This window comes from Bradyrhizobium sp. AUGA SZCCT0160, from assembly GCF_018130105.1.
GTDB lineage: Bacteria > Pseudomonadota > Alphaproteobacteria > Rhizobiales > Xanthobacteraceae > Bradyrhizobium.
The window spans coordinates 53,526-168,868 of the sequence record NZ_JAFCMD010000016.1 but is presented as its reverse complement, the minus strand read 5'-3'; the positions used below and the strand labels follow the sequence as shown (position 1 = coordinate 168,868).

Sequence of the window (115,343 nt, the reverse complement as noted above, 5' to 3'; positions counted from 1 at the left end):
CGTCGGTGACGACGGCGACGAGGCTCGTCGTCATTTTGGTGAAGTCGATGTAGGCGTTACGGATCGGCGAGGAGATCGGCTTCGTGATTTCGCAGACATCGACGATGCGGACGGACATGATGGTGGCTTTCGAAATATTGGACATGTCATTCCGGTGCGATGCGGAGCATCGAACCCGGAATCTCGAGATTCCGGGTCTGGTGGTGGCGCACCATCCCGGAATGACGGGATCACATCGTCACTTCTGATCCCGGAAATACGGCTCGACCGGGCCATGAACCTTGATCGTCAAGGGATTGCCGAAGCGGTCCTTGGCATTCCCCGCAGTGACGCGGATCCAGCCCTCGCTGATGCAGTATTCCTCGACGTTGGTCTTCTCGGCGCCCTTGAAGCGGATGCCGACGTCGCGCGACAGCAGTTCTTCGTTGTAATAAGGGCTGCTCGGATTGGTCGACAGGCGGTCGGGGAACGCGTCGGTTTCGGTTTTCTCGTTCATAGCAGTGCCTCGATTTCTCTTCTCAGTGCTTCGGGTGTCACGGTCGGTGCATGGCGCCCCACCACCTTGCCCGAACGGTCGACCACGAATTTGGTGAAATTCCATTTGATCGACGCGCCCAGCAGGCCCGATCGTTCGTTCTTCAGGTATTCATACAGCGGGTGCGCCTTGCTGCCGTTGACGTCGATCTTGGCGAACATCGGAAACGTCACGTGAAATCTGGTTTCGCAGAACGCCTCGATTTGTTTGGCGTCACCCGGCTCCTGCGCGCCGAACTGGTTGCAGGGAAAGCCGAGCACCGCAAAGCCGCGCGGCGAAAGTTCGCGGTGCAAGGTTTCCAGGCCCTTGTATTGCGGCGTGAACCCGCAGGCGCTGGCGGTGTTGACGATCAGCAGTACCTGCCCCTCGAACCGCTTGAGCGGAACCTCTTCGCCGGCCAGCGACTGCGCCGTGAAATCATAGATGCCTGACATCAAACTCTTTCGATCTCTTGTTTGACGCGTTTTCTTTACGCGAACCGGCGTCCACTTCGCTTGAAAACGCTCTGTTAGCTTGCCGGATCGATCGCCGCCGACGGCGTTCCGCCGGCCTCGATCGCCTCGCCCGCGGCAAGGCAGAGATCCTCCCGGTAACGGCCGGAGACCAGCTGAACCCCGACCGGAATTCGTCCCACCAGTCCCGTCGAGACCGTTAGCCCGGGCAGCCCCATGAAGGGAATGGCAATCTGCGGCAATTGGGCGTGCCAGACCCTCGCAAAAGACGCCTCGTCCTTGCGGTCGAGATGGTCGGGGAACGGCAATTCGCCGGATACCGGCATCAGCAGCACCGGGTATTTTTCGAAGAATTCCAGCCATTCGCGGGTCAGCGTCGCGCGCCGGGTCAGCGCCTTCGAGAAATCAGCGGCATCGAACGGAAACACTTTTGCCCGGTTGCCGCGCAGGCAGGCCAACGCGCCGGGATCGCCCTCACGCTCGGCGGTTTCCAGCTGCGCCTCATAGCTGTCGCCGAGCCAGAGCTTGGTCTGCAGATTGGCGGGCTCGCGCAGCGGCGGCGTATTGGTGATTTCCTCGACGATCCAGCCCGCGCGCTCCAGCCGCTTGCCGGCGTCGGCGACCGCGGCTTTCACCTCCGGAACGGGATCGAGGCCATCCGGATTGAGGCACATCGCGACGCGCTTTGGCACCGGGGGACCTTCCAGCGGCGCCGGCACCCACCAGGGATCGCGATAATCCCTCGCCGACATCGCCGCCAACGCTATCCGGATATCGCCGATGGTCCGCGCCAGCGGGCCTGACACGGCGCTGATCTGGGGACCAATGGTGCGCTCGGGGAGTGCGGCGTTGAACGCCGGAATCCGGCCCATCGTCGGCCGCAGGCCATGGACGCCGCAGGCATAGGCCGGGTAGCGGATCGAGCCCGCGATATCGGTGCCATGCGCGATATGCCCGATGCCGGCCGCGACAGCAGCACCCGCGCCGCCGGAGGAGCCGCCCGGCGTAATGCCGGGATCGCGGGGGTTCTTGGTGTCGCCGTGCACGAGATTGGTGGTGAACCAGCGATACGAGAACGCAGGGCAGTTGGTGCGGCCCAAAATCACCGCGCCGGCCTTGTAGAGATTATCGATCACGGGGCTGTTGTCCGCCGCAATGGCCTCGCGCTGCAGTTTTAAGCCGTTGGTGGTGGCAAAGCCCTTCTGGTCGATATTGACCTTCACGGTAATGGGCACGCCGCCGAGGGGGCCGACATCTTCGCCCCGCCCGATCGCGGCATCGATCGCCGCGGCCTGCGCCAGCACCTCGGCCGGCTTGTAGTCGACCACCGCATTGATCCTGGGATTGACCGCGTCCAGCCGCGCCAATGCTGATGTGGCCGCCTCCTTGGCCGAGACCTTTTTTGTCTTGATCAGCGAGGCCAGCTCCGCGGCCGACAGGCGCCAGATTTCTTGCATGGGAAACTCCGTTTAACCGCCTTGTAGCGCCGCGCGAACGGCAACGCCAGCCGGGGCCGTGCACGAAGGTTTAGCGCAAATGGGCAATAAAATGAGCGAGATCGGCGATCTGCTCTGATGTGATCGGGCCCATCACGTCGGCCATGCTGCCGTCATAGCCGTGACGGCTATTGTCCTTGTATTCGCCAAGCGTCTTGGCGAGATAATCCTCGCGCTGGTTGGCTATCCGCGGCACGTTTTCCTTGCCGGAATAATCCGGGTTGTGACAGTTGTTGCAGCGGTGCTGCTGCCCCAGCGCCAGGCCGCGCTGCATCCGCGCGGGATCGCCGGCCGCTGCGGGCGGCACGGGCTTGGGCAGTTTGGCGATGAAATCGGAGAAGGTGCGCAGATCGTCGTCGGTCAGCTGCTTCGCCATCTCGTTCATCGGCTCGAAGCTGCGCAGCTTCTCGCGAAACATGAAGAGCTGGATCAGCGTGTAAGGCGCCTGCTGCGCGCCGAGCGAGGGCGTGTTTTCGGTCTCCGACTGTCCGCGCTCGCCGTGACAAGCCAGACACGGCGCGATGCGCTCCTGGAAGGTTTCCGCGCTTGCGATTGAGGCGATAAAGGTAAACGCCAGCGCTGTTATTATTCTATGCATTACGCATCGCAAATTTGAACTGGGATAGGTAGATTGCCGCCTTCCTGATCTTCGCGGCGCGCACGGCACGAGAATTTAGCCCCGCGCCGGCCGCCTGAAGAGATAGCGGTTGATACGAGCGTCGCTGATTTCCCGCCGTCATTGCGAGGAGCGAAGCGACGAAGCAATCCACTCTTCCTTTGTTGAAGGTGGATTGCTTCGCTTCGCTCGCAATGACGTTCCTTCCAATCACTTGGCGCCAGCCACCTTCTGCTTGCCGTAGGTGATGCGATAGACGGCGCCGTTGTAGTCGTCGGAGACCAGCAGCGAGCCGTCCTTCAACTGCAGCACGTCGACCGGGCGACCGATATACTTGTTGTCCTCGACAAACCCGGTGAGGAACGGCTCCACGGATTTGACTGACCCGTCCTTGTTCAGCCGGGCGACGAGGACGTCACCGCCAACCTTCTTGGTCCGGTTCCACGAACCATGGCGGGCAATGAAGATCGCGTTCTTGTAGGACTTCGGGAACATGTTGCCGGTGTAGAACCGCATGCCCAGCGCTGCGGAATGCGGGCCCAGCAGGCCGACCGGCGCAGTGTAGTCGCTGCAGGATTTTCCCCAGCCGAATTCGGGATCGACGATGTTGCCCTGCAGGCAGTAGGGCGCGCCGAAATGTTCGCCGACCTTGGTGATGCGATTGAGTTCATCCTCGGGCACGTCCTCCGACATCCAGTCGCGGCCGTTGTCGGTGAAATAGAGCTGCTTGTTCTCCGGGTGCCAGTCGAATCCGACCGTCATGCGCACGCCGCGCGCGAGCACTTCGGCGCCTGACCCATCGAGATTCATGCGCCTGATCTGGCCGTGCGCATCGCTGTGCAGCACGTTGTTTCCGGGTTGCCCGACCGGAATGTACAGCTTGTTGTCGGGGCCGATGCCTATGAACTTCCAGCCGTGGGCTTCATCCTTGGGCAAATCGTCGTAGATCACGGTCGGCTTCGGCGCATTGTCCAGATTGTCCTCGATCTTGTCGATCCTGGAGATCTTCGACAGTTCGGCGATGTAGAGCGTGCCGTTCTTGAACGCGACGCCGTTCGGACGATAGAGGCCGGAGGCGATCACCTTCACCGAACGCTTGCCGTCCTTGTTGACGACCGCATAGACCTTGTCGATCAGGCGGGTGCCGGCAAACACCGTGCCCTTGTCGCCTTCGATCAGCGAGCGCGCGTTGGCCATCCCGGCGGCGTAGACTTCGATGTTGAAGCCGGCCGGCACCTTCAGCTTGGCGGTCGGCAATTTGTCAGGCGCAGCGGGGATCGGCGGCGGTGCGATCGGCGCGAGCTTGGCGGCGGCTTCGTTATCGGCAGGTCGGCCGATCAAGGGCGAGCCCGGCGGAAGCGGGGCGGCGGCCGCCGGCGCCGCACCTGCCGCAGGCGGCGTGGCCGGCTGCTGCGCTGCAACGTTCAACGTCAATGCACCGAAAAAAGCGCCGGCCAGCAACAGGCTGCGCGGCGCCGACGAATAGCTCATCATGGCATTCTCCCTGGCGGAAGCCTTATCCTCGCGCGGACAAGCATGTCAGCGCTGGCGGCATTCCCGGGCGGCACTCTCTAATATTGGTCCGTACATTTGCAATCGGAAAACATCGCTGACCCATCATCCACGGTCATTCCGGGCATTGCGCAGCATCGAACCTCAGACGTGCATTTGCGCATCGGGGAATCTCGAGATTCCCCAGTGTGCAATTGCGCACCTGAGGTTCGCGCTCTCGCAAGCCCCGCAATGACGGTGGCTGAATCAATGCCGGGTGATGGAGCGATCCGTCGTGTCGAGAATCGCCTCCGTGAACGGAAACTCGAGCACGATCTCGCCCTCGTCGTCGGTGACCTCGATGGTCGCGTTCAGCAGCGCGCCGTCAGTGCCTTCGGTCTTGAGCAGTTCCCGGATCATGGCGCGCGCCATTTCCCAGGCGCGGTCGGGATCCCGCAGCACTTCGCCATCGGGATCGGAAATCAGCTCATCGCCGATACGGGTGTTGAAAAAATAGCGTGGCATCGGCGGTAACCTACTCCATGGAGGCAGCACTTCGTTGCAAAGAAAAATCAACATTCGCGGCGCTGCGATCAACCCGGAAACGCTTGATCCCACGCCGTTTTGACCACCTGCCTTCGCACAAAAACGTGACTTATTTCGCAATGCAACATGCAAACACGCATGCCTGCTGCAAAGATTTCACTGGCGAACTTTTTGATCCGCATTACCTTGTGTCCGAGGGCGAAGTTCGTCCGGTAGAAAAAGGAGCGCCTATGGCCTGGAAAGCACCGAAAATCGTCGAAGTGCCGGTCGGCATGGAAATCAACATGTATGCGTGCGCCGCCCGCAAGTAACCGGCAGCGACCGCAAAGGCTTTAGCGAGGTGGATCCCCGGGCCTGATACGTTCCCGAAGCGGAACTGTGTCTTTGGCCCGGATCCGCCTCGTAGCGTTTGACATCACCGTTTGTGCCCAAGTCTTGAATTTGCCAGGAGACGGATCATGCTTCGCGTCGTCGTCCTGGGCGCCGCGGCAGGCGGCGGCGTTCCGCAGTGGAACTGCGGATGTCCGGTGTGCCGGACGGCCCGCAACGAACATCCCGAACTTCAGAGCACGCAGGCCTCGATCGCGGTCAGTGCCGATGGCGAGCACTGGTTCCTGATCAACGCCTCGCCCGATCTGCGCCAGCAACTGACCGCGACGCCGCAGCTTCATCCCAGGGCAGGCCAGCTCCGTCACAGTCCGATTGCGGGCGTCATCCTGACCAATGGCGAGATCGACGCGGTCGCAGGCCTGTTGTCGATGCGCGAGGGATCGCCCTTCACTCTGTATGCGCATGAGCGGGTGCTTGCGATCCTCAAATCCAACAGCATCTTTAATGTGCTGAGCGAAAAGAATGTGAAACGCCAGCCGATCGCGGTCGACCGGGCGTTCGAACCCGCATTGCCCGATGGTTCGCCATCCGGCATCGAAATCCTCCCCTTCGAGGTTCCCGGAAAGGGCGCATGGTATCTCGAAGGCAAGGCGCATCCGGCCGGCGGCAGTGGTGTGGGCGATACGCTTGGGCTTCGCATCCTGGACAAAGCCAGCGGCAAATATCTCTATTTCCTTGCCGCCTGCGCGCGGGTGACCGACGATCTGAAGGCGCGGCTGAACGGCGCCGCACTGGTGTTCTTTGACGGTACGGTGTGGCGCGACGACGAACTGGTTGCCGCGGGCCTCGGCAACAAGACCGGGCAAAGCATGGGACACATCTCGATGTCAGGCGAGGACGGCGCGATCGCAAGCCTTGAAGGACTCGACATCGGGCGCAAGATGTTTTTGCATATCAACAACTCCAACCCCGCCTTGCTGCACGGCTCGGACGAGCGCAAAACCGCCGAGCAGGCCGGCTGGCACATCCCCGCCGATGGAATGGAGATCACACTGTGAGCGTCGTGCCCTTCACCAGAATGACCGCGCTATCGATCGGCAAAGGCATTTCGCTCAATAACGCCGAGGAACTGGAGGCGACGCTGCGTCACATCGGCGCGACGCGCTATCACAACCTGCATCCGTTCCACCGGCTGCTGCATGGCGGCAAGCTCAACAAGGGCCAGGTGCAGGCCTGGGCGCTGAACCGTTATTTTTACCAGAGCACGATCCCGCTCAAGGACGCGATGGTGATCTCGCGGTTCCGCGACCGCGCGACCCGCGTCGAATGGCGGCACCGGATCGAGGACCACGACGGCGATCTCGGCTCCGAAGGCGGTATCGAGCGCTGGCTCAAGCTGACCGAGGGCCTCGGGCTCGACAGCGCCTATGTGGAATCGACCGAAGGCATCCTTCCCGCGACGCGCTTTGCGGTCGAGGCCTACGTGCATTTCTGCCGCGACAAGACGCCGCTCGAGGCGATCGCCTCCTCGCTGACGGAACTGTTCGCGCCGAACCTGCATGAAGAGCGCATCTCGGGCATGCTGCAGCACTATGATTTCGTCAATCCGGACATCATGAGCTATTTCAGCCGCCGCCTGCAGCAGGCGCCCCGCGACGCCGGATTCGCGCTCGATTACGTCAAGGCGCACGCCAGGACGCCGGCGGAACGCGAGGCGGTCTGCAACGCCCTGATCTTCAAGACCAATGTGCTATGGGTTCAGCTCGATGCGCTGTATCATGCCTATGTCGAGGGCCACATACCGCCCGGCGCGTTCGTGCCTCAAGAGGGCTGAAGCCGAAGCCAATAACCAGGAACTAGCGATCGATGGCAGCAAGCCGCAACATCAGTGTCAGCGAGGCGAGCCGGCCGAAATTGCCGCGGCACGCCAAGCTGAAATTTGATGAGACGCGGCAGGTCTGGGTGATCCTGGCGCCCGAGCGCGTGCTGGCGCCGGACGAGATCGCAGTCGAGGTGCTGCAGCTTTGCGACGGTGTTCGCAGCGTCTCCGACATGATCGATCAGCTGACCGCCAAATACGCCGCGCCCCGCGAGGCAATTGCAACCGACGTCGTCGCCATGCTGCAGGACCTCGCCGACAAGGGCTTTCTCACCGAAGCGCGCGAGAAGACGTCATGAGCGACATTCTCACCGACGGCAAAGCGGCAACCGCGCCCCATGACGGGCTCTCGGTGCTGGAGCAGCGGCGCTCGACGGCGGAGACGTTCGGCATCCCGCTCGCGGTGCTGGCCGAGTTGACGCACCGCTGCCCGCTGCAATGCCCCTATTGCTCCAATCCGCTCGAACTCGACCGCGGCGGCACTGAGCTGACCACCGAGGAATGGAAGAAGGTTTTGACCGAGCTCGCCGAAATCGGCGTGCTGCAGATCCATTTCTCCGGCGGCGAGCCGACCGCGCGCAAGGATCTGGTCGAACTGGTCCAGCACGCCAGCGACGTCGGGCTCTACAGCAACCTCATTACTTCCGCTGTGTTGCTGACACGCGAAAAACTGTCCGCTCTGGCCGATGCCGGGCTGTGCCACGTGCAGATCAGTTTTCAGGGCAACGAGCCCATGGTGGCCGACCGCGTGGCGGGCCTGAAGAAGTCGCATGAGAAGAAGCTGGAGGTCGCGAAGTGGACGCGCGAACTCGACCTGCCGCTGACGGTCAACGCCGTCATGCACCGCCAGAACCTGCATCAGCTGTCGGACATTATTCAGATGGCGGTCGATCTCGACGCCGACCGGCTCGAGGTCGCCAACGTGCAGTATTACGGCTGGGCGCTGAAGAACCGCGCCGCCTTGATGCCGACCGTGGCACAGATCGAGGAGACCAGCCGCATCGTCGAGGAAGCCGAAGTGCGGCTGAAGGGCATTCTCGCGATCGACTACGTCTTGCCGGATTATTACGCGCTGCGGCCGAAGAAATGCATGGGCGGCTGGGGCCGGCAATTCTTCAACATCTCGCCTGCCGGCAAGATCCTGCCGTGTCATGCCGCCGAGAGCATCACCGGACTAGAATTCCTTTCGGTGCGATCCAATCACTCGATCGCGTGGATCTGGCAGAATTCCGAAGCCTTCAACCGCTATCGCGGCACCGGCTGGATGCCCGAGCCCTGCAAGAGCTGCGAGTTCCGCGAAGTCGATTTCGGCGGTTGCCGCTGCCAGGCCTTTGCGCTGACCGGCGATGCCGGCAATACCGATCCGGCCTGCACGCTGTCGCCGATGCATGAGCAGATCTTCAAGCAGGCCGAGCAGGAAGCAGCCTCCGACAATAACCGTTTCCTCTATCGCAATTTCGCCGGCGGCACGCTGGAGGCGGAAGACAAGCATGGCGCCTGACGCCGACGCCGGAAAATCCGCCAAACGCGCCGATCCGTTTGCACCGCTGACCTCGGAGCAGCTCGATGTCGGCGATGGCCACGACGTCTATGTCGAGAGCGTCGGCCGTATCGGCGGCATTGCGGCGGTCTATCTGCATGGCGGGCCCGGCAGCGGTTGCCAGCCCGATCACCGCCGGCTGTTCGACCCTGAAAGATTCCATGCCGTGCTGTTCGACCAGCGCGGCGCCGGCCGCAGCCGCCCCAAGGGCCGGCGTGAGGACAATACCCTGCCGCATCTGATTGCGGACATGGAGAGAATTCGCGAGAAATTCGGTTTTGAGCGCTGGATGATCGTCGGCGGCTCCTGGGGCGCGACGCTGGCGCTGGCGTATGCGCAAGCGCACCCCGACCGCGTCACCGGCATCGTGCTGCGCGCCACCTTCCTCGGCGCCCGCAAGGAAATCGAGGATGGCTTCCTCGAGGTGCTGCCGCGCTTCTATCCGGCGCTGCACGCGGAGTTCCTCGACGTGTTGCCGCCAGCGGAACGCACGCACCCGATCGACGCATATTTCCGCCGGATTCTTGATCCCGACACCGGCGTGCATGGCCCGGCCGCACGGGCATGGGGCGAGACCGAACGTATCCTCTCCGAGCACACGCCGGGCCGCGCCCGGCTCGATCCGGTCAATTCGTCGCGCGCCCTGCCCGCCACGCCGTTCATGGAAGCGCATTATTTCGCCAATGACTGCTTCATGAGGCCGAACCAGCTGATCGAAGAGGCCGGCAGGCTTGCTGACATTCCCGGTATCATCGTGCAGGGCCGTTATGATCTGCTGTGCCCGCCGGCGACCTCGCATGCGCTTGCCGCAGTGTGGCGCGAGGCCGAAATTCGCCTGGTCGAAGGCGCCGGTCACACGCTGTACGATCCCGGCGTCCGCGACGCCGTGATGAAAGCAGTCGCGGATATGGCTTCCAAGATTACCAGATAGGGATTTTCGAAATGCCGATAGCCGGAAAAGGCATGCTGCTGACGTCGATGAACATCGATGCCGCCGACGAGGCCGAATTCAACCGCTGGTACGACCGCGAACATCTCGAAGAGCGCGTCGCGATGCCGGGCTTCCTCGAAGCGCGGCGCTATGTCGCGCACGAAGGTGACCCGAAATATCTCAGCCTCTATTCCACCGAAACCATCGAGGTACTGGACAGCCCGTTCTACCGCACCGCGCTCGCCAATCAGACTGCCTGGTCGAAGGCCAACATTGCCCGCTTCAAGAATATGATCCGGGGCGTTTCGCGTATCACCATCAGCCGCGGCACCGGCCGCGGCGCCGCGCTCGGCATCATCCGGCTGCGGCCGCCCGCCGGCGGCGAGGATAAATTACGTACCGCACTGCGGGATCAACTCGATCCCGCAGAACTCAACGGCATCATTTCCATGCACCTGCTGGAGAACAATCCGGCGCTGTCGAAACCGATCACTGATGACCCCGCAGCGCCCAATCCGGGCGCCGGCGACTGGTTCGTGCTGATCGACGCCACCGATGTCAGCGCGGTTCCGGCGGCCGCGGCGCGCTTCAACGACAATGCCGCAATCAAGCCGCTGGTGGTGACGAGCGGCGTTTACCGGCTGATGTGGGATCTCGCGAAGAGCGATCTGCACCGCGCGTAACATTGGCGACAACGCCGTGCACTCATGCTGCACCGCCACATAGCATCAGCGAATATTAACGTTCACACGTGCCATGCATGAAAGCTGGCAATCGCGCAAATTTGCCTTTGTGACTCGTCTGGAATGGCTCTAAGCTCCGATAAGATAAGCCTATGATCCAATTCAAAAACCACAAGAACGCCTACTGAGCGTTCAGGCAACAAGGCCGCGTTCGGATTGCTGACGCGGAAAGGTAGGAATGAAACCGACTGACATCTCGGCGCCGGACTACTTTCACAAAGTGGTTGATTGCCAATGGGCCTGCCCCGCTCACACGCCAGTTCCCGAATACATCCGTTTGATTGCCGAGGGGCGTTATAGCGACGCCTACATGATCAACTGGAAATCGAATGTGTTTCCCGGAATTTTGGGACGCACCTGCGATCGCCCGTGCGAGCCGGCCTGCCGCCGCGGCCGCGTCGAGGAAACACCCGTTGCGATCTGCCGGCTGAAGCGCGTCGCCGCCGACTTCAAGGACGACGTCAAGCACCGCATGCCGAAGGTATCGGCGAAGAACGGCAAGCGCGTCGCGCTGATCGGCGGCGGTCCCGCTTCGCTTGCGGTGGCGCGCGATCTTGCGCCGCTCGGCTATCACTGCACGGTGTTCGACGCCGATCCCAAGGCGGGCGGAATGATGCGCAGCCAGATCCCAAAATTCCGGCTGCCGGATTCGGTGATCGACGAAGAAACCGATTACATCCTAAACCTCGGCATCGAGTTCAAGGGCGGTCACCGCATCGACAGCCTGAAGCAGCTGATGGCTGAAAATTATGATGCGATTTTCGTCGGTTCCGGCGCGCCGCGCGGCCGCGAACTCGACATCCCCGGCCGCAAGGAGGCCGCCGCTAATATCCATATAGGCATCGAATGGCTGGCTTCGGTTTCGTTCGGCCATGTCGAGAAGATCGGCCGCCGCGTGATCGTGCTCGGCGGCGGCAACACCGCGATGGATTGCTGCCGCACCGCGCGGCGCCTTGGCGGCGAAGACGTCAAGGTGATCGTGCGTTCCGGCTTTGAGGAAATGAAGGCGAGCCCATGGGAAAAGGAAGACGCCATTCACGAGGACATTCCGATCCTCAATTTCATGGTGCCGGTGGGATTCAAACATGTAGCCGGCAAGCTCATCGGCGTCACCTTCCAGAAGGTGAAGGCGGAATATGACGCCAAGGGCCGGCGTAACCTGGTGCCCGCGGGCGAGCCGGACCAGACCATTCCCTGTGACGACGTGCTGGTCGCGGTCGGGCAGGAAAACGCCTTCCCCTGGATCGAGCGCGACTGCGGCATCGAGTTCGACAAGTGGAACATGCCGCAGGTCGATGCCAAGACGTTCGCATCGACCAATCCGAAAGTCTTCTTCGGCGGTGACGCGGCGTTCGGCCCCAAGAACATCATCTGGGCGGTGGCGCACGGCCATGACGCCGCGCTGTCGATCCACAAGATGCTCTCCGGCGAGGATATCACCGAGCGCCCGCTCCCCGAGGTGAACGTCTCCTCGCAGAAGATGGGAATCCACGAGTGGAGCTACGACAACGACATCTCCGGCGACAAGCGCTACAAGGTGCCGCACCGCGACAAGGTGATTGCGCTCAAGGACATCCGCGCAGAGGTCGAACTCGGCTACGACGTCAAGCTCGCGCTCGGCGAGGCGCAGCGCTGCCTGAACTGCGACGTGCAGACGATTTTCAGCGCGCCCGCCTGCATCGAATGCGACGCCTGCGTCGACATCTGCCCGATGGATTGCATCACCTTCACGGAAAATGGCGAGGAAGAGGATCTGCGGACCCGGCTGAAAGCGCCCTCACCGCGTCACGACCAGGCGCTTTATCTTGCCGACGGGCTCAAGACCGGGCGCGTCATGGTGAAGGACGAAGACGTCTGCCTGCATTGCGGGCTCTGCGCCGAGCGTTGTCCCACCGGAGCCTGGGACATGCAGAAGTACCTCATCGATATGACTCACGCGGGATCACCATGTCAGTCCAAAGCCCGATCAGCAGCGTAAACGACTTCGTCGTCCGTTTCGCCAACGTCAACGGCTCGGGTTCGGCCAGCGCCAACGAGCTGTTCGCGCGCTCGATCCTGCGCCACGGCGTGCCGGTGAGCCCGCGCAACATCTTTCCCTCCAACATCCAGGGACTGCCGACCTGGTACGAGGTGCGGGTGACCGAGGAAAGCCATCTCGGCGCCCGCGGCGGCGTCGACATGATGGTGGCGATGAACCCGCAGACCTGGGACAAGGACGTCGCCTCGATCGAGCCCGGCGGCTATCTGTTCTACGATTCCACCAAGCCGATGCCGACGTCGAAGTTCCGCGCCGACATCAACGTCATCGGCGTGCCGCTGACCGCGATCACCAACTCGACCTATACCGATCCGCGCCAGCGCCAGCTGTTCAAGAACATCATCTATCTCGGCGCGATGTGCGCCCTGCTCGACATGGACCCGAAGATCGTCGAGCAATTGATATCAGAACAGTACAAGGGCAAGGAAAAGCTGTTGTCCTCGAACGTCCACGCGCTGCATCTGGGCCGTGACTGGGCGCTGCAGAACCTGAAATGCCCGATCGGGCTGCAGGTGAAGAAGGCCGACAAGGTCGGCGACCGCATTTTCATGGAAGGCAACAGCGCGGCTGCACTCGGCGCGGTCTATGGCGGCGCCACCGTCTGCGCCTGGTATCCGATCACGCCGTCCTCGTCGGTGGCCGAGGCCTTCACCAGCCATTGCAAGAAGCTGCGGCACGATCCCGAAACCGGCAAGGCCAAATACGCCATCGTGCAGGGCGAGGACGAGCTTGCATCGATCGGCATGGTGATCGGCGCCTCCTGGAACGGCGCGCGCGCCTTCACCGCGACTTCCGGGCCCGGTGTCTCGCTGATGACCGAGTTCATCGGGCTTTCCTACTTTGCCGAAATTCCCGGCGTGATCATGAACATCCAGCGCGCCGGCCCCTCGACCGGCATGCCGACGCGCACCCAGCAATGCGACATCATCGCCTGCGCCTATGCTTCGCACGGCGACACCAAGCATATCCTGCTGTTCCCGGAAGACCCGGCCGAAGCGTTCGAGTTCGCGGCGCAATCGTTCGATCTCGCCGAGCGGCTGCAGACCATGATCTTCCTGATGCTCGACCTCGACATCGGCATGAACCACCGGCTCTGCCGTCCCCTGAAGTGGGACGATTCCAGGCAATATGACCGCGGCAAGGTGATGACCGCAGAGATGCTCGACGAGCCTGGCCGCGATTTCGGCCGCTATCTCGACGTCGACGGCGACGGCATTCCCTACCGCACCTATCCCGGCACGCATCCGACCAAAGGCTCGTTCTTCACCCGCGGCACCTCGCGCGACCGCTATGCGCGCTATTCGGAAGAAGGCGCTGTTTACGCCGACAACATGCAGCGGCTGGTGCGCAAGTTCGAGACCGCGCAGGACATGGTGCCGCGGCCGTTGCAGGCCAACGCCACCAAGCCGACCAAATACGGCGTGATCTATTTCGGCTCGACCGCGCCGGCGATGGACGAGGCGATCGGCCTGCTGGAGGCGCGCGGGCACCAGCTCGACCGCATGCGCATCCGCGCCTTCCCGTTCCACTCCAGCGTCGCCAGCTTCATTGCCGACCATGACTTCGTGTACGTCGTCGAGCAGAATCGCGACGCCCAGCTGCGCCAGTTGATCGTCAACGAGAACGGCATCGATCCGGTGCGGCTGGTGCCGATCCTGCACTATGACGGCACCCCGATCACCGCGCGCTTCATCGCCAGCGCCATCGGCGACCATCAGGACCATCTGAAAGTGACTCCTCTCCGCAAGGCCGTGTCATGACCTACATTGCAAAACCGAAATTCCACCATCCCGGCCTGCCGAAGAACGATCTCGGCTACACCCACAGGGACTACGAGGGCAAGATTTCGACGCTGTGCGCCGGCTGCGGTCACGACTCGATCACCGCCTCGATCATCGAAGCCTGCTTTGAGCTATCGATCGAGCCGCATCGCGTCGCCAAGATCTCCGGCATCGGCTGTTCCTCGAAAACGCCGGATTACTTCCTCGGCAATTCGCACGGCTTCAACTCGGTGCACGGCCGCATGCCGTCGGTCCTGACCGGCGCCAACCTCGCCAACCGCGACCTGATCTATCTCGGCGTCTCCGGCGACGGCGACAGCGCCTCGATCGGCTTCGGCCAGTTCGCCCATTCGATCCGGCGTGGCGTCAACATGACTTATATCGTCGAGAACAACGGCGTTTACGGCCTGACCAAGGGCCAGTTCTCGGCCACCGCCGACCGCGGCTCGAAATCCAAGAAGGGTGTGATGAACACCGACAACGCCATCGACCTGGTGGCGATTGCGCTGCAGCTCGGCGCCAGCTTCGTGGCGCGCAGCTTCTCCGGCGACAAGACCCAGCTGGTGCCGCTGATCGCGGCCGCCATCCGCCACAAGGGCGCGTCGTTCATCGACGTCATCAGCCCTTGCATCGCCTTCAACAACCACGCCGGCTCGACCAAGAGTTTTGACTACGTCCGCGAACATAATGACGCGGTCAACCGCCTCGACGTCATCACGGGTCGCGACCCCATCACCGTCGATTATGCCCCGGGCTCGGTGCAGATGGTGGAGCAGCACGACGGCACCAGGCTGGCGCTGCGCAAGATCGACGCCGATTACGACGCCAACGACCGGCTGGCGGCGATGACCTTCCTGCAGAAGCACGCCGCCAAGGGCCAGGTGGTGACCGGCTTGCTCTACGTCGATCCCGACGCCGAAGACATGCACACCCATCTCGACACCGTCGAGACGCCGCTCAATAAGCTGGAAGCCAAGGAATTGTGCCCGGGCTCGTCAGCGCTGGACAAGATCAACGCCAGCCTGCGGTAGGGCATCTAGTCGTCAGGTCGCAACGTCCATGCATCCTGCGATATGAGCATTAGCCTCGGAAGCAGGCATCGGTTGTTTGCGTACAAGCAATCATCGCGACCGCGCTGCCGACAATAAGCCCGACCGGATTCGCTATCCACGGAATCCGACGGGCGTGCTATGGTGCTCGACCACGCGTCGATAACTTGCCGCCGTAAATTTTCATAATTCATAATTGAGAAATATGATGAGGCACAAACCTGCCGCGGTTGCCGCGGCCCTGGCGGCAACGATCGTTTGGACCGTCGGCAAAGCAAGCGCAGCCCCCAAAAGCAAGCCGAACCAGATCAAGTACGAATATGTGTCGCCAAAGGACCCGGTACACCAGCCGATCCACGATCAAATGAGGCAGGGCCGCGCTCTCGAACACTTGCAGGAACTGCTCAGTCCACTCCGCCTTTCCTACCCGCTGACGCTGAAGGTCGCGGGTTGCGATGGCGCCGCAAACGCCTGGTACGGCGATGAAGTCATCACCGTGTGTTACGAAATGCTGGCGGACATCCTGAAGAGCGCGCCGCCGCAAGACCTTCCCGGCGGATTATCCCGGGCGGACACGGTGCTGGGCCCAATTCTCGCGGTGTTCCTGCACGAGACCGCGCATGCGGTTTTCAACATGCTGCAAATACCTGTGCTCGGCCGCGAGGAAGATGCCGCCGATCAATTCGCCGCCTACGTCATGCTTCGACTAAGCAAGGACGAGGCCCGCAGAACGATCCTGGGCTACGCCTATCACCATGCGATTCAGATGCCGGGACCGCAGGTCACCGTTCCTATCCAATCGCTTTCAGGTGAACATTCGACGCCGGCCCAGCGAGCGTTCAACATTCTGTGCATCGCCTATGGCGCAGACAAGACGTTGTTTGCCGATGTCGTCGAAAAGGGCTTCCTGCCCAAGGACCGGGCCGAAGTCTGCGCAAGGGAATACGATGACCTCAACTTTGCCATGACAAAGCTGATCAAGCCGCATATTGACCAGCGCCTTGCCGGAAAATTTCACGGAACCTGGGCACGAACCGTCAGCGCCCGTCGCGCAAATCTGGCGCGTCGATAGGATTTGGGGACGCGGGAGCAGCTGACACCCAACCCACCCTGCGGCCGGCCAGCGAATTGCGCCTCGGCTCGTCCGCGCTGGAAAAGATCAGCGCCGGCCTGCGGCAGAGCGGAACGTACGAAGAAAGGGTCTTCCGAGTGCAGCCGACCTTATTGTGCGCGTCTCAATGCGGTTGCACTGGTAGCAACGGAAAACCTTGATGAGTGGCTTGGCCCCGATAGCGGGCAGCTTGCCTAACAGCCGCATTTCGGCGTGGCACTTTTCGCATACCCGGATTTCCCGTATTTGCTGGCCCATCTCGATATGATGTGTACGAAACCCGTCGGAACAATGGAGTTTTGCTCCGTAAGACTACGGCAAAAGAAAAGCCGCCCCCTGCCGAGAGGACGGCGATTAAGGAAGTCTTAGGCTAGTCGTGCCGATGATCGACCTCAGGTGAAGCTCAAGGAAGAAGTTCCGCCGTGCTCAGAGACGGCACTTATGCGGCATGGTTCAAGACCCCCGTAAGCCAAGGCACTGGCATCGTCCATGTTGCAGACGGCAGGATCTGGGGGCGCGACGGCGTCATGACCTACGAGGGGTCATGCGAAGTCGACGGAGACCGATTCACCGCGGTCGTGATCACAAGAAAACACACCAACGGGCTGCCAACTGTATTCGGCGATGATCAGGAGCTCGAGCTTAAGCTGCAGGGAACGTGCACCGGCAAGATAGCGACCTACACCGGAACGGCGGCACAGTTCCCAGGCCTGCTCCTGGAGGGAACGCTAATTTACAACGAGCAGGCGCGTGCCCCGGAGGCGAGCGAACCCATACCCACGTTCGATCCGCACAAACTGCCGAAATTACCGACGCGCGGGCGTTGATCGCCGGCTACGCCACCGCGGCCAGCCCGCGCGGGTTGGCGACGTATTCCTTCAACACCTTGCCTGTCGCGTCGACCTCGACCAGCGAGACGTTGTAGGTCCAGAGGTCGGCGAGGTGCTGCAGCACGCGCTTGGCATCGGTGTCATTGAGCTGCGCGCCGTTCAGCACGGTGTGGCGCAACATCAAATGACGATCGCCGGCGAGGTCAACATCGACGACTTCGATGTTGGCGTCGATGAAGCCGACGTCGTATGTCCGTGACAGGGCGCGGCGCACGCGCCGATAACCGCGCTCGTCGTGGATCGCATCGACCCGGATGCCGGCGGTCTCGGCTGGATCGTCATGCAAGTGGAACATGCGGAAGTGCCGCATCAGCCGCGGTGATAGGAACTGGCTGATGAAGCTCTCGTCGCGGTAATTGGCCCAGACATCGCGGAGGACGCCCATCGTATCGCCCTTGCCGGCGATATCCGGAAACCATTCGCGATCCTCGTCCTCGGGATTGGTCACGATGCGCTCGATATCCTGCATCATCGCAAAACCGAGCGCGTAGGGGTTGAAGCCCGAGAAATATTTACTGTCGAAGTCGGGTTGGAACACGACGTTAGTATGCGACGACAGGAATTCGAGGAAATTGCCGTCGGAGAGCTGCCCCTGCAGGTGCAGCCGGTTCATGATGCGGTAATGGACGTAGGTCGCGGTGCCCTCGTTCATGACCTTGGTCTGGCTCTGCGGGTAAAAATACTGTGCGATGTGCCGCACGATGCGCAGCAGCTCGCGCTGCCACGGCGCCAGGCGCGGCGCGGTCTTTTCCAGGAAGTACAGGATGTTTTCCTGCGGCAGGCCGAGCAGCGCGCGGCGGCGATCGGCGCTCAGCGTTGCCACGCTCTTGACCGGCCCGGTCGGAATGGTCCGCCACAAATCATTGAACACGCTTTCTTCGTGCTGGCGGCGGTACTGGGCCCGCTTCTCCTCGACGCGCAGATCCGGCAGCTTCTTGCCGGGATAGCGGTTGATGCCATGCGACATCAGCGCGTGGGCCGCATCGAGCGTCTGCTCGACCGCCAGCCGGCCGTGACGCTCCTCGCACTGCGCGACATAGGTCTTGGCGAATTCGAGATAATCCAGAATGCCGTCGGCGTCGGTCCACTGCTTGAACAGATAATTGTTCTTGAAGAAATGATTGTGGCCGAAGGCGGCGTGCGCGATCACCAGCGTCTGCATGGTCGCGGTGTTCTCCTCCATCAAATAGGAGATGCACGGCGACGAGTTGATGACGATCTCATAGGCCAGGCCCATCAGGCCCTTGCGGTAGGACGCCTGCTGATAGGCGAAGTGCTTGCCGAACGACCAATGCTTGTAGAACAAGGGCATGCCGACCGAGCAATAGGCGTCGAGCATCTGCTCGGCCGTGATCACCTCGATCTGGTTCGGATAGACATTGAGCCCGAGCTCGGACTCCGCGATCTCCTCGCAGGCGTCATGGATCCGCTGCAGCGTCGGGAAATCCCAATCAGCACCCTGAAACAGCCGTTCGCCTGTCATGGCGCCCTCTCCTGTCTTACGCGGCGCTGGAAGAGATCGTGAAACACCGGGAAGATTTCGCTGCGCTCGCAGACCTTGCGCATCGACAGCGGCGCACCGGCGAGGCGCAGGCGCTCGTACAGCGTCCATAGCGACGAGTCCGGCATCTCGAAAGTCAGCCCGGCATCCTGGCCGACCTCGAGATAGGCAAAGAACTGGCTGACGGGCAGAATCTTCTCGGTCAGCAGCCGGCCCGCCACCTCGCCGTCGGACGTGGAGTTGTCGCCATCGGAAGCCTGCGCGGCGTAGATATTCCAGTCCGCCGGGCGGAACCGCGAACGCACGATCTCGTGCATCTCCTGCAGCGCACTCGACACCAGCGTGCCGCCCGATGCCGGGCCATGGAAGAATGTATCCTCGTCCACCTCTTCGGCGCGGTCGGTATGGCGGATAAAGACGATCTCGACATGGCGATAGCGCCGCTTCAGGAAGACATAGAGCAGCGTGTAGAAGCGCTTGGCGAGGTCCTTCATGTGCTCGGTCATCGAGCCCGAGACGTCCATCAGGCAGAACATCACGGCCTGGGCAATCGGCTTCGGCGTGGTCTCGAACCGCCGGTAACGGATGTCGATCGGATCGATGAACGGGATCCGCTTGGCCTTGGCCTTCAGGCTTTCAATCTCGGCCAGCAGTTCGGCGCGGCGCGCCTCGTCGCCGCAAATCAGCAGTTCGGCTTCAAGCGCCGCAATCTCTTCCGGCTTCGGCCGCCGCAGTGCCACCCGCCGCGCCATCGCGCGGCTCACGGTACGGGAAATGGAAATATTCGCCGGCGAACCCGACGTCGCATAACCGGCCCGGCGGATTCCTTCGCTCTCCACCTCGGCAAGCTTGCGCTTGGCGAGATCAGGCAATTCGAGATCGTCCAGAAACAGGTCGACGAATTCCTCGCGGCTGAGAACGAAGCGGAACGCGTCTTCGCTGTCGCCCTCCCCCGCGCCACCGGCCTTGCCGCCCGAGCCGCCCGAGCGCGGCAGGATGTCGCCTTCGATGAACTTCTTGTTTCCGGGAAGTATCATGTCGCGGGTGCCGCCTTCACGGCGGAACCGCGGCTCGTCCATGCCGTCGAGCGGGATGCTGACCTCTCCGCCTTCCAGGACATCCTTGATGTCCCGGTCGTGCGAGGTCTTCTTCACCGCTTGCTGAACCAGCGCCTTCGCCCGGCGCAGGAACCGCTGACGGTTCTCGAGACTCTTGCTGCCCGGATTTAGCCGCCGGTCAACGATGTGAATAGCAACCACTTCGCATCCGCCTCAGCCGGCTTGCTTCACGCGCATATACCATTCGACGAGTCGGCGGACCTGGCGTTCGGTGTAACCGCGGTCCACCATCCGCGCGACGAAATCGTCGTGCTTCTTCTCGGTTTCGCCGTCCTTTTTCGAGCCGAACGAAATGACGGGCAGCAGATCTTCCACTTGCGAGAATATCCGCTTTTCGATCACCTCGCGAACCTTTTCATAGCTGGTCCAGCCCGGATTCTTGCCGCCGTTCTGGGCCCGCGACCGCAGCGAGAACTTCACGACCTCGTTACGGAAGTCCTTCGGATTGGCGATACCCGCAGGCTTTTCGATCTTGGTCAGCTCCTGATTGAGCAATTCGCGATCGAGCAATTGTCCGGTGTCGGGATCCTTGAAGTCCTGATCCTCGATCCAGGCATCGGCGTAATCCACGTAGCGGTCGAACAGGTTCTGGCCATAATCCGAATAGGATTCGAGATAGGCCTTCTGAATCTCGTTTCCGATGAATTCGGCATATCGCGGCACCAGTTCGGCCTTGATAAATTCGAGGTAACGCTTTTCGGTTTCATCAGGGAGCTGCTCGCGACGGATCGACTGTTCCAGCGCATACATCAGGTGAACGGCATCCGCGCCGACTTCCGACGTATCGTGATTGTAGGTTGCGGCGAGCACCTTGAACGCAAAGCGGGTCGAGACGCCGTCCATGCCTTCGTCGACGCCGGCGGCATCCTTGTATTCCTGGACGCTGCGGGCCTTGGGATCGGACTCTTTCAGGCTTTCGCCGTCATAAACCCGCATCTTTGCAAACACGGTGGAGTTTTCGTGACGTCGCAGCCGCGACATGACCGAGAAGCGCGCCAGCGTCTCCAGCGTCGACGGCGCGCAGGGCGCGGCGGCGAGTTCAGAGCCCTGGATCAGTTTCTCGTAGATCTTCTGTTCCTCGGTGACGCGCAGGCAATACGGCACCTTGATGACGCAGATGCGGTCGATGAAGGCTTCGTTGTTCTTGTTGGTCTTGAAGCTCTGCCATTCGGATTCGTTGGAGTGCGCAAGAATGACGCCGGTAAAGGGAATCGCACCGATATTCTCGGTTCCGATATAGTTGCCTTCCTGCGTCGCCGTCAGCAGCGGATGCAGCATCTTGATCGGCGCCTTGAACATCTCGACGAATTCGAGGATGCCCTGGTTGGCGCGGTTCAAGCCGCCGGAATAGCTGTAGGCGTCGGGGTCGTTCTGGGCAAAGGTTTCCAGCTTGCGGATGTCGACCTTGCCGACCAGCGACGAGATGTCCTGGTTGTTTTCATCACCTGGCTCGGTCTTGGCGACCGCGATCTGCCGCAGCCGCGACGGCTGGATCTTGGCGACACGGAATTGCGAGATGTCGCCGCCGAACGATTCGAGCCGCTTGTAGCACCACGGGCTCATCAGCCCGGTGAGGCGGCGGCGCGGAATGCCGTATTTTTCCTCGAGCATCGGCCCGAGTGTTTCCGGATCGAACAGGCTGAGCGGACTTTCGAAGACCGGGCTTAACTCATCACCAGCCTTCAAAACGTAAATGGGGTGAACTTCCATCAACGCCTTCAAACGTTCGGCGAGCGATGACTTGCCGCCGCCGACCGGCCCGAGCAGATAGAGTATCTGCTTGCGCTCTTCGAGGCCTTGAGCGGCGTGCCGGAAGAACCCGACGATGCGCTCGATCGTTTCTTCCATGCCATAGAAGCCGGCGAAGGCCGGATAGGTGCGCATGGTGCGGTTCAAAAAAATACGGCCAAGGCGTTGGTCCCTGGCCGTGTCGATCATCTGAGGTTCGCCGATTGCCGCTAGCAACCGTTCGGCCGCATTCGCATATTTAAGCGGATCGCTTCGACACGATTCCAGATAATCCGCCATCGACATGTCGCTCTGACTTCTGGCTTCGAAGGAGCGGGCGAAGGCGTTGAACAGAGAATCGTTGTACATAGATTCATCTCCTCATGGTTCAGCTATAACGTAGGATGCGCTGGCCAAGTTCCAAGCCCCGGCAAGCCTCCTGCGTATCCAATCGCGAATCACCAACAGCAGATGTGATATCTGACACGCGAGTGACTCCATCACGCAATGCAATAGTCGTGCTAAACGACTCGGCAGCTCAAGAATGTGCTGGAATCCACTGGATCTGTAACCGGCGTGCAACATGCGGCATCCGGAGAAGTACTGGTTTTTCAGGTAGATGAACGAACCTGCAGCATTCGCGCGGTTGAACACGCGCCGCCGCAATGCTTGTCGATTCATTAATGCGCGCCGCGCGCGGCGTCCGTTCAGCGCGTTGGACCATAACGGACGATCTGAGATCCAGATCACTCCAGGCTGCGTCATCCTCGGCAGATCATCTCTCTGTTCGGTGTCGTTCGACGAATCCAAACGCGCAAATTCCGTTTCTGGGGCTTATGCCACTCACCACGACGGGTGACGTTTGCGTTCTCGTCGGCATGAAGGCCGTCAAGGCGGCGTTCATTGCGACTGTAATCAAGTCCCGAACGCGGCGAACCGATACAAGAGGCTCGCGCGCTAGTACTTTTGGATTAGTCCGGCGCAACCAATTCGCGATCCTCCTGAGTGCGGCGCAAAACGAAACCCGCGCTGCCGCCAATCGGCACAGCTGTGCTCCAGGTCACGGTCCGAATTGGACACCGGCCGGGATTTATTGTGCAAGGCACAATGCGGGCAAATCATGGGGCGCGAACGGGCGCATCGCCCAATATTTAGGCAACCGGCTGCCTGCAGCGGTTTCCCGCCAACTGCTGAAATTGAACGCAGCCGCGGCCACCTGCGACCAATGAGCAGATTGAAGCCACGCCTTGGCGGCGCCTGGCGCCGCACCACTTCGGTGCGGACGGTCGGTGTGTCACGCATTTAGGACGATCATGAAGCGCATCTTCCTGTGCACCCTCACGCTGGCCGCGATGGCCTCGCTTGCCGGGCCCAGCCATGCTCAGGACGGCGTCGAGAAGGCAAAAGCTGCCGCCTTCGACAACAGGGTGTTCGCCGGCCCCCTCGGTCAAAAGACCTATGCCTGCTTCGTGCGTCGCTATGACGCCAACCACCTGGCGCAGCACCCCAAGCAAAAAGTCAGCGCCATGAAGCTGCTGGTCACCGCCGAAAATCCGCCGGAAGAGAAGATCACCAATTACTCCTTCCGCATCGGCGTCAAATATCGGCATCGGCCGGGCAATTTCGACTCCAGCGGTTATTGCAACCATGTCGTCACCGAGGACAAAGGCAACGAAATCCACTTCGGCTGCGGCGTCGATTGCGACGGCGGCGGCATCGATATCGCGATGAAGGACGACAAATCAGCCATCATCCAGCTGGAGCGGATCAGGATCTGGGACCGCAACAAGCCCGACGACGATTCCAGCAATGATCTGGTGGCAGGCGCCGACGACAAGATTTTCCGGGTCGACCGCGCCGATTTGCGCGAATGTGCCGAACTCGTGACCGACCGCAAGGAACTCGCGGCGCTCAGGCATAAGTGACAGCTTTTAGGCAATCGAGTTGGAAGACGTCATGCATCGACGCAGCATCTTGTGGGCCACGGCGTCCGCTTTCGGTACCGCCGCCTTTGCTGCCTCGCGCGCCGGCGCGGCGACCGAGGCGCCGCCGACGAAAAAACTGAAAGTGGTCTATCACCTCAACGACCTCGACAAGGTGAGCTTTGTCGTCGGCAACATCCAGAACCATCTCGACGGCGTCGGCGGGCCCGACAACGTCACCATCGCTCTGGTCGTTCACGGCCAGGCGCTACGCGCGTTCCACGCCTCCGCGGCCAACCCCGATCTGGCACGGCATGTCGGCCAGTTCGCCAGGGCCGGAATTGAACTCGCCGTCTGCGGCAACACCATGAAATCCCAGAAAGTCGGCCTCGCCGATCTCTTGCCGGGCTTCATTTCCGCCGATCAGGGCGGCGTGGTGCGCATCGCCGAGTTGCAATCGCAAGGCTATCTCTATCTGCGACCCTGATCGCAATCTGCGATCGTGATCGCGGCGTCCGCTTTCCCGTCACAAAATTGTGCTGGATTTCGGTCACTTCCCGAGCGCTCATCCCGGGGATCGAACGGATGCAGGCGGCGTTATCCCACCGGATACACCCATTCCGACCAGCAGCCATTCCATCGACTTGCCATCCACGTGTTGACATTCCCGCCTCGCACCCGAAAGCTGCCGGGGAACCCGAAAACCGACGACCGGACAGAACAGGCATCATGAATCCCGTCAAAGCACTCGAAAACCATGGTCAGGCCGTCTGGCTGGATTTCCTCGCCCGCGGCTTCGTCGCCAAGGGCGATCTGAAGAATTTGATCGACACCGACGGCGTCAAAGGCGTGACCTCGAACCCCGCGATCTTCGAGAAAGCCATCGGCAGTTCGGACGAATATGACGGCGCGATCGGCCAGGTGCTGAAAAAGGGCGATCGCCCGGTCGCCGATTTGTTCGAACATGTCGCCATTGAAGACATCCAGAACGCCGCTGACGTGTTGCGGCCGGTCTACGACCGGCTGAAGGGCGAGGACGGTTTCGTCAGCCTAGAGGTCTCGCCCTATCTGGCGATGGACACCAAAGGCACCATTGCCGAGGCGGAGCGGCTGTGGAAGGACGTCAACCGCAAGAATTTGATGGTGAAGGTGCCGGCGACGCCGGAAGGCCTGCCTGCGATCGAACATCTGATCGGCGAAGGCATCAGCATCAACATCACCCTGTTGTTCTCGCAAAAGGTCTATCGCCAGGTGGCGGAAGCCTATCTCGACGGGCTGGAGAAACTCGTCGCTGAGGGTGGTGATCCCTCGGGTGTGGCCAGTGTCGCCAGCTTCTTCGTCAGCCGGATCGACAGCGCCGTCGACAAGCAGCTCGACGAGAAGATCGCAAAGGCCAACGACCCCAGCGAAAAGGAACGCCTGAGCGTGCTCAAGGGCAAGGTCGCGATCGCGAACGCCAAGATGGCCTATCAGGACTACAAGGGCCTGTTTTCGGGCGCGCGCTGGGACAAGCTCAAGGCCAAAGGCGCAAAGCCGCAGCGGTTGCTGTGGGCCTCGACCGGCACCAAGAACAAGGACTACAGCGACGTTCTCTATGTCGAGGAACTGATCGGCCCCAACACCGTCAACACCGTGCCGCCGGCGACGCTGGACGCATTCCGCGATCACGGCAAGGTGCGTGACAGCCTTGAAGAAAATGTCGAGGACGCCCGACGGGTACTGGAGGAATTGGAAAAGTCCGGCATCTCGCTCGACGCGATCACGGCCGAATTGGTCACGGACGGTGTCAAGCTGTTCGCCGACGCCGCCGACAAGCTCTACGGCGCGGTCGCCCACAAGCGCGCGGCGTCGCTCGGCGCGGGCATCGACAGGCAGCAATTGGCGCTTGGCGACGGCATCAAGAAAGCCGTCGAGAAGAGCACCGAGGACTGGCGGGCGTCAGCGAGAATCCGCCGGCTCTGGCACAAAGACAAATCGGTCTGGAGCAACGACGACGAAAATAAGTGGCTGGGCTGGTTGAACAGCCCGGCTGCCGCTGATGTCGCCGACTACGAGGATTTTGCCCGGCGCGTGAAGGGACAGAACTTTTCGGACGCCATCGTGCTCGGCATGGGCGGATCGAGCCTCGGTCCGGAAGTGCTGGCGGAAACATTCCCGAAGAAATCCGGCTTCCCGAAACTGCACGTGCTCGACTCCACCGACCCCGCGCAGGTCCGCGCGATGGAGAAGAAGGTCGACCTGGCAAAGACCCTGTTCATCGTTTCCAGCAAATCCGGCGGCACTACCGAGCCGAATGCGATGAAGGATTATTTCTTCGATCGCGTTGCCAAGACCATCGGCGCCGACAAGGCCGGCCATCGCTTCATCGCGGTGACCGACCCCGGCTCATCGCTGGAGAAGGTCGCGACCAAGCAGGGTTTCGCCCGCATCTTCTACGGTGATCCCTCGATCGGCGGACGCTACTCGGTGCTGTCGCCGTTCGGGCTGGTGCCGGCGGCGGTCGCCGGCATCGATGTCAAAAGCCTGATCAAGCACACGCTGGCGATGGTGCGCTCCTGCGGCGCCGACGTGCCGCCGCACGAAAACCCGGGTGTGCAGCTCGGCCTTGCGCTCGGCCTCGCCGGGCTCGAAGGCCGCGACAAGGTGACGATATCCTCGTCGAAGAAGATTGCCGATTTCGGCGCCTGGGCGGAGCAATTGATCGCGGAGTCCACCGGCAAGGACGGCAAGGGCCTGATCCCGATCGACGGCGAGCCGCTCGCCGATCCCGCGATCTACGGCGACGACCGCTTCTTCATCGATATCCGAACCGAAGGTGAAGTCGATGCGGCACACGACGACAAGCTGGCCGCCCTCGAGGCCGCCGGGCATCCGGTGGTCCGCATCGTGATGAAATCGATCGACCATATCGGCCAGGAGTTCTTCCGCTTCGAGATGGCGACCGCCGTCGCCGGCGCCATCCTCGGCATCAATCCGTTCAACCAGCCTGATGTCGAGGCGGCCAAGATCAAGACGCGCGAACTGACTGCGGCGTTCGAGAAGACGGGTTCGCTGCCGGCCGAGCAGCCGGTGGTCGCAACCGCCGAGGCCGACATCTACACCGACGAAGCCAATGCAGCCGCGCTGCGCAAGGCCGGCGCCAATGGCACTCTGGAATCTTGGATCAAGGCGCATCTGACGCGTCCCGGCAGCGGCGACTATTTTGCGCTGCTGGCCTATATCGCGCGCGACGGCGGCTCGATCGACACCCTGCAGAAGATGCGGCTGGCGGTGCGTGACGTCAGGCATGTCGCGACCTGCGCCGAATTCGGACCGCGCTTCCTGCATTCGACCGGCCAGGCCTACAAGGGTGGGCCCGACAGCGGCGTGTTCCTGCAGATCACCGCCGACGATGCCAAGGACCTGGCCGTGCCCGGCCAGAAGGCGAGTTTTGGCGTCGTAAAGGCGGCCCAGGCGCGCGGCGATTTCGACGTGCTGACCGAACGCGGCCGGCGCGCATTGCGGGTTCATCTCAAGGGCGACCTCAAGCCGGCGCTTGCCGCGCTGGATGCCGCGATATCGGAAGCGCTCAACTAGGGAAATATTGGCATGCAGCTTGGCATGATCGGCCTCGGCCGGATGGGCGGCAACATCGTGCGGCGGCTGATGAGGAACGGCCACACGTCGGTGGTCTACGACAAGGACGCCAAGGCCGTTGCCGCGCTGGCCGCCGAGGGCGCTGCCGGCGCCGAGACGCTGGAAGCGTTCGTCGCGAAACTGGAGAAGCCGCGCACCGCCTGGGTGATGCTGCCGGCCGGCAAGATCACCGAGGCCACCATCGAAGCACTCGCCAAACTGATGGAGCCCGGTGACGTCATCATCGACGGTGGCAACACGTTCTGGCAGGACGACGTCCGCCGCGGCAAGGCGCTGAAAGAGCGCGGGCTGCATTATGTCGACGTCGGCACCAGCGGCGGCGTCTGGGGCATCGAGCGCGGCTATTGCATGATGATCGGCGGCGACAAGGCCGTGGTCGACCGGCTCGATCCGATCTTCAAGACGCTGGCGCCGGGCATCGGCGACATTCCGCGCACCGGCGGCCGCGACGGCCGGGATCCCCGCATCGAGCAAGGCTATATCCATGCCGGCCCCAGCGGCGCCGGCCATTTCGTCAAGATGATCCATAACGGCATCGAGTATGGGCTGATGCAGGCCTATGCCGAGGGTTTTGACATTCTCAAGAACGCCAATATCGAGGCGCTGCCCGCCGAGCATCGCTTCGATCTCGACATTGCCGATATCGCCGAGGTGTGGCGGCGCGGCAGCGTGATCCCCTCCTGGCTGCTCGATCTCACTTCGTCGGCGCTCGCCGAGAACCAGACGCTGGATAATTATTCCGGCCATGTCGAGGATTCCGGCGAAGGCCGCTGGACCGTCAATGCCGCGATCGATGAGGCGGTGCCGGCCGAGGTGCTGACGGCGGCGCTCTATGCCCGCTTCCGCTCGCGCAAGGACCACACATTCGCGGAGAAGATCCTTTCCGCGATGCGCGCTGGCTTCGGCGGTCACAAGGAGCCGCCGAAGAAGCCGGACTCGAAGGCTTAACGCCCATGGCGGTCGGCAAACTGGCACAGACGAAACCCGATCCCTGCTCCTTCGTCATCTTTGGCGTCACCGGCGATCTCGCGCATCGGCTGGTGATCCCGGCCCTCTACAATCTGGCGGCAGCCGATCTGCTGCCGGAAAAGTTCTGCGTCGTCGGGATAGCCCGCAAGGGCATGACCAGCGACCAGTTGCGCGACAGCCTGATGAAGGGCCTGCATCAATTCGCCACGCGCCAGGTGGACGAGGAGATCGCGATGCGCCTGCTCGCATGCGTCACCTGCATCGAGGCTGACCCGAGGGATCCCTCCTCGTTCGACGCGATGGGCGAGCAACTCGACAAACTGGAAGCCGCGCGAAACACCCAGGGCAATCGCCTGTTCTACCTCGCGACGCCGCCGAGCGCCTTCCTGCCGATCAGCCGCGAACTCGGCCGCACCGGCATGCTGGTCGAGAACGGCACATGGCGTCGGCTGGTGGTCGAAAAGCCGTTCGGCACCGATCTGGCATCGGCAAGAAAGCTCAACAGCGAGCTCCTGAAGCTGGTCGAAGAGCATCAGATCTACCGGATCGATCATTATCTCGGCAAGGAGACCGTCCAGAACATCCTGGTGCTGCGCTTTGCCAACGGCATGTTCGAGCCGATCTGGAACCGCAACCATATCGACCACATCCAGATCACGGTCGATGAAAAGCTCGGCGTCGGCCATCGCGGCAGCTTTTATGACGCGACCGGCGCGTTACGCGACATGGTGCCTAACCATCTGTTTCAACTGCTGTCGCTGGTCGCGATGGAGCCGCCATCGAAATTCGATGCGCATTCGGTGCGCTCGGAGAAGGCCGACGTGCTGGCCGCGATCCAGACCCAGAGCGAGCAGGAGGCGCTGCACAATTCGGTGCGCGGGCAATATCGCGCCGGCATGGTCGGCGACACCGAAATCGAGGACTATCGCAAGACTGCCGACGTCAAACCCGCCAGCACCACGGAAACCTATGCCGCGCTGAAATTGACCATCGACAATTGGCGCTGGGCCGGCGTTCCCTTTTATCTGCGCACCGGCAAGGCGCTCGGCATCAAGCGCACCGAGATCGCCATCAAGTTCAAGCAGGCGCCGTTCGCGATGTTCCGCGACACGCCGGTGGACCGGCTCTCGCAGAATTACCTGATCATCTCGACCGAACCGACCGAAGGCATCGCGCTGCAGTTCAACACCAAGGTGCCGGGCCCGACCATCAATATCGACGGCGTCGAGATGAAGTTTCGCTACAAGGATTATTTCCAGGCCGAGCCATCGACCGGCTATGAGACCCTGATCTACGACTGTATGATCGGTGACAACATCCTGTTTCAGCGCGCCGACAGCGTCGAGGCCGGCTGGCGGGCCGTGCAGCCATTTTTGGACGCCTGGAAGAATGCCGGCGGCAAAGGGCTCAAGGTCTATGAGCCCGGCAGCGAGGGCCCGGAGGAAGCCAACGACCTCCTGGAGCGCGATGGCCGAAGCTGGCGGAAGCTCAGTTAGAGATATGTCGAACGACAATCGCCATGTGATGACAGTTGCCGATCCGGCCGGGATGGCCGAGGCCGCCGCGGAGCGGGTCATCGCGCGGATATCGGAAAACGCCGGCCGCGTCGCGATCTGCCTGACCGGCGGATCGAGCCCGAAACAGCTCTATCAATTGCTCGGCACTGACCCCTGGCGAAGCCGGATTCCGTGGCAGCGCGTGCACTGGTTCATCGGCGACGAACGCTTCGTTCCGGCAGATGATCCTCTCAACAACATGGGCGTGGCACGGAAAACCTTTCTGAACCAATGTGCGCCGGCCGCCAACGTCCATCCAATCCCGACGAGTACAGCCGACCCCACCGATCCCGGTCGCGGTGCTGCGCTCTATGAGGGCGAACTGAAAGCGTTCTATGGCGCCGATGCCCTCGACCCGGCCCGGCCGCTATTCGATCTCGTACTGATGGGCGTCGGGCCCGACGGCCATACCGCATCGCTGTTTCCCGGCGATCCCTTGCTCGACGAGGTCAGGCGTTGGGTGGTCGGCGTACACAAAGCGAACGTCGAACCGTTCGTCCCGCGCATCACGCTCACGCTTCCGACACTCGCTTGCTGCCGCGAAATGCTGTTCGAGATCGCAGGAGCCGACAAACGCGCGATCTTGACGCGCGTTTTCGCAGGCGAGAACCTGCCGGCGAACCGCGCGCGATCCGACGGCGAGACGATCTGGCTGGTGGATCAGGCGGCATTGCCGGAGAATTTTCGTGCGTGATGCGGCAAGCCCCTGCGCGCTGGTGGTGATGGGCGTCTCCGGCTCGGGCAAGAGCACCATCGCTGAAAGCCTGGCCGCGCGGCTGGGCTGGCGCTACGAGGATGCGGACAAATTTCACCCGCCCGCCAATGTCGCGAAGATGAGCGCGGGCCAGCCGCTGACGGATGAAGACCGCTGGCCCTGGCTGCGGGCGATTGCCGACGAGATCGATCGCCTCTCGGCGGCCGGACAACGCGCTGTTGTCGCCTGTTCGGCGCTCAAGCGCAGCTATCGCGACATTCTCGTGCATGGACGCGGTGATATCCGCATCGTCTTCCTGAACGGGACGCAGGACCTGATCGCGGACCGGTTAGTTGCCCGCAAGGGCCATTTCATGCCGCCGGGGCTGCTCGCCAGCCAGTTCAGGACACTGGAGCCGCCGCAGCCAGGCGAACGTCCCATTACGGTGTCGATTGCCGCGCCGATCGAGACCATCGTGGACGACATTGTCCATCAATTGAAAGTGTCCTCATGAGCCGCATTGCACTTGTCGTTTCCGATGTCGATGGCACTCTGTTGACCAAGGACAAGATCCTCACCGACGACGCAAGGAACGCCGTGCGCGCGCTGCACGCCGCCGGGATCGGCTTCACCATCGTCTCAAGCCGCCCGACCATCGGCATGGGCTTTCTGATCGAACCCCTTGCGATCACACTGCCGGTCGGCACCTTCAACGGCAGTTCGATCGTCAATGCGAAGCTGCAGCCGATTGAACAGCACCTGATCGCACCAGCGATAGCGCAACGCAGCCTCGATGTGCTCAAAGAATTCGGCGTCGATATCTGGCTGTTCAGCAACGAGCGCTGGTACACGCGCAATCCGGACGGCGAATACGTTCCGCACGAGATACGGGCGATCAAGGCCGATCCGACCATCATCGCGGATTTCACGCCGCATCTGCTAGAGGCCTGCAAGATCGTCGGCGCCAGCTCCGACGCGGCGCTGCTGGCGCGCTGCGAAGCCGCAATGCAGCAGGCGCTGGGCACGGAGGCCACCGCGGTTCGCTCGCAAACTTATTACCTCGACGTCACCCCCGCGGGCCACGACAAGGGCACCTTCGTCGAGAACGTCGCCAAACGGCTCGGCATTTCCTTCGACGCCGTCGCCACCATCGGCGACATGCAGAACGACCTGCCGATGTTTGCCCGAAGCGGCATGTCGTTCGCGATGGGAAACGCGGCCGATGACATCAAGCAGCGCGCCACGCATGTCACCGATACGAACGAACGGGACGGTTTTGCCCGCGCGATGGAGACGGTTCTGAAGTTCGGCTAGATCGAACCGAAGCTACTTCGACCGCTGCATCGCCGGCTTCTCGGTGGTTTGCTTCGCCGCGCTGAGGTTATGGGCGGTATTGATCAGCGCGATATGCGTCAACGCTTGCGGGAAATTACCGGTCTGGCGGCCAGCGCCGGTGTCGAACTCCTCGGCCAACAGGCCGACATCATTGGCAATCGCGACCACGCGCTCGAACAACACCCGCGCCTTGTCGAGTTCTCCCGTCAGCACATAGGCATCGGCGAGCCAGAGGCTGCAGGCCAGGAATGCGCCTTCCGCCGGCTGCTGCTCGACTTCGCGGGGGTCATGCCGCAACACGAAGCCGTCCCGCATCAGGTGTTTCTCGATTGCGACCAGTGTGCCGCGCACGCGAGGATCCGTTGGTTCAAGGAACCCGACCGATGGCAGCAACAGGATGCTGGCATCCAGCATTTTCGAACCGTAGGATTCGACGAACGCGTTCAGCTCGCGATCAAAACCCTTTTCGCAGACGTCGCGATGAATGATGTCGCGCAGCCTCCGCCACTTTTCCAGTGGCGCCTTGAAGCCGAATTTTTCGACGCTCTTGATGCCACGGTCGAATGCGACCCAGGTCATCACCTTGGACGAGACATAGTGCTTGCCGTCGCCGCGGCGCTCCCAGATGCCGTGATCCGGCTGATCCCATTGTGTGGCCAGATGCTCCAGCACCGTGCATTCCAGCGCCCAGCTTCCTTCATAGAGGTCGAGCTTGGCTATTCGCCACTGATGGAAGGCGTCGATCAACTCGCCATAGACGTCGAGTTGCAGCTGCGCGTACGCGGCGTTGCCGACCCGGACCGGCTGTGCGCCCTCATAGCCCGGAAGCCAGCCGGCTTCCCATTCCAGCAGCCGCCGCTCTCCCATGATGCCGTACATGATCTGCATGTTGGCCGGCGATCCCGCCACCGCGCGCAACAGCCAATTGTGCCAGGCGAGGGCTTCCTCGGTATAGCCCGAGTTCATCAGCGCCAGCAGCGTAAAGGTGGCATCGCGCAGCCAGCAGAAGCGATAGTCCCAGTTGCGCAGCCCCCCGAGTTTTTCCGGCAGCGAGGTAGTGGGCGCCGCGACGATGCCGCCGGTCGGCGCATAGGTCAGCGCTTTGAGCGTGATCAGCGAGCGCATCACGAGATCGCGATGTTCGCCTTCGTAGCTGCAGCGGGCGCTCCATTCGCTCCAGAACGCCTCGGTTTCCTGCAAAGCGACCGCGGCATCGATCGGCCCGGGCACCGCCAGATGCGAGGGCCCGTAGGTAAGGACAAAGGGCACGGTATCGCCCTCGCCTACCTCAAACTCCGCCACCGTGGTCAGGTCCTCGCCGCGGGTCGCGACCGGCGTTCGCAGCACGGTCATGTCAGGCCCGCAAATCGCGAGCAGCCCCGAGCCGTCCTCGCTTTTCCTGACCCAGGGAATGTCGGCGCCAAAACCAAAGCGGATCACCAATTGCATCCGCAGCTTGACCCGGCCGCTGACACCGCGCACCAGCCGCACCACGTCGGACGCATTGCCGCGCGGCGGCATGAAATCGATCAGCTCGACCACGCCATTGGCGGTGTCAAACCGCGTCTCCAGGATCAGCGTGTTGCCCCGGTAGCGGCGTGAGGTCCTGGTGATCTCTTCTGCGGGCGCGATCAGCCAGCGGCCATGCTTATGGGTGCCGAGCAGCGCGGCAAAGCAGGCGTCGGAATCGAACGCCGGCCAGCACAGCCAGTCGATCGAGCCGTCACGACCGACCAGCGCCGCGGTCTCGCAATCGCCGATCAATCCGTAATCTTCTATCCTGCACGACAAGGCTTGCTACCACCTGGATCGGACCTATCCGCGCGACCGCTCGCGTGTCGCCGCCTTCAGCGCGGCAACGTCGATCGTGGACGCGATCTGCTCGAGCGGCACCGGCAGCCGGCGACGCCAGTTCGGGTGTTCGTTGACCGTGCCGGGAATATTGGGCTGGTCCACCAGACCCAAAAAGTCCTCCAGCGCGATCGCGAGCAGCCGTGATGGCGTCCGCGCGAGGAAATTCGTCACGGAATAGAGATCGTTTTTGTCGATGCCGTTACCGCGCAGCAAATCGTCCAGCATCGCCAGCGCATGCCAGCGCGCATCGTCGCTTTCGCCGGGGTCGATGCCGAGCGCGCGCTTGGTCTTGAGGTCGCCAAAAGAGCGCCAGCCGGCATAGGTCGAGAGATCGTGGGTGTTGAAGGTGACCAGTGCGTTGGCGAGGTAGTGATCGAGGCTCTTGAACGGACCGTGGTCCTCGCGCTCGAACATCATCACCAGATAGGACCAGATGCCCCAGCTGGCGATCTGGTCGCGGAATCCCTCCGGCACCGTGCCGAGGTCCTCGCCGATCACGACGCAGCGGCTGGCGACACTCTCCTGCGCAGTTGCGGCCAATAACGCCTCGAACGGCATCGGCACATAGACGCCGTCGGCGGCGCTGAAGCCTTGCGGCACCAGGTAGAGCCGTTTCAGGCCGAGCACGTGGTCGAGCCGGATCGCCCCGGCGTGCCGCATCGAGGCGCGCAGCATTTCGCGATAGGGCTCGAAGGATTTTTGCTCCAGCCCGGTCGCGTTGAACCCGGCGAGACCCCAGCTTTGGCCCGCGGTGTTGAGCGGATCGGGCGGCGCGCCGACGCCGAGGTGCCTGGAGATCGCCACCTGCTCGTTCCAGGCGTCGAAACCATCGGACTGAACGCCGACGGCAACGTCGAGATAGAGCCCGACCTTCATGCCGAGCTGGTGAGCACGATCCTTCGCGGCAGCCAATTGCCGGTCAGCGGTCCATTGCACGAATTCGACGAAGCCGATCTCGGCCGCGTCGGCGCCATGGTGCAATTCGGCGCACATCGCATCGTCCGGCTGCCGCCACGGCTCCGGCCATTCCCACCAAGGCTTGTTGAATCTGTGCCGGAGGACTTCGAAGCAGGCGAACCGCGACAGCAGGGCGGCGCGCTCGGCCCGGAATATTTCCAGGTCCTGTCGGCGACTTTCTGTCGCACCGGCCGTAAACTGGTCAAACGCCACCCGTAGCGCCCGCCACTTTAGACTGGCAATGCCGACATAATCGATGATTTCGCCGGTCTTGACGCCCGCCAGCGCGCCTCTCGTCTCGTCGTCGATGCGGAATTCAGGGATCTTCTCGACGTCAATATAGAGCGCGTTGAGAAACAGCCGGCTGTTCGGCGAATAGGGGCTGCAATCGCCGGGCCGGTCGTCGAACAGGGCATGCAGCGGATTGAGGCCGACGCCATCGGCGCCGAGATGATGTGCGAGCTCAATCAGGCCTTGGAGGTCCGTAAAATCGCCCATCCCCCAGTTGCGCTCGGACCTGACGCTGTAGAGCTGAACCGCCAGCAGCCAGACGCGATCGAAATCCCCGCCAAAAGCCCTTGGCGGCGCCGATATCAGCGGTACGTCCTCTGTGACCACCCCCGCATCGGTCAATTGCAGCCGATGGATGCCCAACGGCAGCCGTTCGGGCCATGCAATAGCCCGTTCGTTTGCTTCGCCCTCCGCGACAACCTCCGCCCCCGCAACGATTTTCCATCGGACCGGAAGTTTTGTAGTCGCCGCGAGTTCGGTGTGGGCCACCTGCCCTGACCGGACCACGACCGGGGCGCCAATCAGCGGGCCCGGGGCCTGCGGCGGCAAGGCATCGAGGATGATTTTGAGGGCGGCCGCGTCCGTCACACGGCGATGACCCTGACCGTCCACGAATTCGGTCTGGATTCCCTGGCTGGCAGCTTGAGCGAAAAGGTCCATTCGGCACGCGGTTTGCACGCAAACGTCTCAGAGGCGTCGCGAAATTGTCCAAATACAGGAAGGGGATAGACGGTGTCTAACGCTCAGCCCCTCAATCGGTTCCAGGGGAACCAAAGTCGGCCGAGCGGCTTTTTACATATCTCCGGAACGTCTCCTTTCTCGCAAGTGAAATGGGGCGTCGTTTCCATGGCTATGGCATCACCGTGAACAAAAAAGTCCAAACCGGCGAAAGCTCCAAGGCCGGCGTCTCCTTCCGATTCGATACTGCCGATCCGCTGAATGACGGCGGCAGCTTTGCGATCGATGCAAGCGAGGTGCCAGCCGTCGAGTCCAGCGACGACGAGCTTTGGTACAAGGATGCCATCATCTATCAGCTCCACGTCAAGGCTTTTGCCGACAGCAACAATGACGGCATCGGCGATTTCGCAGGCCTGACGGAGAAGCTGGGTTACCTGCAGGATCTCGGCGTCACCACGCTGTGGCTGTTGCCGTTCTACCCCTCACCCGGGCGTGATGACGGCTACGACATCGCCGACTATGGCGACATCAATCCCGATTTCGGGACGATGAAGGATTTCCGGCGCTTCATCCAGGAAGCCAAGCGGCGCGGCCTGCGCGTCATCACCGAGCTCGTCGTCAATCACACCTCCGACCAGCACGACTGGTTCAAGCGCGCCCGGCGCAGCGGCCCGGATTCGAGCGCGCGCAACTGGTACGTCTGGAGCGATACCGACCAGAAATACCAGGGCACGCGGATCATCTTCACCGATACCGAGAAGTCGAACTGGACCTGGGACCCGGAAGCCGGCCAGTTCTACTGGCATCGCTTCTTCGCGCACCAGCCGGATCTCAATTTCGACAATCCGCGCGTGGTCAGCGCGCTGGTGAAGGTGATGAAGCGCTGGCTCGATACCGGCGTCGACGGTTTCCGTCTCGATGCCATTCCCTATCTGTGCGAGCGCGACGGCACCAACAACGAGAACCTGCCCGAGACCCACGCCATCATCAAGCGGCTGCGCATCGAGCTCGACGCCTATGCCAAAGGCAAGGTGTTGCTGGCGGAGGCCAACCAATGGCCCGAGGACGTGCAGGAATATTTCGGCCGCAGCGACGAATGTCACATGGCCTATCATTTCCCGCTGATGCCGCGCATCTACATGGCGATCGCGCAGGAAGACCGCTTTCCGATCACCGACATCCTGCGGCAGACGCCTGACATTCCGAGCAATTGCCAATGGGCGCTGTTCCTGCGCAACCATGACGAGCTCACGCTGGAAATGGTCACCGACGTCGAGCGCGATTATTTGTGGTCGACCTACGCCAACGACCCCCGCGCCCGCATCAATGTCGGTATCCGCCGGCGCCTGGCGCCGCTGATGGACAATGACCGGCGCAAGATCGAGTTGATGAACTCGCTGCTGCTGTCGTTCCCGGGCACGCCGATCATCTATTACGGCGACGAAATTGGCATGGGGGACAACATCTATCTCGGCGATCGCAACGGCGTGCGCACGCCAATGCAGTGGACGCCGGACCGCAATGGCGGGTTCTCGCGCGCCGATCCGGCGCGGCTTTATGCGCCCACCATCATGGATCCCGTCTACGGCTATGAATCCGTCAACGTCGAGGCGCAGTCGCGCAGCCTGTCGTCGCTGCTGTCAGCCACCAAACGGCTGATCGCGGTCCGCAAATCGACGCTGGCTTTCGGCCGCGGCACCATGACGTTCATCCGCCCGGAAAACCGCTCGGTGCTGTGCTATGTGCGCCAATACGAGGACGAGGCCATTCTCTGCGTCGCCAATTTGTCGCGCTCCGCACAGGCCACCGAACTCGATCTCTCGGCGTGGAAGGACCGGATTCCCCTGGAGATGCTCGGCCGCACGCGCTTCCCCGCGATCGGCGAACTGCCCTACATGATCACGCTGGCGCCGTACGGTTTCTACTGGTTCGAGCTGCAGGAGCGCGACAAGTCCGAGCCGGTGGCGCAGCGGGCGGTGCCCGAATTCGAAACGCTGGTGGTGCCGCTGGGCGCGACCTGGGTGTCGCTGGCGCGCACCCGCGGCGTGTTCGAACGCGACGTGCTGCCCGGGCATCTGGCGCGGACGCGCTGGTACCCGGAGCGATCGGCCAAGGCCATCCAGCCGACGCTGATTTCGGCGATCCCGTTCTGCGATATCGGTGACAACCGGCCGTGGCTCGCCTTCTTCAAGTCGACGCAGCGTGGCGTCACCACGCGTTATGTGCTGCCGATGCAGATCGAATGGGTGCGGTTCGACCGCGAGCGCTACAACCCACGCGCCCTGGCGGCCGTGCGTCAGGGCGCCCGCGAAGGAACGCTGCTCGACGTCGCCAACGACCAGATTTTCATCGCGATCCTGCTGCGAAACCTCAAGGAGTCGCTGATCGTCGACGAAAGCGAGCAGGGTTTGAAGCTGGAATTCCGGCCGACCAGCCGTTTCTCCGACAAGGCAATCAAGCAGCCCGAGCACATCCGCACGATCGAGACCGAGCGGGCCGACAGTACTGCGCAGGTGGACGACGATTATGTCGTCAAGATCTACCGCACGCTGCAGGCCGGCATCAGTCCCGAGATCGAGATGGGCCGCTTCCTGACCGAGATCGCCGGCTTTGCCAACACGCCGGCGCTGCTCGGCAGCGTCGAACTGATCGATGGCGACGAACGAAACGCCATCGGCATTCTGCATGCTTTCGTCGCCAATCAGGGCGACGCCTGGGCCGTGACCGCGGCCTATCTCGACCGCTTCGTCGACGAGCAGCGGCTGCTGGCGGCAAGCGAGCGTGTCAGGGAAAGCGAGGATCAGGTCTCGTTTCTGCGCTACATGTCGCAGGCCGGCCGGCGCGTCGCCGAGATGCATGTCGCACTGGCCAGCAACAATGAGCTGCCCGACTTCGTGCCGGAGCCCATCAAGCACGAGGATGTCCAGCGCTGGTTCGGCGACACCCTGGCCCGCGTCGAGCGCGTCTTCGACACGCTGAAGCAGCGACGCGATGCGCTGAAAGAGGCGGATCGTCCGCTGGTCGATCAGCTATTGGCCCAGCAATCCGGCCTGCCCGATCGGCTGAAGGCGCTGTTGCCGCAAGAAAATGCCGGGCTCAATATCCGCCATCACGGCGACTTCCATCTTGGCCGGCTGCTCATCGTCAAGGACGACATCTTCATCGTCGATTTCGACGGCGACCCGCGGCGCACCATCGCCGAGCGCCGGCGCAAGGCGCCCGCGGCGCGCGATGTTGCCAGCATGGTTCGTTCGATCGATTATTCGACGACTGCAGCCCTTGAGCGGGCGCTCAAGGTAGCCCACGATGAAAACGGCAGGCTGGGGGCTGCGCTCGCCGAGTGGCGCAATCGGGCGACCGCCGCGTTCCTGGCCGCCTATCGCGAAGCCCTGGTTAACAAGCGCCTTTGGCCGGCCGACCCCGAAGCCGCCGAGTCGATGCTCAACTTCTTCCTGCTGGAGAAGGCATGCTACGAGATCGAATATGAACTATCCTACCGGCCGGATTGGCTACGAACGGCCTTGACCGGAATGCTCCGTATTTTGCCGCAACAGTCGCTTGAGGCCTTATGACCAAGCTACCCGCCGAGGCCTATGCAATCATCCAGGGCAATCACAGCGACCCCTTCCATTATCTCGGCCTCCATACCGAGGGCGACCGCAAGATCGTGCGTGCGTTCCTGCCGGAAGCCTCCAATGTCGAGGCAATCGGTGAACATGGTGAACGGGCGCCGCTGGCGCGGATCCATGACGCCGGGCTGTTTGCCGGTGCGCTGCCGAACGGCTCTACGCGCTATCAATTGCGCGCCCGGTTCGGCGACAAACTGGTCGAACTCGACGACCCCTACCGCTTTCCGCCCGTCCTGAGCGACTTCGACCTTTATCTGCTCGGCGAAGGCACCCATCAGCGCATCTACGACAAGCTCGGCGCCCATCCGATGACGCTGGAAGGCGTCGCGGGGGTGGCCTTCGTCGTGCTGGCGCCGAACGCCCGCGGCGTCCACGTGGTCGGCGATTTCAATTACTGGAATCCGCGCCGGCACCCGATGCGGGTGCGCGGCGTCGGCTATTGGGAGCTGTTCATCCCCCACGCCAGCGTCGGCGACCACTACAAGTTCGACATCATCGAACCCAACGGACAACATTTGCCACTGAAGTCCGATCCGGTCGCCTTTGCCGCCGAAGTGCGTCCCAAGACCGCCTCGATCGTTTTCGACCAGGCCAATCTGCCGCGTCCGCGCCCGGCTCCGACGGGAATGAACGCGTTGAACGCGCCGATGTCGATTTACGAGGTTCATCTCGGCTCATGGCGACGCAAGGGCAGCAACGAATGGCTGACCTACCGCGAGCTCGCCGAGCAGCTTCCGGCCTATGTCAGGGATCTCGGATTTACCCATGTCGAACTTCTTCCCATCAGCGAACATCCGTTCGACGGCTCATGGGGCTATCAGCCGACCGGCCTGTTCGCACCGACCAGCCGGTTCGGCACGCCCGAGGATTTTGCCGCGCTGGTCGATGCCTTCCATCGCGAGGGCATTGCCGTGCTGCTCGACTGGGTGCCCGGACACTTCCCCGACGATCCCCACGGCCTCGGCCATTTCGACGGCACCGCATTGTACGAACACGCCAACCCCTTGCAGGGCCGCCATCTCGACTGGGGCACGCTGATCTACAATTACGGCCGCACCGAAGTGGTGAACTTCCTGGTGTCGAACGCGCTGTTCTGGCTGGAAAGATACGCCATCGACGGGCTGCGCGTCGATGCGGTCGCCTCGATGCTCTATCTCGACTACTCGAGGCCCGCCGGCGAATGGATTCCAAACCAGCATGGCGGGCGGGAAAATCTCGAAGCCATCGGCTTCCTGCGCCGCTTCAACACCGAGGTGTTCGGACGCTTCCCGGACGCCACCACCGCGGCGGAAGAATCCACCGCATGGCCGCAAGTCTCCCGCCCGGTCGAATATGGCGGGCTCGGCTTCGGCTACAAGTGGAACATGGGCTGGATGCACGACACGCTGAAATACATCGGCAAGGATCCGATCCACCGCAAATTCCATCACGGCGACATCCTGTTCGGCCTGCAATATGCGTTCTCGGAAAACTTCATCCTGCCGCTGTCGCATGACGAAGTCGTGCACGGCAAACGCTCGATCCTGGGACGGATGCCCGGCGACGACTGGCAGCGTTTTGCGAATTTGCGCGCCTATTACGGCTTCATGTTCGGCCATCCCGGCAAGAAGCTGATGTTCATGGGCTGCGAATTCGGCCAGGAGCGCGAGTGGAATCACGATCACTCGCTGGATTGGCACCTGCTGCAGCAACCAAGGCACGCCGGAATCCACAGCCTGGTCCGCGACCTCAACCACCTCTATCGCACGGTGCCGGCGCTGCACGAGCTGGATTGCAGCCAGCCGGGCTTCGAATGGGTCATCACCCATGATTCCGGCGGCAACGTCTTTGCCTGGGTCCGCAAGGGCCTTGATGCGCGAGCGCGCTGCCTCGTGGTCGTGAACTTCTCGCCCAACGTCTACTATGATTACCGGGTACGTGTGCCGTTTGCCGGTAAATGGAAAGAAGTGTTCAATTCGGACTCCGCGCATTATGGCGGCAGCAATGTCGGCAATATCGGCGAGGTCCGGACGCTGGAGGGCAACATCCCCGAACTCAACCTGACCATTCCGCCGCTGGCCGCGATCTTTCTCATACCGGATAGCTGACGCATGCGCCTGACCGCGGGAACGCCCTCACGTCTTGGCGCAAGCTGGGACGGCAGGGGCACCAATTTTGCGCTGTTCTCGGCCAACGCAGAGAAGGTCGAACTCTGCCTGTTCGACGGCCAGGGCCGCCGCGAACTCGAGCGCATCGAATTGCCCGAGCGAACCGAGGATGTCTGGCACGGCTATCTCAACGACGTCTCGCCCGGGCAGCTCTACGGCTATCGGGTCCACGGGCCCTACCATCCCGAGCACGGGCACCGCTTCAACGCCAACAAGCTGCTGCTCGATCCCTATGCAAGGCGGCTGGCCGGCCGGCTGGTCTGGAGCGACGCGCATTTCGGCTACCGGGCCGGCAGCTCGCGCGAGGATCTCTCCTTTGACCGGCGCGACAACGCCCGCGGCATGCCCAAGGCGGTCGTCGTCGACGAGACCTTCAATTGGGGCCGCCGCGAGATGCGCCCCAACATTTCCTGGGAAGACACCATCATCTACGAGGCCCACGTCAAGGGCCTGACGCAGAAGCGCGACGACGTGCCGCCGGGCCTGCGCGGCACCTATAGCGGTCTCGCCTCGCCTGCGATGATCGATCATCTCAAGCGCCTTGGCGTCACCACCATCGAATTGCTGCCGGTCCACGGGCTGATCGACGACCGCGTGCTGGTCGAAAAGAAGCTGGTGAACTACTGGGGCTACAACACACTGGCGTTCTTCGCGCCCGAAGGGCGCTACGCGCAGGACAATCCGCTCGATGCGTTCCGCACCACGGTGGCGCGGCTGCACGATGCCGGCATCGAGGTGATGCTCGACGTCGTCTACAATCACACCGCCGAAGGCAATCATCTCGGTCCGACGCTGTCGTTTCGCGGCATCGACAATGCGTCCTACTACTGGCTTAAGCCGGACAATCGGCGCTTTTATGACGACTTCACCGGCTGCGGCAGTTCGGTCAACCTGACCCATCCGCGCGTGCTACAAATGGTGATGGATTCACTGCGCTATTGGGTCGAGGTCTGCCACGTCGACGGCTTCCGCTTCGATCTCGCCACCACGCTGGCGCGCGGGCCGAACGGTTACAACCGCAACGCCGCCTTCCTCACCGCCGTGCGGCAGGATCCGGTGCTGGCAACCGTGAAACTGGTCGCCGAACCCTGGGATCTCGGTCTGGGCGGCTACCAGGTCGGCGCGTTCCCGTCGCAATGGTCGGAATGGAACGACCGATACCGCAGCGCGATGCGGCGCTACTGGAGCGGCGCAGGCAGCCTGATCGGCGAAATATCCGGTCGTATGACCGCCTCCTCCGACCTGTTTCACCATGACAATCGCGCGACGCGCGCCGGCATCAACCACATCACCGTTCATGACGGCTTCACGCTGGCGGATTTGTTCAGCTACAACGAGAAGCACAACGAGGCCAACGGCGAAGACAATCGCGACGGCTCCAGCCACAACGACAGCAACAATTGCGGGCATGAAGGCCCGACCGATGACGTTGCGATCATTGCGTTGCGCCGCCAGCTCCGCAAGAATCAGCTGGCATGCCTGATGCTCGCGCAGGGCACGCCGCTGATGCTGGCCGGCGATGAAGTCGGCAACTCGCAAGGCGGCAACAACAACGCCTATTGCCAGGACAACGAGATCGGCTGGGTTGGTTGGGAAAACCTCGGCAAGGAAGGCGAAGACCTCACCGATTTCATCGGCCATTTGACCGGCCTGCGCCGGCGGTTCGGCCAGATCCGCTGCCAGCGCTGGCTCGATGGCCGTCGCGCCGACGGCTCCTACGGCGTGCTGTGGCTGACGCCGGCCGCCGAGGAAATGAAGGAATCCGACTGGAAGTTTCCGGAAGGACGATTCCTCGCCTATGTGCTCGGACCGATGGAACAAGGACAAGCGCCGATCTTTATCGTTCTGAACGCCGCCCCCGAAGAGATCGCATTCAAATTGCCCAAGATGAGTAAATACAAGAGCTGGCAGCGGGTGTTGAATACCACCGAAATCGCACAAGCGACGGCCGACTTCGCTGCGGGCGCCGACCTGAAAGCACCGCCGCGCTCGGTGCTCGCCTTTGCGGGCTCAGCATGAATGACCGACAATTTGGCCCCAAGCTGACGAAAGACGGCACGCGCTTTCGCCTGTGGGCACCGGCGGCCAAGCGCGTCGATCTGCTGCTGCAGCAACCCCATGCGATGCAGCGCGGCGACGATGGATGGTTTTCCGCCGAGATCCCCGGCGCGAAATCAGGCGCCCACTATAAATTCCGCATCGATGACGAGATCGATATCCCCGACCCCGCCGCCGATTTCCAGCCCGAAGACGTCTTCGGTCCGAGCGAGGTGATCGACCACGCCGCCTTTCCGTGGCGCGCGACGGAGTGGCGCGGGCGGCCCTGGCAGGAAGCCGTCATCATCGAGGCTCATGTCGGAACCTTCACGCCGGACGGCAGCTACCGCGCCATGATCGGGCGGCTCGATCATCTCGTGCAGACCGGCATCACCGCGATGGAATTGCTGCCGCTGGCGGACTTCGCCGGCAGCCGCAACTGGGGGTATGACGGCGTGCTGTGGTATGCGCCCGACAGCGCCTATGGCCGGCCTGAGGATCTCAAGGCGCTGATCGACGAGGCGCATCTGCGCGGCCTTATGGTGTTTCTCGACGTGGTCTATAACCATTTCGGCCCCGAAGGAAATTATCTCGGCCGTTACGCGCCGGGGTTCTTTACGGAAGCCCACACGCCGTGGGGCAGCGCGATCGATTACCGCGTGCCGCAGGTACGCGCCTTCGCGATCGAGAATGCGCTGCATTGGCTGCGCGATTATCGCTTCGACGGATTACGGCTGGATGCGGTGAACAGCATCGTCGAGCCCGGTGGTCTCTCGCTGCTGCACGATCTCAGCATGGCTGTAGGTCAGCTCGCCGCGGCTACCGGGCGGCACATTCATCTGGTGCTGGAAAACGGCGACAACCGCGCCAGCATCCTGGACGCTGCGCAGGACCCGCCGCGCGGCAAATATCGCGCGCAGTGGAACGATGATTATCATCACGCCTGGCGCGTGCTGATGACCCGCGAGAAGCAGGGATATTATTGCGACTATCAGCGTTCGCCGCTGGACGATATCGCCAGATCGCTATCCTCAGGGTTTGTCTACCAGGGCGAAATGTCGGAGTTTCGCCGCGGCAGGCGCGGCGAACCCAGCGGCAAACTCGCACCGACGGCTTTCATCAATTTCCTGCAGAACCACGACCAAGTCGGCAACCGCGCCTTTGGCGACCGGCTCGAAGCAGTGGCGGATCCCAATGCGATCGAAGCGGCGCTCGCCGTCATGCTGTTGGCCCCTGCGATCCCGATGCTGTTCATGGGGGAGGAATGGGGCTCGAAAACACCCTTCCCATTCTTCTGTGATTTCAAGGGCGATCTTGCCGACGCGGTCCGCAAAGGGCGCCGCAGCGAATACGCCTGGGCCTATGCCGAATATGGCGACGAGGTCCCCGACGCGTTGGCGCTATCCACTTTCCAATCGGCTGTCCTCGACTGGAATGAACTTGCCGCGCCGGCGGCACAACGACGGCAGTCAACCGTGCAGCAGATGCTGGCGATCCGCCGGCGGGAGATCGTGCCTCGCCTCGCCAGCGCGGCATTCGGCGAAGCAGAGGCCGCCGGCAATGGCCTGCTGACCGCCAGTTGGCGCATGGGCGATGACGCCACGCTTCGCCTGCTCGCCAACCTGTCGGACCTGGAGATCGCCAATACTTCAGGTGAATTCAAGGGAACCCTGATCTGGGGCAGCGAGTTGGGAGAGCGCGTCCCGCCATGGTCGGTGCACTGGCGCATCGGATAGGAAAATGCCCCCGGCGATCCCGATCGCGACCTACCGCCTGCAGCTCTCGGCGGATTTCGATTTCGATGCGGCCGCTGCCGTCGTCCCGTATCTTGCGGCCCTCGGGATCACGCACCTCTACGCTTCGCCCTTCATGACGGCTCGCAAGGGCAGCACGCATGGTTACGACATCACCGATCACACCCATTTCAATCCCGAGCTCGGCGGCGAAGCCGGCTTCGAGCGGTTGAGCGCGGCGCTGCGGAAATACGATCTCGGACTGATCCTCGACTTCGTCCCCAACCATGTCGGCGTGCATTTCGCCGATAATCCGTGGTGGCTGGACGTGCTGGAATGGGGCCAGACCTCGCCGCACGCGGCATCCTTCGACATCGACTGGGAACTGTTGCCGTATCGCGCGCGTGGCGGCGTGCTGCTGCCGATCATCGGTTCATCCTATGGCCAGGCGCTGGAAAGCGGCGAGATCGAACTGCGCTATGATGCGGGCGAAGGCAGCTTTTCGGCATGGTATTTCGAGCATCGGCTGCCGATCGCACCCGAGCGCTACAGCGAAATCCTGCGAACCGTCGTCAGAGAAGCAGGCGCCGAAGATAGTCCAGCCGGCAAGGATATCCTTGCCCTCGCCGCGCGCTACCACGGGCTGCGCCGCCCGAACCGGAAGGAAGCGCCGGCGTTCAAAGAGGGGCTTCGGGCAATCGCTGGAAGCACTGAGGCCATCGCACACGGGATCGACGCCTATCGCGCCGGACCGGATCGTCCCGCCCAGACGCTGGCGCTGCATCACCTTCTCGAACGCCAGCATTACAAGCTCGGTCACTGGCGGCTTGCCTCCAGCGACATCAACTACCGCCGCTTCTTCGACGTCAATTCGCTCGCGGGATTGCGCGTCGAGGACGCCGGTACCTTCGAGGCCATCCATCAACTCGTCAGACGTCTGATCGCGGAAGGAAAGCTGCAGGGCTTGCGGCTCGACCATATCGACGGCCTGCGCGATCCGGTCCAGTACTTTCAGCGCCTGCGCCGCCTGATCCGCGGCGCGCAGGGCGCCAAACCATTTTACATGGTGATCGAGAAGATTCTCGGCGAAGACGAGAAGCTGCCTTCCTTCACCGGGGTTCACGGCACCACCGGCTACGAGTGGATGAACACGATCACGCAGGCGCTGGTCGACGGCGATGGCCTCGAGCCGCTCGGTGAAATCTTCCGCCAGATCAGCAGCCAGTCGCCTAAACTCGAACCGATCCTGAAGGAGGCCAAGCGCCGGGTGCTCGAAACCCTGCTCACCAGCGAATTCACGGTGCTGACGCGCCTCCTGGCGCGCATCGCCAGCGGACACTATTCGACACGGGACTATGCCGCCGACAGCCTGCGGCAAGCGCTGGAACTCTATGTGCTGCACTTCCCGGTCTACCGGACCTATTTGACGTCGTCGGGGCCGAACGCCCATGACCGGGCGCTGATCTCGCAAACGATCGCGAAGGCGCGCGCGGACTGGTTTGCCGCCGATGACGGCATTTTCGATTTCCTGCGCGATACCCTGACCATGGACCTGCTCAAGCCCGGCCGGCCGCCGCACAGCGCGCCGCGCGTGCGGCGATTTGCGCTGAAGGTGCAGCAATTCACCGGGCCGATGATGGCGAAATCGCTCGAGGACACCACGTTCTATCGCTACCACCGCCTGCTCGCGCTCAACGAGGTCGGCGGTGACCCATCTGCCAGGGCGCTCTCGGTCGAAGATTTTCATCAGGCCATGCAGACGCGGGCCCGGGAATGGCCGCATGGCATGACCGCGACCGCGACGCATGACACCAAGCGGGGCGAGGACGCCCGCGCCCGGATCATGGCGTTGTCCGAAATTCATGGCGAGTGGACCAGCGCCGTGGCGCGATGGAAGGTTCTCAACGCGCCTCATCTGGTCATCGACGGCGAGATGCGGGCGCCGTCGGCGACATTCGAATACATGCTCTATCAGACCCTGCTGGGAGCCTGGCAGCCGGACGACGAGGCGTTCCTGGAACGGATGCAGGCCTATGCCCTGAAGGCGGCGCGCGAGGGCAAGGAGGAGACCAGCTGGCTCAATCCGCACGAGGCCTATGAAGCAGGACTGAACACCTTCATCGCGCGCATTCTGGACCGCTCGATTTCCGCCGAGTTTCTCGACGCGCTCGATGCACTGGCGCGGCGCGTATCGCTATTAGGCGCCTTGAACTCGCTGAGCCAGATCACGCTCAAGGCAACGATGCCGGGCGTACCCGATTTCTATCAGGGTACCGAGCTGTGGGATTTCTCGCTGGTCGATCCCGACAACCGGCGGCCGGTCGACTTTGCCAAACGTGCCCACCTGCTCGCTTCACTGCAGACACCGGACTGGGACCAGCTGGTGCAGGATTGGCCGAGCGGCAAGTTGAAACTGGCCTGGACGCGGCATCTCCTCAAGTTGCGCACTGAGCTCGCCGATGTCTTCACGAACGGCGATTATCAGCCACTGGATATCAGCGGACCTCATCGCGACCACTTCATCGCCTTTGCCCGCCGCCGTGGCCGCGAAGCCGCGATCGTCGTCGTCACGAAATTGTCCGCGGCGTTCTCCGAAAGTGGCCGGGCGTGGCCCCGTGCGGAGAGCCATGATGCCACCCTCGACATCAGCGGCTATTCGGCGGAGGGATTTGCCGACGCCGATGCCTCGCAATTGCGGTTGTCCGACCTGTTGGCGCACCTCCCCGTGGCCGTGCTGAAGGCGAGATATCACGGCGCGGCGATGCCTGCGCCGAAGCGCAGGCGCCTGATGCCAACGCCCTAGTTCTTCTTGGTCAGCAACAGGTTGCCGCGGCTCCGGATCGCGGCCTGGGCCACTTCGGCGAAGCGCTGCAGCAGCCATGGCAACACGACCTCCACCTTCACATGATCGTCGGCGACATCGACATGCCCGGCAGCCGCCTGCCCGAGCGCGCGGACGCGAAAGACCATGCGGTTGTCTTCCCATCGCTCCTCATCGACGCTCAGCACCGGCACGCTCGACGCAGCGCGCGATAGGCCGGACTTAAGGCGTCGCATGGCTTCTTCGCGGCCGAGGCTGTGCGGAATCGAAACGACGAGCGGTGCGGACATCGGAAAATCCTCAGGTCTGGTCTTGCTGATGTAATTCCGTTCCGTTCGAAAGGAAGAGGTGAGCTCGATATATGCACTGCAATAGACGGAACTTTCACAGGTGCCGTTTGTTTTTCCGGTTGAGGGCAAGGCAAACAGGCGCCCAATGCCGGGCTGAGGAGAACTACATGTCACTCGGAACAATCATCCTGATCATTCTTATCATCGCCCTGCTCGGCGGCTTTTCCGGCATCGGCGGCGGACCGTTCTACGGCACCGGCTATTACGGCGGCGGCGGCCTTGGGTTGGTGATCGTGATCCTGCTGATATTGTTGTTGCTCGGGAAGATTTAGACTCAGGATCGTAGGGTGGGCAAAGGCGCGCTTGCGCCGTGCCCACCTCTTTCTCACAAGACAAGATGGTGGGCACGCTTGCGCTTTGCCCACCCTACGCTGAAGCAAGCTTTTTCATCGCCGCCTTGATCGACGCCGCCGCCTTATCGTAGCCCTGCCACGCCTTGGTTTTGGCCAGCAACGCCGGCACCGTGCGCACGGTGTATTTCCCTGGATCGAGATCGCCGCGCACCTGCGTCCAGGTCAGCGGCATTGAAACCGTGGCGCCTTCCCGCGCGCGCGGCGACAGCACGGCGACCGCGGTCGACATCCGGTCGTTGCGCAAATAATCGAGGAAGATTTTTCCCTGACGCTGCTTCTTCGACATGTTGAGCAGATAGCGCTCGGGATCGTCGTTCGCCATCCATTGGCAAACGCCCTGCGCGAACGCCTTCGCTTCCTTCCAGGTCACCCTGTCTTTGGCGCCGTGAAGCAGCGGCGTCACCACATGCAGTCCCTTGCCGCCGGTGGTCTTGCAGAAGCTCTCGAGGCCCACGGCGGTGAGCCGCTGCCGCATGTCCTTGGCGGCCTCGATCACGTCGGCAAACCCGACATTGGGCGCGGGGTCGAGATCGAACACCAGCCGGCCCGGCACGTCGGGCGCGTCAGGCGCGCAATTCCAGGGGTGCAATTCCACCCCGCCGCTCTGCGCGACGGCGGCCAGGCCCTCGATGCGATCGATCTGCAGATAGGGCTTGCGGTCGCCGGAGACCTTGACGAGTTCGAGCAGCTCCGACTTGCCCGGCATGCCATGACGCTGAAAGAACGTCTCCCCCTTGATGCCATCGGGCGCGCGAACCACCGAGCACGGCCGCCCCTTGAGATAGCCGATCATCCATTCGCCGACCGCTTCGAAATAACGCGCAAGATCGAGCTTGGTCACGCCCTTGCCGTCACCGCCGTCGGGCCACAGCGCCTTGTCGGGTTTTGAGATGACGACGCCCATCACTTCAGCGGATTTGACCGACGATTTGCCGGACCTGATCAAAGGTTTTGCCGCCTTGGTCATGACAGGCCCCTCCGCTTCAACCTCGTTCGCCGGCTTGTCCTGCCGCAGCCCCTTGAACGCCGCCTGCCTGATGTTGCCGCCATCGGTCCACCCGGCGAATTCGATCTCGGCGACGAGTTCAGGCTTCAGCCAATGCACGTCGCGGGTCTTCTTCGGCGCGTCCTTGCCGCCAAACGGGCTCTTGTCCGAACTCGCCGCCTTCAGCGCCGGCATGATGCGCCGGACCGTGTCCTGCCCAAAGCCGGTGCCCACGAGGCCGACAAAGGCCAGATGACCGTCGCGATAGACGCCGGCCATCAGCGAACGAAATTTGCCGTTGGTGGTCTTCCATCCGCCCAGCACCACCTCGTGTCCGGCGCGGGTCTTGGATTTGGTCCAGCTTTCGGACCGCCCGGATCGATACGGCGCGTCCAGCTTCTTGGAGATGATGCCTTCAAGCGCCAATTTGTTGGCGGCTTCCAGGACGGAATCGCCGCTTTCCTCGAAATGCGCGACATACTGAATCAGGCGGCCCTTACGCTTCCTGGCTTCCAGAAGCTGCTTCAGGCGCGTCTTGCGCTCGCCAAGCGGCAGGCCGCGTAGATCCTCAGATCCGGCGAACAGCAGATCGAACGCGAAGAAGATCAGCGCGCCGGTTTTGCCGTCGGAGATCGCGGCCTGCAGCGTCGAGAAGTGCGGCACGCCATGATGGTCGAGCGCGGCGATTTCGCCGTCGATCAGCACATCCGGCAGCGATGTCGCCTCCTTGGCGATGGCGCCGAACTTTTCCGTCCAGTCCAGTGCTTTACGGGTTTTCAGGACGGCGTCGCCATCCTCGACCCGCAATTGCATGCGGTAGCCGTCGAATTTGATCTCGTGGCACCAGCCGTCCGAATTGGGTGGGCTTTCGGCCGAGGCGCAAAGTTGCGGCGCGACGAAATCCGGCATCGCATCGGCTTTCTTAACCTTGGCCACCTTAACCTTGGCCGCGGCGCGCGCCTTCGTTGGAGGTGCGGACCGCGAGATCGACGTCCTGATCGATGTTTTTCCCTGCGCCCGCGCTTCCGCCGCCTCGCCGCGGTTGGAATGCCACACCGCATCGGCCTGGGCTTTGCCACCCCTCGCCAGCATGAACGGCTTTGGCGCCCTCCCCTTGCCGTTCGCGATCTGATCCATCGAGCGGCCCGACGCGACCGATTTGTCCTCGTCGAGGATATCGTTGGCGTCGCCTTCCCTCACGAACTCGTCGCGGTGTTTAATCAGCAGCCAGTTGGTGCGCTTTCCGCCGTAACGGTCGCCCTTCATCCGCACCAGCACCCAGCTGCCATGCAGCTTCTCGCCGTGCAGGTTGAATTTCAGGTCGCCCTTCTTGAAGCCGCGGTCGGGGTCGTCGGATTCCCAATAGCCGCGATCCCAGAGTTGCACGGTGCCACCGCCGTACTGGTCATCTGGAATGGTGCCTTCGAAATCGCCGTAATCGAGCGGATGGTCCTCGACCTCGACCGCGAGCCGCTTGTCGTGCGGATCGAGCGAGGGACCGCGCGTCACTGCCCACGATTTGAAAACGCCGTCGAACTCCAGCCGGAGATCGTAATGCAACCGAGTCGCGTCATGCTTCTGGATCACGAACCGCCGCTGTTTTGAAGGCGCCACCTTGACGTCGCCGGATGGCTCGCTGGTCTTTTCGAAATCGCGCTTTTTCCGGTAGGTGGTCAGGTTTCGCAGCGACACGGTCAAGCCTCATATCCGTCGGCCGCCCGCGCGGCGGCAAAAACCAGTATCCGAAACCCATGGTAACCGCTGAAGTTCCGAAACCAAACCCCGCCAGACGTGACCTGAGCACGCTTTCGTATCCCCACCGCTAGTCGTCCCGGCCTTGAGCCGGGACCCATACTCCGCGGCGGATATTGTTTGAAGAAGGTCTCTAACGCCGGCGCTCTATCCGACGGGCCGCGGCGTATGGGTCCCGGCTCAAGGCCGGGACGACAGTGGTGTTTGTTGCGACACCATCATCCGAAACACAACTTCGCGATCTCGCGGCCTGATGGGCCCGAGCTTTGCCAGAAACTTCCCGCCCTCTCAAAGAGGGCGCAGGGAAGACCGGGTGCGCGCTGCACCCGCGGTCCCGTGTGCGGTTAGCACAAGAAATGCTGCACACGAGCATACAGGGCAGCGGAGAACACCCGGCCTTCCCTGCGCAATGGTTTTACGGCTTATGCCGTGATCTCCCCGGAGACGAGTTCTTGGTTGACTCCGTCGCTGCCGTTCGGCTCTCGCCTACCCGACAGCTTGACGCCAGCAACGGGCGCCAGGACCACACGGTTTTGCCGTACGCCTATCCACGCCGTCGTCTCAGCGTAAACCAGCGTCCACCGCAACCCGTCCAACGTCCGTGACGACGGCCGACGCCCTCTGAGTGGGACGGGATGGGCAAACATATGCACCTGATTTGCATTCTGGTAAACAGAAATATTTTTTACTTTGGGGCTTGACAAGGATTCCGTAAATCAGAAGTGATTTGCCCGTCGGGTTGTTTTGTCGCACCCAACCGTCATTGCGAGCCAACGGGTCGCGCGAATGCGCGCCCGATGACAGGCTCCGCGAAGCAATCCATGCCTCGGGTTGGCGTAAGAAGGATTGCTTCGCTGCGCTCGCAATAAGGGAAATACGGCGTAGCTCTCGGACGGTCGCAACAGGAACCAAAACTAGCACTAACCGTTGAAGTTCCGAACCCAAACGCCTCACCGGAGATTGTCATGGCCCCTCGCGCCTATTGGAAAGGCTCGCTGAAGCTTTCCCTCGTGTCATGCCCGATCGCGCTGTATCCGGCCTCGACCTCCGCCGAGAAAACCCGTTTCCACATGATCAACAGGGAGACCGGCAACCGGCTGAAGCAGCAGATGGTCGATAGCGAGACCGGCGATGTCGTCGAGAGCGACCAGAAGGGCCGCGGCTACGAGTTGAAGAAGGGCGAGTATGTCGAGGTCGAAAAGGAGGAGCTGGAGGCGGTCCAGATCGAGAGCAACCACACCATCGACATCGACAGCTTCGTGCCCCGTGACGAGATCGACAAGCGCTATCTCAACAACCCCTATTATATCGTGCCGGACGGCAAGGCCGGTATCGACGCCTTTGCGGTAATCCGCGACGCCATGAAGGACCAGGACCGCGTCGCGCTGGCGCGCATCGTGCTCACCAACCGCGAGCACGTCATCGCGATCGAACCGCTCGGCAAGGGCCTGCTCGGCACCACGCTGCGCTATCCCTACGAGCTGCGCGACGAGGACAGCTATTTCGACGACATCAAGAGCCCCAGGATATCGAAGGACATGATCGAACTGGCCAGCCATATCCTGGATACCAAGGCCGCGCATTTCGATCCGTCCAAGTTCAAGGACGAGTACGAAAACGCATTGAAGGCGCTGGTCCGCCGCAAGGCAGCGGGCAAGCCGATCAAGACCGTGGAGCGCGAGGAGAAGGCCGACAACGTCGTTAGTCTGATGGACGCGCTGAAGCAGAGCCTGGAAGGCAAAGGAGCGGCGAAGCGGCGAGCCCACGCCGGCACATCGCGCCGGACGCCGCAACGGCGAGCGGCCAAGAAGGCGCACCGGTCGGCGGCGCGGGCGCGCAAGGCGGGGTAGTTTCGAGAACGCGCCCCACTCATTCGTCATGCCCGGGCTTGACCCGGGCATCCACGACTTCCTTGCCGCAGCAAAGACGTGGATGGCCGGGTCAAGCCCGGCCATGACGAGATAGAGATGCCCTACTTCTTCGCCTTCCGCTTCTTCGCTGTCTTGCGCTTCTTGGCCGCCTTCTTCGGCACCTTCTTGCCCTTGGCGCGCGCCTCGGAAAGCCCGATCGCAATCGCCTGCTTCTTGCTCTTCACTTTTCTGCCGGAACGGCCGCTCTTCAAGGTGCCGGCCTTGCGTTTCTTCATTGCGCGCTTGACGTCGGTGGACGCCTTCTTCGAGTATCGTGCCATGGATCTACCTCCCGATTGGAAGGAAATTAATCATCGCTTGGCATGAAAGTTCCAGAGCCCGCAACCTCAGGCGATCGCGGCATGGAGCTCGGATGAATTTTTCGCAGCCCGCAATCGCGCTAGCGTATCCGGTGATCTCAAACTCCGGGCTACCAGCGCCAGCGCGGCGAGCGCTTCGTTCTCCACTGCCGCCGGCAGCAACAGGACGAACACGACGTCCACCTCCTGTCCGTCGATGGCATCAAACTCGATGCCCTGCTTCAGCTTTGCGAGCAGTCCATAGGGCCGCTTCAAGCCCGTCAGCCGGGCGTGCGGAATAGCGATGCCATTGCCGGTCCCCGTCGATCCCAGCTCTTCCCGCTTCAGGAGATGCGACGTCACCTGATCGACAGCCAGGCCGAGATTGACGGCGGCCGTGGCCGCCAATTCCTGCAACAGCTGCCCCTTCTGCGAGGCCCGAACGTCGATCATGACGTCGGTCGGCGATAGCAGATCGGAAATCTTCATCGTGACTCCAGCCAGGCTGCCGCGTATCAATCCGGCGCGCGCAGCCGATAGCCTATACCGGTTTCAGTCAGAACAAACTGCGGGCGCTCCGGATCGGCCTCGATCTTCTGCCGGAGCTGGCGCACATAGACCCGCAGGTATTGCGCGTCGGTCAGTTCATCCCACAGCTCCTTGAGCAGGAACCGGTGAGTCAACACCTTGCCGGCGTGCTGCACCAGCACGCGCAGCAGTTCATACTCCTTGGGTGACAATTTCACGTCCTTGTCCCCCACCTTGACGATGCGGCGCACAAGATCGACCGCGAGGTCGCCCGATCGGAATACCGGGCGCTCACCCTGGACCTGCAACTGGTGCCGCAGCGCGGCGCGCATGCGGGCTAGCAGTTCATCCATCCCGAACGGCTTTGTCAAATAATCGTCGGCGCCCAGATCGAGCGCCTGAACTTTCCCGGCCTCGTCGCCGCGGCTAGACAGCACCACGATGGGAACGCTGTCGTTGCGACCACGGATCATGCGCAGCAGTTCGTGGCCCTGGATGTCCGGCAGGCCGAGATCAAGGATGATCAGCGCGGGCCCCTCGGCCAGCTTTTCGAGCGCTATCTTGCCGCTGGGAGCTTCCAGAATATCGTAGCCCTGCGTGCTCAATCCCATCCGCAGCAGCTTGCGTATCGGCGGCTCGTCGTCGATGACAAGGACCTTGATCGGCGCGACGCTCATGCGGCGGTGTCCAGTGCATCTGATACGGCCGGGACCGGCAAGCGGATCGTCAGCACGGCGCCGCTCCGGTCAAGCCGGTTGGCGGCCGAGATCGTGCCGTGCATGGCCTCGACAAAGCCGCGCGAAATCGCCAGGCCAAGGCCGGTGCCCGGGCGGACGTGATCGCCCTTTTGCGCGCGGTGAAACTTGTCGAATATCATGTCCAGCTCCTCGGGCGGTATACCATCGCCTTCGTCAATGATTTGCAGGGACACCCAATCCCTCTCCCGCGAACTCCTGATCGAAATCGTGGTGTTGGCCGGCGCATATTTCGCCGCGTTGTCCAGCACGTTGAAGAGCACCTGCTCGAACAGCACCGCGTCAAGCTGCAGCATCGGCAAGTCGGCGGCCAGCTCAAGCGAAACCTTGTGGCCTCCAAGAATCTTGCTGGCGCGCCGAAGCACGCTGCCGACGATCTCGCCGATATCATGCAGCGCCGTGTTCGGCACCACGGCGCCGGATTCCAGCTTTGTCATGTCGAGAAGATTGGCGATGAAGCGGTTGAGCCGTTCGGACTCGTCGATCACGGTTGCCAGCAGATCGCGTTTTTCGGTGTCGCTCAGGCCGCTGTCAAGGTCGCGCATCGCGCTTGCGGCGCCGAGCACCGAGGCCAGTGGGGTCTTGAGGTCGTGCGAGATCGACGTCAACAGCGCCGAGCGCAGCCGATCCGACTCCACCGTGCGCTTGACCCGATCCATATCCTCCACCAGCAGCACCCGTTCGATCGCGAGCGCGCCCTGATCCATCAAGGCATCGAGCAACCGGCGCTGATCCGGGGTGAGCAACGGCCCGGTCTTGTCATCATCGATGCCGATGACGCCGATCGGCCCGCGTCCGGTTCGCATCGGCAGGAAAAGGCGCTTGGCGCCCGGCAGCGTATCGGCGCCGCGGCCCGCGGCCCGGTCGTTGCCCCATGCCCAGTTCGCGGCGGCGAGATCCGCCTTGTCTAGTTGATCTTCGGGCGGATAGCCGGCCTTGACGGTAATGATGCCGTCCTCCGGCAACAGCAGCACCACCCGCACCTTCAACATCAACGCCGTCTGGTAGGCGGTCGCCCACAACACGTCGTCGAGGGTCGCGGTGCCCGCGAGCTTGCGGCTGAAGGCGTAGAGCGATTCCGTGGTGCGGACCCGGCCCATCGCAGTCACGGCCTGCGTTCGTACCCGCGCCGCGACGTTGGAAACCAGGATCGCAATCAGCATGAAGAAGAAGAAGGCGGCGACATTGGGCGGATCGGTAATCGTAAAGGTATAGACCGGCGGGAGAAAAAAGAAATTGTAGCAGAGTGACCCAACCACGCTTGCAAACAGCGACGGCAACAGCCCGTAACGGACGGCGGCCCCGACCACGGCCGTCAGGAACACGAGATCGACGTTTTCGATGCCCAGCCGCGGATGAACCAGCAGGCCAGCACCGAGCGCAATGGCGACGAACGCCAGGGACACCGCATAGGGCAGCGGATCGAACGGCTCCTGCCGTTCGGCCGTGCGCACCGTTTTCCTCGGAACGGGCTCGGCCGCGAGTTCCTCGCCGGCGATGACGTTGACGGTGATATTGCCGGCACGGCGCACCAGATCGTGCACCACCGAACCGCGCATCAGCTCGAACCACCACGACCGTGCCGACTTTCCGATGATGATCTGCGTCACGTTGTTCGCCTGCGCGAAATGGATGACGTCATCGGCGATGCGGCGGCCGACGCCGGGAATGGTCAGCGCCTCGCCGCCCAGCGCCTCGGCGAGCCGCATCGTGTCGGCGAGCCGGTCGCGCTGCTCGTCGGTCAGTTGCAGGCTGCGCCTCGTCTCGATGCTGATCGCCGTCCATTGCGCGTGCAGCCGATCGGCCAGCCGCTTGGTGTAGCGCACCAGCCCCGCCGATCGCGGGTCCTCACTGATGCAAACCAGAACACGCTCACCTGCGGCCCAGGGCCCGGCGATCGCATTGGCCTGCATGTGGGTCAGGAGTTGCTCATCGACCCGTTCGGCGGTGCGTCGCAAGGCCAGTTCGCGCAGCGCAGTCAAATTGCCCGGTGAGAAATAGTGTTCGAGCGCCCGTTCGGCCTGCTTGGGGACATAGACCTTGCCCTCCTTCAGCCGCTGGATCAAATCATCGGGCGTGAGGTCGATCAGTTCGATGGCGTCGGCGAGATCGAACACCTTGTCCGGCACGGTTTCGCGCACCCGCACATGCGTGATCTGCGCGACCACGTCATTGAGGCTCTCAATGTGCTGGATGTTGACCGCCGTATAGACGTCGATGCCGTGGGACAGCAGCTCCTCGACGTCGAGGTAGCGCTTGGGATGGCGGCTGCCGGGCGCGTTGGTATGGGCGAGTTCGTCGACCAGGGCGATCTGCGGACGCCGCGCGATCAGCGCGTCGAGGTCCATCTCCTCGAGAACCTGGTCCCTGTATTCGAGCCGCTTGCGCGGCAGCACTTCAAGGCCGGTCAGCAACGCCTCGGTCTCCGCCCGGCCATGGGTCTCGACCACGCCGACCACGACATCTATCCCGGCCTTCCGCTTGGCATGCGCGCTTTGCAGCATCTCATAGGTCTTGCCGACGCCGGGGGCGGCGCCAACGAAGATCTTGAGCTTCCCGGCACGATCATTCTCGCGGCGCGCAGCCTCCAGCAGCGCGTCCGGCGAGGGTCGTTTTTCATGATCCTGGCGCTGATTTGCCATGCGGCAATATAGTCATGTCATCCGGCGCGGCCTAGCTCCCGTCATTTGGCTGCGGCGGCATCCAGCGCCAGATTCAGCGCCAGAACGTTGACCCTGACCTCGCCGAGCAATCCAGCCATGCGGCCCTGGGTGTGCTCCGTGACCAGCTGGCGAACACGCTCTTCCGGCATCTTCCGCGCCTTGGCCACCCGCGGCACCTGGAATAGCGCCGCCTCCGGCGAAATATCCGGATCGAGGCCGCTGGCAGAGGTCGTGACGAGGTCGACGGGGACGGAAGCGTTGGCGTTTTCCGCCTTCAGCTTGTCGACATCCTCCTTGAGCCGGTCGGCCAAAGCCTTGCTGGTCGGGCCGAGGTTGGAGCCGCCGGAATTGGCCGCGTTATAGGGTGCCGACACCGTCTTTGTGGAATCCCCCGGGTCCGGCGCCGACGTCGCCGAGAGCCGGCCATGGAAATATTTGTCGTCCTTGAACTCCTGCCCGATCAGGGCCGAGCCGATCACCTTGCCGTCCTTCTCGATCAGGCTGCCTTGCGCCTGCTTCGGAAAGATCACGCCGGCAATCGCGGTCATCGCGAGCGGATAGGCAAGGCCTGTGATGGCGGTCAGCAACAGCAGCAGGATGATGGCGGGGCGAATTTCGCGAAGCATGATGTGTCTCCTCAGGCCAGGTTCAAGGCGGTGACCACAAGATCGATAGCCTTGATGCCGATAAAGGGAATGACGATGCCGCCGAGGCCGTAGATCAGCAGGTTGCGGCGCAGCAGTGCCCCTGCCCCGACGGCGCGATAGGCGACGCCTTTCAGCGCCAGCGGAATCAGCGCGATGATGACCAGCGCGTTGAAGATGATCGCCGACAGGATCGCGCTTTGCGGGCTCGCCAGATGCATGACGTTGAGCACCTCGAGCTGCGGATAGAACGCCAGGAACATTGCCGGGATGATGGCGAAATATTTTGCGACGTCATTGGCGATCGAGAACGTCGTCAGTGCACCGCGCGTCATCAACAGCTGCTTGCCGATCTCGACCACCTCGATCAGTTTTGTCGGGTTGGAATCGAGGTCGACCATGTTGCCGGCCTCGCGCGCGGCCTGGGTGCCGGTGTTCATGGCGACGCCGACGTCCGCTTGCGCCAGCGCGGGCGCGTCGTTGGTGCCGTCGCCGCACATCGCCACCAGCTTGCCCTTGGCCTGCTCGTCGCGGATCAGCTTCAGCTTGTCCTCAGGCGTTGCCTGGGCGAGGAAATCGTCGACGCCGGCCTCGGCCGCGATCGCCGCTGCCGTCATCGGGTTATCGCCGGTGATCATCACGGTGCGGATGCCCATGCGGCGCAATTCGGCAAAGCGCTCGCGGATGCCGCCCTTGACGATATCCTTGAGGTGGATGACGCCGAGCAGGCGGCCGTCCTTGGCGACAGCGAGCGGCGTGCCGCCGGCCTTGGCGATTTCGTCTGCGATGGCCTGGAGTTCGCGGGCCGCTTCCGTACCCACCGTCGGCTGGATCGCACGAACGGCGTTGCCGCTCGCCATGGTCTGAGCGGTGCCGCCGCCGATGTAATTGAGGATCGCATCGACCGCGCCCTTGCGGACGGACGATGAACCGGCGTCGATGCCGCTCATGCGGGTTTGCGCGGTGAAGGGCACGAATGTCGCGGCGAGCTCCTTCATGTCGCGGCTTCGAATGTTGTATTTTTCCTTGGCCAGCACGACGATCGAGCGGCCCTCGGGCGTCTCGTCGGCGAGCGAAGCCAGCTGCGCCGCATCCGCCAGCTCCTGCTCGGTCACGCCGCGGACTGGCCGAAACGCGGTTGCCTGGCGGTTGCCGAGGGTAATGGTGCCGGTCTTGTCGAGCAGCAGCGTATCGACGTCGCCGGCGGCCTCGACCGCGCGGCCGGACATCGCCAGCACGTTGAAGCGCACCAGCCGGTCCATGCCGGCAATGCCGATCGCGGACAGCAACGCGCCGATGGTGGTCGGGATCAGCGTCACGAACAGCGCCACCAGCACGACCACCGAAATCGAGCCGCCGGCATAGGCCGCATAGCTCGGGATCGTCACGGTCGCGAATACGAAGATGATGGTGAGGCCCGCGAGCAAGATGTTGAGCGCGATCTCGTTCGGCGTCTTCTGCCGCTCGGCGCCTTCCACCAGCCTGATCATGCGGTCGATGAAGGTCGATCCCTGCGCCGCGGTGATACGGACACGGATCCAGTCCGACAGCACCTGGGTGCCGCCGGTTACCGCCGAACGGTCGCCGCCGGATTCGCGGATCACGGGCGCGGATTCGCCTGTGATCGCCGCCTCGTTGACCGAGGCGACGCCCTCGATCACTTCGCCGTCGGACGGGATGTTGTCGCCGGCTTCGACCAGAACGATATCGCCGACTTTCAGCGCGGTGCCGGGCACCAGGCGAAACGTCTTGTCCGAACCGGTCAGCAGCTTGGCCTGGCTTTCGGTGCGGGTCTTCTTCAGCGATTCGGCCTGCGCCTTGCCGCGTCCCTCCGCCACCGCTTCCGCGAAATTGGCGAACAGCACCGTGAACCACAGCCATATAATGATCTGGAAGGTGAATCCGAGATTCGTGCCGCCGGTGACGAGGTCGCGCAGGAAGATGATGGTGGTCAGCGCAGCCACGACCTCGACCACGAACATCACGGGGCTCTTGATCATCAGCCGCGGGTCGAGCTTGACGAACGACGACCTGATCGCCGGCACCAGGATCTTCGGGTCTGATATCGCCGAGGCCGTCACCTTTTTCTGCAGTTTCATGGCTTCCATGGACGTAACTCCGAAGAGAGATCGATCAGAACAGATTGTTGGCGTTGTCAGCGAGGTGCTCAACGATCGGTCCGAGCGCCAGCGCCGGGAAGAAGGTGAGACCGCCGATGATCAGGATCACGCCGACGACGAGGCCGACGAACAGGCCACCGGTGGTCGGCAGCGTGCCAGCCGATGGCGGGATCGACTTCTTGGCCGCCAGCGAGCCCGCAATGGCCATCGCCGGCACGATCATGAAGAAGCGGCCGACGAACATCGAACTGGCGAGCGTCAGATTGTAGAACAAGGTGTTGCCGGTCAGGCCGCCGAACGCCGAACCGTTGTTGCCGGTGGCCGACGTGAAAGCGTAGAGCACCTCGGTGAAGCCATGCGGCCCGGCATTGGCCATCGACGCCACCGCCGGCGGAAATACCACGGCAACCGCGGTCCAGCCGAGATACATCAACGGCAGCACAAGGATGGCGAGCATCGCCATCTTGACCTCGCGCGCCTCGATCTTCTTGCCGACATATTCCGGCGTGCGGCCGACCATCAGCCCGGCGACGAAGATCGCCAGCACGACGAACAGCAGCATGCCGTAGAGGCCGGCGCCGACGCCCCCGACGATGATCTCGCCGAGCTGCATGTTGATCAGCGGGATCATGCCGCCGAGCGCGGTGAATGAGTCATGCATGGCGTTGACCGCGCCGCAGGACGCCGCTGTGGTGACCACCGCGAACAGGCTGGAGGCCACGATGCCGAAACGGACTTCCTTGCCTTCCATGTTGCCGCCGGAGAGCCCGAGCGCGCTCAGCGTGGAAGTGCCGTTGGCTTCGGCCCAATAGGTGATGGCGACGCCCGCGAGAAACAGCACGCCCATGACGCCGAGGATCGCCCAGCCCTGGCGCTGGTCGCCGACCATGCGGCCGAACACGTTGGTCATGGCGGCGCCGATCACGAAGATCGAAAGCATCTGCACGAAGTTCGACAGCGCGGTGGGATTCTCGAACGGATGCGCGGCGTTGGCGTTGAAGAAGCCGCCGCCATTGGTGCCCAGCATCTTGATCGCGACCTGCGAGGCGACCGGGCCGACCGCAATGGTCTGCTTGCCGCCCTCCAGCGTCGTGGCATCGACATAGGCGCCCAGCGTCTGCGGCATGCCCTGCCAGACCAGGAACAGCGTGTAGACCACGCAGATCGGCAGCAGCACATAAAGCGTGCAGCGCGTGACGTCGACCCAGAAATTCCCGATGGTGCGCATCGAGGAACGCGAAAAACCGCGGATCAGCGCCACCGCCAGCGCGATGCCGGTCGCCGCCGAGAGGAAATTCTGGTGCGTCAGGCCCAGCATCTGCACCAGATAGGACAGCGTGCTTTCGCCGCCGTAGTTCTGCCAGTTGGTGTTGGTGATGAAGGAGATCGCGGTGTTGAACGACAGATCCGGCGCGACCGCGGACTGATCCTGCGGATTGAACGGCAACAGCGCCTGCAGCCGCATCAGGCCATAGATGACGAGAAAGCCGCCGACATGGAACAGCAGCATCGCGACCGTATAGGTCAGCCAATGCTGCTCGCGCTTCTCATCGACGCCGCCGATCCAGTAAAGCCCGGCTTCGACCGGCCGCAGCACGGGCGACAGAAACGTGGACTCGCCGTTGAAGACGCGGGTCATGTACCAGCCGAGCGGTTTGACCAGCGCGACCACGATGGCGCAGTACAGGAAAATCTGAATCCAGCCGATGACGGTCATGGTCTAAAACCCTTCAGGATCTCTTTGCGGGCAGCAGCAGGTGAATGAGCGCGATCAGCAGCGCCGAGGTAACGACAAACGCCAGGACGACTTGGACCAGCGTGATCATGGCGACCTCAGAAGCGTTCGGGCCGCAGCAGCGCGTAGGTCAGGTAGAACAGGAGGCCGAGCGAGACGAGCCCGGCGAGCGAATAATCGAAGATCATGATCGTTCTCCCTCAGAGCCGTTCGCAGGCGTAGGCGTAACCAATGCCCGCCAGAAAGAAGCCTGCGCCTAGCGCCAGCACGATAATGTCCAGCATGGGATGTTCCTGTGCGACATGAGCCGCGGGCCGAACGGACGGCCTCGCTTTGATTGGTGGTGAAGTGCCACCGCGCGCATAGGTTTTCGAGATGGGGGCAATGGCGACGTTATAGGAATTCCATAAGTGCCCGTGGTCCCGGGCCACACCAGTCACCTTCCGCCAAATGGGTGACGGTGGCTATGGGTCCCGGCTCAAGGCCGGGACGACGTGGGGAGAAAGCGTACCCACATCACCCACTTATGAAATCCCTATTTCTCCGCCCCTCGCCGCATCTCGTTTTCAAATGGCGTTTTGACCACCTTGGACCCACGGCTGCGGTTTCAGCCGCCCCACAAGTGAGATCACGCCATGTTCATTCTCGCACAACCCCAAACCCCCGCTGAACCCGGCGACCGGCTGCGCAACGCCTATGCCGTGACCGCTGAATTCCTGTCCGACATCGTCAGCCAGACCTGCCGGCGCTTTCCGTCCGTGGGCCAGAGCGGCAAGACCGCCCGCATCGAGCGTCTGATTCAATCCGGCGCCTGGACCGATGCCGCGCTGGCACTGATCGATCTGGAATTGCCGCAATGGCAGCTCCGCCGCATCGCCTATGACGAAGGCGAATGGCATTGCGCGCTGTCGCGCGAACGCGAACTGCCGGACTGGCTCGATCAATCCGCCGAGGGCCGTCACGCCGATCTGGCGCTGGCTATCCTGAGTGCGTTCGTCGAGGCGCAGCGCCTCAACGCGCCGTTGCGCCGGCCCAGCGTCCCGGCCGTGCGCAGCGATGCCGGCGCGCTCTATGAGCCGGTCCTGAGCGACAATTTCGGCTGAACGAGCCGGGAATACGCAGCTCGCCAAAATGAAAGAATACCAACGTGAAGCTCATCGAACCTCCATCGTGCCGCTCGCCCTCCGCAATCGTCTTCATCGGCAGAAACCGGCGCGGCCATTGGGTGGCCCAGGAACAAAACGGCCTCTATGGCGGCCTGTTTGTCAATCGCACACAGGCCATCAAATACGCGTTGTTCGAGAACGGTCATCATCCCGAAACGATCGTCGAACTGGCCTGCGAAATCGAACTCGACATGGGTAGCCGCCCGGGCGCGCGGTGCATGTCGTCGCAACAGATTCACCCGCACATCCGATCTTCAGAAGGACTTATGACATGATGCTCACGCATCCCGGCAGCCGATTCAAACCGGCTTCCCATCGGTCGGGACGCCGGGCCCCAACCACCACAAACCTCGCGATGCTGAAGCTGATCTGCCTTCGCGCGATTGGTCCCCTGCTAAGAGGTGTCGCGATCGCCGGCGTCATCGTCCTCAAGGCTGCGATCTTCCTTTCGCGCGTCAGCCATTGAGAACGGCCGAGCGACCCGCGCGCAAGAATCTGATACTACGGCCGCGCGGGGTCTGAACGGCATCAACGATAACGACATGTGAGGCCGAACATACATTTGACCACAAATTCCCCGGTGCTAGCCTTGCCGAGAACACGGCGTCGGCGCAGGTTTCAGCCGCGATCATTGAGGAATGGAAGCCATGAACGTAGCGCCGCAAGCGGACATGCCGAGCGATCCGGTTGCTTCCGAAGGTGTGGTCGCGGCGGGGGCCTATGTCGACGGCCGGCGGGTCGCCAATATCGCCATCGAGGAAGCTTCGAGTTGGCGCAGCAAGCCCGGCCATGTGGTCTGGATCGGGCTGCACGAACCGGACATGACGCTCCTGACGAGCGTGCAGCAACAGTTCCAGCTGCATGATCTTGCCATTGAAGATGCGAACAACGCCCATCAGCGGCCGAAGATCGAGCAATATGGCGACGGCCTGTTCATTGTGGCACGCACCGCGCAGCTCGTCGGCGACAGCATCGCGTTCGGCGAAACCCATCTGTTCGTCGGCGAAGGATATCTCGTCTCCGTTCGCCATGGCGCCTCGACATCCTATGCGCCGGTTCGCGCGCGCTGCGAAAGCTGCCCGCGGGCGCTGGCCCGCGGCGAGGATCGCCGGTGCTCGAGACCATCCAGGAGGAGGTCGAAGCGATGGAGGAGCAGGTGCTCGCGAGCGCGATGACACGGGCGCAGATCGAGCGGCTGTATCTGTTGCGGCGCGATCTGTTGCGCCTGCGGAACGCGGTGGGACCCCTGGTCGAGGTCTGCCGCCGGCTCGAACATGACAATCTGCCGATGATCCGCCCCACCATGCAGCCGCTGTTCCGCGACGTCACGGACCACGTCCGCACCGTCCAGGAGCAGATCGACTCGCTTCGCGAGGTTCTCGCTTTTGCCTTCGAGGCGAGCCTTTTGGTGGGCCAGGCCCAGGAGACCGCGGTCTCCAAGAAACTCGCCTCATGGCTTGCCATCATCGCGGTCCCGACCGCGATCGCGGGCATCTACGGCATGAACTTCAAGCATATGCCGGAACTGGAGTGGGAGTATGGCTACTTCGCCATTATCGGCACGATCCTGACCGTCTGCGCGGGCCTGTTCTGGCGCTTCCGGAGTGCCGGATGGCTATAAGCTGACCGGCCTACCCCGTTTTCGCAACGCAAACGAGTACCAACTTTGCCCAAGACGCTATAGACTGCCGTCGAGCCAGTGATTTGGCCGATGGATGAGCATCATGATTGCGACATCGATGAGTCGAATAATCGTACCGTCCATGGTTGCGGCATGTAGCGTGGCGGCCATATTCGCCGTCTATTACGTCCGCCACGAGCCGCGGGTCGATACCAGGGCCGCAACCGCCGCGCCGACGATCTCGAAGCCGGCATTGGACGCCCCAAAGCAGGGTGCGCTCGCAGCGGCGCAAGCGGCGGCAAACGCCGTGACGGCCACGCTGGGCGGACCACCCCCACCGCCGGACAGCGTGCCGTCATTCGACATCGCCCGCATCGAGCCGACGGGCGAAGCTGTCATCGCCGGCCGGGCCATGCCGGGCGCAGCGGTGGAACTGCTGCGCAACGGCGAGATACACGATCGCGTGGTGGCGGATCAATCCGGACAATTCGTCATGGTTCCGCCCCGGCTTCCCTCAGGGACTTATGACCTGACGCTGCGGGCCAAGGAGCCGGACGGCAAGCAGACCTCGTCCAAACAGAGCGTGACGGTGGCGCTTGAGCCGAAATCAACCGACCGGCCGGTCGTAGCGTTGATGGCGCCGGACAAACCCACTGTCGTGCTGTCGCAGCCGGCTGTGCCTAAGCCGATGGCCGGTGCAGTGGTTGCGGAGACGGTTGAGATCGAGCCGGGCGGCAAGCTCCATGTCAGCGGCCGCGCCCGCCCCGGCGCCGCGGTGAAGCTTTATCTCAACGACAGCTTTATTGCGTCGGCAACCGCTGCCGCAGACGGACGTTTTGCGGTCACGATCAAGGAGGGGGTCGCCTCCGGCAGCTACCGCGTGAGGCTGGACGAGTTGGAGCAGAATTCCGGCGCGGTGCGCGCCCGCGCCGAGGTGCCGTTCAACGTTCCCGACACGATGGTCACGGCCTCCGTGCCGGCCACCGCGGCCAAACGGCTGGACGTTGCCTCTGCACAGCAGCCGGAGCTGGCCGGCGCCATGGCCGCCGTTCTGCCAGACAAGGGTTCGCCGCCAGACAAGGGCTCGCCCTCCACCGTGGTCGTGCCGAAGATCGCCACCACCACCGTCTCGCGCGGCGACAGCCTCTGGCGTATCAGCCAACTCTCCTATGGAGCGGGCACGCGCTACGCCGTCATTTACAAGGCGAATCGGGAACAGATCCGCAATCCCAACCTGATTTATCCCGGCCAGGTTTTTGTCGTTCCGATGCCTGAAGCGCGGCCATAGCGTCTGCGCGAGAGATTGCGCGGCGTTTTAGCTCGCGCTCGATTATGTGCGGCGGCTCTGCTGGACGCGCATGACGACCGTCACGTCTTGGGTGAACGACTAGCTCGCTTCACTCCGCCGCGGTCCACAGCCTGGCTTTGGCCCGCACGGCGCGTCGCAGACCTTTCGGCTTTTAATCATTTGTGCCGAGGCGCCTTCGCCTTGGCACGCTTCCCTGCGGGGCTTTGAGGCGGTACAACCCGCCTGTATTCTCGTGTGTAGCGGCTAAATGAAGTGTAGCGGTGCAGACCAGTGACAATACTTGATCGAATTCTCGACGCGGCCGCGGATAATCTCAGGATAGCGAAAATCCTGGTCCAGCTGGGCCTCGACCCCAACAACATCACCTACGACGCGCTGTTCAATCGCCTGCTGGAGATTTTTCTCCACAATATCACGCTGGCCAACATGTTCGCCCTGGTCGGCGCCATCTTCTTTGTCGCCACTTTGCTGACGCAGACCATGGTGCCGCTGCGCGTCGCGAACATGATCGGTTGCGCATTCTTCGCCCTGTTCGGCGCGCTCACGGCATCCGTCACGACCTTCCTGTTGTATCTCCTGATGGTCCCCATCAATGCGTATCGCCTCCGACAGATGCTCGTTCTGGTGAAGAAGGCCCGCAGCGCAACGAAGGGCGATACGTCGCTGGAATGGCTCAAGCCGTTCATGACCGAACGCAAGTATCGCAAGGGCGATATTCTGTTCAAAAAAGACGATGCCGCCCATGAGATGCTGCTGACCGTCACCGGAAAATTCCTGGTCAAGGAAATCAGCGTCGAACTTCCGCCGGGGCGTTTGATGGGCGAATTTGGTTTCCTCACGCCCGATAACCGGCGCACGGCGACGATCGAATGCATCGAGGATGGTCATGTGCTGACCATCACTTATGACAAGCTGCTCGAGATCTACTTTCAGAACCCGCAGTTCGGCTATTACTTCCTGGTCCTGACCAGCCAGCGCCTGCTGGAGAACATTGCGCGACTCGAAGGGATTGTCGCGCAACACAAGTCCTCGCAGCAGGCTGCGGCTGCGAACGGCCCAACTAGGTAGAGCAGCGGCGTAAGCAATTGGGTTGAATTGGTCGGGCGGCAGCCTCGCTGCACCTCTCCCGCTTGCGGGGTCGAGACGAGCGAAGCTCGCTCTTAGGTCGACGCGCTCAAAGAGCGCGGCGGGTGGGGGCTCTCTCCACAAGTGGGGCTCTCTCCACAATATGACTCGCGGATAGACCCCCACCCATAGCCGATGCTGCGCATCGGCGTTCTTCAACAAGGACGGCGGCCACAGGCCGCCTACGCCTCCCCCAAGCGGGAGAGGGAGTACACCGTCTTCGTGGTAACCAGCGCGGCGTCACCTCTTCAGGCTTAGGCCTACTCCGCCGCGGTCCGCAGTTCGGCCCTTTCGGCGCGCACCGCGCAGAACTTGAACTCGGGGATCTTGCCGAACGGATCGAGCGCCGGGTTGGTCAAGAGGTTCGCCGCCGCCTCGGCGTAGCAGAACGGCATGAACACCATGTTCTCAGGCACGTCGCGGTCCGATCGCACCTTGACCTCGACTGCACCGCGGCGGGTTTCCAGTCTGATGAAATCGCCGGGCCAAACGCTGAGGCGCCGCATATCCTTCGGCGACATGAACGCGACCGCCTCCGGCTCGATCTGGTCGAGCACGCTGGAGCGTCGGGTCATCGAGCCGGTGTGCCAATGTTCGAGCACGCGGCCGGTCGACAGCACCATCGGATACTCGCCGTCGGGCACCTCGTCGGGCGCGATCACATGCGCCGGCACGATCTTGCCGCGACCGCTCTCGGTCGGGAAGCCGGTGGTGAAGATGATCTCGTTGCCGGGCTTGTTCGGGTCATCCGCCGGATAGGTGACGGCGCCTTCACGGACCAGCCGCTCCCAGCTGATGTTCTTGAGCGAGGGCATCAGCTGCGCCATCTCGGTGTAGACGTCGCCGGGGCCCGAATAATTCCACGGCAGCCCCATACGCTTGCCGATCTCCTGGATGATCCAGAGATCCTGTCGCGCCTCGCCCGGCGGCTTGATCACCTGGCGCGCAAGCTGCACGCGGCGGTCGGTGTTGGTGAAGGAGCCGTCCTTTTCCGCAAAGGCCGAAGCCGGCAGGATGACGTCGGCGTGGAATGCGGTCTCGGTGACGAAGAGGTCCTGCACCACGAGATGATCGAGCATGGCGAGCGCTCCGCGCGCATGCTGAAGATCGGGATCGGACATCGCGGGGTTTTCGCCCTCGATATACATGCCGTTGATCTCACCGGCGTGGATCGCGTTCATGATCTCCACCACGGTCAGGCCGCGTACCGGATCGAGCTCCTGGCTCCACAACTTCTCGAAATTGCCGCGCATGTCGTCGCGGCTAACCGGCTGGTAGTCCGGCAGGAACATCGGGATCAGGCCGGCGTCGGACGCGCCCTGCACGTTGTTCTGGCCGCGCAGCGGATGCAGGCCGGTGCCGGGACGGCCGACCTGTCCGGTGATCAGCGCCAGCGCGATCAGACAGCGCGCATTGTCGGTGCCGTGGACATGCTGGCTGATGCCCATGCCCCAGAAGATGATCGACGATTTGGCGCGCGCATAGGTCCGCGCCACCTCGCGCAAGGTTTCTGCCGGCACGCCGCAGATCGGCTCCATCTTCTCCGGCGTGAACTCCTTGATCTTCTCCTCCAAATCCTGAAAGCCCTCGGTGTAGCCCGCGATGTACTGATCGTCGGTCAGGCCTTCGGTGATGATCGTGTTGATCATCGCATTCAGCATGGCGACGTCGGAGCCGGGCTTGAACTGCAGATGTTGGGTCGCGTGGCGCGACAGCGATTGCCGACGCGGATCCAGGACGAAGAGCTTGGCGCCCTTCTTCGCCGCGTTCTTGATGTAGGTTGCAGCGACCGGGTGGTTGACGGTCGGATTTGCGCCGATCACGATGATGACTTCGGCATCCATCGCCGCCGCGAACGGGGCCGACACCGCGCCGGAGCTCAAGCCTTCGAACAGCGCCGCCACCGACGAGGCGTGGCACAGCCGCGTGCAGTGATCAACATTGTTGGAGCCGAAGCCGGTGCGCACCAGCTTCTGGAACAGATAGGCCTCTTCGTTGGAGCCTTTGGCGGAGCCGAAACCGGCCAGCGCCTTGACGCCCTTCTCATCACGGATCTTCACGAGGCCGTTGGCGGCGATATCGAGCGCCTCTTCCCACGACGCTTCGCGGAAATGCGTGAACGGATTGGCCGGATCGACCTGGTCGTTGGCATCCTTCTTCGCATTCGGCAGCCGCACCAGCGGCTTGGTCAGTCGATGCGGGTGATGGATGTAGTCAAATCCAAAGCGGCCCTTGACGCAGAGCCGGTTGTGGTTGGCCGGGCCGTCGCGGCCCTCGGCGTAAATGATTTTCTCGTCCTTGACCTGGTAGGTGACCTGGCATCCGACGCCGCAGAACGGACACAGCGAGTCGACTTCCTTGTCCGCATAGGTCACGCGGGTCTGGTTCTCGTCCAGCATCACCGACGGCATCAATGCACCGGTCGGGCATGCCTGCACGCATTCGCCGCAGGCCACGCAGGTCGATTCCCCCATGGGATCGTCGAAGTCGAACACGATTTTCGATCCATGGCTGCGGTAGGCCATGCCGATGACGTCGTTGACCTGCACTTCGCGGCAGGCGCGTACGCACAGGCCGCACTGGATGCAGGCATCGAGATTGACGCTCATCGCGGGATGGCTGACGTCGCTTTCCCAGCGCTCGGCGGCCGGGAAGCGGCTCTCGGTAACCTCGACCTTTTCGGCCCAGTGCCAGAATTTTGAGTCAGGATCGTGCGAGGTCTCGCGCGCCGGCTGGTCGGCGACCAGCAGTTCCATCACCATCTTCTGCGCCGCGACCGCGCGCGCGCTTTCGGATTTCACCTTCATGCCGACGGTGGGGGTACGCTTGCAGGACGCCGCCAGCACGCGCTCACCCTCGATCTCCACCATGCAGGCGCGGCAATTGCCGTCGGGCCGATAGTCCGGCGCGGGCGAATAGCACAAATGCGGGATTTCCTGGCCTTGGCGTTTTGCCACCTGCCAGATGGTCTCGCCTGCGCTGGCCTCAACCTGCTTGCCGTCGAGTTCGAACTTGATCCTGGTCATTCCGCGGCTTCTTTCGGCACGAATTCTTCCGGAAAATACTTAATCACTGACGTCAGGGGATTCGAGGCTGCCTGCCCGAGCCCGCAGATCGAGGCATCGCGCATCGCCTGGCTCAACTGGTCGAGCAATTCGCGGTTCCAGACCCGGCGCTCCATCAGGATCGCCGCCTTCTGGGTGCCGACCCGGCACGGCGTGCACTGGCCGCAGCTTTCATCCTCGAAGAAGCGCATCAGGTTCAGCGCCGCGCCCCGCACGCTGTCGTGTTCGGACAGGATCACGACCGCGGCCGAGCCGATGAAGCAGCCGTATTTTTCTAGCGTTCCGAAATCGAGCGGGATGTTGTCCATCGACGCCGGCAGGATGCCGCCGGACGCACCGCCCGGCAGGTAGGCGTGGAACGTATGTCCGTCGGCCATGCCGCTGCAAAACTCGTCAATCAGTTCGCGCACGGTGACACCCGCGGGCGCCAGCTTCATGCCGGGATTCTTGACGCGGCCCGATACCGAATAGCTGCGCAGGCCGTGACGGTCGTTGCGGCCGTGGCCCTTCCACCAGTCGGCGCCCTTTTCGACGATGTCGCGCACCCACCACAGCGTCTCGATGTTGTTGATCAGCGTCGGCAGGCCGAACAGGCCGACCTGGAACGGATATGGCGGCTTGTGGCGCGGCAGACCGCGCTTGCCTTCGATGCTTTCGAGCAGCGAGGATTCCTCGCCGCAGATGTAGGCGCCGGCGCCGCGGCGCATATGCAGCACCGGGCCGCCCGGCGGTAGTTTTGCGATCTCGCGCTCGAGAATTTCGCGCGAGGCCGGATATTCGTCGCGCAGGTAGATGTAGACATCGGTCGCCTCGACCACGTGGGCGCCGATCAGCATGCCCTCGAGGAAGCGATGCGGGTCGGTCTCGAGGTAAAAGCGATCCTTGAAGGTGCCGGGCTCACCCTCGTCGCCATTGATCGCCATCAGCCGCGGGCCGGGCTCGCCGAGCACCGCACGCCATTTCCGCCCGGTCGGGAAGCCGGCGCCGCCGAGGCCGCGCAGCGAGGCGTCGTCGAGCGATTTGAGCAGGTCTTCCTTGGAAAGCGCACCGGAGCGCAAGCGATTGAGCAGCGCGTAACCGCCGCCGGCGACATAGGCGTCGTAACCAACATACTCAGGCAAATGCGCATGCGTCTCGCCGCCCTTCGCGGCAGCCAGCACGCTTGCAGTGGTTGCATGGTCGACAAAGTGATGGCCGACTTCGGCTGCTGGCGCGGTATCGCAGCGGCCGACGCAGGGCGCGCGCACCACGCGAATGCCGGGGCCGGCTTTGTCCTGCAATTCATGCAACAGTTTTTCCGCGCCCAGCATCGCGCAGGTCAGCGAATCGCAGACGCGAATGGTCAGCGGCGCAATATCCGGCTCGCCTTCCTTCACGATATCAAAATGCGCGTAGAAGGTTGCGGTCTCGAACACTTCGGCAAACGACAGCTTCATCTCGTCGGCGAGTGCGGCGAGATGGCCTGCGGAAATCTGGTGATACGTGTCCTGGATCAGATGCAGATGTTCGATCAAGAGATCGCGCTGCCGCGACCGGTCGCCGAGCAGCTGTTCAATCTCGTACGCGGCGGTCGGATCGACCTGGCGGCCCTTCGGCGTCGCCTTGGCCCGCTTCCGCCCGGCGCCGGGGTGCTCGAACGAGCGCACTTTCTGCACGTCTTGAACCATGGAAAACGTCTCGTTCCTGCCTGTATGTTTCCGCGATCATAAATCGTGGCATGCCAGATGCCAAGAGAATTGTCGCGTTTTGATAAGCATTTAAGGCGACACGCCCGGCGCGGTCATGCCGCTCGCCGCCCGGACGAGGCTTCGCGTCGGAAGCCATCTTTTCGATCAGCGAATGAGAACTGGAATCGATCCAAAGATCAATAAAGCCGTCTCATGTTGCGATAGCGAATGCGTATCGATCTGACTTTGCGATCGGTCGATACGGATTCAAAATGGATCCGTCTCTCAGTTTCCGCCGTTCGCCTTCTCGATCAGGAACACGATTCGCGTCTCCGCGCGTTCCGTAATCTCGACCTTGTCGCCGGTTTCGCGGATCAGATTCGGAATATCGATCACCGACAGCGGATCGGTGCAGTGGACTTCAAGCCGCTCGCCAGGTTTGACCGATTTGAGCGCCTTGCGCGTCTTCAACGCCGGCAGCGGGCATTTAAGGCCGGTGAGATCGAGCTTTGTCGTTGTCATCAAGGGAACATGGCGAAGCGGATGCGCATCGTCAATGAGCCTTCAGATCAAGCTTGCATAGGACAGGAAGCCAACGGACTGGCCAGGCTCGACAAGCGTGATCTCTTCGCCGAGTTCGACAAGCCCATCGGTGTCGACCAGCGAGGACAACAGCCCCGCACCCTCGCGCGGAAACTTCACCGCTTCGAGCACGCCATCGCCGGCCTTGCGCAGGGTGACGCGGACATATTCGCGGCGGGCGATTTTCTTCTTGTAGGCAAAGGCGGCGCGAACCGGCATCGGCACCAGCTTCTCCTGCCGCGCGCCCGACAGGGCAAGAATGGTCGGCCGCACCACGTGGGCGAAGGTGACAAAACTCGCCACCGGATTGCCCGGCAGGCCGATGAACGGCGTGCCGCCGATGATCCCCATCGCCACGGGACGTCCCGGCTTGATCGCCATTCGCCACAGCACGAGCGAGCCCACGCTTTCGACGCTGGCCTTGACGTGATCTTCTTCGCCGGTCGATACGCCGCCGGTGGTGAGGATCAGGTCGTGGGCGCCGGCGACTTTCTTTAGTGCGGCAGCGAGCGCGGTGGGCTCGTCCCTGATAATGCCGAGGTCGCTGACCTCGCAGCCGAGCCGCGCCAGCATCGCCATCAGCATGAAACGGTTTGAATCGAACAGCTGCGCCGCCCCGCGTGGCTCGCCCGGCGAGACCAGCTCATTGCCGGTGGAGAACACCGCCACCCGAATCCGCCTGTTGACGCCAAGTTCGGTCAGGCCGAACGCCGCTGCCAGCGCGACATCCTGCGGCCGCAGCCTTTGTCCGGCCGTCAATGCCGCGTGGCCCAACGGGATATCCTCACCCGCGGGACGCACATTTGCACCGGGCTTCAGCCCCGCCGGAAGCACCACCTTGCCGTCGTCGAGGCGAACATCTTCCTGCATGAAGACGGTGTCGGCGCCGTCGGGCATCGGCGCACCCGTGAAGATCCGCACCGCCTCGCCCGGCTTGATCGGCGCGCCTGCGGAAGCGCCGGCCTGAACGCGACCGGACACCGCAAACGCCTGCTCCTTGTCGTTGGGCAGGTCGCGGCTCGACACCGCATAGCCATCGACGGCGGAATTGGTGAAGGGCGGCAGCGGCAGCGGCGCCGAAACGTCCTGAGCGAGCACGCGTCCGTCGGCATTGGCGAGCGCGACGGTCTCGACCTCCTGCACGGCCGTGACCCTGGCTGCAATGATGCCGACGGCCTCATCGACCGACATCATCGGACCGCCGAAGGCAAAGCAATCGTCGGACAATTGCGCCATCGCGAATTAGCTCTCCGCTTCGCTCTCTGCCAGCACCTCTTCGACCGGTATCGCCGAGCGCAGCATCATCGCGGCAATCGCCTCGATATCGTCGAGATGGGCGGTGGGAAGCCGGGTTTCAACCGGTGTATCGGTGGCGATGCCGACCACGCCGGGATCGTCGGGAAACAAAAATGGCTTGCCGTTGGCGGCGCGGAAAACCTCGATCTTGCGGTGCGGCTCGCGCTTGAAACCCTCGATGACGACGAGATCGACCCGCGACATCCGGGCCAGCAGTTCCGGCAGGCGCGGCTCTTCGGCGCCGCGCAATTCATGCATCAGGGCCCATCGCCGCGCCGAAGACACCAGCACCTCGGTGGCGCCGGCCTCGCGATGCCGCCAGGAATCCTTGCCCGGGATATCGACGTCGAAGGCGTGATGGGCGTGCTTGATCACGGAAACCCGCAGGCCGTCTTTCAGCAAATGCGGGATCACCCGCGCCAGCAAGGTGGTCTTGCCGGCGCCGCTCCACCCCGCGAGGCCAATCACTTTCATCGCATTCTCCGCACCCTAGCCGGAACCGGGCTGGGTTTTCTCCAGAGGTGCTTTATATCGGCTGCGAGCCAATGTCATGCTAACCTGCGGAAATGATGAAGATCGACAAAGCCCCCGTCCCCCTGATCGTGCCCAATCCTGATGATCCCAGGCTGACCGAGCGCGTCACCGGGACCGATCAGACCGGCGCCACTGTGGAAATCAGGGTGCCGGTGGAGCGGCCGCTAACGCTGTATCTGAACGCGCAGGAGATCGTCACCATGATGACGATCGGCGACTATCCGGAATATCTGGCGCTCGGCTACCTCTTGAACCAGAACATGCTGAAATACGACGACGTCGTCACCGAGGTCGAATATGACGACGACCTGCAGGTGGTGGTGGTGCGCACCGAGCATCACACCAATTTCGAGGCCAAGCTGAAGAAGCGCACGCAGACCTCGGGCTGCGCGCAGGGCACCGCATTCGGCGACCTGCTGGAGGCCGTGGAAAGCGTCGCACTGCCGAAGGCGGAGCTGCGCACCTCCTGGCTCTACGAGATGACGCATGCGATCAACACCATGCCTTCACTGTATCTCGAAGCCGGCGCGATCCATGGCTGCGTGCTGTGCAAGCAAGGCACGCCGATCTGCTACACCGAGGATGTCGGCCGCCACAACGCCGTCGACAAGATCGCGGGCTGGATCTATCGCCACGGCGTCGATCCCGGCGACAAGATTCTCTACACCACGGGCCGGCTGACCTCCGAGATGGTGATCAAGACGGTGCGGATGGGGATTCCCATCCTGGTATCGCGCTCGGGTTTTACCGCATGGGGCGTCGAACTGGCGCGGCAGGTCGGCCTGACGCTGGTCGGGCGCACGCGCGGTAAGCGCTTCATCGCGCTATCAGGCCAGGAACGCATCGTGTTCGACCAGAACCTCGCCTTTGTCGAAGAGGAATCGGCGCGGCACAAGCGCAAGGGCGAAGACCGTGACGAGTGAAGCGACGGCAAGAGCCGCGCTGATAGTACCGGCCGTGCTGCTCGCCGGCGGTCTGGCGCGGCGGATGGGCGGCGGCGACAAGCCGATGCGCACCATCGGTGGCCGCACCATACTCGACCGCGTGATCGCGCGGTTGCAGCCGCAATGCGATGGCCTCATTCTCAATGCCAATGGCGATCCCGCACGCTTTGCCGCGTTCGGGCTGCCGGTGATCGCGGACGGCGTCGCCGATTTTCCCGGGCCCCTGGCCGGCATTCTGGCGGCGCTGGATTGGGCCGCGGCCAACCGGCCGGAGGTCAAGTGGGTGCTGAGTGCCGCGGCGGACTGCCCGTTCCTGCCGCGGGACCTGGTTTCGCGTCTCGTCGGCGCAATGCGCGATGAGAACGCAGAGCTTGCGGTCGCCGTCTCCGACGGCCAGTCGCATCCGGTGATCGGATTGTGGAGCGTGGCGTTGCGCGAACAGCTCCGCCACGCGCTTGTGGTCGAGGACGTCAGGAAGATCGACCGCTGGACCGCGCGCTACCGCCTTGCCACCGTAACCTGGCCGGTCGAGCCGCTCGACCCGTTCTTCAACGCCAACACCATGGACGACATCGCCGAAGCGGAACGGCTGGCGGCGCTGGATGGCGGCTAGGTGGATCCCCCTGTATGCTTTGAACCGGATCGCCGTTCACGGCGACCACTGAACGCCGAGGGTGCTCAGCGGGCGTTGAGATGTCGTCATGATCGAAGTTTTTGGGGCTGTTCTGGTCTTCATCCTGCGGGCGGTTTACTTCGTCCTGGAGATCGTGACGTTTTTCTCAAATCTGAAGCAGTTGGCCCGATGGGCAACCGGCAGCGCCACACTCGTCGACGTGCCTGCGGAACCGAAGATTCTGTCCCCCGCGGCTCGGCGCGCGCTCGAGGAGGCCGAACAGCGCCGAGCTCATGCCGCCAGTGGCTCGGTCCAGGCATCGTAGCCATAGACCCAATCGGTATCGGTCTTTCCGCTGAGCCAGGTATTGGTTCGCGAGGTCTGCTGGACCCGCGCGGTTCGCGCCTTGCGGGTTGCCTCGAACCTTCGAAACGCATTCGGCACGCCATCGCGCTCGACGCCGTCGAGACAGCGTGACAGCACCGCGGCGTCCTCGATCGCCATCGCCGCGCCTTGCGCCATATAGGGCGTCATCGGATGGCAGGCATCGCCGAGCAGCGTCACGTTGCCCTCGCCCCAGCGCTCCAGGGCATTGCGATCGACGATCGCCCATTTGTGCACGTCCGGGCACGCGGCCAGCACCTGTTCGACCTGGCGGTCGAAGCCCGAAAAAGCCTTGCGCAATTCCCTGACGTCGCCCTTGGCCGACCACGACTCGATCCGAAACTCCGGCTCCGGCTGGCTGGTGACGAGATAGATTTCGCTGCGGTCAGGCTTGACGTAGTAGATGACGATGTGCCGGTCCTCGCCCCACCATTTGGTGCAATCGTCAATTTTTTGGCCGCCGAGAAGCGATGCAGGATAGGTGGTGCGGTAAGCGATGCGCCCGGTAAAGTGCACCGGCGAAGTGTCGAACAGGATGTCTCGGACGACGGAGTGAATGCCATCGGCGCCGATGACGGCGTCCGCGATCGCGGTCTCACCATTCGCGAAGGAGAGTCGGACGCCGTCGCTGATCTCGTCGAGTCCGACCAGTTTGTGGTTTAACTTGACGCATTCATCGGGAACGGCGCTCGCCAGCGCCGCATGCAGATCGCCGCGGTGCGCCAGCAGATAGGGCGCGCCGAATTTCTGCTCGGCGCTCTCGCCAAAGATCATCTCGAATTTGACTTCGCCGGTCTTCCAGTCCCGGTTGTTCCAGGAGCGTGGATAGAACGACTGGCTGCGCAATCGTTGCTCGAGCCCCAGCCCGCGCAGCACCTTCATGGCGTTGCAGCCGATCTGGATGCCGGCGCCCAATCGCGCAAATTGCGAGGCCTGCTCATAGACGGTGACGTCGATGCCGACCCGCCGCAGCGCCGCCGCCGACGCGAGGCCGCCCATGCCAGCGCCGATGATTGCAATCGAAAGACGCCGCGTCATGGTCTCCCCGCCATTTCAGGCCGGTCGAAACCCGGCTCTTTCCAGCGCCGCGCGGCCTTCTTCCGCAGGCGCGGCCGGCGCACCTTCAGCCGCTCTATTCCCGCCGCCCGCGCGATCATGAGGTCACGTGCCAGCACGCGCCGCCCCGCCTCGACCACACTGCTGCCAGCGGCAATGCCACCACCGGCCCGGCGCACGCCCTGCCCCGGGATCGCTTCCGCCAGCACCTGCGGCATCGGGCCGGATAGCTCGACAGCATCGGCATCGAGCACGCAATCGCAGCCATCAGGCATGGCGTCACCGGCTTCGACCCAGACCGGCAACGCCGTCAATGGCAGCGGCGAATAGGACGACGCCCCGACAAGATCACGGGCCGGCAACGCAAAGCCGTCGCTGGCGGCGATGTCGTGCGGCGGCTGCGCGCCCAGTGGCGGCATGTCAGCGGCAATACAACGCAGCGCTTCCGCGAGCGGCAGTTCCGCAGGCGTTACCGGCTCGACGCCGTGCAACAGGGCGGCAAGCGCCACATCGAGCGGCGTAAGCGAAGTCGGAAGGCGCTGTTGCGAAATCATGGCCCGCTATGCCCTGAATCGGGCCGGAAATAAACAGAACCGGATACCGCCGGCGGTCGGCCCCCTCCTTCCGGCCAAGTTGACGACGGTCCAAATTAGTTGCAATCGGGACCAATTGGCTTTAGTTGCAAGTGGGACCAATTGGCGGAAAGCAACCGCCTGAAGACACACACGGCCAACGTGCCGATACACAGGGAGAAGAGGGATGCTCGTCAAAAACCTATCCATGCTTGGCGCGCTTGCGGCCGCGATGCTGGCGTCGCCTGCGGCGCTCGCGCAACTTTCAGATGACATCGTCAAGATCGGCGTTCTCACCGATATGAACGGCCCGGCGGCGACGCCAACCGGTCAGGGCTCGGTCACGGCCGCGCAGATGGCGATCGACGATTTCGGCGGCAAGGTGCTGGGCAAGCCGATCAGCCTGATCGTCGGCGACCATCAGCTGAAACCGGATATCGGCGGCGGCATGGCGCGGCGCTGGTACGATGTCGACCAGGTCGACCTGATCGTCGACGTTCCGGTGTCGGCGGTCGGCCTTGCGGTACAGAACGTCGCCAACGAGAAGAAGAAGCTGTTCATCACGCACTCGACCCTGGCCGCGGATTTCCACGGCAAATTCTGCTCACCTTACGCCATCCAGTGGGTGATCGACACCCGCTCGCTCGCGGCCGGCACCGCGCAGGCGGTGGTGAAGCGCGGCGGCAACAGCTGGTTCTTCATCACCGATGATTATGCGTTCGGCCACGCGCTCGAACGCGACGCCTCCGCCGTGGTCACCGCCAATGGCGGCAAGGTGCTGGGTTCGGTGCGACCGCCGCTTGCGACCCCCGACCTGTCGTCCTTCGTGCTGCAGGCGCAGGCTTCCAAGGCCAAGATCATCGGCATCGCCGCCGGCCCGCCCAACAACATGAACGAGATCAAGACCGCCTCGGAGTTCGGCGTCTTGAAGGGCGGCCAGCAGATGGCGGCATTGCTGGCGCTGATCACCGACATTCATTCGCTCGGATTGCCGGCGGCGCAGGGCCTCTTGCTGACGACCTCGTTCTACTGGGACATGGACGACAAGACCCGCGAATGGTCGAAGCGCTATTTTGCCAAGATGAACCGGATGCCGACGATGTGGCAGGCCGGCGTCTATTCCTCGGTGATGTATTATCTCAACGCCATCAAGGAGGCGGGTACCGACGAGCCGCTGAAAGTCGCGGCGAAGATGCGCGAAAAACCGATCGAGGACTTCTTCTCCCGCAACGGCAAGCTGCGCGAGGACAATCTGATGGTGCATGACCTCTGGCTGGTCGAGGTCAAGAAGCCGGAAGAATCGAAATATCCGTGGGACTATTACAAAATCCTGGCCAAGATCCCCGGCGACGAGGCGTTCGGGCCGATTGATCCGGCATGTGCGATGGCGAAGAAGTAGATTCTCACCATCGTTGCGACACTACACTCCACCGTCGTCCCGGCGAAGGCCGGGACCCATAATCCCGGTCATCTGTTGTTGGAAAAAGCCGTCGACCATTTGTGCTTAACAATAACTGCCGCGGCGTATGGGTCCCGGCTCAAGGCCGGGACGACGTGTTGAGAGAGCAGCGCCCTACTTTACCACCCCGACCTCGCGGAAATATTTCAGCACGCCCGGATGGATCAGCTGCAGATTGGGCGCAGCGGCGGCCGTGTTCACGGCCGTTGTCTCGCAGGCCTGCGGCAGTTTCTTGCACAACGACCCCTCCGCGCCGTGCAGCGTTTTCGCCAGCCGATACGCGACATCATCCGGCAGGCTTTCGCGCGCGAGGACAAAACTCCATGAGCCGATCGAATCGATCGCCGCCGGCTGGTTCGGGTAGCTGTTGGCGGGCACTGTCAGCGGCTTGAGAAAGGTATGCTTGGCGCGGACCCTGGCGATCTCGCCGGCGTCGGGCGCGATGAAGCGGGCGCCGCCGGGGCTTTCCGCCATGCTCTTGAACCCGGGCCAGCCGATGCCCGCGCCCCACAGCGCCGCGGCACGGCCGTCCTGCACCATGGCCGGACCGTCGCCGGCGCGGTCGAGATAGATCGACTTGAAATCCTCGTCCTGCTTCAGCCCGATGCCGTCGAGCATGTATCGCGACAGGATCGGCAGACCCGAGCCCCTGGCGCCGAACGCCACGGGCTGGCCGACGAGATCGCGAATGGTCTTGTAGGGGCTGTCGGCGCGCACCACGAACATGCCCGGGCTGGAATACATCGCGGTCAGGATCTTCAGCCTGGTCGGCGCCCGCCCGATGCCCATAAAGGCCTCGTAGGAAGGCTCCCCCGCCACCAGGGCGATATCGAGCCCGTCGGTCTCGAGCAGCGGAATGTTCTCGCTGCTGCCCTTGGTGTTGCGCGGCTCGATCGACAGCGTCGGATCGGCGGCGTTCATGACTTCCGCGAACCCATTGCCATAGACCGGGAAGCCGCCGCCCGGTGTCGCAGTGCCAAGGCTGATGGTTGTTTTTGGTATGGCCTTGCTTCCATCTTGCGCCGCCGCGCCGCCTGCCAGCAGGAGAACGCCGGCGCAGACGATATGAGCGAGTTTCATGTTTGGCCTCAAGCGTTGCTCCCCGGGGACGTCTAATCAACGCGCAGCGGAGGTTGCAGGCAAGTGTTGACTTTTATGAAGTTCGGCAAGTCACGGGCGAGACCGGGAATTGGCGCAATAGGGTGGAATTGCCTGCGTTTGGGTAGATTAACCCCGGCATTGCGGGATTGCGATCACCACTGTAAACGATGCCCGCACCGTTGCTGGCCGCCTCAAAACGGCCGCTCGCGGCGGGGCCTGTAGCTCAATGGTTAGAGCCGGCCGCTCATAACGGTCTGGTTGCAGGTTCGAGTCCTGCCGGGCCCACCAGCCTTCGCTCGCGAAGCGAGTGAAGGCTGCCGCGCCGAAGCCCACTTGGGCGAAGGCGGGCGCGGCCGCGAGCTACGGCTCGGCAGGCCACAGGCCCTTCGGGCGACGCGTGGCGCAGCCACGCAGGGCCGAGGGGTGAAGCGTGGTGTCCGGCGTAGCTTGAGCGCAGCGAAAGCGAAGACGGACTGGAAGCGTCAACCTAGGGCCTTCCAGCCTCAAGCCACCGCGCCCTCGATCGGTGAGAATGGCATGCCGAGGCTTCTGGCCACCGGCTCGCAGGTCAGCCGGCCCCGGTAGACGTTCAGACCGGCGCGCAAATGCGGGTTCTCGAGCACGGCCGCAAACCCCTTGTTGGCGAGCGCCAGACCAAAAGGCAGCGTGGCATTGTTCAGCGCCTGGCTGGAGGTCAGCGGCACAGCACCCGGCATGTTCGCGACGCAGTAATGGATGATGCCCTCCACCTCAAAGGTTGGATCAGAGTGGGTGGTCGGGTGCGAGGTCTCGAAGCAGCCGCCCTGGTCGATCGCGACATCCACGATCACGACCCCCTTGCGCATCGAACCCAACATCTCCCGCGTCACCAGTTTCGGCGCGCTCGCTCCCGGGACGAGCACCGCACCGATGACGACATCGGCGGCAAACACCTCTTCCTCGATGCTGTCGATGGTCGAGAATTTCGTGCGAACGCGCCCCTCGAACAGTTCGTCCAGCTCGCGAAGGCGGCCGATCGAACGGTCGAGAATGGTGACCTCGGCGCCAAGGCCGACCGCCATGCGGGCCGCGTGCGTCCCGACGACTCCGCCTCCAATCACCACGATGCGTGCCGGCTGGACGCCCGGCACGCCCCCGATCAACAGGCCCCGGCCTCCCGCATGCCGTCGCAACGCCGCGCCGGCCGCTTCGATCGCAAGCCTGCCCGCCACTTCGCTCATCGGCGCCAGCAGCGGCAGGCCGCCATGGGCATCCGTCACGGTCTCATAGGCGATTGCGGTGCATCCGGACGCGATGAGGCCCTTGGCCTGGTCGGGATCGGGCGCCAAATGCAGGTATGTGAAGAGAATCTGGTCTTGCCGCAGTTGCGACCATTCCGATGCTTGAGGCTCCTTGACCTTGACGATCATCTGGCTGGACGCAAACACCTCGCGGGCGGAGTCCAGCACAGTAGCACCGGCCTTGCGATAAGCATCATCCGTCGCGCCGATGCCGGCGCCGGCATTGGTCTCGACCACGACGCTGTGCCCCGCCGCCACATATTCGCGAACGGCCCCCGGCGTCAGACCGACACGGTATTCGTGCGTCTTGATCTCCCTGGGTACACCGATCTTCATGGCAACCTCCGCTGTATGGCACGCCTCCTTTTCTAGGCGGGAACAGCGGTTTATTTCCCGGCGAAACTTGCGCACGTACCGGCAAATAGTGCAGAAATTCAACGAGATTTGGCACTATGGCGCAGGATTTCAAACATATGGACCATGACAAGATCGACATGACGATTCTCGCCGAACTCAGCGCCAACGCGCGGGTCAGTCAGACCGAACTGGCGGACCGGGTGGGACTTTCGAGCACCGCGATCGCGCGGCGGCAACGCGCTCTGGAAGACGAAGGATATATCAGAGGCTATCAGGCCATCCTCGATCCGAGCCGGTTTGGCCTCAACACGACCGTGCTGGTCCGAATCGCGCTCAACAGCCAAAGCGACGAGGCGCTGAAATCGTTCGAAGCCGCCGTCGTCAACTGCCCGTCGGTGATCCGCACGTTTCTGATGTCGGGAAACGACGACTATCTCCTGATCGTGCTGGCGCGCGATATCGAAGACTTCGAGAGGATTCACCGGACCGAACTGTCGCGCCTGCCGCACGTCTCGCGCATCCAGTCGAATTTCGCGCTTCGCGAGATCATCGATCGCGCGGTTCCCCTGGCGATCTTCGGAAAACCCGGGCGTCCGGCACGAAAGCAGATCAGAAAACGGGCCGACTAACGCAGGTAGACCCATGCCCGGCGGCCGGCCACCGGCAACGACCCGCCGCCGTTGCGTAAAACCCCTCGCTCGAGGATTGCCGTCTCGTCAGGCCCGGCGCCGTCGAGAAAGACTTTCACCGCGGTGCGGGCCCGCAAATCGATCTCGGAAAGCGTTGGTATCGCGCCGAGCTGAAGCACAGCTTCCAGGTGAATGTTGCCATAGAGCATGCCGAGGAACTGGCGGGCTCCGGCTTCGCAATCCGCAAGATCGATCTCGCCGGCCTGCTTTGCGCTTGCAAGAATATTTGTCAGGACCTCGATCGCCCGCTTTGGGCCATGCTGCGCGTAGACCCGCGTCGCATTCGGGTAGCGGTCCGCTTCGAGGATGGCGGTGTAACAAACCTCCAGCAAGGCCGGCGTCATCATCGTCTCGAGCAGATTGCGCCCGATGATGATGAGCAATTCCCTGAGCGGCAGGGAAAGCTGGTCGGCACTGACACTCAGGGCATTGGACGAGTACTGGCTGACGACCTTGGCGAACTGGTCGACCAGAAGCTGCTCCACGTTCTCGCGCCGCGTTGTCTTCTCGCGGAGCAGTTCCTTGTAGAGACCGTGCGGCGTCCATGTCCAGCTCGGCCGCCCAAGCACGAACGCCGTGATAACAGCGCAATTCGACCAGCCGCGCATCTGGCTCGCTTTACCGGGGACCTGCTCGCGGACGCGAAGAATATCGCCCGTCCCACCCCAGCGAAGAAATTTGACGGCATCGGCCGGCGGCAGGATCGTCACCATCATACGGGTCCACCACGGCTCCACGAGCAGCCAGCTCCCGGTGTTCGTCGGCCGCATGGCAAAGACGTGCTTGTGCTTGTGATGGACGAACCGATGCCACCATTGCCGTTTCAGGCCGGGGACGAAGCAAATGATCCAGTCGACGGGCTCGACCGTCACCAGCGATCCATGCTCGTCGGCGCAGTTGGCCAGATCCGACGGGACATCGTCGACGACCTTCAGGGGTAATGGCCTGTCGCTGCTCCGCGCCAGCCAGGACTGGCTCGCACGGGCAGTATCAAATGGCGCGTTCATATCTGACGCTCCTCGCGCTTGCACATCCATGCAGGAACCTTTCAACGCCGGCCTTGACGCGGTCGGCGGTTGTCCCGTTCTGGCTTGTCACGGGATTCAGCATCAATGCCTGGTAGAGCGGCTCCCTTAGCAGTCCCATCAATTGCTCCGCGCATACCTGCGCGTCCGATATCGACAGGATTCCTCTTTCATTGGCCTCCGACAGAAACTCCCGCAGCCTCCTTGTGACGATCTCCGACCCTGCCTCGTACAGCCGCTTCTTGAGAGACGGGTTGCGCGCAGCTTCGGCCATCATCATCCGGACGAACCCGACCAGGGTGGTCGAATATTCTCGCGAGGCAACGAGTCCGAAGGCGACAAGGGTATCTCGAACATCGTCAAGGGTATTTGGACGCACCCTCCTCATCAATGGCTGCGATATGAACAGGGCTTCGTGCTCGGCAACCGCGACGACGAGATCGTCGATACTTTCGAATGCCGACCAGATATCTTCTTGCGAATATCCGCTACGATGAAAAATATTGTCGAGGCCGCCGGGCGCGTCGCCGGGATGAGCGAGGGCCTCGCTGATCGCCGACACGATGTCGGAGCGAGAGTCCTGTCTCGATTCGGTGTCGTCCGCTCGAGCGGACGTGGAACGTCTCATGTTACGGCTCCTCGCTTCGGGATGACTGCGCGGCGTGCGCTTTGGCGTAGCGGTGGAATCCGATCTTGATGGAGACCAGCACGGGCGCGGCGATGACGAAAAGCACCGCGACGGCATTGAACGCGGTGTCGAAGGCGATCACGGTCGACTGACCCATGACGGCCCTGCCCAGCAGGCTCGTCGCCGCCCGGCTGGCGGCCACGGCGTCCATTCCTCGCGCCGCGAGCATGGCGGTCATCGCCGTCAGCCGCTCGCTCACCGCAGGAACGCCCGCGGTGACGCTGGCGCCGAGCACCGCAACATTGCCGGCGACGTTATGGTCGATCAGTGTCTGCAGTCCGGCTACCCCCATCAGACCGCCCAGCTGGCGACCCGCATTGAAGAGACCGATGCCGGACGCACGTTTGTGGTCATTGAGATGGCTGAAAGCGATCAGCGTGATGGACAGAAACAGGAAGCCGAGGCCGAGGCCCCGCAACAGGATGGCTGCCATCATGTCGTGCGCGCCGCTTTCGCTGGTCGAGCCTGACAGCATCCACATCGCAATCATGATCATCAGGATCCCAACGGGCACTGTAGCGACCGGAGGAACGCGGCGAACCTGGAAGAGGAAAGCGGCTATGAGGAGCGTGCCGATGAAAAATGCGCCGCTCGGCAACAAGAGCAGGCCGGCGTCGGTAGGCCTGAACGCGAGAACGGAAACGGCAAAGGACGGGATCAGGAACGCGCTCCCGAACAGCGCGGCGCCGGCGACAAAGCTGACAATGAAGGCGAAGGAAAAATCCTCCGTTCGGAACAAGGTGAAATCGAGCAGGCCCCGCCCTTTGGCGATCACCTGGTGGCCGAGAAACAGCAGCAGGGCGGCGGCGCCCAGCACCGTCAGCCACAGGATGCGAGGTTCCTCGAACCAGCGCCATCGGTTGCCCTGATTGAGAACATAGGTGAAGCAGAGAAATGCGACTGACATCAGCGAGAAGCCGATCCAATCAAACGGACGGCGCACGGCCGCAGCGGGCTTCGGGGCGTCCGCGATCAACAGTAGGCCGGCCGCTGCCAGGGCCACCGGAACGACGCTGACGAAAATCCATGTCCAGGACTGGCTGTCGAGCAACCATCCCTGGAGCGCCGGGGCGATGGTCCCGGGAGCGACGACCGATCCCATCGCAAACAGGGCTTGAAGGATCGGTTGGTGGGCGCGCGGATAGGCGAGAAAAATGATCGCCTGGCCGCCGATCAGCAAGGTGCCTCCGGAGAAGCCCTGTATCATGCGCAGTGCGACCAACAGGTCCAGCCGGGCCGTGATGACGGCAATGCCGCATGCCGCGCCCATCACCAGCGTTGAGCCGATGATCAGTTTGTGCGGATCGACACGGCTCATCAGCCAGGGGGCGGTCATGAACCCGATCAGTTTCATCGCGGTGTATCCGATGTCCAGCCAGGCGGCCTCGTCGGGAGTTGCGTAGGTGTCGCCGATGATATAGCCGCGCCCGAGCGACAGCACGGTGCCTGCGATCGCCTCCGTCAGCGTCGCAAGCACGACACCCACGACAAGAAGCGATCCGGTCGCAGATCTGTCGCGGCTCGGCGTATCGGCGACTACAGCGGTCATGAGCCGCTCCTCCGGTCGACCTCGACCCGCGCGGACAGGCCGGGCACGAGGCGGCCCGGCAATGGGTTGCTGGCAAACCGGATCTTCACCGGCACGCGTTGAACGACACGAATGAAGTTGCCTGTCGCGTTGTCAGCGGGAAGCAGACTGAAGGCAGACCCGCTGCCCGGCGCAAAGCTGTCCACCAGGCCTTCGATCGTCTCATGCGGATAGCCGTCGACCTTGATGCGAACGCGCTGGCCGGGCCGGATATGTTCGATCTGGGTTTCCTTGAAGTTCGCCACGACCCAGACGTCCTTGACCGGAACGATGTCGAGCAGGGAGGCGCCCGGCGCGACCAGCCGGCCGATGCGGACCTGGCGGTTGCCGATCACGCCGTCGACCGGCGCATGCACCACCGTGTTGTCGAGATCGATCTGGGCGAGATCGCGTGCGGCCTGTGCCTGCGCCACGGCAGCAACGGCAGCCTCGCGCTGGGTGGCAAGAACGGCAATGCGCTGCTGCTGGGCCTCCACCATCGCCGACGCCGCCGACACGCCCGCCTCGGCCCTCGACAGCGCCGCATCGCTTTCATCGACCGCGGCCTGGCTGACGGCGTTGGTGCGGATCAGTTCGCGGCGGCGGTCGGAGGCCTTGGTCGCCAGATTCTTCTCGGCCACGGTCGAACGTCGCTGCGCTTCGGCCTGCCGAACCAGCGCGTGCTGAAGCTGGATGTCGGCATCGACATTGGTGAGGCGGGCCTGCGCAGCTTCGACGTTCGCCACGGCTTGCGCCAGTTTTGCGCGATAGTCCCGGTCGTCGATCCGGAAAAGGACGTCACCCGCCCGAACGGTCTGGTTATCCTCGACCTCGAGGGACGTGACGTAGCCCGCAACCTTTGGGGCGAGCGAGGTCACGTCACCGCGGACATACGCGTTGTCGGTCGACGTCTCGCCGATCGAACGAGCCCTCCATCCCGTAGCGACGATCACCACTGCGCCGAGGCACAGCAGCAAGCCAATAATCTTCTTCTTGTTACGCTGCATGATGGCCTCCGGTAATGAGTGTTACCAATTGACCTCTATGGTAATGATCGTTACCAGTCAAGCGATGGATCGGGATGGATGAATGGCTGTGGCTAAGAAAGGGCGCCCGAACGGTCGCCGGGAGACCCTGCTTCGCGCTGCGGCTGAGGTGTTTTTTGAACAGGGCTACGCGGCGACGAGCATCGACGCGATCATCGAACGCGCCGGTGGTTCGAAACGCAACATCTACAATGAATTCGGCAACAAGCAGGGCCTGTTCTCCGCCATCGTCAAGGAAAACGCGGACAGGGTGCTTTCGACGCTGGTCATCGAGCAGACCGAAGGCAACGATCTGCGGGCGACGCTGACGGCGTTTGGTCGGCATCTCATGTGCGTTTACATGTCGCCGACCTTGATCGGCATCTATCGAATTGCCGTCACCGAGGCCAATCGCTTTCCCGATCTCGTGAAGTCGTTTTACGAGCAAGGCCCCGGCCGGGCTACGTCCCGGCTCGCGGAGGTCCTTGAAGCCGCCAACAAGCGAGGGGACATCCGGACGGATGATTGCTCGCGAACGGCCGGGCACTTTGTCGGCATGATCCGCGACAACCTTCATCTGCAGGTCGTTCTCGGGCTGCGCGCGGCGCCGTCGGATCGAGAAATCCAGGCGGCGGTCGGTTCGGCCGTGGAGGTCTTTCTGAATGGTGTTCGACCTGGCCGGAGCAAGTAGACAGCTTGCATTCGTCGTCTTCGGCATCGAGCCATTTACCGGACGGCCGCGCCGGGTATTGATACCGATCATCATTTTCTCCCTTATGTGAGGAAATGCTCATCGTCTTGCCTACCGTGCAGTCCATCCGCCATCGACGGAGATCGTCGTACCTGTGATCTGCTCCGCAGCAGGCGAGCACAGGAAAGCGACGGTGCCGCCAAGCTGCTCCGGCGAGGCGAAATCCAGCGACGGCTGCTTCTCGGACAACAGCTCTTCGGCGGCTTGCTTCTGGCTGATGCCGCGCTGGGCTGCGATGTCGCTGATCTGCTTCTCCACCAGCGGCGTTCGTACCCAGCCGGGACAGACCGCATTGCAGGTGACGCCGGTCCCGGCGGTCTCCAGGCCGACCACCTTGGTCAGGCCGACCATCCCGTGCTTGGCCGCGACGTAGGCGGCCTTGTGCGTCGAAGCGACGAGGCCGTGTGCGGAAGCGATGTTGACGATCCGTCCCCAGCGCTGCTTTTTCATCTGCGGCACCGCCGCCGCAATGCCGTGGAATGCCGCCGACAGGTTGATCGCGAGGATTGCATCCCACTTGGCCGCCGGAAACTCATCCACCGGCGCGGTGAACTGGATGCCGGCATTGTTCACGAGGATGTCGAGGCGCCCGAATTTCGCGATCGTCGCGGCAATCAACCCGCGCACGGCGTCGCCCTTCGACATATCGGCGCCGTCGTAGACGACGCGCACGCCGTGCTCGCGTTCGATCGCGCTGCGGATCGCCTCGATCTCGCTGGCCTCGCCAAAGCCGTTCAACACCAGATCGGCGCCGGCCTTCGCCAGCTCCCTGGCGATGCCAAGGCCGATGCCGCTGGTCGATCCGGTGACGATCGCTACCTTGCCCTTCAACATGAGATTTCCTTTCAGGTGCTTTGAGAAATGAAACCCAGCCGGGGCTCAGTCGCGGCGATGCACGTCGTGCGTGACGATGCCGAGTTCCGGTGCCGGCGGGTCGAGGCGGTGCGGGTCGGCCAGCGTGCGGCGGATGTCTTCGAGCCCGCTCTGCCAATGCGTACGCATCGCGCTCAACCCGAACTCGTAGTCCCTCGAATGGCCTTCGTAGATCTTGGACTGGTAGATCAGGTGAACGATGTTGTAGGAGCGATGGCGCGCCATATCGGCGATGGCGCGGATTTCCGGCTTCGCCTTTGCGCTGGCCGGCAGCTCCTCCATGGTCCGCTGCAACGCCTGACGCATCTTCTGCATCCGCAGCACCTGGTCGGTGACGGCGCGCGTGCGGCTCGAATATTGGATGTCCTTCTGCCGGCTCGACACCTCCATCAAGTCCTGAGGGACGCGGCCCCTGGCCGACCAGAGATCGATCTGGAATGTCAGCGTGTCAGATGGCTCGCCGGACAGCACGCGCGATAGCGGCGTATTCGAAACCACACCGCCGTCCCAATAGTGCTCGCCTTCGATTTCGACGGCGGGGAATCCCGGCGGCAGCGCGCCGGAAGCCATGAAATGCTTCGGTCCCAGCCGGCGTTCGGCGGTGTCGAAATAGGTCAGATTGCCGGTGCGGATGTTGACCGCGCCGACGCTGACGCGCACTTCGCCCGAGTTCAACCGGTCGAAATCGACGAGCCGTTCCAGCGTCTGTTGCAATGGCGCGGTGTCGTAGAAGCTGGTCGCGGCATCGCCCGTGAACGGCGACCACAGCGGCGACGGGAAGCGCGGCTTGAAGAAGCCGGGCTGGCCCTGGACCAGCGCCCGCGTTGCCGCCAACCTGTTGCGCACCGAGTTGATATCGAAGGCAAAGGGCAAGGCGTTGGCCAGCCCCTCGCCGGCGGGCCACTCGATCGAAAAGGCACAGATCGTCTCCCAGAACTCGCGCAACCGCTGCACGCGCTCGGCTTCGGGCGAGCCGGCGATGATAGCGGCGTTGAGGGCGCCGATCGAGATGCCGGCCAGCCAGTTCGGCCGGATGCCGGCCTCGTGCAGGCCCTCATAGACGCCGGCCTGATAGGCTCCAAGCGCGCCGCCGCCTTGCAGCACCAGAGCGACGACATCGTACGGCAGCGGCCTTTCTTGCTGCGGCACCGGACTGGATCGTTCACGCATCACGTTCAACATTGCCAAAACTCCCTGCATTGTGGCTGACCCGATCAGCCGGCATTCGCTTCGATCAGGATTTCGGACCCGGTCCCGCGTCGACGTAGCGTCGCGCCAGGCGCCAGATAGTCGTGGACCACGGTGCCAAGCCCGAGCGTGAGGTCGGCAACAACGTGCTTGGCGGACAGCACCTCAAGCACCGGCAGCTCGGCGACGGGAGCGAGCGCATGCGAGCACAGGTCGAGCGCCGCCGGCCCGGTCCAGGCACCCTTCACCGTGATGTCCTCGAGGTGGAAGCGCACCAGCTCGCAAATACGTGCCGTGCCGTCGACATGCGGGATGATCTTGAGCAGAAAGTTGGGTGCGGCGAGCTTTCTGGCCTCGACCGTTGTGTCGAGGGCGCGGTGCTTGTAACCCATGGTGCCGGTGGCGATGCGGACCGAGCCGTAGTTCAGCGTGCCGACCAGCGTGTCGGTCTCGACCGCCAGTTTCGGCTGCGCCAGCTTCTTGGGAAAGCCCCACAGTTCGCGCCCGCCGGCAATGGGCGGATGATCATTGAGGAACATCTGATGCACGAAGCTGCCGGCCTCGCCGCGGTAGGACACCGGGATGACCTGACCGCTTTCGGTGTAGTCGCCGAAGCCGGTTGAATCAGGCATGCGGATGAACTCGTAATTCACCACCGGCTCGGTCAGCTCAAGCGGCTCCGGCACCACCCGGCGCAGCGCCTCGGGATCGGTCCGGTAGCGAATGATGAAGTACTCGCGGTTGATGAACCGGTACGGGCCGGGAGGAAAAGCCGAGTTCGTCAGCGGCATGGCGAACGCAGTCGCGCGCACGGTCTCGTGTTTCATCGAGGTCGAACTCCAAGAGGATTTTGGGTGAGCGGGCCGCGCTCCGGCGGCGGTAACGCGGCCCGTATCGGATCAAGCGCTTGCGACGCGCCCTCGTTCAGGCCGTGCGGTCAGTAGTCCCAGAAGACCGGCACCCAACGAAAGGCGTCGCCTTCGACTGCCACATGGCCGACGGACGGGAACGGCAGGTGAGTTGCCACCAGCAGCCCGCGGGTCTCAGCCAGTTCTCGCAAAAGACCGATACGAACGCGGGCCGACTCCTCGGGGTCGTGTTCGAAGCCGTTGTACCACTCGGGGTGCTCGAACCCGACCGCGAACACGAGGTCGCCGGCGAACGTCAGCCGGTCGCCGCCGGACACCACGCGGACCACGCTGTGCCCGGGGGTGTGGCCGCCGGTGCGAGTGACGACCACTCCCGGCGCCACCTCGTACTCCTCCTCGAAGGTGCGCAGCTGGCTGCGGTACTCTTTCACGAACCGCTTGGCTGTCGATCGAAGCGCGTCCGGGAATCCGGGCGGCATGGAGACGTGGGAGAAATCGGGCGCCTCCCAGAACTTGACCTCGGCGGCCGACACGTGGATCCGCAGATCCGGACGCAGCTGCTCCTTGACCCCGTCGACGAGCAGCCCGCCAATGTGGTCCATGTGCATGTGCGTCAGCACCACGTCGGTCACGGACGCAAGATCGATGCCGGCCGCCTCCAGTCGCTTGATCAGCTGCCCGGCCCGCGGCAAGTGCAAGTCAGGATCTAACCCAAGCCCGGCGTCGACGAGGATGGTCCGGTCGCCGCTGCGCACCACGACCACGTTGAGCGCCCAATCGTAAGCGTCCGGCGGCAGGAACATGTCCTTCAGCCAGGTCGCCCGGACGGCCGGGTCGATGTTGTGTGCGAGCATGGCGGTCGGGAGCGGCAGAACGCCGTCGCTGACCACCAGCACCTCAATGTCGCCGACCTGCACCGCGTAGCGCGACGGAACCAATTCGGTGGGCCCCGGTGCAGCGGGGTGTGAGGTGTTGGCCAAGCTTGTGTCTAGGTTCATGTTTGTCTCCCGTTTCAAGGTGAAGTTTACTGGCTGGTCTTCGTTGAGCGGGCCGCGCAGCCAGCGCGGAACGCGGCCCGTTTCGCGTGAAGGGTCTAGAAGAAGCCACTCACATCAGTCACGCGCTCCGGATCGGCCGAGGCCAGCGCGGCAGCACGCTCGGCCTTCGGCGGATAGATCCAGACAGTGTTGATTTCCTGCTTGGTCTTCTTGCCGACGTCGCCGACCATCCCGACCTTGCGCTCCCAACCGACCGTGAACAGCGCGCCGGCCTCTCCGAGGTCGAGACAGGTGACGTATCCCTCCTGGTGATAGGGCTTGGTCGGAACGCCGAGCAATTCAGCGGCGGCATTGTTGCCGGCAAAGGCGCCCATCCGCGTGGCGTGCTGGCACGACATCAGCGCGTAATTGCCGACATCGTCGCTGGCTGCTCTGGCGGCATCGCCGGTGGCGAACACGCCGGGCACCGACGGCACGCGCAAATCCCGATCGACCAGCAGCCGGCCAAAATTGTCGCGCTCGGCCGGGATCTGCTGGGTCAACGGGGCGGCACGAATGCCGGCCGCCCAGATCAAGGTCTCGGTTTCGATGTGTTCGCCGTTGGAAAGCGTGACGCCGGATTTGTCCAGCGACGCGACACCGGCGCCGAGCCGGGTCTCCACGCCGACCTTGCGCAGGGCCTCTTCAATGACGGGGCGCGGACCCGCGCCCATATCCGGAGCGATCGCGCTGTTCCGATCAACGATGATGACGCGCGTCTTGGTATCCTTGCCGAAGATCGCACGAAGCCGAGTGGGCATCTCCGTCGCCGCCTCGATGCCGGTGAACCCGCCGCCGGCAACGACGACCGTGTTGCGCCCGTTCATTGCCGGCCGATCCGGCAGGCTGTGCAGGTGCCGGTCGAGGGCAATCGCATCGTCGAGTTGGTCGACGCTGAAGCCGTGTTCGGCAAGGCCGGGAATATTCGGGCGGAACAGCCGGCTGCCGGTGGCCACGACCAGCCGATCGTAGGAGAGACTCTTCTTCGCGCCCTTGGCGGCGACGATGTTCACCGTCCGGGCCTTGGTGTCGATGGTCTCCGCGCTGCCTTGCACGTAGACCACATCGACCGCCTTGAGCACATCCAGCAGCGGCGCGGTCAGCGTTTCGGGTTTCGGTTCGTAAAGCCGAGGGCGAACCACCAGCGTCGGCTCTGGCGCAACCAGCGCGATCTCGAGCTGTTCGGGGGAAACGCCCTGGATGTCGCGCAGGCGGGCGGCGGAAAGTGCAGCGTACATGCCGGCGAAGCCGGCGCCTATGATAACCAATCGCATGTGATCTACTCCTGTGGTTGATCTTCCCAGATTTCCACGCGTTACCGCCGCTGCAGCTCATTGGCGGCAGCAATCGACGACGACGCGAAGACGTGAAACGAAGGTGACGGGCCCCTATGGAGGGGAGCAGTCCAGCATGAGCGGCATGGGCCGCTCACATACCGCGCGGCAGCTTTTGGAACTGCGTGTCGAGCCGCGTTGAAAGACGATCGATTGAACGGGATTCGGCCAGCTCTTGAAGATTTCGGCGCCGTCGTTGATCACGATGGAGCTCATCGGATTTTTACCTTGGGTCGCTTGCGCCGGATTTTCCACTTCCTCGCCCGTCGGTGAGGTGAAGCGCACCGTCAACGAAAGGCCGTAGATGAGGGCGCTCGCGACCACTCTTCGTCGTGACGTGATCGCATTTGGGCCGACGAAATTCTTCCAGGCCATTGTCTATCTCCCTCGTTCTCGGCGTAACCATCGCATGGTCTTTGTTTAGCGGACCAAACCGCTGACTGCCCCAGAGCGATTGACGTACCTGTAGAGAGATTGCTGCTAACGCGTGCGCCTCCGCCAATCGCTCGGGGTCTCGCCGGTCAGCTTCCTAAATGCCGCGGCGAAGGCGTTTTGGGAGGCGTAGCCAAGCGTCGCTGCGATCGAGACGACCGACGTGTCGGTGTCGCGCAGCATGTTCATGGCCTGCTCGAGCCGGTGCTGGCGCAGCCATGCGTGAGGGGAAAGCCCGGTGCTTTCCTTGAAGGCACGGCAAAAGTGGAAGCGCGACAGCCCGGCATCCGAAGCCAGCGCTGCAAGAGATACGTCCGCATCGCTGTCCGAGCGCAGGCGTTCGATGGCGCGGCGCAGTACCGTGGGCGCGAGGCCGCCTATGGTCGGCTGGACCGCGATTGGCGAGCCAATGTGCGCAGCCAGGAGGTGCGTGGCCAGGACGTCTGTCAGCTGATGCCTGAACAGGGTATCCAGTGCGGCACTGCCTCCAATCATATCCGCCGCGCTCAAGAGCAATCGGGACGCGGTGAGATCGGGATGTCCCGTCCGTTCCAGGAGATCGCCGGGAGCGGCGATATCGGCTTCGCCGGCGACGCGTTGGAGCGTCGTGGGCGGAAGATAAAGCTGAACGACATTGACCGGGCCGGGAATATCCCATCGGGCGCTTGAGCCGGCGGGAATGATCGTCACAACCCCGGAACGCGCCGTTCCGATCGCCACTGATCTTCCCGACCGTCGCTCCAGCTGTTGCAGGCCGGTCGGGTAAGTCATGATGACGTGATCAGCCATGGGCTCGACGACGTCATGCAGCGCATTGTGCTTCCAATGCGCGATCGCTCCACTGGACGGATCGGAAGCCTGGCGCAGCGGAGCGGTCTTGAGCACGCGCGCCATCTCCACACCGGCAGGACGCCGGTCGGCATTCGGCAAATCGCGTTGGTGTGCCGTGGAAGCGCCTGGTTGATTTTTCTGCGAAGAATCGCGCAAAATTGGCTTGCAGCTCATGACTTGTCCTCGCCATTGAGGGCGGTCGGTTATTCGCAGAGCGTTCGCTGCTATCGCGTACGCCGTCTCCACTCGCCCGGTGTTTCGTTGGTCAGCTTCCGGAATGCGGCGGCGAACGCGGTCTGGGAGGAATAACCGAGCGCGGCTGCGATAGAGACGACGGAATCGTCAGTGTCGCGCAGCATGTTCATGGCCTGCTCGAGCCGGTGCTGGCGCAGCCAGGCATGGGGCGAAAGCCCGGTGCTTTCCTTGAAGGAACGGCAGAAGTGGAAGCGCGATAGCCCGGCATCGGACGCCAGCGCCGCGAGTGAGACGTCCGCATCGCTATCCGAGCGCAGGCGCTCGATGGCGCGGCGCAGCACTGAGGGCGACAGCCCACCCAGGGTCGGTTGGAACGTGGTTGGCGAGCCGGTGTGCGCAGCCAACAGGCGCGTGGCCAGCAGGTCCGTCAGTTGATGCCTGAACAGCGTATCCAGGCGCCCATTTCCCTCCATGGCATCGGCCGCGGTCAGCAGCAATCGGGATGTAATGGGATCGGGATGCGCCGTTCGCTCCAAGAGATCGGTTGGTGCGGCCGTGTCGGCTTCGCGGGCCACGCGCTCCAGCATTGCGTGCGGAAGATAGAGCTGAACGACATCAACGGGTTTCGGAATATCCCATCGCGAGCTCGATCCTTCCGGAATGATGATCACGACCCCGGGACGAAACGTTCCAATCGCAACCGATTTTCCGGTCCGCCGCTCCATGCGCTGCATCATGCCGTTGTAGGCCATGATGACGTGATGGGTCATGGGCTCGACGACGTCGTGCAAGGGCTCATGTTTCCAGTGGGCGATCCCGGCACCGGAGGAATCCAGAGCCATGTGAAAGGGCGTGGTTCCGAGCACACGCGCCATCTCCGCATCGGCAGGACGTCCATCGGCATTCGGCAGGTCACTCCGGCGCGCTTCAGACGCGACCGGCAGATCCTCCGAAGGTTCGCGCAAGTTCGGCTTGCTCATGGTCTCGTGCTCACTTTAACCATTGTCTCTTGGAGACCTACAGGATGATGGCAAACGCCGCGTGACGGTATCATGCGGCGCGTCTGATCCCGCTGGCCCGGCGAATAGATCAACCTGTACCTTGGGATAGGGTTGGCGGGGACGTGTGTTAAGCCACAGACAATCGCGTCATGCGACCGCGGTGCTCGGCAATGCTGAGGTTGGGAGGCGCAGTTCGTGGTCGGTGCCGGCATCCGAATCGATCGGAATTGTGAATTGAAACGCCGCACCTGTTGGGACGTTTGCTGCCGCCCATAATCGTCCTCCGTGATCCTCGACGATCGAACGGCAGATGGAAAGTCCCATGCCCAGACCGCTCGACTTCGTCGTATAAAATGCCTCGAAGGCTCGATCGATCGCCCCCTCTGACAGCCCCGGGCCAGAGTCACGCACCGCAACGAGAATGGAGTCAGCTTCAGCCTGGGTGCTGATCAATAACTCCCGAGGCTCGTCGCTCATCTGGCTCATCGCCTCGACTGCATTGACGATCAAGTTCAGCATCACCTGTTGGATCTGGACCCGACTGCCCTGAATGAAAGGTAAACCTTCCGCAAACTGAGTCCGCAATTGAACGCTGTTTTTCGACACTTCACCGCGCGTCAATCCGATAACTTCCGAAATCGTTTCATTGATCTCCAGGCTATCCTTTCGCGTCGGCTCCTTCCTGACCAATGCATGGGTCCGGTCGACAACTTCAGTGACACGCATGCCGTTCAGCACGGCTCGGTCTATTGCCTTCTTCGCCCTCTCGACATCCGGCTGCTCGCGAGCGAGGAAGCGCTGAGCGGTTTGGGTATTCAGGAGCGCGGCCGTGATCGGCTGCTTGACCTCATGCGTAATGGACGCCGTAAGCTGCCCCAAAGTTGCCAGCCGGTTGGCGTGGGCCAATTCCGTCTGCATGCTGCGGAATCGCCGCTCGCTCTCACGCGCTTCCACTTCTGCCCGTCTACGCTCGGTCAGATCGAGCACAAACGCGACACCCTGGCTGTCTGTCCCTTCAAGGGTCGCGATGCCGATCAACACTGGAATACGGCTGCCATCCTTCCGGATATACTCCTTTTCAAAGGGCTGCACGGCTCCCTTGTTTTTTACCTCGGACATCATCAACGCATCGCGATCACGCCATTCGGCGGGCGTCATGTCCGCCCAGCTCACGCGGCCGGACAGGAGATCGTGCTGATCATACCCAACGATGCGCAAATACTCGCTATTGGCATCAAGAATCCGCCCCTCGTCATTCCAGATGACGATGCCGATAATGTTGGCATCGACGAGGCGGCGAATTTTCGCTTCACGCTGTTCAATCTCCCGCTGCGTGGTTGCAATGGATCTCAAGTCCGCCTGCAGCACGTCGCGCCACTGCAACAGCAGTCTGAGATAGAGATCGCTGTATCCGTTGCTTTTCCTGTCGAGAACACAAATCGTTCCAAATATCTCGCCATCGGGCCAACTGATCGGCACGCCGAGGTATGAAATCATGCCAAGTTTGATGTCAGGGTTTGATTTCCACGCCTCGTCCTGCAGAGCGTCCGGGACGATCAATGGTCGGCGGGTGTTCATGACAGTCTCGCAATAAAGCCCTGTATTGAGACACGCGAGTTCGTCCGGTTCGTAAGGATTTCCCTTGGACTCGCTGGAAACGAGGACTTTGATATTTGGCGGCTCTACCCTCATGATCAGGGCGGAGGGGACATTTACGATATCGGCCAGAAGATCTGCGATCTCCTGCCATTTCCGCATGATGTCCGCGGGTACTTGCATGTTGTGGAGCCTGTCCACCTCGACACGCATGTCCGTTGCGCGCAAATCCTCCGAACGCGATGCCACGCTCTCAGATGCGAGATCAGACAACGCCGTTCCCGGCGGGGATGTGAAGGATTGTTCGCGGCCGCCCGGGTCGGCGTTGTGGACAGGACTAGCCATCGGAAGGCCCCTGCCCAACGCCGTCAGGGCCAGAGCCGACGTTCCGCAGGGCGGACTGCAGGTAACGAAAGAGGACGTCGCTGCTTACCGGCTTGGTCAGGTATGCATAGGCGCCACCTCTCATGGCGCGAGATCGGGTCGCCGGATTGGTGTCAGCCGTGACAATGATGACCGGCATCGCGGAACGGAGACTGCGCAAATACCGCAGCAGATCAAGCCCGCTATGGCCCGGCATGCTCACGTCGGTAATCAGGCAATCGAACCTGTCAGGGACATATTCCGCCATGAAGGCCTCCGCTCGCTCGAAAGTGCGACACGATAGATCCAGCACCATAAGGAGGTCGGAAAGGGCCTCCCGAATAGCTTCGTCGTCATCCACGATTGCGACCAGGGGCGCTTTGGACAAGCCGATAACCTTCGCTAGCGTGGCCGACTGACCACACTCTCGTCTCGCCCATTGCTGGCCGGGTCGTAACCATCCTTTGGTCTAGGGTGATTTTCCCACGCGGATCTCCGCAGGCAGCTGTTCCCAGATGCGAATGAGCTGCCCGACGGACGTGGCCTGCATCTTCTTCGTCACGTTGCCACGGTGGAGCTTGACGGTGATCTCGCTGATGCCGAGATCGAACGCGATCTGTTTGTTGAGGCGGCCCCTTGCCACTTCGCGCATGACCTCGCGTTCGCGCGGCGTCAACTTCGCGTAACGATCGACGTGCAGCTTGATCTGCCGGGCGGCGGTCCGTAGCGAAATGTCCTTCTCGATTCCGGCCGTGACGGCGTCGAGCAGCGTCTGGTCCCGGACGGGCTTTGTAAGGAAGTCAATGGCTCCCGCCTTCATCGCCTGCACGGTCATTGCGATGTCGCCATGGCCGGTGAGGAAAATGATCGGTCGCGTGTGACCGTTCAAGCCGAGATGATGCTGAAGATCGAGGCCGCTTGCGCCGGGCATGCGAACATCGAGGATCAGGCAGCCCGGCCGCTCCGGAAGATCGGCCTGCAACAGTTCCTGTGTCGATCCGAAGCAACATGCGTCGATTCCCACCGACAGCAGAAGTTCTCGAATTGCGAACCGGACGTCCTCGTCATCGTCCACGATCAGGACGAGTGGGCGATCCGTCTTGTCGGCAGCCATGCTCATGGGTAATCGGGGTAAGGTTGGTAGGGCGGATGAGCGGGCCAGTGCGGTGGTGGCAAGCATTGCTTAGTCTCCTAATCGCTACTGCCCCATTGCCTGTCGCGGTCGTTCAACTTGAGTCGATCGTTCGGGGCGTGTTGTAAGCCCCGTACAAGTACGGCGTCTTTCCTAAAGCCGCCGTCCTTTGCCGGAACCTGCTCCAAGCGCGCAATCGTGATACTAAGGGCTGAGACGCCGCGAACGCGTGACCAGGTGATCAAGCAGGAAAATCATTGAATTTGCTCCGAAAATCGTCTTCCCGCGACTGCGCCGGTTGATGTCACAACAGCTTCGCGTTTTGCGAGCAAGCCTAGACGTTCGCTCGGCGATATCAGATAATCCGCCGCGACCTCGCGATACGATGATGACCTGCCTGGTCCAATTCCGCGCATGAGACCGAACCAGATGATACAGACGGGCGCCTTCGGGCAAAAGCTCGGGCAAATCCTGCATTTGAAGGATGCGCCACCGTCGCTGATGACGCGGTCACTGCGCGGTGTGCAGCTCGCATTCACTGAAACCCGCAATGACAACCCCGTGCCGGGTCTTTCCGGTTCGTTCGCGCTTGAGGATGCTTTTCTCGTCAGCCTGAAACTTCACGATTTCCCGGACTGCGAACTCTGGGAGAATGGCAAGTGCGTGATGAAGGCGGATGTCCCGGCGGGGACGACATATCTGTACGATCTCAAGCGCGATCCCCGCTATGTGATCGACAAGCCATTCCACTCCCTGTTTTTCTATCTGCCGCGCTCCGCGCTCGACGGCCTCACTGAACAGTCCCGCACGCCGCGCGTCGGTGAGCTCGCCTGCGATCTTGGTGTCGCCCATGATGACGCGATCGTCCGTCACATCGGCGCGTCGCTGCAGGAGGGCTTGCGACGGCCGGGCGAGACCAATCAGCTTTTCGTGGATCACATGATGCTCGCCCTCACCGCACACGTCGCGCAGGCGTACGGCGGGCTGCGTCCCGACGCCAAACCGACCCGCGGCGGTCTGGCGCCGTGGCAAATGAGGCGCGCCTGTGAAAGGATCGAGTCCGATCTTGGCGGGAAAATTTCATTGCAACACATCGCGGCCGAGTTTGATCTGTCAGTCAGCCATTTTTCACGGGCTTTTCGCAGCTCCACCGGCCTGCCGCCGCACCAATGGCTGCTCCGCCAGCGGGTGAAGGCGGCCAAGCAGCTGATGACCGTCCCCGACCTGTCGCTGTCCGAGATTGCGATATCGGCCGGTTTTGCCAATCAGAGCCACTTTACGCGGGTGTTTTCGGCCGCGGTCGGCGTCAGCCCGGGAGCGTGGCGCCGCGAAGCGCAAAATGCCCCGGAAAGCGAGAATTGATCCGGGTCAATGCAATGCCGGGCGTAGCGGATCAGCGGCGCTTCCCCAGTGAGATGACGTAGGCGGCGCGGCGCGCCGCAAAGATCTCGTCGGGCGGATGAGCGATGCCTTCCGCGAGAGTTGCCGGATTGAAGATGGAGGCGTCGCACGCCTCGTCCGCTTCAACCCCGGTGATGACGATCGTGCCCAGCCGCACCGTTTCGCGGGCATCCTCGTCCGGCCATCGCCTGGTCACGTCCATGACGGGATCGCCGGGGCGGTCGAGCAGCGCCATCACGTTGAGCCGGACATCGCCTTTGGCGATCCGGTTCTTGAGGTCGTCGTAAAGGAAGTCGGCAGACTTCGCCCTCGCCTGATCTCCGGTCGGCGTGACGTCTGCGCCGACTGGCGCGACCTTGAACTTGATGAACCGCGTCTCGCCGTTCGAACTCGTCGCGGGAAAGGCGTGCACGCCCCAATAAGTTGTGCCGGCAAGACTACCGGGCAGCGGAAGCGCGGCGATGTAGTTGGCCTGATGCAGCGTTTCGGGGTTGGCGGCGGAGAATGCCTTGACCTTCTTCATGTTCGGCTTGCCGCCTGGTCCGGGCATGCGCACCTTGAGGTAGGCCAGCATCTGGTCGGGCGTCGTCGCAAAGTGCACCGGAGCGCTTTGCAGGAGCATGTCCGAGCGATGATCTTCTCCGCCAAGCCGGAAGCTGAAGCCGCGCAGCACGCGGTCATCGCCGCCGCCCACCGAGAAGCGCGCCAGCACGCGCGATGGCTTTGTGAAGCTTTGGGATCTCGTTATTTCCGACGCCCGGTCCGACGGAATATAGGTGCCGCGAACGCATCGGCCCTCGGCAAAGCTCGCGCGTGCCTTTGGCGGATGACCGGTTAGCGCGTTCAGGGCGTCGACGATGGACGCGGGTGTGGCCGCGCCGGCTGGGAACTGGACCACGGCGGGACCTTGGTTGAGAGCACTCGGAGCGCATTCTAGGCGCTATGCAAATCGGGCGTCTTTCCCAAAGCGACCATGTATTGTCCGATCCTGCGCCCCATCCCCACTGCACGGGCCAATTCACCTAGACCAGGGAACTAGAAGCACGCACCCCTCGTGGGGTAGCGCAAACGGCTCCATGCGACGCATCCTCAGCGCCATCGCGTCAAGGAAATGGAGAGGACGATGCCCGTAATCGAGCGGCGGCAAGCAGCGGAGAAGCCTGTTTCATTGCCGGATCGGTGTCGAGATAAAGTCCTTTCACGCGGCTCCCTGCCGACTTCTCCGGCCGCGATCCTGCCCGACTTCATCGGCAAGAACCGCAAGTGCTTGGCCGGGCAGTCCGATGCGATCGACGATGGCAGGCTCGCCTATGCCACCAGCCATGCGACGGAGGCGGAGGACAGCATCTCCGACGAGAGGCTTCTCAAGAGCGTTGCGGAAGGCGACAAAACAGCGATGCACATCATGTTCGCCCGTCACCGTGCCAGAGTGCTTCACTTCATCCAGCGGACGGTTCGCAATCCGGGCATTGCCGAGGATCTCGTCAGCCAGGTATTCCTCGATGTCTGGCGCTCCGCGAACAGGTTCGAATATCGCGCGCGGGTTTCCACGTGGCTGCTCTCGATTGCCCGTTTCAAGGCGATCAACTCGCTGCGAGAGCGCATTCATGAGAGCATCGATCAGGATGATGTGCACGGAATCGCAGATACCGGTGACACGCCGGAAATCGCGCTTGATCGAAAGGAAACCAACGGCATTTTGCGCGCGTGCATCGCCAGACTATCGCCAGCCCATCGCGAAATCATCGACATGGTCTACGCGCGCGAGAATTCGCCCGCTGAAGTGAGCGAAATGCTCGATATTCCTCTTGCCACCGTGAAGAGCCGAATGTTTTACGCGCGCAAGCAACTTGCGAGCATGCTCGTGAACGCCGGTTTCGAGGTCCCAACATCAACACGGCGGGGAAAGCAAAGTCATCTCGCGGCTTGCATCTAGAGTCCGGGCACAGCTATCGGCAATCGCCCGGCCGGCCCCCCTGCGACACGTTAAGGGAGGCAGGACCGAGCGGCGAACATGACGCGGCGACGCAGCAATTGCGGCCGGGAACGCTGCTATCGCCAGCAACCGCTCGGCAAAGCCGTTGACATTCCAGCGCATTGTCAAAATACTCGGCCATAATAAAGAAAAATCGATGGGAGGACACGATGCCCACTTCACGCAGAACACTGCTGAAGACTTCCGCGGCTGCGGCCGCCGCATTCAGCTTCGATTGGACACGTGCCCAGGCGCAAGCCGAAACGGTGCGCATCGGCCTGATCTACGACTTGACCGGCCCGTTTGCAGCCGGCGGATCGGTCGCCTCCTCGATCGGCGCGCAGATCGCCATCGATCTCGTCAATGAAAAGGGCGGCATCGGCGGCAAGTACAAGGTCGCCGCGGTCGCCGCCGATTCCCAGAGCAAGCCAGAAATCGCGATCAATGAGGCGGTGCGCCTGATCGACCAGGAGAAGATCGACATCATCAACGGCGTCTATGCGAGTTCGCATGCGGTGCCGCTCGCGGCCAAGGTCGAGCAGCAGAAAAAGATCCTCTGGATCACGACCGCGGTCTCGACCGCCGTGTTCAAGGACAAGAACCTGCAATATGTCTTCCGCGCCCAGATACATTCCGATCAGTATGGCCAGGCCTTCGCCGGCTTCATCGCCGAGCATGCGAAAGCAAAGCTTGGAATGGAGCCCAAGGACGTCAAGGTCGCGCTGATCCACGAGGACGGCCCCTATGGCGTCGGTGTCGCGGCCGCCGACGAGGCCTATTCCAAGGAAGCCGGCCTGCAGGTCGTGCTCCGCGAGGGTTATTCGGCGTCCGCCCCCGACCTCTCGGTGCTGGTGACCAAGCTCAAGCGTGCGAGGCCCGATGTGATCTCTCACGCGGGATACAACCCTGATATCACGCTGTTCCTGCGCCAGGCGCGCGAGAACGGCCTCAAGTTCAAGATGCTGTTCGGCGCCGGCGCGGGCTACAGCCAGCTCGACAAGCTGCGCGCCACCTTCGCATCGGACATCGACAATTTCTGCAATATCGATCCGGTGCCTGCGCAATTGCTCGATCCGACCAAACTGGCGCCCGGCATCGGCGATCTCACCAAGACAATGATCACACGCTACAAAGAGAAGACCAACGCGACCGACGTGCCACCGCACTGCTCGATGGGCTTCAACCAGACCTGGATCCTGCTCAACAGCGTGCTGCCCGCCGCCAAGGACAAATACGGCGGCTTCAATCCCGATGCCATTCGCAAGGCCGCGCTCGACGTCGACATCCCGCCGGGCGGCACGATCCAGGGCTACGGCGTCAAATTCTTTCCGCCGGGCACACCGCTCGCCGGTCAGAACGAGCGTTCGACCCCGGTCGTGATGCAGAATGCCGGGGAGCACATCTCGGTGGTTTGGCCGACCAATATCAGGACGCAGGACCCGGTGTTCCCGCTGCCGAAATCGTCGGTCTACGCGTCGTAGCGCTTTCACCCCGTCCCCTTGTGGGAGAGGGTGGACGCGATGCGTAGCATCGCGGACGGGTGAGGGTCTCTCTCCGCGCGTGAGCCTCTCGCAACAGAATTTGCGGATCGAACCCCTCATCCGGCGCTTCGCGCCACCTTCTCCCACAAGGGGAGAAGGGAAGAAGCTCGTCGCTACAACGTCACTCTCCGGCCCTCTTCGGCGGCCCAATAGCCGGCGTAGTTGACCTTGATCGTCTCAAACGCCAGCGCGAGATCTGAGAGTGGCTGCCTCCCGGTCGCGACGCATTCCATGAAGTCCTGGACTTCCTGCAGGTAGCCGCGCGTCCATTCTTCCTCGAGGCACACATACTGCCAGCCGGTCTTGCGATCGACCTTTTCGGTGATGTAGACGCTGGCGAGTTTTTCCTCTGATGTCTGGTAGCTCATCATGTGCGTGTTCGGCGTGATGTTGGCGAACAGCGCGCCGCCGCTGGTGTAGGTTTCGATCAGGTTGCGCACGCCGCCGGCGATCATGTCGCCGGAAAAGATCGTCGCCTTGGTTCCGTCGGAGAAAGTCGCGGTGAGCGTGCCCCAATCCTCGACGTCGACCGGATTGGATTTGATGACGCCGCGTTCGTCCGGCCGCAGGCATGCCGCGACGTTGCCGACGTCGCAGGTCACGCTGGCGACGCTGATCGTCTCACCCCGCGCTTTCGCCTCGACCTGCTTGAGATAAAGCACCGCCGAAAGCGGGTGGCATCCCATCCGGATCAGCGAACCGCCGCCGGTCATCGCCCATTGCGCGGCATGTGCCGCATGCGAGCCGCTGTGGCTCTCCTCGCCTTTCATGAACAGGATCTTGTCTTTGGTGGCACGGAGGATCTCCACGGTCTTGGTCACCGCCGGCGCGTAGATCCAGTCTTCCGCATACATGAAAAGTTTGCCGGTCTTCTCGATCGCCGCACGGGTGATTTCCATCTCTTCCAGCACGCGCCGATACATCAGCGCCTTGGACACGTGCTTACCGATCGGCGCCTTGTCATCTTCTCGCCCGAAATAGCCCGCGAACGGCTTCTCGCAGATCACGTGTTTGCCGGCCTGCATCGCCTCGACGATCATCGAGGCGTGCAAATTCGGCGGCGTGCAGATGTCGATGACATCGAGCTCGCCATCGGCGATCAAATCGCGAAAACTGCGATACGCCGCCGGAATCTGGTGCCGGCGGGCGAACTCAAGGACATGATCGCCCCGCGCCGCGACGGCCCGGACCTCGACATCCAGGCCGTAGACGCGCTTGTACGCATACATATGCAGCTCGGACACAAAACCGCAGCCGGCCAGACCGACCCTGATCTTTGCCATGATACCTCCAGGAGTCATGTCTAGCCGGCAGTAATTCGGCTAGCTACCCTTCTTTGGCTCTTCGAAAGGGCACACCATCGTAAATTTAAGGGTCGGCTCAGCGTTGAGTGTGGTCCATTCTATTTTGACGTCGTGGAGCGTCGGATCAAGATCAGCAGCCTTTTTCACCATCACATCGATGATGATTTGAATCGGCGGCTCCGAATTAAAGCACTTTCGAATCGCGGCATCGGCTAAGTCGCACTTTGTCGCGGGAACCGCGGCATCGCTCGGCGAAAGCGGCAGCTTGTTGGGTTGCTTCGAGAGACTGTCTCGGGCCGCCTGCATCGATTCCTGCCAAAGCTCGTGGGTTTTTCCGGGCCATTTATCTTTTGGCGTCAGGATAGGCTGATAGTCACCCCACTTCATGGTGGCCAGGTTAAACCCTGCATGCTCTTTCAGTTTCTTGACGCTGTCCGGCATAGCCTTGGTCGTATAGTTGACGTTCATGGCATAGATAAATTTCGGGTCCTGATAAAACCCGGCAAAAAAACTCTTCTCAGCCATTGTCACCTCCACTTTGTTTCACTGCCTCAAGAGGCCGTTTCACACCAGACGTAAATTGACGATGCTATCAAAGTTGACGCGCAGCTTTCAGTGCCGAACGGACTCGCCGTTCACCTTGGCCAGTAACGCCTCCGCCTTCGCGACGAGAGGCTTATGCTCAAGCCGCTCGGCAATGGCTATACAGTTCAGCAAGCATTGGCTTATTTGTTCCGGATCGGCCTCCGGCCGCATCGCGAACATCCTCCCTTCCGATAACCACGTTTCCGCTTCAAGACCTTCATACCCTTGCTGGCGAGCTCCAGCGCGAACGGATCTGACGTTTTCCAGCGCATCCGCAGACGCGTTCTGTGCAAGCGCCAGATAGTTGGGCGCCCGCAACATGACCGATGAATGACCGACCGCGTGTGCCTGGTCCCGTGCTTCCGTCAGAACGACCTTGGCCTCGTCGATCAGGCCGAGCTCCAGGTTTGCCATTCCGCAAAGGCAAGCGAGAATTGGGATGTAGAGTTTTGTTTCGTGCTCCTTGGCCAGCTTCAACGCCTTCTCAAGCTCGGCTCTTGCGCCCGCGAAATCGCCGCGGTTGAGCAGGATCGAGCCCGAGCAATAACCAACCGACACGCGATCGATGGGTCGCCCGGTACGATCGGCAATCGCGCGCGCATGACCTTGAACGACCTCTGCCTGGTCCCAGTCCCCCAACATACTCAGCACGACAGCCCACATCATGTAGCAAAGGATCGCCAAACCTTGCGGGGTGTTGCCGAGCGGAGCCCTGGGATCCGGCCCCGTCAGTTGCTGGCATGCTCGTGCGAACATTTTCTCCGCTTCACGGCACCGGCCCGCGACAAAATAAGCCTGGCCCAGGCCGAACTCCGCGTAGCTCAGCCATCCACGATCGCCGAGTTGCTCGGCCCTCCCGACGGCCTCCTCCCCGGCCTCGATCGCTTCGACGGGCGCGCCATAAAAATTGAGTGCTGCTGCGCGCACCGCCATGGTCGCAACCTTCCGCGCGTGGTCCCCGATCGCCGCTGCGCGCGCATCGGCCTCCTTCGCCAGGCTCAGCCATTTGTCGACAACGCCAAAGGAAGAAAACGCCACGCGCGACTCGATCCGCAGATCGATGGCAAGCGTCTCGCGCTCGGCCGATAGCGGCGCCTTGTCGAGTGCGTCGATCGCAATCCCGAAATACTGCGCGCCCTCGGCCAGCGCCGAGCGATCAATGCATTTCCTGGCAATGTTGCGGGCGAACAGCGCGCTCTTTCGCCAGTCCTTTGCGCCTGTTGCGTGGTAGAGAAGAACGTCGGACTGGTCGTCCGGACGACCCGACGCTCCAGCCTCGATACTGGCGAGAATTCGCCGATGCAGTTTTTCGCGCGCCGCTTCCAGCATGGATTCATACGCTTCCTGGCGGATAAGTTCGTGCGGAAATTCGTAGACGTGGCTTGGCAACAAACTGACTTCGATCAGGAGTTCGGCGCGATCGAGCGCGGCCAGTTGAGACTGCAGCTGCTCGTCGGGCAGACCAGTTACCTCCTGCAAAATGCGGGCGGTTGCCTGTGTTCCGACCGCAGCCGCTGTTCGAAGCAGAATCTTTTCATCCCAGCTCAAACGATCAATGCGCGCGGCGATCATGCCTTGAATGGTCGCGGGCATGCCCAATCTATCCGGAGAGATGTCAACGCTGACGCTATCGTGGTGCCCGCCGAGAACGACCTGATCCGAAAGGCCGCGACACACCTCTTCGATAAAGAGCGGTACGTTGCCGGTATGCCGGAGGATCCGGTCCTTCAGGTCCGTCACCGACGGGGAATGCCCAAGGATATCGTCCAGCATCTCGCGACCAGCGTCGTCGTCCAGCGGACGCAACCACAGACTGACCGAGCTTCGTCGGCTGCGCAGCTCCGGCGTTCCGGTGGGCCTGCTGGTGGTCACGATCAGCAATGGATGACGGGCGGTCAGCGATTCCAGGGATTCAATTGGCGCCGCACTCGCACTGTCGATCCAGTGCAAATCCTCGATCAGCAGCAGAACCCGCGAGTCCTGGGTTATGCGCTCAATGACGGCACGGCTTGCCTCTGCAATTGCGCGACCACGTTGCCTCGGCTCAAGCTTGCTCCAGTCCGGATCCGAAACCGGGAGGTCCAGCACGGCATCGATCGCCGCGTGCCAGATCGGCGGCAGACCGGCGAGTGGATCCTCGCCCGGGATCGGCTTGCCGACCCGCAAATGGGGCGACAGGGCCGATTGCAGAACGTTCTTCAGCACGGCAAAGGGCGAGGCTTGCAAGGGCGGGCTGCATTCGGCCTCGATCACGCGCCATCCGGCCGCCCGCAACTCCTCCACAAACTCGTACACCAGACGCGATTTTCCAATGCCCGGATCGCCAAGCACGGAAACCATTTTCCCGTCTTTCGCGATTCCGTCGGCCACCGCTCTAAGAGACTTCATCTCAGAGTCTCTTCCGACGAACCGCCCGATGCTTCGAGCCTTGCGAACCTGCCAGGTTGAAAGCTGGTGAACCGCGACCACCCTGTACATCGGAATTGGGTTTGCGAAGCCCTTCAGAAGCCTTGGCTCCATCGTCTCGAAGTCGATGAACCCTTCGGATAGCAGCCGGCACGCTTCCGAGGCCATAATCTGTCCCGGTGGGGCGACAGCCTGCAGTCGTTCCGCCAGGTGCTGTGCTGATCCGCCGAATTCGTAGACGTGGGAGACGTCACTCGAAACGACATAGGCCAGCACGTAGGCGGAGTGCAGCCCCACGCGCACCTGGATGCTCGGGTCGCCAAGTTCTGCAACACGCCGGATCAGTTCGATCGCGGCGTGGCAGGCAAGGCGACTATGGTTATCGTCAGCGCTTGGGGCGCCAAACGCGGCCACCAATCCGTCCCCGAGCTCCTTGCTGACCGTGCCGCGAAATTGTCGAACCGCGGCCCGCATCGCTGACAGTGCGGGTTCGAGACGGGAGACGGCATGTTCGGGATCGAGGTCCGCAACAATAGCCGTCGAGCCGACGATATCCGCGCGCAGGATCGTTACGAATTTGAGTTCGGCCTTGGGTTCGCTAGAGGCCTGGACATCTTCGGCAACTCCACCGCCGCCGTTGATGGTTACGCGTAGCGAGTCTCCGCAATAAGCGCAGAAACTGCTTTCCGGCCGATTGGATTTACCGCAGCTGTCGCATCGCTTTTGCAGCGCCCGAGCCCCGCAGGCCGCGCAGAACTTGTCCCGCTCATCCATTGCCGATCGGCACGCATCACAAAACATAATCGCGTCCTGACGGGATCAGTCGATTATTCAAGTAATTTCTTGTGTTTAGCCTTTTGCTGCCATTCGGAATGGTGACCCATTCCGCCCGCCTCTGCAAGGTTGTTATCCCCGATGAACCACCGGATTAAGACGGCCTTTTGTCTGCCCCGCGTCTGGATGCACCGATCGTCACTTTGCGGGGTCAAGCCTTAACCATGTCGGCTCATCGGAGCAGACCGGATGCTGGCAGCCCCGAAATCTCGGGGTACCCGGCGTCAAGCAGTCATACCGCCCGACGGAAAAAGCCTGAGCTTTCATCCTCGCGGATGAGATGGACCGCCTGCTTCAACACCTGAACAGCAGTTGCGCGGCGATGTAGCAATGGACGTTGAGGCGCGACTTTGTTGGCTGCAATCCGACGCTGACAATGGCCTTCGACACCAAGGCAGATGCAAACAATCAGTGAGGAGAAGGCCTGCTCCCCCTAGAGGCCCGCATCGCGGACCACCGCGCTCCAATTGCGCGTCTCGTCGTCGATGAATTTGCCGAACTCCGCGGCCGTGCTGCTGTCCGTCGGCGACCCCCGGCTGCCGTCCGCGGCGGGAATGGGCGATCTCCAATGTCTGCGCCGCGGCCGGCCAGCGCGGGCCAACGGTCGCGGCAGCGTCACTTCGGATAATCCCCCGAACGTAGGGTGCCAAAGGTTGCATCCGCGTTCCATTGTGGCTTGTGGCCGGGCGGGCTTTAGTTCTAACCTTGCAGCAAAAGCGCCATAGAGCGCGGACGGGCGACAAGAACCAAACAAAGCGAGATCTTGGGAGGATCAATGAAACGCAGGACGCTTCTCGGCGGAACGATCGGCGCGGCCGTGCTTGGCCTAACTTTTGGGCTCACCTCAGCCGCACTCGCTCAGCAACCCCCGATCAAGATCGGCATGTCGATGGCGCAGACCGGCGGTCTCGCCGGCGGCGGCAAGGCCTCGCAGCTCGGCATCGAGATCTGGCGTGACGACGTCAACGCCAGGGGTGGCCTGCTCGGCCGCAAGGTCGAACTCGTCGTTTATGACGACAAGTCGAGCGCTTCGGAAACGCCGGCGATCTATTCCAAGCTTCTGGACGTCGACAAGGTCGATATCCTGTTCGCGCCCTACGCGACCGTGCCCACCGCGCCGCTAATGCCGCTGGTCAAACAGCGCGGCATGTTGCTGATGGGCAACTTCTCGTTCCAGGTGAACAGCAAGGTTGGCCACGACATGTGGTTCAACAATGCGCCATGGGGACCGGCCGACAGCTGGGCGGCGTCCTTCCTCGAACTCGGCCAGAAGGCCGGGGGCAAGACCATCGCGCTGCTCGCGGCCGACCAGGAATTCGCACAAAACCTGGCGCTGACCGCACGCGACGTCGCCAAGAAGATGAACATGCAGATCGTGTTCGACCAGGCCTATCCGCCGAACACGGTGGAATTCTCCTCGATCCTGCGTGCGCTCAAGGCTGCCAAGCCCGACATCGTCTATGTCGCATCCTATCCGCCGGATTCGGCCGGGATCCTGCGCGCCGTGAACGAAATCGGAATCGGCAACAACGTCAAGATCTTCGGCGGTGGCATGGTCGGACTGCAGTTCGGCGCGGTCATGGAAAATCTCGGCTCCCTGCTCAATGGCGTCGTCAACTACAACACCTGGCTGCCCGAACCGAGCATGCAGAACGAGGGGACCAAAGCGTTCTTCGAGACCTATACCAAGCGCGCCATCGAAGCCAAGGTCGATCCGCTCGGCTACTATCTGGCGCCGTTCGGCTACGCCAGCGGCCAGATGATCGAGCAGGCGATCAAGGCAGTGGGATCGCTCGACCAGAAGGCGCTCGCAAAGTATCTGCGCGAGAACGAGCACAAGACCATCGTCGGTCCGATCGCTTTCGCCGCGGACGGCGAGCGCAAGGAATCCGCAACGCTGCAAGCGCAGTTCCGTGGCGTCGTGGACAAGAATATGGATCAGTTCCGCAAGCCCGGCACCCAGGTGATCCTGTTCCCGGCGAAAATGAAATCCGGCGATCTCATCAGCCCGTTCGAGGCTGCCCGGAAATAATCATCGCGGCTGATCTCCGGACCATGGTGCGCTGACCCCGGTCGGCGCACCAGCGCCCCGGGTAATTTTAGTGGGACTGGCAGGGCGTGCGCGAACCGGGGAAGCGGCGGCTCAGGAGCGGGTCAAGGGGGACCTTACGTGTTTTCATTTGAACTGCTGCTCGATGCAGTAGTGCTCGGGGTGCTGCTCGGCTGCTTCTACGCGGCGGTCAGCCTTGGGCTATCAGTCGCGTTCGGCCTGCTCGACGTTCCCCACGTCGCGCACCCGGCCTTTCTTGTGCTCGCGTCCTACGCCGTCTATGTGCTCAATGAGTTTTATGGAATCGACCCGCTGCTGGCGGGACTGCTGATCACACCGTTCCTGTTCGTATTCGGTCTCGCCGCCTACCGCCTGTATTACGAGACATTCGAAAAACGCGGCAGCGACGCCGGCGTGCGCGGCATCGCGTTCTTCTTCGGCATCGCCTTCATCATCGAAGTCCTGATCATCCTGCAATTCGGCGTCGACCAGCGCTCGGTCACCGCGACCTATATCGGCAAGGCCTGGCGGATCGGCGATATGCGGATTCCCTACCGGCTGGTGGTCGCGTTCGCCGTCGCCACTTTGCTGACCACTCTGCTGGCGCTCTATCTGTCCAAGACCTTCATGGGACGCGCGATCCGCGCGGTCGCCCAGGACCAGGAGGCGCTGCGGCTGATGGGCGCCAACCCGATCCGGATCAAGCAATGGGCGTTCGGCATCGCCACCGCCGTGCTCGGCATTGCCGGCGCCCTGCTCATCATCGTAGCCCCCGTCGATCCGACGCTCGACCGCGCCTATATCGGGCGGACCTTCTGCGTCGTCGTCATGGCCGGGCTCGGCAGCATGACCGGCACGCTCGTTGCGGCCATCATCCTTGGCGTCGCCGAATCGATCGTGCTGACCCTGTTCGGCGCCTCCTGGGCGCCGGCCATTTCCTTCGCGATGCTGCTCGGTGTTCTCGCCGTGCGGCCGCAAGGCCTGTTCGGCAGGCGATCATGAAGCGCAACGGCATCTTTTTCTGGGTTGGCGCGGCGGTCTTTCTGATCGCCATTGCGCTGATGACAAAGCTCATCACCAACGAATACCCCTTCTTCGCCGGCTATGTGATCCTGCAATTCATCGTGCTCGCGGTGGCCTGGAGCATCCTCGGCGGCCATGCCGGCTATGTGAATTTCGGCACCAGCGCGTTCTTCGGCATGGGCGTCTACACCGCCGTGTTCCTGTTCAAGGTGGCCGGTGCGCCGCTCCTCGTGCAGATTGCGGCCGCTGCTGCCGTCGGCGCGCTGATGGGCTTTGCACTTGGCCTGCTGACCCTGCGCATGCAGGGCATCTTCTTCTCGATTGCGACGATCGCGCTGACCATCGTCATCGAGACCTCGATCACCAACTGGCGCTATGTCGGCGGCGCGGCCGGCATTCAATTACAGCGCCCGCCGGTGACGTGGCCGTTCTCGGGCTATGTCCAGATGCTGTTCTTTGTCCAGGCGGTGCTCGTGGTGCTGGCGGTTGTGGTCTCGCGCTACATCCAGAATTCGTGGATCGGCCGCGGCCTGCAGGCGCTGCGGGACGACGAACTCGCTGCAGAATGTACGGGTGTGCCGACCCTGCGGCTGAAAGTGCTGGCCTGCGTCGTCTCCGGCGCGCTGATGTGCGCGGCCGGCGCACCCGCCGCGATGTATCTGCAATACGCCGACCCCTCCTCCGCGTTCAATCTCAACTATTCGGTCTCGACGCTGGCGATGTCGTTGATCGGCGGCACCGCGCATTGGGCCGGCCCGATTGTCGGCGCCATCCTGCTGGGCACCACGCAGCAATTGCTGACCGTGACCATCTCGTCGGAAGTGAACGTGCTGGTGCTCGGCGTCATGCTGGTGCTGTTCGTGGTGGCCGCCCCCGAAGGGCTGATCGGCCTGCTGCGCCGGATTCGCCGCCACCGCAGGGAGGGCAAGCAATGACGCCCCCCGACACCAGCGCACCCCTGCTGCAGATATCAGGGCTCACAAAGCGCTTCGGCGGCTTCACCGCGCTCGACAATGTCAGCGTCGATATCCACCCCGGCGAGCGGTTCGGCCTGATCGGCCCGAACGGCTCGGGCAAGACGACGCTCATCAACTGCATCTCCGGCGCGTTCCGCACCGAGGCCCGCACGGTGGTGTTCCGCGGCGAGGACATCACGCAATTGCCGGCGCATGTCCGCACCCGCCGCGGCATCGCCCGCAGCTTCCAGATCCCGCGTCCGTTCAAGAGCATGACGGTGGTCGAGAACCTGATGGTGGCGCTTGATTTCGCGGTGGCCACGGATCCGCTGGTGTCGGCTGCGCACCGGCACGACACCGCGATGTCGATCCTGTCGGGCATGGGTCTCGCGTCCAAGGCCAATGCATCCGCCACAACGCTGAGCCAGGTCGAACTGCGCAAGATGGAGCTCGCCCGCGCGATGGCGACGCGGCCAAAGCTGCTGATATCGGACGAGGCGATGGCCGGGCTTTCGTCTTCGGAAGTCGACGAGGTGCTTGATCTCCTGATGAGCCTTGCGGACCAGGACATCACCGTCATCATGATCGAGCACATCATGCAGGCGGTGATGCGGTTTTCGCAGCGCGTGATGTGCCTCGACGCCGGCAAGATCATCGCGATCGGCGCGCCGAACGAAGTCATGGCCAACCAGCGGGTGCAGGAGGCCTATCTTGGCACTTAGCCTTGCGATCTCCGGCCTCGATGCCGGTTACGGCGCCGTCAAGGCGCTGCGCGGCGTCTCGCTCGATGTCGAGGCCGGCGAAACCGTCGCCCTGCTCGGCACCAACGGCAACGGCAAGAGCACGCTGATGAAGTGCGTCGCCGGGCTGGTGCGGCCGCAGCGCGGAACCATGCAGCTAACGATCGACGGCACCGCGCATGACCTGACCAAATTGTCGCCGGAAGCCATCGTCGATCTCGGCGTCGCGATGGTGCCGGAGGGGCGGCGGCTGTTTCCCAAACTGACGGTGCTGGAAAACCTGATGCTCGGCGCCTTCCGCAAGGCGGCCCGGCGCGACATCGACAAGAATCTGGCGCAGGCCTTCGAAACCTTTCCGGTGCTGAAGGACCTGAAGAAACAGCTCGCCGGCACCATGTCCGGCGGCCAGCAGCAGATGCTTGCAATCGCGCGCGCGCTGATGTCCTCGCCGCGCCTGCTGTTGGTCGACGAGCCGTCCGTCGGATTATCTCCGCTGCTGGTATCGCAAACCATCACCAAGATCGGTGATCTCAATCAGCGCCTCGGCCTCACCGTGCTGATGGCCGAGCAGAACTTCAACCAGGCAATCCGCATCGCCAACCGCGGCTACATCATCGTCCACGGCGAGATCGTCGTCGCGGCCCGTTCCGTCGACGAACTGAAGGGTAACGACATCGTCAAACGGCTCTATCTCGGCGGCATAGCCTGATGGCGCAAGACGGCGCGCACGCGTCCTTGTAAAGTCGGCGACCTGACCGGAGAATTCAGCCGATGCGTCTCCTGAGCGAAGACTTCCCCTTGGGCCTGCCCGCCGGACCCGTATTCCCCAGAGCCTATCCCGAAGTCGAGCCGGACGCGCTGTCCAATGTCGAACTGTTCCTGCAGGGACAGCCGTTCGACATCTATGCCCGGCTGCGCGCCGAGGCGCCGGTGGCGTGGCAGCGTGAGGGCAGCAACGGCCCGGGCTTCTGGGCGCTGACCCAGTATAACGACGTGATGCGCGTCGATGGCGATCCGAAAACCTTCTCGTCGCAGAAGGGCGGCATCCTGATGGCCTATGGCCCGCCCGAAACACGACATCCCCTGCTGTTCCGCGCCTCGGTCGACGCCATGATCAACATGGACGCGCCTTGGCACCTGCAGCTCCGCAAGGAGCACATGCCCTACTTCACCCCTGGCTACCTCACGGGCATCCGGGAGAAAGTGGCTATCGAGACCACGCGGCTGATCGACGACATGGCCGGCCTTGGCGAATGCGACCTGGTCGAGACGCTGTCGTCGCGGCTGCCGCTGTTCACGCTATGCGAAATCCTCGGCGTGCCGGAATCCGACCGGCCGAAATTCCTCGACTGGATGCATTATCTCGAAGTGGCCGGCCATGTTTCGGCGCAGCAGCGCAAGAACCCGCAGCCGACGCCCGAGTTCATGGCGTTCGTCAAGGCCTTCAACGAGAACGTTGCCGAGATGTTCGCCTACGGCCAGCACATGCTGCAGAAACGACGCGCCGACCCAAAGCCCGATCTGATGAGCGCGATCGCGCGCGCCACCATAGACGGCGAATTGCTGCGCGACGAATATCTCGACGGCTCCTGGCTCCTGATCGTGTTCGCCGGCAACGACACGACGCGCAATTCGATTTCCGGCTCGATGAAGCTGCTGACAGAGTTCCCGGA

General features: G+C 62.6%; 95 protein-coding genes, 1 tRNA gene and 2 pseudogenes (2 of these 98 cut by a window edge). 48 read left to right on the top strand and 50 right to left on the bottom strand.

All coding sequences use genetic code 11. From position 1 onward, the window contains the following. The 7 genes from JQ558_RS24515 to JQ558_RS24485 form a co-directional block, all read right to left on the bottom strand. On the bottom strand, window positions 1-118 hold the 5' portion of the coding sequence (locus JQ558_RS24515; RefSeq protein WP_212206872.1) for a mandelate racemase/muconate lactonizing enzyme family protein. Its footprint begins 1,052 nt before the window's first position; only the first 118 of its 1,170 coding nucleotides appear in the window; the start codon lies at window positions 116-118; its stop codon lies beyond the left edge, outside the window. 120 nt (window positions 119-238) lie between these two features. Continuing rightward, window positions 239-496 carry a DUF3297 family protein gene (locus tag JQ558_RS24510; RefSeq protein ID WP_212271804.1) on the bottom strand — a complete coding sequence of 86 codons (258 nt, stop codon included), beginning with the start codon at window positions 494-496 and terminating at the stop codon, window positions 239-241. After that, a complete protein-coding gene (locus JQ558_RS24505; protein WP_212206451.1) occupies window positions 493-969 on the bottom strand; it encodes a glutathione peroxidase in 477 nt (158 codons plus the stop codon). The genes JQ558_RS24510 and JQ558_RS24505 overlap by 4 nt, the downstream gene beginning before the upstream one ends. A gap of 74 nt (window positions 970-1,043) precedes the next feature. Then, the gene (locus JQ558_RS24500) at window positions 1,044-2,444 is read right to left on the bottom strand and encodes an amidase family protein (RefSeq protein ID WP_212295455.1); all 1,401 of its coding nucleotides are present in this window, start codon (window positions 2,442-2,444) and stop codon (window positions 1,044-1,046) included. A gap of 70 nt (window positions 2,445-2,514) precedes the next feature. Next, a complete protein-coding gene (locus JQ558_RS24495) occupies window positions 2,515-3,081 on the bottom strand; it encodes a c-type cytochrome (RefSeq protein ID WP_212206446.1) in 567 nt (188 codons plus the stop codon). Window positions 3,082-3,309: 228 nt separating this feature from the next. Then, window positions 3,310-4,593 carry a sorbosone dehydrogenase family protein gene (locus JQ558_RS24490; protein WP_212295454.1) on the bottom strand — a complete coding sequence of 428 codons (1,284 nt, stop codon included), beginning with the start codon at window positions 4,591-4,593 and terminating at the stop codon, window positions 3,310-3,312. 264 nt (window positions 4,594-4,857) lie between these two features. Next, window positions 4,858-5,115 carry a DUF6894 family protein gene (locus JQ558_RS24485; RefSeq protein ID WP_212206436.1) on the bottom strand — a complete coding sequence of 86 codons (258 nt, stop codon included), beginning with the start codon at window positions 5,113-5,115 and terminating at the stop codon, window positions 4,858-4,860. Window positions 5,116-5,366: 251 nt separating this feature from the next. On the opposite strand from JQ558_RS24485, the gene pqqA reads away from it, so the two are divergent. From pqqA to JQ558_RS24425, 12 genes are all read left to right on the top strand, one after another. Continuing rightward, window positions 5,367-5,447 (top strand): pyrroloquinoline quinone precursor peptide PqqA, encoded by an 81-nt coding sequence (pqqA, locus tag JQ558_RS24480; RefSeq protein WP_012029362.1) that lies wholly within the window; start codon window positions 5,367-5,369, stop codon window positions 5,445-5,447. Window positions 5,448-5,594: 147 nt separating this feature from the next. Then, window positions 5,595-6,524, top strand: coding sequence for a pyrroloquinoline quinone biosynthesis protein PqqB (gene pqqB / locus JQ558_RS24475; RefSeq protein WP_212271799.1), 930 nt, complete (start codon window positions 5,595-5,597; stop codon window positions 6,522-6,524). Window positions 6,525-6,544: 20 nt separating this feature from the next. Further along, window positions 6,545-7,300, top strand: coding sequence for a pyrroloquinoline-quinone synthase PqqC (pqqC, locus tag JQ558_RS24470; RefSeq protein WP_212295476.1), 756 nt, complete (start codon window positions 6,545-6,547; stop codon window positions 7,298-7,300). Window positions 7,301-7,332: 32 nt separating this feature from the next. Continuing rightward, a complete protein-coding gene (gene pqqD / locus JQ558_RS24465) occupies window positions 7,333-7,644 on the top strand; it encodes a pyrroloquinoline quinone biosynthesis peptide chaperone PqqD (protein WP_212295453.1) in 312 nt (103 codons plus the stop codon). Then, window positions 7,641-8,846 carry a pyrroloquinoline quinone biosynthesis protein PqqE gene (pqqE, locus tag JQ558_RS24460; RefSeq protein ID WP_212295452.1) on the top strand — a complete coding sequence of 402 codons (1,206 nt, stop codon included), beginning with the start codon at window positions 7,641-7,643 and terminating at the stop codon, window positions 8,844-8,846. Before pqqD ends, pqqE begins: the two co-directional genes overlap by 4 nt. Beyond that, on the top strand, window positions 8,836-9,816 hold the full coding sequence (pip, locus tag JQ558_RS24455; RefSeq protein ID WP_212295451.1) for a prolyl aminopeptidase: 981 nt from the start codon (window positions 8,836-8,838) through the stop codon (window positions 9,814-9,816). Before pqqE ends, pip begins: the two co-directional genes overlap by 11 nt. Window positions 9,817-9,827: 11 nt before the next feature. Next, on the top strand, window positions 9,828-10,499 hold the full coding sequence (locus JQ558_RS24450) for a DUF4286 family protein (RefSeq protein ID WP_212295450.1): 672 nt from the start codon (window positions 9,828-9,830) through the stop codon (window positions 10,497-10,499). A gap of 238 nt (window positions 10,500-10,737) precedes the next feature. Beyond that, window positions 10,738-12,537, top strand: coding sequence for an FAD-dependent oxidoreductase (locus JQ558_RS24445; RefSeq protein WP_212295449.1), 1,800 nt, complete (start codon window positions 10,738-10,740; stop codon window positions 12,535-12,537). After that, on the top strand, window positions 12,507-14,357 hold the full coding sequence (locus tag JQ558_RS24440) for a 2-oxoacid:acceptor oxidoreductase subunit alpha (RefSeq protein WP_212206412.1): 1,851 nt from the start codon (window positions 12,507-12,509) through the stop codon (window positions 14,355-14,357). Before JQ558_RS24445 ends, JQ558_RS24440 begins: the two co-directional genes overlap by 31 nt. After that, a complete protein-coding gene (locus JQ558_RS24435; protein ID WP_212206410.1) occupies window positions 14,354-15,409 on the top strand; it encodes a 2-oxoacid:ferredoxin oxidoreductase subunit beta in 1,056 nt (351 codons plus the stop codon). The genes JQ558_RS24440 and JQ558_RS24435 overlap by 4 nt, the downstream gene beginning before the upstream one ends. Window positions 15,410-15,635: 226 nt before the next feature. Beyond that, window positions 15,636-16,499 carry a DUF4344 domain-containing metallopeptidase gene (locus tag JQ558_RS24430; RefSeq protein ID WP_249142611.1) on the top strand — a complete coding sequence of 288 codons (864 nt, stop codon included), beginning with the start codon at window positions 15,636-15,638 and terminating at the stop codon, window positions 16,497-16,499. 461 nt (window positions 16,500-16,960) lie between these two features. Then, the gene (locus tag JQ558_RS24425; RefSeq protein ID WP_212295447.1) at window positions 16,961-17,365 is read left to right on the top strand and encodes a hypothetical protein; all 405 of its coding nucleotides are present in this window, start codon (window positions 16,961-16,963) and stop codon (window positions 17,363-17,365) included. Window positions 17,366-17,372: 7 nt separating this feature from the next. Here the strand turns inward: JQ558_RS24425 and JQ558_RS24420 are convergent, their stop codons facing one another. From JQ558_RS24420 to JQ558_RS24410, 3 genes are read right to left on the bottom strand one after another with little or no spacing between them, the layout of a single operon-like run. Then, window positions 17,373-18,911: a SpoVR family protein gene (locus JQ558_RS24420; RefSeq protein WP_212295446.1), complete on the bottom strand. Its 1,539-nt coding sequence runs from the start codon at window positions 18,909-18,911 to the stop codon at window positions 17,373-17,375. Continuing rightward, a complete protein-coding gene (locus JQ558_RS24415; RefSeq protein WP_212295475.1) occupies window positions 18,908-20,179 on the bottom strand; it encodes a YeaH/YhbH family protein in 1,272 nt (423 codons plus the stop codon). Before JQ558_RS24415 ends, JQ558_RS24420 begins: the two co-directional genes overlap by 4 nt. Before the next feature lie 21 nt (window positions 20,180-20,200). Continuing rightward, complete coding sequence (locus JQ558_RS24410; protein WP_192740101.1) at window positions 20,201-22,144, bottom strand: PrkA family serine protein kinase; 1,944 nt, start codon at window positions 22,142-22,144, stop codon at window positions 20,201-20,203. A 944-nt stretch (window positions 22,145-23,088) separates the two neighbouring features. Between JQ558_RS24410 and JQ558_RS24405 the strand changes: the two genes are divergently transcribed. The 8 genes from JQ558_RS24405 (at window position 23,089) to JQ558_RS24370 (ending at window position 31,866) form a co-directional block, all read left to right on the top strand. Further along, a complete protein-coding gene (locus tag JQ558_RS24405) occupies window positions 23,089-23,700 on the top strand; it encodes a hypothetical protein (RefSeq protein WP_212295445.1) in 612 nt (203 codons plus the stop codon). Window positions 23,701-23,731: 31 nt separating this feature from the next. Then, on the top strand, window positions 23,732-24,184 hold the full coding sequence (locus JQ558_RS24400) for a DsrE family protein (RefSeq protein ID WP_212206385.1): 453 nt from the start codon (window positions 23,732-23,734) through the stop codon (window positions 24,182-24,184). Between the two features lie 242 nt (window positions 24,185-24,426). After that, window positions 24,427-27,273 carry a bifunctional transaldolase/phosoglucose isomerase gene (locus JQ558_RS24395; protein WP_212295444.1) on the top strand — a complete coding sequence of 949 codons (2,847 nt, stop codon included), beginning with the start codon at window positions 24,427-24,429 and terminating at the stop codon, window positions 27,271-27,273. Between the two features lie 12 nt (window positions 27,274-27,285). Beyond that, complete coding sequence (gene gnd, locus JQ558_RS24390) at window positions 27,286-28,281, top strand: phosphogluconate dehydrogenase (NAD(+)-dependent, decarboxylating) (protein WP_212295443.1); 996 nt, start codon at window positions 27,286-27,288, stop codon at window positions 28,279-28,281. A gap of 5 nt (window positions 28,282-28,286) precedes the next feature. After that, window positions 28,287-29,798 carry a glucose-6-phosphate dehydrogenase gene (gene zwf, locus JQ558_RS24385; protein ID WP_212295442.1) on the top strand — a complete coding sequence of 504 codons (1,512 nt, stop codon included), beginning with the start codon at window positions 28,287-28,289 and terminating at the stop codon, window positions 29,796-29,798. Between the two features lie 4 nt (window positions 29,799-29,802). Beyond that, window positions 29,803-30,552 (top strand): 6-phosphogluconolactonase, encoded by a 750-nt coding sequence (pgl, locus tag JQ558_RS24380; RefSeq protein WP_212295441.1) that lies wholly within the window; start codon window positions 29,803-29,805, stop codon window positions 30,550-30,552. A 28-nt stretch (window positions 30,553-30,580) separates the two neighbouring features. Continuing rightward, on the top strand, window positions 30,581-31,066 hold the full coding sequence (locus JQ558_RS24375) for a gluconokinase (protein ID WP_212295474.1): 486 nt from the start codon (window positions 30,581-30,583) through the stop codon (window positions 31,064-31,066). Beyond that, entirely contained in the window at window positions 31,063-31,866 is an 804-nt protein-coding gene (locus JQ558_RS24370) for a Cof-type HAD-IIB family hydrolase (RefSeq protein WP_212295440.1), read from the top strand. Before JQ558_RS24375 ends, JQ558_RS24370 begins: the two co-directional genes overlap by 4 nt. Window positions 31,867-31,878: 12 nt before the next feature. Here JQ558_RS24370 and JQ558_RS24365 read toward each other — a convergent pair whose 3' ends face one another. Both JQ558_RS24365 and malQ read right to left on the bottom strand, forming a co-directional pair. Continuing rightward, window positions 31,879-33,678 (bottom strand): glycoside hydrolase family 15 protein, encoded by a 1,800-nt coding sequence (locus tag JQ558_RS24365; RefSeq protein ID WP_212295439.1) that lies wholly within the window; start codon window positions 33,676-33,678, stop codon window positions 31,879-31,881. Between the two features lie 24 nt (window positions 33,679-33,702). Then, window positions 33,703-35,649: a 4-alpha-glucanotransferase gene (gene malQ / locus JQ558_RS24360; RefSeq protein ID WP_212295438.1), complete on the bottom strand. Its 1,947-nt coding sequence runs from the start codon at window positions 35,647-35,649 to the stop codon at window positions 33,703-33,705. Between the two features lie 299 nt (window positions 35,650-35,948). Here malQ and treS point away from each other — a divergent pair, with 299 nt between their 5' ends. Genes treS through treY form a run of 5 tightly spaced genes read left to right on the top strand, consistent with a single transcriptional unit; the run spans window position 35,949 to window position 48,016 of the window. Then, on the top strand, window positions 35,949-39,239 hold the full coding sequence (gene treS / locus JQ558_RS24355) for a maltose alpha-D-glucosyltransferase (protein ID WP_312015029.1): 3,291 nt from the start codon (window positions 35,949-35,951) through the stop codon (window positions 39,237-39,239). After that, window positions 39,236-41,383 carry a 1,4-alpha-glucan branching protein GlgB gene (gene glgB / locus JQ558_RS24350; protein ID WP_212295436.1) on the top strand — a complete coding sequence of 716 codons (2,148 nt, stop codon included), beginning with the start codon at window positions 39,236-39,238 and terminating at the stop codon, window positions 41,381-41,383. The genes treS and glgB overlap by 4 nt, the downstream gene beginning before the upstream one ends. A 3-nt stretch (window positions 41,384-41,386) precedes the next feature. After that, the gene (glgX, locus tag JQ558_RS24345) at window positions 41,387-43,462 is read left to right on the top strand and encodes a glycogen debranching protein GlgX (RefSeq protein WP_212206359.1); all 2,076 of its coding nucleotides are present in this window, start codon (window positions 41,387-41,389) and stop codon (window positions 43,460-43,462) included. Next, the gene (treZ, locus tag JQ558_RS24340) at window positions 43,459-45,216 is read left to right on the top strand and encodes a malto-oligosyltrehalose trehalohydrolase (RefSeq protein ID WP_212295435.1); all 1,758 of its coding nucleotides are present in this window, start codon (window positions 43,459-43,461) and stop codon (window positions 45,214-45,216) included. The genes glgX and treZ overlap by 4 nt, the downstream gene beginning before the upstream one ends. Window positions 45,217-45,220: 4 nt before the next feature. Beyond that, the gene (gene treY, locus JQ558_RS24335) at window positions 45,221-48,016 is read left to right on the top strand and encodes a malto-oligosyltrehalose synthase (RefSeq protein ID WP_212295434.1); all 2,796 of its coding nucleotides are present in this window, start codon (window positions 45,221-45,223) and stop codon (window positions 48,014-48,016) included. Here the strand turns inward: treY and JQ558_RS24330 are convergent. Further along, a complete protein-coding gene (locus JQ558_RS24330; RefSeq protein WP_212206353.1) occupies window positions 48,013-48,324 on the bottom strand; it encodes a polyhydroxyalkanoic acid system family protein in 312 nt (103 codons plus the stop codon). The genes treY and JQ558_RS24330 overlap by 4 nt on opposite strands. A gap of 167 nt (window positions 48,325-48,491) precedes the next feature. Here JQ558_RS24330 and JQ558_RS24325 point away from each other — a divergent pair, with 167 nt between their 5' ends. Continuing rightward, entirely contained in the window at window positions 48,492-48,656 is a 165-nt protein-coding gene (locus JQ558_RS24325) for a DUF3309 family protein (RefSeq protein WP_212295433.1), read from the top strand. 94 nt (window positions 48,657-48,750) lie between these two features. Here the strand turns inward: JQ558_RS24325 and ligD are convergent, their stop codons facing one another. Then, a complete protein-coding gene (gene ligD / locus JQ558_RS24320; protein WP_212295473.1) occupies window positions 48,751-51,414 on the bottom strand; it encodes a DNA ligase D in 2,664 nt (887 codons plus the stop codon). A 1,025-nt stretch (window positions 51,415-52,439) separates the two neighbouring features. On the opposite strand from ligD, the gene JQ558_RS24315 reads away from it, so the two are divergent. Continuing rightward, window positions 52,440-53,324 carry a Ku protein gene (locus JQ558_RS24315; RefSeq protein WP_212295432.1) on the top strand — a complete coding sequence of 295 codons (885 nt, stop codon included), beginning with the start codon at window positions 52,440-52,442 and terminating at the stop codon, window positions 53,322-53,324. A 122-nt stretch (window positions 53,325-53,446) separates the two neighbouring features. On the opposite strand, the gene JQ558_RS24310 is transcribed toward JQ558_RS24315, so the two are convergent. The 8 genes from JQ558_RS24310 to JQ558_RS24275 all read right to left on the bottom strand — a co-directional run bounded on the left by JQ558_RS24310 (window position 53,447) and on the right by JQ558_RS24275 (window position 62,316). Then, complete coding sequence (locus JQ558_RS24310) at window positions 53,447-53,665, bottom strand: DUF6496 domain-containing protein (protein ID WP_212210248.1); 219 nt, start codon at window positions 53,663-53,665, stop codon at window positions 53,447-53,449. 66 nt (window positions 53,666-53,731) lie between these two features. Further along, window positions 53,732-54,172 carry a PTS sugar transporter subunit IIA gene (locus JQ558_RS24305; protein ID WP_212210247.1) on the bottom strand — a complete coding sequence of 147 codons (441 nt, stop codon included), beginning with the start codon at window positions 54,170-54,172 and terminating at the stop codon, window positions 53,732-53,734. A gap of 26 nt (window positions 54,173-54,198) precedes the next feature. Continuing rightward, window positions 54,199-54,888 carry a response regulator gene (locus JQ558_RS24300; RefSeq protein WP_212295431.1) on the bottom strand — a complete coding sequence of 230 codons (690 nt, stop codon included), beginning with the start codon at window positions 54,886-54,888 and terminating at the stop codon, window positions 54,199-54,201. Then, a complete protein-coding gene (locus tag JQ558_RS24295; protein WP_212295430.1) occupies window positions 54,885-57,608 on the bottom strand; it encodes a sensor histidine kinase KdpD in 2,724 nt (907 codons plus the stop codon). The genes JQ558_RS24300 and JQ558_RS24295 overlap by 4 nt, the downstream gene beginning before the upstream one ends. A gap of 41 nt (window positions 57,609-57,649) precedes the next feature. Beyond that, entirely contained in the window at window positions 57,650-58,255 is a 606-nt protein-coding gene (locus JQ558_RS24290; protein WP_212295429.1) for a K(+)-transporting ATPase subunit C, read from the bottom strand. A gap of 11 nt (window positions 58,256-58,266) precedes the next feature. Continuing rightward, a complete protein-coding gene (gene kdpB, locus JQ558_RS24285; RefSeq protein ID WP_212295428.1) occupies window positions 58,267-60,381 on the bottom strand; it encodes a potassium-transporting ATPase subunit KdpB in 2,115 nt (704 codons plus the stop codon). Window positions 60,382-60,406: 25 nt separating this feature from the next. Next, the gene (gene kdpA / locus JQ558_RS24280; RefSeq protein ID WP_212295427.1) at window positions 60,407-62,110 is read right to left on the bottom strand and encodes a potassium-transporting ATPase subunit KdpA; all 1,704 of its coding nucleotides are present in this window, start codon (window positions 62,108-62,110) and stop codon (window positions 60,407-60,409) included. 116 nt (window positions 62,111-62,226) lie between these two features. Beyond that, the gene (locus tag JQ558_RS24275) at window positions 62,227-62,316 is read right to left on the bottom strand and encodes a K(+)-transporting ATPase subunit F (RefSeq protein ID WP_016846764.1); all 90 of its coding nucleotides are present in this window, start codon (window positions 62,314-62,316) and stop codon (window positions 62,227-62,229) included. Between the two features lie 447 nt (window positions 62,317-62,763). On the opposite strand from JQ558_RS24275, the gene JQ558_RS24270 reads away from it, so the two are divergent. The 5 genes and pseudogenes from JQ558_RS24270 (at window position 62,764) to JQ558_RS24250 (ending at window position 67,292) form a co-directional block, all read left to right on the top strand. Beyond that, window positions 62,764-63,231 carry a hypothetical protein gene (locus JQ558_RS24270; protein ID WP_212295426.1) on the top strand — a complete coding sequence of 156 codons (468 nt, stop codon included), beginning with the start codon at window positions 62,764-62,766 and terminating at the stop codon, window positions 63,229-63,231. A 44-nt stretch (window positions 63,232-63,275) separates the two neighbouring features. After that, the gene (locus JQ558_RS24265) at window positions 63,276-63,569 is read left to right on the top strand and encodes a hypothetical protein (protein WP_312015027.1); all 294 of its coding nucleotides are present in this window, start codon (window positions 63,276-63,278) and stop codon (window positions 63,567-63,569) included. Between the two features lie 372 nt (window positions 63,570-63,941). Continuing rightward, a pseudogene (locus tag JQ558_RS24260) lies at window positions 63,942-64,915 on the top strand (magnesium and cobalt transport protein CorA). A gap of 160 nt (window positions 64,916-65,075) precedes the next feature. Further along, window positions 65,076-66,203 (top strand): Ig-like domain-containing protein, encoded by a 1,128-nt coding sequence (locus tag JQ558_RS24255; RefSeq protein WP_312015026.1) that lies wholly within the window; start codon window positions 65,076-65,078, stop codon window positions 66,201-66,203. A gap of 291 nt (window positions 66,204-66,494) precedes the next feature. Beyond that, complete coding sequence (locus JQ558_RS24250; RefSeq protein ID WP_212295424.1) at window positions 66,495-67,292, top strand: Crp/Fnr family transcriptional regulator; 798 nt, start codon at window positions 66,495-66,497, stop codon at window positions 67,290-67,292. 317 nt (window positions 67,293-67,609) lie between these two features. Here the strand turns inward: JQ558_RS24250 and fdhF are convergent, their stop codons facing one another. The 5 genes from fdhF to mobB all read right to left on the bottom strand — a co-directional run bounded on the left by fdhF (window position 67,610) and on the right by mobB (window position 74,433). Continuing rightward, entirely contained in the window at window positions 67,610-70,375 is a 2,766-nt protein-coding gene (gene fdhF, locus JQ558_RS24245) for a formate dehydrogenase subunit alpha (protein WP_212295423.1), read from the bottom strand. Next, entirely contained in the window at window positions 70,372-72,081 is a 1,710-nt protein-coding gene (locus JQ558_RS24240; protein ID WP_212295422.1) for an NADH-ubiquinone oxidoreductase-F iron-sulfur binding region domain-containing protein, read from the bottom strand. Before JQ558_RS24240 ends, fdhF begins: the two co-directional genes overlap by 4 nt. 285 nt (window positions 72,082-72,366) lie before the next feature. Then, a complete protein-coding gene (locus JQ558_RS24235) occupies window positions 72,367-72,603 on the bottom strand; it encodes a sulfurtransferase TusA family protein (RefSeq protein ID WP_212000343.1) in 237 nt (78 codons plus the stop codon). A 42-nt stretch (window positions 72,604-72,645) separates the two neighbouring features. After that, window positions 72,646-73,899 carry a gephyrin-like molybdotransferase Glp gene (gene glp / locus JQ558_RS24230; protein WP_212295421.1) on the bottom strand — a complete coding sequence of 418 codons (1,254 nt, stop codon included), beginning with the start codon at window positions 73,897-73,899 and terminating at the stop codon, window positions 72,646-72,648. 6 nt (window positions 73,900-73,905) lie between these two features. After that, window positions 73,906-74,433, bottom strand: coding sequence for a molybdopterin-guanine dinucleotide biosynthesis protein B (gene mobB / locus JQ558_RS24225; RefSeq protein WP_212295420.1), 528 nt, complete (start codon window positions 74,431-74,433; stop codon window positions 73,906-73,908). A gap of 92 nt (window positions 74,434-74,525) precedes the next feature. Here mobB and JQ558_RS24220 point away from each other — a divergent pair, with 92 nt between their 5' ends. The 3 genes from JQ558_RS24220 (at window position 74,526) to JQ558_RS24210 (ending at window position 76,375) form a co-directional block, all read left to right on the top strand. Beyond that, a complete protein-coding gene (locus tag JQ558_RS24220; RefSeq protein ID WP_212271765.1) occupies window positions 74,526-75,416 on the top strand; it encodes a formate dehydrogenase accessory sulfurtransferase FdhD in 891 nt (296 codons plus the stop codon). Then, window positions 75,406-76,050 (top strand): molybdenum cofactor guanylyltransferase MobA, encoded by a 645-nt coding sequence (gene mobA / locus JQ558_RS24215; protein ID WP_312015025.1) that lies wholly within the window; start codon window positions 75,406-75,408, stop codon window positions 76,048-76,050. Before JQ558_RS24220 ends, mobA begins: the two co-directional genes overlap by 11 nt. Window positions 76,051-76,138: 88 nt before the next feature. Next, on the top strand, window positions 76,139-76,375 hold the full coding sequence (locus JQ558_RS24210; protein ID WP_212271763.1) for a hypothetical protein: 237 nt from the start codon (window positions 76,139-76,141) through the stop codon (window positions 76,373-76,375). Here JQ558_RS24210 and JQ558_RS24205 read toward each other — a convergent pair. Both JQ558_RS24205 and JQ558_RS24200 read right to left on the bottom strand, forming a co-directional pair. After that, window positions 76,342-77,472, bottom strand: coding sequence for an FAD-dependent monooxygenase (locus tag JQ558_RS24205; protein ID WP_212295418.1), 1,131 nt, complete (start codon window positions 77,470-77,472; stop codon window positions 76,342-76,344). The two genes, JQ558_RS24210 and JQ558_RS24205, sit on opposite strands and share 34 nt — an antisense overlap. Before the next feature lie 62 nt (window positions 77,473-77,534). After that, a pseudogene (locus JQ558_RS24200) lies at window positions 77,535-78,044 on the bottom strand (molybdopterin-binding protein); the annotation flags it as partial. A 205-nt stretch (window positions 78,045-78,249) separates the two neighbouring features. Here JQ558_RS24200 and JQ558_RS24195 point away from each other — a divergent pair. Further along, entirely contained in the window at window positions 78,250-79,461 is a 1,212-nt protein-coding gene (locus JQ558_RS24195; protein ID WP_212210222.1) for an ABC transporter substrate-binding protein, read from the top strand. Between the two features lie 174 nt (window positions 79,462-79,635). On the opposite strand, the gene JQ558_RS24190 is transcribed toward JQ558_RS24195, so the two are convergent. After that, a complete protein-coding gene (locus tag JQ558_RS24190; protein WP_212295416.1) occupies window positions 79,636-80,601 on the bottom strand; it encodes a TAXI family TRAP transporter solute-binding subunit in 966 nt (321 codons plus the stop codon). 233 nt (window positions 80,602-80,834) lie between these two features. Between JQ558_RS24190 and JQ558_RS24185 the strand changes: the two genes are divergently transcribed. Next, window positions 80,835-80,910: transfer RNA gene (locus tag JQ558_RS24185), tRNA-Ile, on the top strand. Window positions 80,911-81,125: 215 nt separating this feature from the next. On the opposite strand, the gene ald is transcribed toward JQ558_RS24185, so the two are convergent. After that, window positions 81,126-82,238: an alanine dehydrogenase gene (gene ald, locus JQ558_RS24180; protein WP_212295415.1), complete on the bottom strand. Its 1,113-nt coding sequence runs from the start codon at window positions 82,236-82,238 to the stop codon at window positions 81,126-81,128. Window positions 82,239-82,375: 137 nt separating this feature from the next. On the opposite strand from ald, the gene JQ558_RS24175 reads away from it, so the two are divergent. After that, window positions 82,376-82,888, top strand: a complete 513-nt coding sequence (locus JQ558_RS24175) for an Lrp/AsnC family transcriptional regulator (RefSeq protein WP_212295414.1) — start codon at window positions 82,376-82,378, stop codon at window positions 82,886-82,888. On the opposite strand, the gene JQ558_RS24170 is transcribed toward JQ558_RS24175, so the two are convergent. From JQ558_RS24170 to JQ558_RS24155, 4 genes are read right to left on the bottom strand one after another with little or no spacing between them, the layout of a single operon-like run. Next, the gene (locus tag JQ558_RS24170) at window positions 82,885-83,955 is read right to left on the bottom strand and encodes a TetR/AcrR family transcriptional regulator C-terminal domain-containing protein (protein ID WP_212295413.1); all 1,071 of its coding nucleotides are present in this window, start codon (window positions 83,953-83,955) and stop codon (window positions 82,885-82,887) included. The genes JQ558_RS24175 and JQ558_RS24170 overlap by 4 nt on opposite strands. After that, window positions 83,939-84,601: a TetR/AcrR family transcriptional regulator C-terminal domain-containing protein gene (locus JQ558_RS24165; protein ID WP_212295412.1), complete on the bottom strand. Its 663-nt coding sequence runs from the start codon at window positions 84,599-84,601 to the stop codon at window positions 83,939-83,941. Before JQ558_RS24165 ends, JQ558_RS24170 begins: the two co-directional genes overlap by 17 nt. Window position 84,602: 1 nt before the next feature. Then, the gene (locus JQ558_RS24160) at window positions 84,603-86,210 is read right to left on the bottom strand and encodes an MFS transporter (RefSeq protein WP_212295411.1); all 1,608 of its coding nucleotides are present in this window, start codon (window positions 86,208-86,210) and stop codon (window positions 84,603-84,605) included. Continuing rightward, window positions 86,207-87,235, bottom strand: a complete 1,029-nt coding sequence (locus JQ558_RS24155) for an HlyD family secretion protein (protein WP_212295410.1) — start codon at window positions 87,233-87,235, stop codon at window positions 86,207-86,209. Before JQ558_RS24155 ends, JQ558_RS24160 begins: the two co-directional genes overlap by 4 nt. Window positions 87,236-87,317: 82 nt before the next feature. Here JQ558_RS24155 and JQ558_RS24150 point away from each other — a divergent pair, with 82 nt between their 5' ends. After that, window positions 87,318-87,944 carry a TetR/AcrR family transcriptional regulator gene (locus tag JQ558_RS24150; protein WP_212295409.1) on the top strand — a complete coding sequence of 209 codons (627 nt, stop codon included), beginning with the start codon at window positions 87,318-87,320 and terminating at the stop codon, window positions 87,942-87,944. Window positions 87,945-88,055: 111 nt separating this feature from the next. Here JQ558_RS24150 and JQ558_RS24145 read toward each other — a convergent pair whose 3' ends face one another. From JQ558_RS24145 to JQ558_RS24095, 11 genes are all read right to left on the bottom strand, one after another. Continuing rightward, complete coding sequence (locus JQ558_RS24145) at window positions 88,056-88,838, bottom strand: 3-hydroxybutyrate dehydrogenase (RefSeq protein WP_212295408.1); 783 nt, start codon at window positions 88,836-88,838, stop codon at window positions 88,056-88,058. Window positions 88,839-88,883: 45 nt separating this feature from the next. Next, on the bottom strand, window positions 88,884-90,059 hold the full coding sequence (locus JQ558_RS24140; protein WP_212271750.1) for a patatin-like phospholipase family protein: 1,176 nt from the start codon (window positions 90,057-90,059) through the stop codon (window positions 88,884-88,886). Between the two features lie 32 nt (window positions 90,060-90,091). After that, window positions 90,092-90,892: an acetoacetate decarboxylase gene (locus JQ558_RS24135; RefSeq protein ID WP_212295407.1), complete on the bottom strand. Its 801-nt coding sequence runs from the start codon at window positions 90,890-90,892 to the stop codon at window positions 90,092-90,094. A gap of 110 nt (window positions 90,893-91,002) precedes the next feature. After that, on the bottom strand, window positions 91,003-91,932 hold the full coding sequence (locus tag JQ558_RS24130) for an MBL fold metallo-hydrolase (protein WP_212295406.1): 930 nt from the start codon (window positions 91,930-91,932) through the stop codon (window positions 91,003-91,005). Window positions 91,933-92,027: 95 nt separating this feature from the next. Further along, on the bottom strand, window positions 92,028-93,245 hold the full coding sequence (locus tag JQ558_RS24125) for an NAD(P)/FAD-dependent oxidoreductase (protein ID WP_212295405.1): 1,218 nt from the start codon (window positions 93,243-93,245) through the stop codon (window positions 92,028-92,030). Between the two features lie 114 nt (window positions 93,246-93,359). Then, the gene (locus tag JQ558_RS24120; RefSeq protein ID WP_212295404.1) at window positions 93,360-93,680 is read right to left on the bottom strand and encodes a hypothetical protein; all 321 of its coding nucleotides are present in this window, start codon (window positions 93,678-93,680) and stop codon (window positions 93,360-93,362) included. 105 nt (window positions 93,681-93,785) lie between these two features. Next, window positions 93,786-94,742 (bottom strand): AraC family transcriptional regulator, encoded by a 957-nt coding sequence (locus JQ558_RS24115; protein WP_212210208.1) that lies wholly within the window; start codon window positions 94,740-94,742, stop codon window positions 93,786-93,788. 50 nt (window positions 94,743-94,792) lie between these two features. Beyond that, window positions 94,793-95,743: an AraC family transcriptional regulator gene (locus JQ558_RS24110; RefSeq protein ID WP_212295403.1), complete on the bottom strand. Its 951-nt coding sequence runs from the start codon at window positions 95,741-95,743 to the stop codon at window positions 94,793-94,795. A gap of 168 nt (window positions 95,744-95,911) precedes the next feature. Further along, the gene (locus JQ558_RS24105; RefSeq protein WP_249142609.1) at window positions 95,912-97,705 is read right to left on the bottom strand and encodes an ATP-binding protein; all 1,794 of its coding nucleotides are present in this window, start codon (window positions 97,703-97,705) and stop codon (window positions 95,912-95,914) included. Continuing rightward, window positions 97,698-98,084 (bottom strand): response regulator transcription factor, encoded by a 387-nt coding sequence (locus tag JQ558_RS24100; protein WP_212295402.1) that lies wholly within the window; start codon window positions 98,082-98,084, stop codon window positions 97,698-97,700. Before JQ558_RS24100 ends, JQ558_RS24105 begins: the two co-directional genes overlap by 8 nt. A 108-nt stretch (window positions 98,085-98,192) precedes the next feature. Continuing rightward, on the bottom strand, window positions 98,193-98,903 hold the full coding sequence (locus JQ558_RS24095; RefSeq protein WP_409410569.1) for a response regulator transcription factor: 711 nt from the start codon (window positions 98,901-98,903) through the stop codon (window positions 98,193-98,195). Between the two features lie 381 nt (window positions 98,904-99,284). On the opposite strand from JQ558_RS24095, the gene JQ558_RS24090 reads away from it, so the two are divergent. Beyond that, the gene (locus JQ558_RS24090) at window positions 99,285-100,217 is read left to right on the top strand and encodes an AraC family transcriptional regulator (RefSeq protein ID WP_212295401.1); all 933 of its coding nucleotides are present in this window, start codon (window positions 99,285-99,287) and stop codon (window positions 100,215-100,217) included. Window positions 100,218-100,248: 31 nt separating this feature from the next. Here the strand turns inward: JQ558_RS24090 and JQ558_RS24085 are convergent, their stop codons facing one another. After that, entirely contained in the window at window positions 100,249-101,154 is a 906-nt protein-coding gene (locus JQ558_RS24085; protein WP_212295400.1) for a catalase, read from the bottom strand. 390 nt (window positions 101,155-101,544) lie between these two features. On the opposite strand from JQ558_RS24085, the gene JQ558_RS24080 reads away from it, so the two are divergent. After that, window positions 101,545-102,192 (top strand): sigma-70 family RNA polymerase sigma factor, encoded by a 648-nt coding sequence (locus tag JQ558_RS24080; protein ID WP_312015028.1) that lies wholly within the window; start codon window positions 101,545-101,547, stop codon window positions 102,190-102,192. 209 nt (window positions 102,193-102,401) lie between these two features. Further along, window positions 102,402-103,712, top strand: coding sequence for an ABC transporter substrate-binding protein (locus JQ558_RS24075; protein ID WP_212295398.1), 1,311 nt, complete (start codon window positions 102,402-102,404; stop codon window positions 103,710-103,712). 173 nt (window positions 103,713-103,885) lie between these two features. Here JQ558_RS24075 and JQ558_RS24070 read toward each other — a convergent pair whose 3' ends face one another. The 3 genes from JQ558_RS24070 to JQ558_RS24060 form a co-directional block, all read right to left on the bottom strand. Next, window positions 103,886-105,055: a Gfo/Idh/MocA family protein gene (locus tag JQ558_RS24070; protein WP_212271740.1), complete on the bottom strand. Its 1,170-nt coding sequence runs from the start codon at window positions 105,053-105,055 to the stop codon at window positions 103,886-103,888. Between the two features lie 39 nt (window positions 105,056-105,094). Further along, window positions 105,095-105,601 (bottom strand): hypothetical protein, encoded by a 507-nt coding sequence (locus JQ558_RS24065; protein WP_212210200.1) that lies wholly within the window; start codon window positions 105,599-105,601, stop codon window positions 105,095-105,097. 87 nt (window positions 105,602-105,688) lie between these two features. Continuing rightward, window positions 105,689-108,868: an AAA family ATPase gene (locus JQ558_RS24060; protein WP_212295397.1), complete on the bottom strand. Its 3,180-nt coding sequence runs from the start codon at window positions 108,866-108,868 to the stop codon at window positions 105,689-105,691. Window positions 108,869-109,676: 808 nt separating this feature from the next. Here JQ558_RS24060 and JQ558_RS24055 point away from each other — a divergent pair. From JQ558_RS24055 to JQ558_RS24030, 6 genes are all read left to right on the top strand, one after another. Next, entirely contained in the window at window positions 109,677-110,933 is a 1,257-nt protein-coding gene (locus tag JQ558_RS24055; RefSeq protein WP_212210198.1) for an amino acid ABC transporter substrate-binding protein, read from the top strand. Window positions 110,934-111,071: 138 nt separating this feature from the next. Beyond that, entirely contained in the window at window positions 111,072-111,953 is an 882-nt protein-coding gene (locus JQ558_RS24050; protein WP_212033112.1) for a branched-chain amino acid ABC transporter permease, read from the top strand. Beyond that, window positions 111,950-112,909, top strand: a complete 960-nt coding sequence (locus tag JQ558_RS24045) for a branched-chain amino acid ABC transporter permease (protein WP_212210197.1) — start codon at window positions 111,950-111,952, stop codon at window positions 112,907-112,909. The genes JQ558_RS24050 and JQ558_RS24045 overlap by 4 nt, the downstream gene beginning before the upstream one ends. Then, window positions 112,906-113,652: an ABC transporter ATP-binding protein gene (locus tag JQ558_RS24040; RefSeq protein ID WP_212295396.1), complete on the top strand. Its 747-nt coding sequence runs from the start codon at window positions 112,906-112,908 to the stop codon at window positions 113,650-113,652. The genes JQ558_RS24045 and JQ558_RS24040 overlap by 4 nt, the downstream gene beginning before the upstream one ends. Continuing rightward, the gene (locus tag JQ558_RS24035; protein WP_212271737.1) at window positions 113,642-114,379 is read left to right on the top strand and encodes an ABC transporter ATP-binding protein; all 738 of its coding nucleotides are present in this window, start codon (window positions 113,642-113,644) and stop codon (window positions 114,377-114,379) included. Before JQ558_RS24040 ends, JQ558_RS24035 begins: the two co-directional genes overlap by 11 nt. 62 nt (window positions 114,380-114,441) lie before the next feature. Next, window positions 114,442-115,343: the 5' portion of a cytochrome P450 gene (locus JQ558_RS24030; RefSeq protein WP_212295395.1), read on the top strand. The gene runs 436 nt beyond the window's last position; only the first 902 of its 1,338 coding nucleotides appear in the window; it begins with the start codon at window positions 114,442-114,444; its stop codon lies beyond the right edge, outside the window.

Coding starts and splice junctions, on each gene's coding strand:
- JQ558_RS24510 (WP_212271804.1), bottom strand. CDS start 496: ATGAACGAGAAAACCGAAACCGACGCGTTCCCCGACCGCCTGTCGACC.
- JQ558_RS24505 (WP_212206451.1), bottom strand. CDS start 969: ATGTCAGGCATCTATGATTTCACGGCGCAGTCGCTGGCCGGCGAAGAG.
- JQ558_RS24500 (WP_212295455.1), bottom strand. CDS start 2,444: ATGCAAGAAATCTGGCGCCTGTCGGCCGCGGAGCTGGCCTCGCTGATC.
- JQ558_RS24495 (WP_212206446.1), bottom strand. CDS start 3,081: ATGCATAGAATAATAACAGCGCTGGCGTTTACCTTTATCGCCTCAATC.
- JQ558_RS24490 (WP_212295454.1), bottom strand. CDS start 4,593: ATGATGAGCTATTCGTCGGCGCCGCGCAGCCTGTTGCTGGCCGGCGCT.
- JQ558_RS24485 (WP_212206436.1), bottom strand. CDS start 5,115: ATGCCACGCTATTTTTTCAACACCCGTATCGGCGATGAGCTGATTTCC.
- pqqA (WP_012029362.1), top strand. CDS start 5,367: ATGGCCTGGAAAGCACCGAAAATCGTCGAAGTGCCGGTCGGCATGGAA.
- pqqB (WP_212271799.1), top strand. CDS start 5,595: ATGCTTCGCGTCGTCGTCCTGGGCGCCGCGGCAGGCGGCGGCGTTCCG.
- pqqC (WP_212295476.1), top strand. CDS start 6,545: ATGACCGCGCTATCGATCGGCAAAGGCATTTCGCTCAATAACGCCGAG.
- pqqD (WP_212295453.1), top strand. CDS start 7,333: ATGGCAGCAAGCCGCAACATCAGTGTCAGCGAGGCGAGCCGGCCGAAA.
- pqqE (WP_212295452.1), top strand. CDS start 7,641: ATGAGCGACATTCTCACCGACGGCAAAGCGGCAACCGCGCCCCATGAC.
- pip (WP_212295451.1), top strand. CDS start 8,836: ATGGCGCCTGACGCCGACGCCGGAAAATCCGCCAAACGCGCCGATCCG.
- JQ558_RS24450 (WP_212295450.1), top strand. CDS start 9,828: ATGCCGATAGCCGGAAAAGGCATGCTGCTGACGTCGATGAACATCGAT.
- JQ558_RS24445 (WP_212295449.1), top strand. CDS start 10,738: ATGAAACCGACTGACATCTCGGCGCCGGACTACTTTCACAAAGTGGTT.
- JQ558_RS24440 (WP_212206412.1), top strand. CDS start 12,507: ATGTCAGTCCAAAGCCCGATCAGCAGCGTAAACGACTTCGTCGTCCGT.
- JQ558_RS24435 (WP_212206410.1), top strand. CDS start 14,354: ATGACCTACATTGCAAAACCGAAATTCCACCATCCCGGCCTGCCGAAG.
- JQ558_RS24430 (WP_249142611.1), top strand. CDS start 15,636: ATGAGGCACAAACCTGCCGCGGTTGCCGCGGCCCTGGCGGCAACGATC.
- JQ558_RS24420 (WP_212295446.1), bottom strand. CDS start 18,911: ATGACAGGCGAACGGCTGTTTCAGGGTGCTGATTGGGATTTCCCGACG.
- JQ558_RS24410 (WP_192740101.1), bottom strand. CDS start 22,144: ATGTACAACGATTCTCTGTTCAACGCCTTCGCCCGCTCCTTCGAAGCC.
- JQ558_RS24405 (WP_212295445.1), top strand. CDS start 23,089: ATGAAGCGCATCTTCCTGTGCACCCTCACGCTGGCCGCGATGGCCTCG.
- JQ558_RS24400 (WP_212206385.1), top strand. CDS start 23,732: ATGCATCGACGCAGCATCTTGTGGGCCACGGCGTCCGCTTTCGGTACC.
- JQ558_RS24395 (WP_212295444.1), top strand. CDS start 24,427: ATGAATCCCGTCAAAGCACTCGAAAACCATGGTCAGGCCGTCTGGCTG.
- gnd (WP_212295443.1), top strand. CDS start 27,286: ATGCAGCTTGGCATGATCGGCCTCGGCCGGATGGGCGGCAACATCGTG.
- zwf (WP_212295442.1), top strand. CDS start 28,287: ATGGCGGTCGGCAAACTGGCACAGACGAAACCCGATCCCTGCTCCTTC.
- pgl (WP_212295441.1), top strand. CDS start 29,803: ATGTCGAACGACAATCGCCATGTGATGACAGTTGCCGATCCGGCCGGG.
- JQ558_RS24375 (WP_212295474.1), top strand. CDS start 30,581: ATGGGCGTCTCCGGCTCGGGCAAGAGCACCATCGCTGAAAGCCTGGCC.
- JQ558_RS24370 (WP_212295440.1), top strand. CDS start 31,063: ATGAGCCGCATTGCACTTGTCGTTTCCGATGTCGATGGCACTCTGTTG.
- malQ (WP_212295438.1), bottom strand. CDS start 35,649: ATGGACCTTTTCGCTCAAGCTGCCAGCCAGGGAATCCAGACCGAATTC.
- glgB (WP_212295436.1), top strand. CDS start 39,236: ATGACCAAGCTACCCGCCGAGGCCTATGCAATCATCCAGGGCAATCAC.
- glgX (WP_212206359.1), top strand. CDS start 41,387: ATGCGCCTGACCGCGGGAACGCCCTCACGTCTTGGCGCAAGCTGGGAC.
- treZ (WP_212295435.1), top strand. CDS start 43,459: ATGAATGACCGACAATTTGGCCCCAAGCTGACGAAAGACGGCACGCGC.
- treY (WP_212295434.1), top strand. CDS start 45,221: ATGCCCCCGGCGATCCCGATCGCGACCTACCGCCTGCAGCTCTCGGCG.
- JQ558_RS24330 (WP_212206353.1), bottom strand. CDS start 48,324: ATGTCCGCACCGCTCGTCGTTTCGATTCCGCACAGCCTCGGCCGCGAA.
- JQ558_RS24325 (WP_212295433.1), top strand. CDS start 48,492: ATGTCACTCGGAACAATCATCCTGATCATTCTTATCATCGCCCTGCTC.
- JQ558_RS24315 (WP_212295432.1), top strand. CDS start 52,440: ATGGCCCCTCGCGCCTATTGGAAAGGCTCGCTGAAGCTTTCCCTCGTG.
- JQ558_RS24310 (WP_212210248.1), bottom strand. CDS start 53,665: ATGGCACGATACTCGAAGAAGGCGTCCACCGACGTCAAGCGCGCAATG.
- JQ558_RS24305 (WP_212210247.1), bottom strand. CDS start 54,172: ATGAAGATTTCCGATCTGCTATCGCCGACCGACGTCATGATCGACGTT.
- JQ558_RS24300 (WP_212295431.1), bottom strand. CDS start 54,888: ATGAGCGTCGCGCCGATCAAGGTCCTTGTCATCGACGACGAGCCGCCG.
- JQ558_RS24295 (WP_212295430.1), bottom strand. CDS start 57,608: ATGGCAAATCAGCGCCAGGATCATGAAAAACGACCCTCGCCGGACGCG.
- JQ558_RS24290 (WP_212295429.1), bottom strand. CDS start 58,255: ATGCTTCGCGAAATTCGCCCCGCCATCATCCTGCTGCTGTTGCTGACC.
- kdpB (WP_212295428.1), bottom strand. CDS start 60,381: ATGGAAGCCATGAAACTGCAGAAAAAGGTGACGGCCTCGGCGATATCA.
- kdpA (WP_212295427.1), bottom strand. CDS start 62,110: ATGACCGTCATCGGCTGGATTCAGATTTTCCTGTACTGCGCCATCGTG.
- JQ558_RS24275 (WP_016846764.1), bottom strand. CDS start 62,316: ATGATCTTCGATTATTCGCTCGCCGGGCTCGTCTCGCTCGGCCTCCTG.
- JQ558_RS24270 (WP_212295426.1), top strand. CDS start 62,764: ATGTTCATTCTCGCACAACCCCAAACCCCCGCTGAACCCGGCGACCGG.
- fdhF (WP_212295423.1), bottom strand. CDS start 70,375: ATGACCAGGATCAAGTTCGAACTCGACGGCAAGCAGGTTGAGGCCAGC.
- JQ558_RS24240 (WP_212295422.1), bottom strand. CDS start 72,081: ATGGTTCAAGACGTGCAGAAAGTGCGCTCGTTCGAGCACCCCGGCGCC.
- JQ558_RS24235 (WP_212000343.1), bottom strand. CDS start 72,603: ATGACAACGACAAAGCTCGATCTCACCGGCCTTAAATGCCCGCTGCCG.
- glp (WP_212295421.1), bottom strand. CDS start 73,899: ATGGCGCAATTGTCCGACGATTGCTTTGCCTTCGGCGGTCCGATGATG.
- mobB (WP_212295420.1), bottom strand. CDS start 74,433: ATGAAAGTGATTGGCCTCGCGGGGTGGAGCGGCGCCGGCAAGACCACC.
- JQ558_RS24220 (WP_212271765.1), top strand. CDS start 74,526: ATGATGAAGATCGACAAAGCCCCCGTCCCCCTGATCGTGCCCAATCCT.
- JQ558_RS24210 (WP_212271763.1), top strand. CDS start 76,139: ATGATCGAAGTTTTTGGGGCTGTTCTGGTCTTCATCCTGCGGGCGGTT.
- JQ558_RS24205 (WP_212295418.1), bottom strand. CDS start 77,472: ATGACGCGGCGTCTTTCGATTGCAATCATCGGCGCTGGCATGGGCGGC.
- JQ558_RS24195 (WP_212210222.1), top strand. CDS start 78,250: ATGCTCGTCAAAAACCTATCCATGCTTGGCGCGCTTGCGGCCGCGATG.
- JQ558_RS24190 (WP_212295416.1), bottom strand. CDS start 80,601: ATGAAACTCGCTCATATCGTCTGCGCCGGCGTTCTCCTGCTGGCAGGC.
- ald (WP_212295415.1), bottom strand. CDS start 82,238: ATGAAGATCGGTGTACCCAGGGAGATCAAGACGCACGAATACCGTGTC.
- JQ558_RS24175 (WP_212295414.1), top strand. CDS start 82,376: ATGGACCATGACAAGATCGACATGACGATTCTCGCCGAACTCAGCGCC.
- JQ558_RS24170 (WP_212295413.1), bottom strand. CDS start 83,955: ATGAACGCGCCATTTGATACTGCCCGTGCGAGCCAGTCCTGGCTGGCG.
- JQ558_RS24165 (WP_212295412.1), bottom strand. CDS start 84,601: ATGAGACGTTCCACGTCCGCTCGAGCGGACGACACCGAATCGAGACAG.
- JQ558_RS24160 (WP_212295411.1), bottom strand. CDS start 86,210: ATGACCGCTGTAGTCGCCGATACGCCGAGCCGCGACAGATCTGCGACC.
- JQ558_RS24155 (WP_212295410.1), bottom strand. CDS start 87,235: ATGCAGCGTAACAAGAAGAAGATTATTGGCTTGCTGCTGTGCCTCGGC.
- JQ558_RS24150 (WP_212295409.1), top strand. CDS start 87,318: ATGGCTGTGGCTAAGAAAGGGCGCCCGAACGGTCGCCGGGAGACCCTG.
- JQ558_RS24145 (WP_212295408.1), bottom strand. CDS start 88,838: ATGTTGAAGGGCAAGGTAGCGATCGTCACCGGATCGACCAGCGGCATC.
- JQ558_RS24140 (WP_212271750.1), bottom strand. CDS start 90,059: ATGTTGAACGTGATGCGTGAACGATCCAGTCCGGTGCCGCAGCAAGAA.
- JQ558_RS24135 (WP_212295407.1), bottom strand. CDS start 90,892: ATGAAACACGAGACCGTGCGCGCGACTGCGTTCGCCATGCCGCTGACG.
- JQ558_RS24130 (WP_212295406.1), bottom strand. CDS start 91,932: ATGAACCTAGACACAAGCTTGGCCAACACCTCACACCCCGCTGCACCG.
- JQ558_RS24125 (WP_212295405.1), bottom strand. CDS start 93,245: ATGCGATTGGTTATCATAGGCGCCGGCTTCGCCGGCATGTACGCTGCA.
- JQ558_RS24120 (WP_212295404.1), bottom strand. CDS start 93,680: ATGGCCTGGAAGAATTTCGTCGGCCCAAATGCGATCACGTCACGACGA.
- JQ558_RS24115 (WP_212210208.1), bottom strand. CDS start 94,742: ATGAGCTGCAAGCCAATTTTGCGCGATTCTTCGCAGAAAAATCAACCA.
- JQ558_RS24110 (WP_212295403.1), bottom strand. CDS start 95,743: ATGAGCAAGCCGAACTTGCGCGAACCTTCGGAGGATCTGCCGGTCGCG.
- JQ558_RS24105 (WP_249142609.1), bottom strand. CDS start 97,705: ATGGCTAGTCCTGTCCACAACGCCGACCCGGGCGGCCGCGAACAATCC.
- JQ558_RS24095 (WP_409410569.1), bottom strand. CDS start 98,903: ATGCTTGCCACCACCGCACTGGCCCGCTCATCCGCCCTACCAACCTTA.
- JQ558_RS24090 (WP_212295401.1), top strand. CDS start 99,285: ATGATACAGACGGGCGCCTTCGGGCAAAAGCTCGGGCAAATCCTGCAT.
- JQ558_RS24075 (WP_212295398.1), top strand. CDS start 102,402: ATGCCCACTTCACGCAGAACACTGCTGAAGACTTCCGCGGCTGCGGCC.
- JQ558_RS24070 (WP_212271740.1), bottom strand. CDS start 105,055: ATGGCAAAGATCAGGGTCGGTCTGGCCGGCTGCGGTTTTGTGTCCGAG.
- JQ558_RS24065 (WP_212210200.1), bottom strand. CDS start 105,601: ATGGCTGAGAAGAGTTTTTTTGCCGGGTTTTATCAGGACCCGAAATTT.
- JQ558_RS24060 (WP_212295397.1), bottom strand. CDS start 108,868: ATGTTTTGTGATGCGTGCCGATCGGCAATGGATGAGCGGGACAAGTTC.
- JQ558_RS24055 (WP_212210198.1), top strand. CDS start 109,677: ATGAAACGCAGGACGCTTCTCGGCGGAACGATCGGCGCGGCCGTGCTT.
- JQ558_RS24045 (WP_212210197.1), top strand. CDS start 111,950: ATGAAGCGCAACGGCATCTTTTTCTGGGTTGGCGCGGCGGTCTTTCTG.
- JQ558_RS24040 (WP_212295396.1), top strand. CDS start 112,906: ATGACGCCCCCCGACACCAGCGCACCCCTGCTGCAGATATCAGGGCTC.